We start from the raw sequence: 113,377 nt of genomic DNA, 5'->3' as shown, positions 1-113,377 counted from the left end.
GAGATTCTGCTGCTGGTCGACGATGGTATTGCTGATTTGTGTCGAGCTCTGCAGGACCGAGAGGAGGTCCGGCGCCGCGTCACCGTAGGCGGTGAGCGTGGGTACGGAGGCCTCGATGTCACGAGCCAGATTCGGCAGGCTCGGGTCGATCTTGGCGAGTAGCGCGTTGAAGTCCACCAATGTCTGGCCGAATTTGTCGCCGCGGCCGTCGAAGGCTGACGCGATCGCACCCAACGTCTCGTTCAACTTGGCGGGATCAATTTTGTCGAGCACGTTCACAAGCTGTTGGAACACCGTGTTGATCTCGACGGTGACATGCCGGCCCTCGATCACCTGTCCCTTCTGCAGTTCACGCGGCGAGGGATCCTCCGGGGGCAGAAATTGGACGAACTTCGCACCGAAGACAGTCGTCGACTCGATGTCGACCCCCACATTGGACGGAATGAGGTGCATCTGCGACGGATTCAGGGCCAGATGAAGAACTGCTTTGCCGTCCGGCCGCTGCTCGATCGTCTCCACCCTGCCGACCTCGACGCCACGCATCTTGACCTTGGCGTCGGGGTTCATCACGAGGCCGGCCCGGTCCGAAACGACCGTCACCGGAACGGTTTGTGTGAAAGTCCCGGCGAACAGACCGATGGCCAGCGCGATGATCAGGCCGATGACCACGATCATGGCCAAGCCTGTCAGCGGGCGTACCGCGCTACCCTTCACCTAGGCTCCCCTATCCCGACAGGTTGAAGTTGCCGTTGCGACCGTAGACGGACAAAGACACGAGCAGCGTGACCGTCACGACCAGGATCAGTGAAGTGCGCACCGCGTTACCGGTAGCTACGCCCACGCCGGATGGCCCGCCGGAGGCGAAGTAGCCGTAATAGGTGTGCACCAACAGGATCGTGATGGCCATCAACACCGCTTGCAGGAACGACCACAACAGATCGATCGGGTTCAAGAATGTATCGAAGTAGTGGTCGTACAAACCGCCGGACTGGCCGAACAGCATCACCGTAACGAATTGACTGGCTAAGAAACTCAGGATCACCGCGATGGCGTATAACGGGGTGATCGCCATCATGCCCGCCGCGATCCGCGTGGAAACGAGGTACTCGACGGGCCGAATGGCCATCGCTTCCAGCGCATCGATCTCCTCGTTGATGCGCATCGCTCCTAACTGCGCGGTCACCCCGGCGCCGAATGTGGCCGCCAATCCGATGCCGGCGACCGTGGGAGCGGCGATGCGCACATTGATGAACGCGGCGAGGAATCCGGTGAGGGCCTCGATCCCGATGTCGCCCAGCGAGGAAAAGCCCTGTACCGCCAGCGTTCCGCCCGCGGCCAGCGTCAGAAAGCCGACGATCACGAGAGTGCCGCCGATCATCGCCAAGGTGCCCGCGCCCATGGAGATCTCGGCGATCAACCGGATGATCTCCTTTCGGAAGTGCACCGTTGCGTGCGGCACTCCACCAAGCGCCCTCAGGTAGAACAGCATGTGGTCGCCGACGTTGCCGAGCCAGTCGACCGGCCGGCGCACGCCCCGCGCGAGGCGGGGGTAGTTGCTGCGGAGAACCGTCAAGGTACCCATCGATAACCCCCGCTCACTCCGTCGCCATGTGGATGCCGACCGTCGTAACGAGCACGTTGACCGCGAACAAGGCCATGAACGCGTACACCACCGTCTCGTTGACCGCGTTGCCCACCGCTTTCGCCCCGCCTCCGGATACGGTCAAGCCGCGGTAACAGGCGACCAGACCGGCGATCAACCCGAAGAGTAGGGCCTTGACACACGAGATGATCATCTCGGGCACCCCGGTCAACAGGGTGATGCCCGCCGCGAAGGCTCCCGGGTTGACGTCCTGGATGAACACCGAGAACGTGTAGCCGCCCAGGATCCCGATGATGACGACCAGGCTGTTCAGCAGCAGCGCCACCAGGCCCGAGGCCAGCATCCGCGGCGTCACCAACCGCTGCACCGGGTCGATGCCCAACACCTCCATCGCGGAGATCTCCTCGCGAATGGTCCGCGATCCCAGATCGGCACACATCGCCGTCGCGCCCGCTCCGGCCACGATCAGCACCGTCACCAACGGACCCACCTGCGTCACCGCTCCGAACGCAGCACCGGCACCGCTGAGGTCGGCTGCCCCCAACTCACGCAGGAGAATGTTCAGCGTGAAGGAGACGAGGACGGTGAACGGAATCGCCACCAGCACCGTCGGCGCCAGCGAGACCTTCGCGACGAACCACGACTGCTCCAGGAACTCACGCCACTGAAACGGCCGACGGAAGATAAACCTGAAGGCATCGGCCGACATGGCGAACAATCCACCCACCGCCTGCATCGGCCCCGTCAGATTCTTGATCTGCGGTAGGCCCGGGGTCCACCGCTCCGGCCCACTACCCCGCGCCACAGCCGTCTCCTTCCAGGATGGTCACCGCCGCGACCGCCGTCGGTCCGCCGATGTTGTGAGCAAGGCCAATCCGGGCACCGTCCACTTGGTTCACGGCTTCACCGCGAAGTTGTGCAAATAGTTCGACGCATTGCGCGACACCGGTCGCGCCGGGCGGATGCCCTTTGGCCTTCAGCCCTCCGCTCGGGTTCACAGGCAACCCTCCGCCGACAGTCGTGACTTCGGCTTCGACGAGTTTGTGGCCCCCGAACCTCTCGGCGAATCCCAGATCTTCATAGCTGATCAGCTCGATGCCCGTGAAGAAATCGTGAACTTCCGCCACATGAACATCGCTAGAAACAAGACCGGCCATCTCAAAAGCCTGTTTGGCGGCGCGTGTTGTCGCCGGGAACGTCGTCATGTCCGCCTTGTGCTGGTGCATCACGGAGTCGAGGCCGAGGCCGACCCCACGGATCCATACCGGACGGTTCGTGAACTGGTCGACGACGTCTTCCGCGGCGAGCACCAGGGCCGCCGCGCCATCACTCTGTGGCGCGCAGTCGTAGAGCCCGAACGGCGTCACGACGATCGGCGCCTCGAGCGCCTGCTCCATGGTGATCTCGAAGCGCAGTCGCGCCTTGGGGTTCTTCACGCCATGCCGGTGGTTCTTCACCGCGACCATGGCCAGGTGTTCACGCGTCGCCGGCGACTCGTGCAGGTACCGCCGCACGTGCAGCGCGAAGCCGGCGGGCGAGACGACCCCGAGCGGGTAGTCCCACGCCATGTCGCGGGCCATCGCCTCCCACTTCCACAGCATGTCGCGCGACGTGGTGTCGCGCAGCTTGTCGGCGCCCATCACCAAGGCGACATCGTAGGCCCCCGAGGCGATACCGAACAGGGCATTGCGAATCGCGTCGTTGCCTGTGGCACAGGAGTTCTCGACGCGGGTGACCGGCAGGTCGGGCAATCCCAGGCTGTCCGCGAGGATTCCAGCCGGAAACCCGTCGGCGGTACCCATCGCACCGAACCAGGCGCCTTGCAGATCCGACTTCGCCAAGCCCTTGTCCACACTGGCGGCGCATTCGGAGAAGGCCATGGGCAGAAGGTCTTTCAACCCCAGTGCGAAATGCTCGCCGAACGCGGTCATTCCGGCGCCGACGATCGCCACCTTCCTCATGCGCGGCCCCTCATGCCGCCACCGGTTCCGGTTCGAACATGTATCCGTAGTCCGGCACCCCGGACCGCACCGCGACCCTGCGCAGCGCCAGGCGTCCGCGGGTGCCGATGTCGACCGAGCCCGGCTCCGCACCGGTGACCTTCACCAGCGCGCGCACCCCGACGCCGTCGAGCTCGACGATCACCAGAGAGTACGGCGAACGCAGGCCCGGCACCGGGAGGTGCACCGTCGTCTCGGTGTAGACCGTTGCCGTGCGCGGCAGCGGAATCAGCTCGTAGCCGGTGGACAGCGTGCCGTCGTCGGCCAATCGGTAACGGGGCGGGAAGTCCAGCTCGTCGGAATCGGCGAAACGACCTGCTTCCCAACGCACTTTGGCTTCGAACGCGCGCTCGTAGGCCGCCAGGGAGATGGGGATCTCCGCATCGCCGATGACGGTCCCGTCGGGCAGGGGGCGCGCTGCCGGCTCGCGCCGGTGCAGCTCGGCGACACCGCCGATGATTGTGATGCCCGAGAGGCTGGCTTGTTCGACGGCGACCAACGGCCCCGTCGTATCTCGCTCCGCCATACCGGCCAGTGCGAACAATCCCGAGCTCGCGCCCGTTGTCGGCAGCGGGGGCGCGTCGCCGAGGGTCAATTCGCTTGCGCGAGCGTGATCGACCCCGGCCACGGCAGCCGGGGTGTCGAGCCAGGCCGCTTCCAGCGAGGCGATCAGTCCCCGCTCGTGGAGGAGGCGGGGGTCGCCGTAGTCGTGCACGTCCCCGGTGGCCTTGCGGGTCCGCACCGGCAGGCTGCGGGCCACCCGCGCGGCCGTCCGCACCTGCAGGCCACGTTCGGCGGTCAGGATCGCGGCCGCGCCCGCGGGCTCGAGGTCGGTGCCGATGATCAGCGTTCGCGGCCTGGCCGAGCTGACGGCGTCGAGTGTCGCGGGCGCCCCGCCGAGTCGCTCGTCGACCTCGAGTTCCGGATCGAGCCCGAGACCGGCGAGCAGCACCGCAGCATTGCTGCTGTCGAGCAGCGGCAGATCACGACTGACCAGCACGACGCGCTCGACCGCGCCGCTGGCGATCAGCGCCGCGCGGCCCGCCTCGACGGCAAGGGTGACCGCGTCTTCGTCATCGCCGGGCACGCGGCGCCGGGGGTCCCCCCAACACGGCAGGTACGTGCCGATCGACGCGACGTAGGGCATCGGTGACTCTCTTTCGAACCTAGGTGACGGCGCCGGCCGTCTTGAGCTCGATGATGCGGTCCCAATCCAAGCCGAGTTCCAGCAAGATTTCGTCGGTTTGCTCCGCAAAGTCCGGAGCGGGGCCGGTGTGGGGTGCGCTGACGTCGAATTGCACCGGGTTCGCGACCAGTTCGAGTTCGCCAGCCTGCACCATGTACTCGTTGGCGCGGATCTGCGCGTCCTCGGCGGCCTGCAGGGTGTCCTGCACCGGCGCCCACGGGCCCAGCAGCGTCGCGAACCGCTCACTCCATTCCGTGAGCGGCCGCTTGGACATCGCTTCCTTGAGGATCTCCGCGGCCGCCTCGGTGTTCTCGGCGATCGACTCCGCAGTCGCGAACCGCGGATCGTCGGCGAGGTCGTCGAGGTCCATGTGCTTGCACACGTCGGCCCAGAACTTGGTGGGCTGCATCATCACGAAGGAGATGTAGCGATCGTCGGCGGTCGGATACAGCCCGACGAGCGGGTTGATCGGCGATCCGTGCACCCCGGGCGGGAACGCCTCCATCCGTTGGCCGAGGTGCTTGGTCAGCGCGACGGTGTGCCCGAGCGACCACAGCCCGCTGCCGAGCAGCGACACGTCGACCACCGACGGCTCGCCGGTGCGCTCGCGCTTGAGCAACGCCGCCGCGATCCCCCCGGCCAGGTTCGTGCCGGAGATGGTGTCGCCGTAGGCCGGGCCGGGCGGTCCGACCATGCCGGGCGTGCCGGGCGGCGTGATGGTGGCCGCCGTGCCGGCGCGGCACCAGAACGCGGTCATGTCGTAGCCGCCCTTGACGGACTCTTCACCGCGCGGGCCCAGCGCACTGCCGCGGGCGTAGATGATCTTCGGGTTCACCGCACGGATGTCGTCGACGTCGATGCCGAACTTCTGCCGGTGGCCGGGCAGGAAGCTGGTCAGGAAGACGTCGGCGCGACGGGCCAGTTCCAGCAGGACCTCTTTGCCCTCCGGTACCGACATGTCCAGGCCGATGCTGCGCTTGCCGCGGTTCGCGTGCTCGATGTTGGGGTTGGGGTCGCCCTCGACGCGCAACAGCCCGGTCTGCCGCAGTCCGCGCTGCGGATCACCGGTGACGGCGTGTTCGACCTTGATGACGTCGGCACCCCACTCGCGTAGCACGGCGCCCGCCGAGGGAACGAAGCCGTACATCGCGACCTCGAGGACGCGGATGCCGTCCAGCGGCCTGCTCATCGGTGTGCTCCCCTCTTCGCGCAAGCGCTCATCCGTGTGCTCCCCTCTTCGCGCAAGCGCTCATCCGTGTGCTCCCCTCTTCGCGCAAGCGCTCATCCGTGTGCTCCCCTCTTCGCGCAAGCGCTCATCGGACGACCGTCGCGAAGGTCTTCGACTCGAGGAACTCCTCTAGTCCGGCGATGCCCATCTCGCGTCCGATGCCCGACTGCTTGTATCCGCCGAACGGGCTGTCCGGGCTGAAGTAGTTGCCGCCATTGATCGAAAAGGTGCCCGTTCGGATGCGCCGGGCGACCGCCAACGCGCGCTCCTGGCTGCCGAACACCGCACCGGACAGCCCGTAGATGGAGTTGTTGGCGATCCGCACCGCGTCGTCATCGTCGTCGTAGGCGATGACGACCAGCACCGGCCCGAACACCTCCTCCTGGGCGATCTCGCTGTCCGGGTCGACATTGGTCAGCAGCGTCGGCGTATAGAAATAGCCGGGGTCGACCTTCTCGCCGCCGGTGACCAGCGTGGCACCGGCATCGACGGCGCGCTGGACCATGCCGTCGACCTTGTCGCGCTGCTTCTCGCTGATCAGCGGCCCCATGTAGGTGCCGGGATCGGCGGGGTCGCCGTAGCGCACCATGCCGAAGTTGTTCTTGACCATCTCGACGATCTCGTCGTGGTGCTTGCGGGGCACCAGGAGTCGCGACGTCAGCGCACAGCCCTGGCCGGCGTGCGAGACCATGCTGAACGCGCTGAACAGTGCCGCCGTGCCGAAGTCGGCGTCGTCGAGCACGATCGCCGCCGACTTGCCGCCCAGTTCGAGGAAGACCTTCTTGAGTGTGTCGCTGGCGGCCGCCATGATCCGGCGGCCCGTCGGAGTCGATCCGGTGAAGGTCACCATGTCGACGTCGGCGCTGGTGGTCAGGGCGGCGCCGACCTCGGGGTCGGCTCCGCTGAGCACGTTGACGACGCCGGCGGGGATGTCGGTGTGGTTGGCGATCAGCTCACCGAGTGCGAGCGTGATCAGCGGAGTGTCCGGCGCGGACTTGAGGATCACCGTGCAGCCGGCGGCCAGCGCAGGCGCCAGCTTGGCCAGCGCCAGCTGGTTGGGATAGTTGTAGGCGATGATGGCCGCCACCACGCCGCCGGCTTCCTTCTCGACCCAGCGGTGGTGCTGCATGCCGCGGCTCTCGATGTTGCCGAGGTCCTCGGTCATCGGATAGCTCTTCAGCAGGTCGGCGTAGTAGCGCACGATCTCGATCGGCTGGTCCAGTTGCGCACCCTGGCACAGCGCCTCGGTGGCACCGACCTCGGCGATGGTCAGCGCGGCCAGTTCGTCACGATGCTCGACCAGTGCCCGGTGGAACTGCTCGAGACAGCGGATGCGTAGCTCGGTGTCGGTCGACCACTCGGTCTCGTCGAACGCCCGGCGCGCCGCCGCGACGGCCGCTTCGGCGTCGGCGACCGTGGCGTCCGGCGCATGACCGAGCACCTCACCGGTCGCGGGATTGATGGAAGGAAACGAACGAGAGGTCTCGAGCAGCTGTCCGCCGATCAGCAGCCGCCGATCGACACCGCGTGACGCGGTATCCGTTGCCGCTGCCTCCGAGATGGTGGTCGTTTCCTGCATCATCCTCCTCAGCAATAGTTGCCGGTGTTGCTACTGTGATGGAAACTTCATTCTCATCACCGGCGAATCATACATTCGCCTACAGAGAACTCAAGGAAATGGTCGGAACTGCCACTGCCTGGGATTTACGGTGCGACAATCGTCCGTCGAACGTCTCATCAGTGGGAATGGTGGAGCCCTTGTGTCTTGCTAGATTGCAGTACACGAGAGTACGGTTCTCATAATCGGAAGGATGATTCTTGACGGGCAGGGGCCAACCGAAGGCATGAAGAACGCCGTCGTGACCGGAGGCGGATCCGGCATCGGACTGGCCGTCGCGCACCGCCTGCGCGCCGACGGCATGCACGTGGCCACCATCGACATCAACCCGTCGGACGCGGAGTTCGCCTTCACCGCCGACGTGACCGATCGGGCGCAAGTCGAAGAGGCGCTGGGCGCCGTGCGGGCGCAGCTCGGGCCCGTGACGGTTCTGGTGAACGCCGCCGGACTCGAGAAGTTCAAACGGTTCACTGATCTGAAGTTCGAGGACTGGCAGCGCGTCATCGACGTCAACCTCAACGGCGTCTTCCACTGCATCCAGCTCGTGCTGCCCGACATGATCGAGGCCGGCTGGGGCCGCATCGTCAACATCTCGTCGTCGAGCACCCATTCCGGACAGCCCTACATGTCGTCCTACGTGGCGGCCAAGTCGGCGGTCAACGGGCTCACCAAGTCCCTCGCGCTCGAATACGGCCCCGCCGGCATCACCGTAAACGCGGTGCCGCCGGGGTTCATCGACACCCCCATGCTGCGCAAGTCGGAGGAACGCGGCTATCTGGTTGTGCAGAAGAACATCGACTCGACGCCGGTGCGCCGGATCGGCAGGCCGGAGGACATCGCGGCCGCGTGCGCGTTCCTGGTCTCCGAGGAGGCCGGTTACATCACCGGACAGATCTTGGGCGTCAACGGCGGCCGGAACACGTAACGAGCCAGGGCAACAGGAAAGGATCAGCAGTGGGACGCGTACAGGGAAAGGTCGCATTCGTCACCGGTGCGGCACGCGGGCAGGGTCGCAGCCACGCGGTTCGGCTGGCCGAAGAAGGCGCTGACGTCATCGCCGTCGATCTCTGCGAGGACATCTCCACCATCGGCTACCCGATGGCCACGCCGGAGGATCTCGAGGAGACCGCCGCGCTGATCGAGAAGACCGGTCGGCGTGCCGTCACCGCGAAGGCGGACGTGCGGGAGGCCAGCCAGCTCAAGACCGCGCTGGAGGACGGCATCGCCCAACTCGGCGGGCTGGACATCGTCGTCGCGCAGGCGGGCGTGGCCGGTATGAAAGGCCAACCGCCGCTGCAAGCCTGGATCGACGTGATCAACACCAACCTGATCGGGACCATCAACGCCATCCAGGTCTCGCTGCTGCACCTCAAGGAGGGCGCGTCGATCATCGCGACGGGTTCCACCGCGGCGCTGATGGACACGCACCAGAAGAACGATCCGGGCAACGATCCCGGCGGCATGGCCTACGTGCACTCCAAGCGCGCGTTGTCCGCCTACGTCCACGACCTCGCCACCGAGCTTGCGCCCCGAGGCATCCGGGCCAACGTGGTGCATCCCACCAACTGCAACACCAACATGCTGCAGAGCGAGCCGATGTACAAGTCGTTCCGGCCCGATCTGGAGAAGCCCGAGCTCAAGGACGCCGAGCCGGTGTTCTACGTACAGCAGGCCATGAAGGTGCCGTGGGTCGAACCCGAGGACATCAGCAACGCGGTGCTGTGGCTGGCCTCTGACGAGGCGCGCTTCGTCACCGGTGCACAGCTGCGCGTCGACGCCGGCGGTTACCTCAAGTGGTACGACTACCACAACTGAGCCGAAAGGATATAGGTCAGTGAGGGTTTCGGTAGACAGCTCACGCTGCCAGGGCCACACCCTGTGCTCGATGATCGCACCCGAGATGTTCGTCCTCGACGACGTCGACGGCCATGCCTCGGCGGTCACCGAGGACGTTCCCCCCGATCAGGAGGAGCTGGTCAAAGAGGCCGCCCACTCGTGCCCGGAACAGGCCATCGTCATCGAATGACGTGCCGCTTACCCAGGCCGCCAAGGAAGCAATAGGAGACACGCAGTGACCATCGACGGTGATGAGCCGCTCGCGCGAAGAGCCGAGAACGATGTCGCGACCGACGACGACCGCAAGAAGAACAGGTACCACTTCGACCGGCACACACCGGAATACCGGCTGCAGTTCGAGAAGATCACCGAGGAGATGCAGTCCCGGTGCCCAATGGCGTGGAGCGACACCTACGGCGGGCACTGGGTGGCCGCGGACAGCAACCACGTCTTCGAGTTGGCGCGCTGCCCAGCCGTTTCCAACCACCACGACCTCACCGGCGAGACTCCCTACCAGGGCATCACCATCCCGAAGGCGCAGCGCGCCACGGTGGTCCGCGGCGGCATCCTGGAGATGGACGAGCCCGAACACAGCATCTACCGCGGGACGCTCAACCCGTACCTGTCCCCCGCCGCGGTCAAGCGGTGGAAGCCGTTCGTCGACGAGATCGTGCGGGCGTCACTCGACGAGAAGATCGAGTCGGGTCGGATCGACTTCGTCGACGACCTGGCCAACATCGTGCCCGCGGTCCTCACCCTGGCGATGATGGGCATCGAGCTCAAGAAGTGGCCGGTCTACAGCGAACCGGCGCACCTGTCGGTGTCCACGCCGGAGCACTCGCCCGACGCCGCTCGCGTCGCCGAGATGAACCGGCAGATGGGCATCGACATGATCAATACCATGATGGAGGTGCGGGAAAACCCGCGGCCGGGTCTGGTGAACGCGCTTCTGCAACTTCGCATCGACGGCGAACCGGCGCCCGATCTGGAGATCCTGGGCAACCTCGGATTGATCATCGGCGGCGGGTTCGACACCACGACCGCGCTCACGGCGCACTCGCTCGAGTGGCTCTCGGAGCACCCCGAGGAGCGCGAGTTGCTCAGCCGCGAGCGCGCCGCCCTTCTCGATGCGGCCACCGAGGAGTTCCTGCGCTTCTTCACGCCCGCGCCGGGTGACGGTCGCACGTTCTCAGACGACGTGGAGGTCGAAGGCACCCGGTTCAAGGAGGGTGAGCGGCTCTGGATCTCGTGGGCGATGGCCAATCGCGACCCGTCGGTCTTCGAGAAGCCCAACGAGCTGATGATGGATCGAAAGGGCAACCGCCACTTCAGTTTCGGAATCGGCGTGCACCGCTGCGTCGGATCCAACGTGGCACGCACCGTGTTCAAGTCCATGGTGACCGCGGTGCTGGACCGGATGCCCGACTTCGTGTGCGACCCTGAGGGCACCGAGCATTACGAGACCATCGGCGTCATCCAGGGCATGAAGCACCTGCCCGCGACGTTCACCCCGAGCAAGCCGCTGGGCCCCGGACTCGACGAGACGCTGGAGAAGCTGCAGCGCATCTGCGACGAGCAGGAACTCGCTCGGCCGATCACCGAGCGCAAAGAAGCCGCCGTCATCGACTGAATCGCACTCGCGTGCGGCGGCGAAATGATTTGATGAGCACGGGCGGGGTACTGGGAGGACCGACGGTGAAGCGCTTCAAGATCTTCGTCGCAGCGGCCGCGATCATGATGGCGGCGGGCGCCGTCGCACCGCCGCCTGCGAACGCCATGATGGTTCTGGGCAACTACGACCTCCAGACCAACAGGTACACGCAGGCGTCCTGGACGTGGACCGTGTACAACTGCTTCCCGGACAAGCAACCCGACTGCGTCTATGCCGTCGCGAGACCGCGGCTGAAGTTCTACGAGTACTACGAGGGGTACGCGCAACTGGTCAACGGCCGCTACACCATGACCATCGACGTTCCCGACGGCCTGCGCTGCCCGGGCCACAGCATGCCGACCCGCGAGACCTACTCATGGGACGAAGTCACGCTGTTCGGAACCATCGACTCGCGGTACAACGTCGGGTGCTTCAACGGTCCGCCCGGAAACCAGTTCTGGACGTTCCTGCTGCAGCGACTCTAGGGCCTCACGCCCCCGGCGGCGGGACGAACCCACCCAGCACCCGCTCGATGCCTCGGGCGATCGCCAACGTGGTCCGATCCTCCAGATACGGTCCGACGACCTGGATGCCGACGGGCAGCCCGCTCGCGGTGCGCCCGACCGGCACCGCCGTGGCCGGAAGGTAGGCCACCGTCGGCAGGCCCACCCAGCCGAAAAGATCCAGATACGAACGGGTTCCGCCGGACAGTGTCAGCACCCGGTCGGTCATCGGCTCCAGGTGATCATGCGCGATGGCGGGCACCATGGCCACCGGCATGAGCAGTGCGTCGACCTGACGGAAATAGTCTCGCATCCGGGCTCGAATCTGCTCGCGGCGCTCGTTTGCGGCCAACCAATCGCGGTGGCGCAATGTCGACGACTGATCCATCAGCGGGTAGAGCAACTGCATGTGCAGCCCGACCACCTCGGGCAGGCTCACCGGTGGCGCGACATCGACCAGGTCGGCTCCGGCATCGGCCAGCGTCGCCACCGCGCCATCCAGCACGGTCGCAACGTCGCGCTCCACCGGGTACGCCGGATCGTCGAGCCAGGTCGCGATCCGCAACCGGCTCAATGCCGAAGCCCGCGCCTGCGGCAGTTCGAGACGCCACGCGATCATGTCGGGCCACGCCGGACCGGCCAGCACATTCAGCGCGAGTTCGAGATCCGCCACGTCGCGTGCGAGCGGTCCCATCACGCCGAGATCGACGCTGGACAGCGCGCCTGGTGGCGGCGGTAGATGACCGCGCTGCGGGACGACGCCCCAACTCGGCTTGTGTCCGCACACCCCGCACCAGCTCGACGGCAACCGGATCGACCCGGCGATGTCGCTGCCGAGTTCGAGCGCGGTCATGCCGGCGGCCACCGCCGCGGCCGCCCCACCCGAGGAACCACCGGTCGATCGCGAGGTGTCCCACGGATTGTTGGTGACGCCGAAAATGGTATTGAACGTCTGCCAATCACTGGCCATCGCAGGCACATTCGTCTTGCCGAAGATGACCGCGCCGGCGTCGCGTAACCTACCTACCGCCTCGGCATCGTGTTCTGGCACCCGATCCCACTCGGGCACTCCGCACGTCGTGCGGAGGCCCGCGGTGTCGAAGGTGTCCTTGACCGTCATCGGGACCCCGTGCAGAGGCCCGACGACCTCGTCGCGGCTCACGGCTGCGTCCGCGGCGTCCGCTGCACGACGAGCGCCGTCGGCGTCGAGCGTGACAACGGCGTTCAGCGACGGATTGAGCCGATCGATGCGGTCCAGGTACAACTCGAGCAGTTCGCGACTGGAGAACTCGCCACGGCGGATGCCCTCGGCCAGCCGATGGGCCGGCCACAGTGCGACGTCTGCCGTCATGCTGGAACGTTAGCGGCCTCACCCGTCATGGCGTTGCCGAACTCCGCGGTAGCGTTCCCACATCAGCGCGGTGCGCTGCGCCGCCGTGACCGTCGCCGTATCCTGCGGCAGTACGTCGGCCAGGTCGGCGCGCTTGACCAACCGCGTGCTCAGCGGCACCGGCTCACCCTCGAGCATGTGCCGATACGTCACGTTGCCCCGCTCGAAACCCTGGGTGTCCAGCCAGTTGTGGTAACCGGGGTCGTCGTGGCACAGCACGATCCGCACCCGGCCGTCCGAATCGACCGTGGTGCGGCTCGGCGTGTAACTGACCGGCCGGTACAGATAGTCCATGCTGGTGAAGAAGGCGCCCATGTTGGTCAGCATCCACAATCCCTCGTGGGCGTCGAACTCGATGATCAACGCCTCATCGGGCGCCAACCGCCAATGCATGTTCACCGCCGCGCGGCCCCGTTTCACATCCGCGTCCGTGGAGGCGATCTCCGGGAACCGGTTCGGGTGCTCGGCGTCGACCCCGCCGTGGGTGAAGGGGTATTCGGGCCAGTCGGCCATCATCCCGGTCAGGAAGTCCCCCGCCCACTCGATGGCCGCGACCGTCTCCGCCGGTGACGGCAGCGGCTTGGGTGACTCCATGTCGACACGCTCGATGCTCATGCGGGCCGGCCGCTCGTCCCAGCGGTCAAATCCCTGCCGGATGAACAACTTTCGCGATGCCGGCGTGGTGGGCAGCCAGTTCGGATCCCGTTGCGGGCCGCCGACGAAGATCTCGAAGCTCCCGTCGGCCGTCGTCTGCAATTCCGCACCGGTCAGATTCGCCTCCGGCACGTCGCCGAACGGTTCGTGCAGCACCGCCGGCCCGCTCCGGCGGGGCCCCTGGACGGTGATGTTGAGGAACCGGGCGGTGCCCCGCGAGCCGGTGATCCGGTAGGTCGAGGCCCCATCGATCCAGGCCTGCTGGTAGAGGAAGTCGGCGCTGTCGCCGCCGAGCTTGCGGGTCGGATGGCAGAAGGTGTGGATCAACGGATAACGCGTGTCGCGGGTCTCCAGCGCCAGGTCGAAGGCCTGACCCAAATTCTGTGTCAGGAACCGGAACCCGTCCACGCGGTGAACGCCCGACGCGGGATTGTGTTCCTTGAACACGTGCTCGCCGGCCGCCTTCAACCGGTCGCAGAAGAGCCCCCAAGCGGACTTCAGCGCCGCGTCATCGGGGCCGTCTCCGAAACCCATCACCGCTCCTAGCCGCCGAGTCGTTCCAGCATCGCCGACACCGCCGCACATGCCCGGCGGGAGGCTTCCAGTCGTCCTTCGGCCTCGATGCGTGGCCCGATCAGTTCCAGGTCGAAGTGATGCGAGTATCCCGACTCCAGCGCCGCGGCGAGGAACGGTTCGATCGGGATGGCTCCGTCGCCGGGCACGGCGCGGGCGGGCAGCGCCCGGTCGCCGAGCACGTAGTCGCTCAACTGGATCGCCTGAGTTCGTGGCAGCGCCCGGTCCAGCAGCGCCGCCAGCCCGGCCTCGGCCCAACAGTGGAACAGGTCGATGCAGATGCCAAGGCCGGTCATCTCCGCCAGGGTGATCGTGTCGCGCAGGCTGTGGGCGATATGGATGTCGGCGTACAAGCTGGACGCGTTCTCGATCGCCAGCGTCACACCGGCCTGGCGGGCCGCCTCCACACAGGGTGACACCGCATCACGGAAACGCGCCGCGGCGTCCTCCCAGGTGAGTTCGCCGCGCCCGCCGGTCAGCATGTAGACCACCCGCGTGCCGACGTCGGCCGCCGCATCGACGACCGGCATGAGCGAGTTACGCGACGAGAACAGATGATACACCGTCTCCACCGAATAGCCCTCGCCGGCAATGATGTTCGGCAGGTCCGGCTCCGACAGTTGCGCGTCGATCAGGCTCAGCCGGGTGACGCCGAGCGCCCGCCAGTGCGATTCCATCTCGCGCAGCGTCGCACCCATGAAGGTCACGCTGTGGACCGACAGCCGATCGTCGACCCCGGTCACCTCAACCCCGCTTCTCGATCTCGACCCCGAACCGCTCACGGAACGGCCGAAACTCCTCGTGTAACCCGTCGAGGTCCTCGCCGATGTCGGTCAGCAGTGAGGTCGAGTACCGGAACTTGCCGTGCCGGTCCCCCGGGTTGGCCGACAGATAGGCGCGCATCGCGTCCTCCGCTTCGGCGCTCAGTCGCCGACCCGCGAACTCGTAGTAACGTCGGACCGTGCCGACCTGATCGGCCACGAACTCGGTGTAGCGCACGTGCAGGATCCGAGGATCGTCCACCAGCGGATTCGTCATCGTGTTCGCGATACTCTCGCGGGTCAACCGCAGATGCATCTTCGCCGCGGCATGCAGATCGACCGGTCCGACGATGCCCTCGAGAATATCGGCCATCATCATCGTGCGTGAGGCCGCGACCTGCACCGGGTCGCGGTGCAGCCACATCAGCGTGGCATCCGGGTAGGCCTCGAAGAACTCCGCCAGCCGGAAGCCGTGAAAGCCCTTGAGCACCCACTGCTTATGCGGTCGGCGGTACTGCAACTGCTGCAGCATCGCTTTGTGGATTCGGTACTGCGCCACCGGATCGGTGGGCAACCCGCCGACGACGGTCGGCATCGGCACCCGCCACCACGCCGTTGGCGTCAGCACCCGGAAATCGAACGCCCAGGTGCGTTCGTCCTCCGGCAGACCGTCGCCCAGCATGTCGTTGTACGGATGGCTGTGCAACCACTTCGGCAGCTTGGCGTTGATCTCGCGCCAGTCGGCGTCGGCCCGTGCGCGGCGTGGGTCGTCACCGTCGACCGTTCCCGGTGGCGGGGACGGGTACATCACCTCCCAGAACCGCAGTGCCCGAGCGTCGGGATCCACCGACATCAGCGCATGCATCAGCGTGGTGCCCGAGCGCGGCTCGCCGGTGACGAACATGGGCCGCTCGACGAGCTCCTCGGCGAGCGGGTACCGGCGACGGTCTTCGAAGAATTCCAGCCGCGAGGTGAGCAGCCAGTGACACGTCTCGGCCGCTCGTCGCGTCCCGTCGGCGTCCAGGCCGACGGCGTTGAGATGGTCGACGATCAGCGAGAAGCGTTCGGGCAGAGTCGGATCGCCGTAGTCGCTCAGGCCGGTGTCGGCCTCGGCCCTGGCGAGCATGTCCGCCGCCGCCAGAGGCGCGCTCACCGGACGTCTCCGCACAGCCGCAGCAGTTCGTCCTCGGCGTCCCGGACGTGTTGCGCCGAGGCGGCGGCGTACTGCAGACCGGCCATCGCCCCGTAGTCGAGGATCTTGGGCACCCGCAAGCCGGCGTCGACGTACTGCTTGACGACGTGGGCGACGTGCTTCGGGGTGCCGTGAGGCACCACCGCCAGCACCATCTCGGGTTCGACGCGGTCGAGGAAGTCGATGATCCGCTCGCGAGTCAGCACGGCCGGATCGATGTCCTGGTACCCCCGCCAGCTCTCCCCCATCGGGTGCGCGAAGCCGAGCTTGCCCAGCAGCTCAGCCGACACCTGCAGGAGAAATGACTTGACCAGCGGCGCGCGCAGGATCTCGGCGAGGGCGGCGTCGTCACGGCCCATCACACAGACCTGGATGAAGCACGGCGTGATCGCCGCCGGATCGCGGCCCGCCCGCTCCGCGGACGACCGTACCGCGGAAAGCTTTTCGGCGTAGTCCTCCGGCGACCACGCGCCCGTCGGCCACCAGCCGTCGGCGTAGCGCCCGACGATGTCCAGGGTGCGCGGGCCGCTGCCACCGATCCAGATCCGCGGCAGCCGACCCTCGTACGGTTCGGCGTCCAGGCGTGCATGCTGGAGCCGGTAGAACCGGCCCTCGAAGTCGACGGGACCGTCGCTCTCCCACAGCAGCCGGATGACCTCCAGCGCTTCCTCGAACCGGCTCACGGGTCTGCTGAAGTCGAATCCGTAGGGCACCGTGTTCTCGGTCTCGCCGCTGCCCAGACCCAGGATGAAGCGGCCCTTGGCGAGGTGGTCGATGGTCAGCGCGCTCTGGGCCAGCAGCGACGGATGACGTCGTACGGTGTCGACGACACTGGTGGCCAACGGCACATTCTCGGTCAGCACCGCGGCGGCGGCCGCGACCGCCATCCCGTCGAGGTGCCGGTGCGGTGACGGCGAAACCGTGGCCAGATCGGTGAACTCGGACGTCCAGATGGAGTCCGGCCAGAAGCTGACCATATGGTCGGGCAGCCAGATCGAGTGGTAGCGGCCGTTGTCGAGGCCCGGCAGCACCGAGAGGTCCAGCGGCAGCGTGGTGCGCAGGTATGCCGCGGGCTGGACTCTCATTCGGCCGACCCTGGCCATTGCGCCGAGTGTTGGATTGAGTCACGCGATTTCGCTGAATGGCGTAACGCAACACCACACTCGCGCAGCTTTCGTTCGCACATCACGGCCGGCCGAACTCGCGCAGGAAAGACTGCGTGTGCGCGATCCGACCGGTCAGCGTCTTCGGGTCGCCGGTGCACAACTGAAACGCCGTCTCGGTGATCAGCGAGATGTCCTCGGTGTCGGTCTTGGCGAGGTCGAGCGTGCCCGCCCCCGGGGTGGCGACCGGGTGGGTCGGCGCGGCGGCGTTGACCGCGATGCCGTCGTCGTAGAGTTCGGCCGCAAGGCTTTTCGTCAGCCGGTTCAACGCGGCCTTCACCGTCCCGTAGACGCCGAACCCGGCACTGCGGTCGAACTCGGAGAACGGCGGCCCGTCCGGCAGGTCCCCGCCGACCGACGTTACGTTGAGCACCCACCCGCGGCCCCGCCCGCGCATCGCCGGGATCGCCAACTGGGTCAGGTGCAGCGGGGCCATCACATGCATCTCGAACATCAGCCGTACCCGCTTCTCGGGGAACCCGTCGAGCGGGCGCAGGAACGTGACGGCGGCGTTGTTGACGAGAATGTCCGGCGCCCCGATCTTCTCGACCACCTCGGCGAAGAGCCGCTCGCGGTCGGCGCCCTGCGACAGGTCGGCAGCCACCGTGATCGCCTTTCCGCCCGCAGCCTGGATCTCGTCATGCGTCTGCCGGAGTGACCCCTGGTATTTCGGGTCGGGCTCCAGCGTGCGTGCGGTCAGCGCCACCGTCGCTCCCTCGGCGGCCAGCCGCTGGGCGATGGCCTTGCCGAGCCCTCGGCTGCTGCCCGTCACCAGCGCCACCTTGCCGTCACACGTCATTGTGGGACCTCACTTCGTGATCAGTTGCGCGGAATGCCCGCGAGCTTGTCGGCGAACTTGGCCTCGGCGGCTTGCCGTTGGCGCAGCAGGTGTTCGGACGGGAACACGTCCGGCGCCGGCTTGACATCGGAGAGCAGCAGTCGCGCCAACGTGACCTTGTGCACCTCGGTCGGGCCGTCGGCCAGGCCCAGCACGAACGACTCCGTCAGGTACTGCACGAACGGCATCTCGTGCGACGTGCCCAGCGAGCCGTGCAACTGCAGCGCCCGCGCCGACACGTCGTGCAGCACTTTCTGCATCATCGCCTTGACCGCCGAGATGTCCGCGCGGACTGCTTTGTAGTCGTTGTACTTGTCGATCTTCCACGCGGTCTGCAGCGTCAGCAGCCGGAACGCCTCGATCTCCATCCACGAGTCGGCGATCATCTCCTGCACCATCTGCTTGTTGGCCAGCACCTCGCCCTGGGTGTAGCGCGAGACCGCCCGCTCGGTCAGCATGTCGAAGATCCGCCGCACCAGGCCGACGGTGCGCATGGCGTGATGGATGCGTCCGCCACCGAGTCGGGTCTGCGCCACCACGAACGCCCCGCCTCGGGGACCGAGCATGTGGTCGGCGGGCACCCGGACGTTCTCATAGCGGACGTAGCCCTCGCGTCCGCCGCCACCCAGCGGCTGGTAACCCAGCCCGACGTCGCGCAGCACGTTGATGCCCGGCGTGTCGCCCGGCAGCACGAACATCGAATAGCGCTGATACGGAGGCGCATCCGGGTCGGTCATCGCCATGACGATGATGAACGACGCCATCGACGCGAACGACGAGTACCACTTCTCGCCGTTGATCACCCAGTCGTCGCCATCCTGGACGGCCGTGGTGGTGAAGACCTTCGGGTCGGCGCCGCCATGCGGTTCGGTCATCGAAAAGCACGACACGATGCGGTTGTCCAGCAGCGGCTCGAGGTAGCGCTCCTTGAGCTCGGGGGTGCCGTAGTGCGCGAGGATCTCACTGTTGCCCGAATCCGGCGCGTGTGAACCGAACACGATCGGCGCGCACTCCGACCGGCCGAGGATTTCGTTGAGCAGGGCCAGCTTCACCTGCCCGTAGCCCGGCCCGCCGAGGTGCGGGCCCAAGTGGGTGGCCCACAGCCCGCGCTCCTTGACGATCTCCTGCAGCGGCGGGATCAGCGCCTGACGGACCGGGTCGCCCAGGTCGCGAGACTCCTTGACGATGTAGTCGATCGGCTCGCACTCGTCCCGCACGAACCGCTCGACCCACTCAAGTTGCTCGGCCCACTCGGGGTCCGTCGAGAAGTCCCAGGCCATCGGCCGTCCTTTCGTGCCTTCAGGTTTCCGACCACTTGCGCCGCCGCTGCGCCGCCTCGTCGGTGGCATGCGAGAGCACCTGACTGCGGTTCTCCAACTCGAGTGCTGCGTCGAGCGGTGCATCGGTGTTGGCCTGCAGCGCGCGCTTGGTCAACTGCACACCCAGCGGCGAGTGGCCGGCGATCGTCGTGGCGAGTTCGAGCGCCCGCTCGAGCAGCCCGTCGGGTTCGACGAGCTGGCTGACCAGCCCGCGGCGGTCGGCCTCCTCGGCCGACACCGAGCGGCCGGTCAACATCCAGTCGGCCGCGACGCTGGTGCCGACGATGCGCGGCAGGTGATAGCTCATTCCCATTTCCGCGCCGGACAGGCCGAGCAGGATCGCGGCATTGCCGAAGGATGCTGCGCGCGAACAGATCCGGATGTCCGACGCGAGTGCCAGCGCCAGGCCCGCGCCCACGCACGGCCCGTTGACGGCCGCGATCACCGGCTGCGGTAGCGCGCGGATCGCCTCGGGCAGCGCGGCCATCGCCTCCTGGAACCGCATCCGCTCGATCGCCGGTGCCGAGGCCTCCAGCATCCCGGGCCCGAAATTGCGCACGTCGATGCCCGCGCAGAAGCCGCGCCCTGCACCGGTCAACACCACACTGCGCACCGACGCGTCCGAAGCGATCCCGGCGAAGGCCTCGGTCAGCTCGTCGCGCATCACCTCGTTGATCGCGTTGAGCTGCCTGGGCCGGTTCAGTTGCAGGACAACGACACCGGGTCGGCCCCGGTCGATATCGAGCGTTTCGGCCACCGGTGTCAGTGCCGCGGCAAGCCGAGCACCTGCGTGGCGATGATGTTGCGCTGGATGTCCGATGTGCCGCCGGCGATGGTGCCACCGAAACTGCGCGCATACCGCTCGAACCAGCTCGCGAAGTAGTGGTCGAGGTTCATGTGTTCGTAGGGGCCCGACGTCGACGGGTGTATCAGCCCGTCGGCTCCGGCCGCCGCCAACGCGTTCTCCATGGCCTGACGCTCGGCCTCCGAACCGAACAGCTTGAGCACCGACACCGACGCGGTGTCCATCTCGCCACGCGAAGCCCGCGCGAGCGCCGCCGACCCCATCGCCCGCAGCGCCTGATAATCCATGATCGTGGTCGCGTACTGGTCACGCTCGACCGGACCCTGCGGCCGGAAGTCGGCGATCATGTTGTCGATCCGGTCGGCGAAGCCCAGCCACATCATCGTGCGCTCGTGGCCCAGCGACCCATTGGCCACGCCCCATCCGCCGTTGAGCGGACCGACGAGGTTCTCGGCGGGCACTCGGGCGTCGGTGAAGAACACCTCGTTGAAGTCGAGGTTCTCCTCGCCGGTCATGTCGGCGAAGGGCCGGCACACGACGCCGGGGGTGTCGGTCGGGATGATCAGGGCACTGATGCCCTTGTGTTTCGGCGCATCGGGATCGGTGCGAACGAAGGTGAGCAGGAAGTCGGCGTCGTGGGCGCCCGACGTCCACACCTTCTGTCCGTTGACCACGAAGTGGTCGCCATCCAGGACCGCCCGCGTGCGCAGGGAGGCCAGGTCGGAACCCGCACTGGGCTCACTCATCCCGAGCGATGCGGTGAGCTCGGCCTTGAGCACCGGCACCGCCCAGCGGTGCTTCTGTTCGTCCGACCCGAACGTGATCAGCGACGCCGCAACGATGTTGACACCCTGCGGGTTGAAGCTGTGGTAGATCCGCCGCCGGCAGAGCTCATCGAGATGGACGAACTGCTGCAGCACGGTCGCATTGCGCCCGCCGAACTGGGGCGGCTGGGACGGCAGCAGCCAGCCGTTGTCGAACAACAGCCGCTGCCAGTCGCGCGCCCACCGCGGCATGTGCGACACCGACCGCGGGCGCTCGAGGGTGTCCGCCTCCGACGGCAGGTGCTCGTCGAGGAAGGCCCCGAACTCGGCGCGGAACTCCTCGACGTCGGAATCAAAAGTCAGCTGCATCAGAGGGCCCTGTATTCATTCGCTATGACTTCCCGATGCTCGGCGGCGCCGCCGAGCAGCAACTCGCCCGCCTTGGCGCGCTTCAACGCGAACTGAAGATCGTTCTCCCACGTGAAGCCCATCGCGCCGAAGAGTTGCAGACCGTGCCGGAACACCAGCGCCTGCGCCTCCCCCGCCGACGCCTTGGCCATCGCCGCGGCGAGTCGCCTGCGCGGGTCGTCGGCCGCGATGGTCAGCGCGGCGAAGTACGACAGCGCCCTGGCGCGTTCGGTCGCCACGTGCATGTCAACGGCCTTGTGCTGCACCGCCTGGAATGAGCCGATCGCGACGCCGAACTGCTGACGCTGCTTCACATGTTCGAGCGCCAGGTCGAGGATGCGCTGGCAGGCGCCCACCATCGTGATGGCCATCCCGGTCAGCGCGACGTGGCGGGCCCGCTCGGCGTCCGCGGCGGGGACGCGATCGGCGTCGGGGATCCGGACGCCTGCGAACGTGACCTCGGCGATGTGCAGCACGGGGTCGAACACCGGACTGCGCCGCGCGGTCACCTGTTCCGCGTCGACGAGGAACACCCCGGCGTCGGTCACGACGGCGAGACGCTCGGCGCGGTCACCGTCCAGCACGTGATGGGCCGTGCCGTCGAGCACCCATCCTTCGGCGTCGCGGTGCGCGGCCACCCCGGCGTAGACGGCCGTACCGGCCTGCTGGGCGTCGAAGCGCTCACCGACCAGCGGCGCGAACTGGGTCATCGTCGCCAGGAACGGGGTCGGGTCGGTGGCGCGCCCCAACTCCTCGAGCACGATCGCCAGTTCGACGGCGTTCTCGGGGTCGGTCAACTCGGTCCACCCGGCGTCGACGTAGGTCTTCCACAGCGGTGCGGGATCGACCCCGTTCTCGGCGATGCCGCGGACCAGCGAGGCCGGGCACTGCTTGGTCACCGCGTCACGCACGGTCTCCTGCCATAGCCGCTGATCGGCGTCGAACTCCAGTAACACCAAGCCTCCCGGGGCCGCTCAATGAACACAGTCGCAGTGGCACGAGAATAACATTCTCCTTAGCTGCTGTAATCGTTCTCTGGAATCGACTACCTCGTTTCGCCGGTCCGGTGTCGTGCAGTTGACCAGCGCCTACGCTGACCTGCACGTTCCTTAAGCGTTCCGTAGAGAACTGGATTCTTGATATTGAAGAACAACGCTTTACACTGGGAATGTCCGGCGCCTCGAGCGGCGCTCCCCTGCGCCAGCCGTCGGCCGGATGACATCGGAGGACAGCCTTGGTGATGCAACACCCGGACGGAAGCTCGACGCCCATCATCGATGCCAGCGTGCACATCTTCAGCAAGTCGAACAAGGACCTGCGCAGCTTCATGCGCGAGCCGTTCAAGAGCCGCGGCTTCCCCGACTACGAGATGGACTGGTACGGCGCACCAGGCGGCGAGTACGCCCCGGGCACCGAGGGTGAGCGTCGCTATCCCGGATCGGACCCCGACTTCGTCGGCGGGCAGCTGTTCGAGGAGCGCGGCGTCGACATCGCGGTGCTGCACCCGATGACGCGCGGCATCATGCCCGACCGGCACCTCGGCACCGCGATCGCGGCCGCGCACAACGAAATGCTGGTCACCCGCTGGCTCGAGGACAACGTCTACGCCGACAGGTACCGGGGCACCATCCGGGTCAATCCCGACGACATCACCGGCGCGCTGCGCGAGCTCGCGAAATACGCCGATCATCCTCGGGTGGTCCAGGTCGGCGTCCCGCTGCAGTCGCGCGAGCTGTACGGCAAGCCGCAGTACTGGCCGCTGTGGGAGGCCGCCGCGGAGGCGAACCTGCCCGTCTCGGTACACATCGAGGTGGGCGCCGGCGTGCAGTTCGCGCCGACCCCGTCCGGCGTGCCGAGGACATACGAGAACTACGTCAGCTTCATGGCGCTGAATTACCTGTACCACCTGATGAACCTCATCGTCGAAGGGGTATTCGAAAAGATGCCGACGTTGAAGTTCGTCTGGGCGGACGGCGCGGCCGACCTGCTGACGCCGTTCATGTGGCGGATGGACTGCTTCGGCCGTCCGCACCTGGAACAGACGCCGTGGGCGCCGAAGATGCCGAGCGACTACCTGCCCGGCCACACGTACTTCGTCCAGGGTGCGATGGACGGCCCGGGTGACGTCGAGTTCGCCGGCGAGTGGTTCGGCTTCACCGGCAAGGACGACATGGTGATGTACGGCTCGAGCTATCCGCACTGGCAGCTCAACGACCCGACGGTGCCCAGCGCGTTCTCCGATGAACAGCGCGACAAGCTGTGCTGGCGAAACGCCGCGCAACTGTACGGCATAGACGTCGGGGCGGCGGTCGGCGCACAGTAATGAAGACGCGGTATCCGAGAAGGCAGGGAGTTCGAAGATGACGGTGACGATCACAGAGCGTAAGCCGGCTGCCGAGCGGGTGGCGATCCGCTGCGTCGACTCCGACGTGCATCCGACGCCCAAGGCGGGCGAGCTGACGCCGTACATCCCGGAACCGTGGCGCAGCAAGTACTTCCTGACGCGCAAGATCGGCGATCAGATCTACTACGACGCGCCGGACTACGCGCACGCCTATGCGATGCGGGTGGACACCTTCCCCTCGGACGGCAACTTCGCGGGCAGCGATCCGGACCTGGCGTTCAAGCAGCTGATCATGGAGGCCGGCGCCGACGTCGCGGTGCTGGAGCCTGCGGCCTACCCCGCGCGCTTCCCCGAGGTCAACCACGCGATGAGCGTCGCGCTCAACGACTGGCAGGCCAACCACTGGCTGGACGCCACGAACAACTGGCACGAGCGCTGGCGCGGTTCCATCTGCGTCGCGATCGAAACCCCCGAGGACGCGGCCCGCGAGATCGAGCGCTGGGCCGGCCACCCCTACATGGCGCAGGTCCTGATCAAGGCCGAGCCGCGTCCGGCGTGGGGCGACCCGAAGTACAACCCGCTGTGGGAGGCCGCCACCAAGCACGACATCACGGTGAGCTGCCACCTGTCGCGCAGCCATCACGAGGAGCTGCCGATCCCGCCCGTCGGATTCCCCAGCTACAACCACGATTTCATGGTCACCTACTCGCTGCTGGCGGCGAACCAGGTGATGAGCATGGTGTTCGACGGGCTCTTCGACCGCTTCCCCACGCTGCGAATCGTGCTGGTGGAGCACGCCTTCACCTGGATCCTGCCGCTGATGTGGCGCATGGACGCGATCTACGAGGCCCGCAAGTCGTGGCTGGACATCAAGCGCAAGCCGTCGGAGTACGTCAAGGACCACATCAAGTTCACCACCCAGCCGCTGGACTATCCCGAGGACAAGACCGAACTGTCCCGCGCGTTCGAGTGGATGGAGTGCGAGAAGATCCTGCTGTACTCCTCGGACTACCCGCACTGGACGTTCGACGATCCGCGCTGGCTGGTCAAGCATCTGCCCGAGCACGCCCGCGAGGCCGTGATGTTCCGCAACGGCATCGCCACCTACCACCTGCCCGACACGGTTCCGGCCCTCGAGGGCCAGGTGCGGGTGTTCTGAATTGGACGAGCAGAAGAAGACGCCCCGGCTGGCCCAGGGGCGTGAGCATGTCGTCGCCACGGTCGACGAGATCCCGCCGGGCAAGCACAAACTCGTGCCGATCGGCCGCCACGGGGTCGGCGTCTACAACGTCAACGGCACCTTCTATGCGATCGCGAACTACTGCCCGCACGAGGGCGGTCCGCTATGTTCGGGCCGCGCGCGCGGGCGCACGATCGTGGACGAAAGCGTGCCCGGGGACTCCGTGATGGTCCGCGACCTCGAGTACATCTACTGTCCCTGGCACCAGTGGGGTTTCGAACTGGCCACCGGCACCACTGCGGTGAAGCCGGAGTGGAGCATCCGCACCTACCCGGTCCGGGTGGTCGGCAACGAGGTGCTGGTCCAGGCATGACCACCACCGAGTCCGCGGGCCCGAAGCTCAAGCGCGGCGAGAAGACGATGGAGATCAACGGCGGCAACGTCGTCTACGAGATCCTCGGCAAGGAGGGCGATTTCATCGCCCTCACACCTGGCGGTCGATTCAGCAAGGACATCGAGGGGCTGCGCCCGCTGGCGCTGGAACTGGTCAAGGGCGGCTACCGCGTGCTGCTGTGGGACCGGCCGAACTGCGGCAAGTCCGACGTCCAGTTCTACGGTCAGAGCGAATCGCACATGCGGGCCGAGACGCTGCACGCGCTGATCACCGGCCTCGACATCGGACCGTGCATCATCGCGGGCGGTTCGGGCGGCGCCCGCGACTCGATGCTGACCACCATGCTTCACCCCGAGATCGTCCGAAAACTGGTCGTGTGGAACATCGTCGGCGGTGTGTACGGCTCCTTCGTGTTGGGTTCGTACTACATCGTGCCGAGCATCCTCGCGGTGCGCGGCGCCGGCATGAAGGCGGTCGCGCACGTCGACGAGTGGAAGCAGCGCATCGAGGAGAACCCGGCCAACCGGGACCGCATTCTGGCCCAGGATCCGGACCAGTTCCTCAAGCTGATGCTGCGCTGGCTCAACGCGTTCGTGCCCAAGCCGGGCCAGACCATCCCGGGCGTCGAGGACGAGATGTTCGACAACATCGAGGTGCCGACGCTGATCATCCGCGGCGGCGAGAACGATCTGGACCACCCCAAGCGGACGTCGCTCGAGGTGAGCTGCCTGATCAAGGGGTCGCAGCTGATCGACCCGCCATGGCCCGAGGACGCGTGGGAGCGCGCAGGCGAGGCCCGTGCCTCCGGGAAGGTCAAGCGGTTCAACATGTTTGACACGTGGGTGCAGGCTGCGCCCGCGATCCTGAAGTTCCTGGACAGTTGATGAGCGGACGGCCGCCCAGCGCGTGGGCCCACACGTCAGTAGGGGACGCGCACCCTTGTACGCCCAGCTCGGCGTGTCGCGTACAAGGATGTGCGCTGGGGCCAATTGACGCCACTCACCGCGTGCGGATGTGCACCTCGCAGTTGAGCGACGCCTCGAGCGCGGTGTGGACGCGGCTCTCGGGAACGCGCACGAGGTCTGCCCTGCGCAGCGTCACGTGCACCACGTCCCACCCGTCATCGCCGGACACGCGCTCGATGTCGCCGGTGAGTCCCAGCCCGGCGAGCACACCGTGCGCGTCGTGGTCGGTGCCGCGACTGATGAACGTGACCACCCCGGGTACCGGCGTGGTGCCGAACGCGTCAAAGGCTCGAGTGCACAGCTCCACCGCGGTGCGCGTCAGATTCTCCGGATCCTCGCCTTCGATCAGCAACTCGACCTCGCGGCGCTGGGGCGGCAGGGCGGACAGGTCGTTCTCCACCAGGCCGACGCCCACCGCACCGGCCAACTCACGCAGACGTGCGACGCCGTCGCGCAGCTGCGCGGGATCGAGTTCGCCGGAGCGGTCGACCCCGACGCGAACCACCGCAGTCCTCATGGCCGTCAGCCTATCCGCGGATCGCAAGGACCCCACATGACCTCCACCGCCACCGAACTCACCGTCGTTGCCTGGCCGGACTGCGCGCCGCGACTGTTGCGGCCGGCCGGGACCGGCCCGGAGGAGTACGCCGACTATGCGCAGGCCGGCGGCTACCGGGCGCTCACCGACGCCGAGTCGCTGGCCGAACAGGTCGACCTGTCCGGCCTGCTGGGCCGCGGCGGTGCGGCCTTCCCGATCGGCACCAAGCTGCGCACCGTGCGTGACGCACACCGACGGGGATCTGAGACGGTCGTCGTCGCGAACGGCGAAGAGGGCGAACCGGCGTCGATCAAGGACCGCTGGCTACTGCGCAACCGCCCGCATCTCGTTCTCGACGGCCTGCGCCTGGCCGCCGCCGTCGCCGGCGCGCGCCACGCCTACGTGTACGTCTCCGACGAGCAGGGTGCCGCTGCGGTGAGCACCGCACTGGGCCAGCTCCCGTCCGACACCTTCGACGGCACCGAGGTCGCCGTCGTCACCGTCGAACCGGGCTATGTCGCCGGTGAGGAAACCGCCGCGGTGCGGCGCATCAACGGCGGGCAGGCCAAGCCCACCGACAAGCCGCCACGTCCGTTCGAGGAAGGGGTGGCCGGCCTGCCGACGATGGTGAGCAACGTCGAGACGCTGGCCAACCTGCCGTTCATTCACGAGCACGGCGCACAGGCCTTCCGGTCGGTGGGCACGCCGATGTCACCGGGCACGTTCCTCGCCACCATCACCGGCGGTAACCGACCCGCGACGCTCTACGAGATGCCGCACGGCGCAAGCTTTTCCGACCTGCTGCAGGTACACGGGGTGGACAAGGAGTCGGTGACCGGCGCATTGATGGGCGGCTATTTCGCCGGGTTGCTCAACACAGACGTCCTCGACGCGAAGCTCGACCACGAATCGATCCGCCGCCTGGGCAGCGGCCTGGGTTGCGGGGCGATCTCGATCCTCACCGACGACTGCCCAGTCGCCGTCGCCGCGTCGGTGATGTCCTACTTCGACCGCGAGAACGCCGGCCAGTGCGGGAGCTGTTTCAACGGCACTGCCGCGATGGCGGCGGTGACCTCGGCGCTGCGCGACGGGCTCGCAACCGACGAGGACGTCACGCGGTTCGAGCGGTGGTCGGTGGTGCTGCGGGGCCGCGGAGCCTGCGGCACTCTCGACGGCGCCACCAACATCGCGGCGAGCCTGTTGCGCCAGTTCCCGCAAGCGGTGGCCCGCCATCTCGCCGACAACTGCGAAGCCTGCCGGACTGCGAAATTCGACGAGGTCCGGCCCTACGAAGTGGAGGCGGTGGGAGCGTGAGCGACGGCTTGAGGATCCGGCTGGATCGGACGCTGTGCGACGGCTTCGGCATCTGCGCCAAGCACGCGCCGGAGTACTTCTCCCTCGACGACTGGGGATACGCATCGCTCATCGGCGACGGCACGGTGCCGGAGAAGGATCGCGACGCGGTGATGCGCGCGCTGTTCGACTGTCCGGTGCACGCGATCATCTACATGGGCGAGCACCGGCCGTCCGACGACAACGCCGTCCACGAGCAGCCGCACGAGGCCCCGGAGCCCCAACCGACCACCGGCGACAACAGCGAGGCGATCTCGGGATTCGTTCGGTGACCCGACCGCTACCCGAACTGACGGTGCTCAACGAATTCTTCTGGACCGCGGGCGCCGACAATGTGCTGCGCATCCAGGAGTGCCTCGACTGCACCGCGCTGATCCACCCACCGCAGCCGGTGTGCCGGTACTGCCGCAGCCGCAACATGGGTGTGCGCGAGGTGTCCGGCAAGGCCACGCTGTCGGCGTTCACGGTCAACCACCGCTTCGGTTTCCCCGACCTGCCGCCACCGTACGTGGTGGCCCAGGTCGCCGTCGTCGAGGATCCACGAGTTCGGTTGACCACCAACATCGTCGACTGCGACCCCGACGAACTCGAGCTGGGTCAGCTGGTCGAGGTCACGTTCGAGAAGCTCGCCGATAAGGCCGGGGATGTCTGGCTGCCGGTCTTCCGGCCCGGCGCGGACGGCCAGACCGGTCCGCTGCCCGAGGACGAGATCGCACCGCAGGACTTCGGCAAGCACGTCAGCGCGCCGCTGACGACCGAGCGGTTCGAGGAACGCTCGGCGATCACCGGCATCGGCGTGTCGCGGCTGGGTCGGCGGCTGATGGTGCCGCCGCTGTCGCTGACGATCGAGGCTTGCGAAGCCGCGGTCGCCGACGCGGGACTGACCTTCGACGACATCGACGGGCTGTCCACCTACCCGGGGCTGGACATCGCCGGCATGGGCGAGGGCGGTGTCAGCGCACTCGAGGGGGCACTGGGCCTCCACCCGGCATGGATCAACGGCGGGATGGACACCTTCGGGCCGGGCGGGTCTGTCATCGCCGCGATGATGGCGATCGCGACCGGTATGGCCCGCCACGTGCTGTGTTTCCGCACATTGTGGGAGGCGACGTTCCAGCAGCTGATGAAGGAGGGCAAGGCTTCTCCGCCCGGTGGTGCCCGCACCTCCAGCTGGCAGATGCCGTTCGGCGCCATTTCGGCGGCCCATACGCTTGCATTGAACGCCCAGCGGCACTTCGACCGCTACGGCACCACGCGCGAGACCCTCGGCTGGATCGCCCTGAACCAGCGCGCGAACGCGGCGCTGAACCCGACGGCCATCTACCGCGATCCGATGAGCATGGACGACTACCTGGGCGCGCGGATGATCACCACACCGTTCGGCCTCTACGACTGCGACGTGCCGTGCGACGGCGCCGTCGCGGTGGTCGTCTCCGCCGTCGACGTCGCCAGGGACATGCCGCGCACACCCGTCCTCTTCGAGGCCGTCGGCACGCAGATCGTCGAACGCACCGACTGGGATCAGAGCACGCTCACCCACGAGCCTCAGGTGCTCGGGCAGGCAGCACACCTGTGGACTCGAACGTCGTTGCGGCCGAAGGACGTCGATGTCGCGGAGCTGTACGACGGCTTCTCCTTCAACTGCCTGTCGTGGCTGGAGGCGCTGGGCTTCTGCGGTATCGGCGAGGCCAAAGACTTTCTCGACGGCGGCAAGGCGATCGCCCGCGACGGCGTGATCCCGCTGAACACCCACGGCGGTCAGTTGTCGCACGGCCGCACCCACGGCATGGGCTTGATCCACGAGGCGGTCACCCAGTTGCGGGGCGAGGCCGGCGAGCGGCAGGTCCGCGACGCCCGCGTCGCCGTGGTGAGCAGCGGCGGGCTGACGCCGAGTGGGGCGATCCTGATGCGGACGGAATCGTGACGGTCAGCCCCCGCCCGCGTGTCGTCGTCGTCGACGGCGTGCCGATGTCGGGGCTGGTGGCAGCGCCCGACGACCCGACCGCCGTCGTCGTCGCCTTCCACGGAGGGGCAAGCACCGCAGCATATTTCGACTGTCCCGGGCATCCGCGGCTGTCACTGCTGCGAGCCGGTGCCGCGCTGGGGTTCACCGTCGTGGCACTGGACCGGCCGGGCTACGGCGGTTCGGCCCCGTACCCCGAGGCGATGGAGCGGCCCGAGCAACGCGTCGCGCTGGCGTACGGAGCAGTCGAGAAAGTGCTGGGCACCGGTCCACGCGGCGCCGGGGTGTTCCTGCTCGGCCACTCGGCGGGTTGCGAACTCGCCGTGCGGATGGCCGCCCACCAAAAGGCCGAACAGACAGGGGTTCTCGGGCTGGGCCTGGCCGGCACCGGCCTGAGGTACGCGGACTCGGCCGCCGAGATGATGAAGACGGCGACCGCGACGAAGCGCCCGGTGGGGCTGCGGGAACTGCTCTGGCAGCCTGCGCACCTGTACCCGCCCGAGGTGCTCTCCGGTGCGACGAACTCCTCGACCGGCGCCCAGTACGAGGCCGAGATGACCAAAACCTGGCCGCGGCAGGACTTCCCGCCCCTCGCAGCACAAGTCAGCGTGCCGGTGCAGTTCAGCGTGGCCGAGCATGAACGCGTGTGGCGATCCGATCCCGAAGCGCTGGCCGATATCGCCGCGCTGTTCACCGCTTCCCCACGGTTCGTGCTCAGCGAGCAGGCCGCCGCCGGCCACAATCTGTCGTTGTCGTTCAGCGCCGCGGCATACCACCTGAAGGTCTTGTCGTTCGTGGAGGAATGTGTAGTCGCGCGCGAGAGCGTCGACAGGAAAGTGGAGGCGGGTTGATGCGCGTCGGATTCATCGGATTGGGCAGCCAGGGCGGTCCCATGGCACGCCGGATCGCGGAAGGCGGCTTCGAGACGACACTGTGGGCTCGCCGCGAGGCCAGCCTGGAACCGTACAAGGACACCCCGGCCAAGACGGCGAGTTCACCGGCCGAGATGGCCGCCGCGAGCGATCTGGTCTGCATCTGCGTGGTGGGTGACGACGACGTCCGTGAGGTCCTGAACGGAGAATCGGGCGTGCTCGCCGGGTTGGCGCCCGGCGGCATCGTCGCCATCCACAGCACCGTGCATCCCGACACCTGCCGCGAGATCGCCGAAAGCGCTGCCAAGCAAGATGTCTCGGTCATCGACGCACCGGTCAGCGGCGGTGGACCCGCGGTCGAGGAGGGCAAGCTGCTGGTGATGGTCGGCGGCGAGGAGGAGGTCGTCGAGCGCTGCCGCCCGGTGTTCGCCACCTACGCCGACCCGGTCGTGCACCTCGGTCCGCTGGGCAGCGGTCAGGTCACCAAGATCCTCAACAACCTGCTCTTCACTGCCAACCTCGGCAGCGCGCTGAGCACGCTCGACTTGGGCGAGTCGCTCGGCATCCCCCGGGTCCGCCTCGCCGAGGTGCTCAACGGCGGGTCGGCGACCAGCAAGGCGCTCGGCAGCATCGCGATGTTCGGCGGCACCGTGGAAGCCCTCGCTCCGATCGCAGGGGCCTTGCTGCAGAAGGACGTTCGTCACGCTGCCAGCATCGCGTCGAACGCGTCGGCGCCGGAGGGCACGGTCTTCACCGTCGCCGACACCGCGCTGGAAGCGATGGACCACCCGCGGTGAGCAGCGTCGGGTTCGTCGGGGCGGGGCGGATGGGCGCCCCCATGGTGCGTCGCCTCGCCGAGTCCGGGCACGAGGTCAAGGCGCTCGGCAGGACCGACGACAAGCGCGCGGCCGTGCGGGAACTCGGCGCGCAACCCGTCGGGTCCGTGACCGAGGCGGCCGACGCCGACGTGGTGATCGTGTGCGTGTTCACCGACGAACAGGTTCAGCAGATCTGCCTGCACGACGGTCTGGTGGCGGCGATGCGCCCGGGCGCTTCGCTCGTCATCCACACGACCGGAAGCCCGGCCACCGTCAGGACCATCGCGGCGAAGTTCCCCCAGATCGACGTCGTCGACGCACCGGTCAGCGGCGGCCCGCACAACATCGCCGCGGGCGAGGTGACGCTGTTCGTCGGCGGCGCCGATGACGCGGTCGCACGGGTCCAGCCGGCTCTCGCCGCCTACGGTGACCCGATCCTGCACGTCGGACCGCTCGGCGCCGGGCAGGCCGTCAAGCTGATCAACAACGTGTTGTTCGCCGCGCAGATCGGGCTCCTGTCCGAGGCAGTCACGCTGGGCGCCTCGCTCGGTGTGGACGAGAGCAAGCTGCTGGCCTCGGTCACCCACGGCAGCGGGGCCAGTCGCGTCGGCGAGTTCATCGCCGGCCGCGGCTCGGTGCGGGGGTTCGTCGGCGAAGTCGGCGAGTTCATCGGCAAGGACGTCGCGGTGGTCCGCACGATCGCCGCCGAACTGGGCACCGATCTGGGGCTGCTCGACGACGTCATCAACGCCGGAATCCGGCCATGACAACTGGCGATTCCGCTTACTCGGAGCGTCTCTGTGAGGCATACTAAGGGCGTTACACAAATGGAGTTTCGCGTAACGGACGCGGTCGCCAGCCCAGGCGCGAAAGAGGAGATCATGACCAAGCCCAAACTGGTGTTCAACCACGTTTCGCAGGAGTACTTCGACAATCCGTACGAGATCTACAGGCGGATGCGCGACGAAGCGCCGATCTACTACGACGAGGAACAGGATTTCTACGCCCTGACCCGGCACGCGGACGTCGCAGCAGCCCTCAGGGATCACGATTCCTTCTCGTCGAGTCGTGGGTGCGACCTGGCCATGGTCCGGTCGCCGGAGGCACCACAGAAGTCGATCATCTTCATGGATCCGCCTGACCACCGCCACATGCGCAGCCTGCTCAACAAGGCCTTCACGCCCCGGGCGATCCAGTCGCAGCGCGAGACCATCACCGAACTCGTCGAGCACTACCTGTCCAAGGTCAATCCCGACGGATTCGACGTGGTGCAGGACTTCTCCGGTCCGTTCCCGGTCGAGGTGATCACCCGGATGGCCGGGGTGCCCGAGGAGTTCCGCCAGCAGGTCCGGCATTGGATCGACAAGGGCCTCGAGCGCAAGCCGGGGCAAATCAATCTGAGCGACGAGAACATGCAGGCCAACATCGACTCGGGTGTCTACTACTACGGCCTCGTCCAGGAACGCCGCCAGAATCCGCAAGACGACATGATCAGCCGGCTGATCGCCGCACAGATCCCCGGCGAAAACGGCGAGATGCGCACTCTCGACGACATCGAGATCACCGGTTTCTTGGCGCTTCTCGGTGGCGCCGGCGCAGAGACGGTCACCAAACTCGTCGGTAGCGCGGTGGTCGAGTTCGCCCGCCACCCGGAGCAATGGCAGTTGCTGCTCGACGACCGCAGCAGGGTACCGGACGCGGTCGAGGAGTTGTTGCGCTACGTCGGCCCGGTCCAATACAACGTCCGCTACACCTTGAAGGACGCCGAACTGCCCAGCGGCACCGTGCCCGCCGGCAAGCCGGTATTCCTGTTGCAGGCCGCCGCCAACCGGGATCCGCGAGCATTCGACAACGCCGAGACGTTCGACATCACTCGAAACAAGACCCAGTCGCAGAACCTGGGCCTCGGCTACGGCATCCACAGCTGCCTCGGCGCCGCGTTGGCCCGCCTCGAAACCACGATCGCCCTCGAGCACCTCCTCGACTTCATGCCGCGCTACGAGGTCGATTTCGATGGTCTGCACCGCGTCACGATGCAGAACGTGGCCGGTTACCACAACGTCCCGGTGAGGGTGCTGAAGTGACCCAGCGAGAAGCGGAGGGTGGTTACGCATGACTCAGAAGATCGTCGTCGACTTCGGACTCTGCGAGAGCAACGGGGTCTGCATGGGCATCATCCCCGAGGTGTTCGACCTCGACGAACAGGACTACCTGCATGTGCTGCAGGAAGAAGTGACCCCGGAGAACGAGCAGCAGGTGCGGGAAGCCGTGCGCCAGTGCCCGCGGCAGGCGATCTCCATCGAAGACGCATGACGGCGGCGGATCTCGTCTTCGATCCGTTCTCGGAGGAGTTCTTCAACGGCCCCTGGGAGATCTACCGGCGCATGCGCGAGGAAGCGCCGGTCTACTACAACCCCGAACACGACTTCTACGCGTTGTCGCGGCACGAGGACGTGGCCGCGGCGTACAAGGACTTCGAAACCTATTCGTCAGCATACGGTCTGGATCTGGCGACGGTGCGCTCGGACGAACCGATGCCGGCCAAGATGATCATCCTCATGGACCCGCCCGAGCACCGCCACATGCGCAGCCTGGTCAACAAGGTGTTCACGCCGCGGGCCATCGAGGCGATGAGGCCGATGGTGACCGAGACCATCGACCGCTACATCACCAAAGCCGATCCGGCTCGATTCGACGTCGTCGCCGACTTCTCCGCGTTCTTCCCCGTCGAAGTGATCACCCAGATGCTCGGCGTGCCAGAGGAATACCGGCAGCAGGTCCGCGAATGGGTGGACACCTCGCTGCATCGCGAGCCGGGTCAGATCGAGATGTCCGAAGAGGGTATGCAGGCCATCGCCGAAGCGATGGGGCTGTACTACCAGTTGATCCAGGAGCGCCGGGCCGACCCGCAGGAAGACATGTTCAGCCGCCTGGTCGCCGCCGAGATCACGCGCGAGGACGGTCAGAAGGAGTCCCTTGACGATTTCGAGATCGCCGGTTTCGCAACCCTTCTCGGAGGTGCCGGCGCCGAGACCGTAACCAAGCTGGTCGGCAATGCCGCGGTGACGTTCGCGCGCAATCCAGACGAGTGGCAGAAGCTCCTCGACGACCGCGGCAAGATCCCCGCCGCGGTCGAGGAGCTACTGCGTTACGAGCCACCGGTGCACTACAACGTGCGCCGGTCGATGCGCGACGTCCAATTGCACGGAGTCACCATCCCCGAGGGCAAACCCGTGTTCTTGTTGCAGGCTTCGGCGCACCGTGATCCCGAGGCCTTCACCGACCCGGACACGTTCGACATCGACCGCAACCGCACCGAAGCCCAGAACCTCGGCTTCGGTTATGGGGTGCACAGCTGTCTCGGGGCGGCGCTTGCGCGGATGGAGACGGCGATCGCGCTGGAACGGTTGCTCGACCTGATACCGCGCTACGAGGTCATCTGGGACGAGTGCGAACGGGTGGCCATGCAGAACGTCGCGGGCTGGTCGCACGTGCCGGTCCGTGTGATGAACTGATGCGTTTCGTCCTCGTGCACGGCGGTTTTCACGCCGCCTGGTGCTGGGAGCGCACGATCATCGAGTTGCAGGCGATGGGCCACGACGCGGTGGCCGTCGACCTTCCCGGGCACGGTGGCCGCGTCGGCGAGGAGTCGACGCTGGCCAACCGCCGCGACGCGATCGTCGCGGCGCTGCGGCCTGGCAGCGTGCTCGTCGGGCATTCCGGCGGCGGTTTCGACGCCACCCTGGCCGCCGACGCCCGGCCGGATCTGGTGAGTCATATCGCGTATCTGGCCGCCGCGCTGCCACGGGAAGGCCGCACCTATCCCGAAGCGATGGCGATGCGCGATTCCGAAGACGGCGAGTTCGACGCCGACGTCGGAGAGATGTTGAGCTATCTGAAGTTCGACGACGACGGCGCGATGTGGTTCGCCGACTTCGACGGCGCGTGGCAGTACTTCTACCACGACTGCGACGAGGCCACCGCGCGCTGGGCGTTCGAGCGTCTCGGCCCGGAACGGTTCGGCGACACCACGGTCACACCGGTATCGGTGCCCGCCTTCTGGGCCGCCGATCTCCCCCGCAGCTTCATCCGCTGTCTGCAAGACCGGTCGATGCCACGCTGGCTGGCCGACACCGTGACGCGCCGCCTGGGCGTCGATCAGCTCACGATCGACGCGTCACACTCGCCGTTCCTAAGTCGCCCGCGGGAGTTGGCCGAATTGCTCGTCCACGCCACCACGACAGCACCCACCGGCCCGCTGGTAGCCGACTAACTTTCCGCGAGCGCGCGTGTTTGCACACGACCCGCCGTGAATTTCTAGCGCTTTGCGCACGTTCGCGGCGGGCGAGCGTGTGAACTACCCCAGGCCGTGGAGGATGACCCCGTTGCACTCGGCGGCGGCCTGCCGCAGCTTCGCGGCCTCCTGGTAGGCGTCGGAGTTGTACCACTCGCGGGCGGCCTCTTCGGACTCGAACTCCAGCAGCACCGTCTGCGTGCCGTGCCACTGGCCCTCGAGCACCTCGGGCTTCTGGTCGAACGACAGCAACGTGGACCCGCCCATCGCCTTACTCGCGAGCTTGCCGTACTCGGCCATCCCGGCCGGATCCTTCACGTCCTCGGTGATGAGGATATAAGCCTTGGGCACTGATTCTCCTTGACAGTCAGTCGATCTCGCGGATCGCTTGTTCGGGACAGTTCTGGATCGCGTCTCGGGCGGCGTCCTCGAGACCGGCCGGCACCTCTTCCGGGTCGGCGACGGCCCAGCCGTCGTCAGTCATCTCGAACACCTCGGGGCACAGCGTCAGGCACATGCCGTGCCCGGCGCAGCGGTCCTCGTCGACGGTGACCTTCATCGGGCCTCACCGGGAACCACGTCGAACTCCAGGTGCAGCTCGGTCAGGCCGCGCAGGATGTAGGTCGGAATGTAGTTGTACCGACGCTCGCCGGCCGGGCCGTGATGCTTCTCGCTGATCCGGATGTCGGTGGTGCGGTCCAGCAGCCGCTCCAACCCGACCCGCGTCTCGGCACGCGCCAGCGGAGCACCGGGGCAGCTGTGGATGCCGCGTCCGAACGCGAGATGCTGCCGGGCGTTCTTGCGTTCCGGATCGAACGTATCGGGATCGTTGAAGCGGCGCGGATCGCGGTTGGCCGCCCCGTTGATGACCATCACCGTGCAACCCGCGCCCAGCGTCTGCTCGCCGATGGTGGTGGGCACCCGCGACAACCGGAAGTCGCCCTTGACCGGGCTCTCGATGCGCAGGCACTCCTCGATGAAGTTCGGCAGCAGGCTGCGGTCCTCGCGCAGCTTGCGCTGTATCTCGGGATGGTCGCCCATCACCTTCAGCGCGGTCGACAGCAGTCGAACCGTCGTCTCCTGCCCTGCGGAGAACACGTTGGTGGCCACCCGCACGACGTCGCCCACCTCGGGCATCGTGCCGTCCGGAAAGGTCGCCGTCGCGAGCCCGGTGAGAACGTCGTCGCGAGGCTCGCGGCGCCGGTCCTCGATGTAGTCGGCGAACACCTCGTAGAGGTACTCCAGCGGCGTCTTGGTGAGCGTCTTCTCGGCGTTGCCGAGCCCGCCGCCGTGGGTGCCCCGCGCGAGCCGCTCGAGCAGCTCCGGGCGGTCCTCGTCGGGCACACCGAGCAGATCGGCGATCACGCGCAACGTGAACGGGCCGGCGAACCCTTTGATGAACTCGCCCTCCCCCGGCGCCAGGTACTCGTCGAGGATGTCGTCGGCCAGTTGCCACATCGCGTCCTCGTTCTCCTTGAGGCGCTTGGGTGTGATCAGCCGCATCAGCAGGGCGCGATGGTTGGTGTGCGTCGGCGGGTCCAGCGTCGGCAACTGGTCGCTGAACGGGATCTCGTCGCGGTGCTCGACGATCAGGTCCGTGAGATCCTCGTCCTGCCGCCCCTCGAGCGGCACGGGAAACCCGGGGAACGGACCGGTCACCGAGATGCACGACGAGAACGAGTCGGCGTCGTTGTAGACGTCGACGGCCTCCTGCCAGCCGGTCACCATCGTCACGCCGTAGTGGTCCTCACGGCTGACCGGGCACTTGTTGCGAAGTGCCTCGTAGAACGGGTACGGGTCGTCGGTCAGACGACCGTCCCGGAAGAAGTCGACCGAGGTGAGGTCCTCCGTCATGCGAGCTCCGTTTCGACGATCTCAGAACATGAGAACGGGATTCTCATATCGGGGTATCAGATTTCCATAGTGCGACGTCCGCGTCAACGAGAGCGCTATGCACCTGCTCAGCAACTACTGGATTGGCTCGTCGCCGAGCACCGTGGTGCGCAGCATCTCGCGCGGTGAGTCCGGGTCGTACGGCGCCGCGCGATGGAGCACCCCGCGGTTGTCCCAGATGACCGTGTCGCCGACCGACCAGCTGTGGCTGTACACCTTGTCGCCGTCGGTCGCGCGCTCGAGCAGGTCCGCCAGCAGCGCCCTGCCCTCCTCGAGGTTCATCCCGACGACGTAGTCCGCCGAAGCGCCCAGCACCAGCGACCTGCGCCCGCTGCGATGGGTCCACACCAGCGGGTGCTCGTGCGTCGGGCGCGACCGCCAGCGCGCCACCGTCTCCGGCGACGGATCCGGATGGACCCGGCGCTGCGATGCCTCGAGCGAGTGCACGACGCGCAGCGGAGCCAGCCGTTCCTTCTCCTCGTCATCCAGAACGTCATAGGCGCCGTAGGAACTGGCGAATTCCGTCTCGCCACCTCGCTCGGCCACCTGTAGCGCCGACAGGATCGTCGCCTTCTGCGGGTACTCGTCGTTGGTCGGCGTGCAGCCGTCGATGTGCCAGTCGAACGTCGCGCGCAGGTACGCCGCCGACGAGTTCTTGGACTTGTCGAGCGTGACCGGGTATATCCCCGCAACGGGGTGGTGCCCGTCCGAGGAGTGGTCGACCTCGCCGAGACGCCGGCAGAACTCCACCTGTGCCTGCGGTTCGAGGTGCAGAGCCGGAAACACCAGTACGCCATTGTCTTCCAGCGCATCGAGGACGGCGGCGCCCAGCGCATCGTCGGCGCCCAGCTGCTCAGAATCGAGGCCGACCACCTCCGCACCGACCGAGGCGGTGAGCTTGTTGATCGTCAGCAGACTCATGGTGTCTTCCTGTTCGTCATGGCACCGGCGCGCTGACGCGGTGCATTTCGGCGTCCGCGGAGTCGGCGGGTTTTTGGGTGCCGAAGATTTCGACGGCCATCGAGACCATGATCATCGAGTAGATGAGGTGCAGCAGGTTCAGCGCGTCGTCGGGCACGTCGTCGAGCGGGAATTTGTCGCAGTAGTCGATGGCTTCCTCGAAGCGAGGCGAGAACGCGTCGTAGAACTCCCGGATCTCCGGCATGGGCGTGTTCAGCCGTGTTTCCCACCGTTCGGCTTCGGTTGCCAGACACCACTTCTCGGCGAACGGCTCGAACTCGGCGAAGGCACTCGGCAGTCGCGTCATAATCACACCCCCACCGCGTGATTTTTTCTCGCCTCCGGCTCGGTGCCGCGCTCGGCCTTGTACTCCTCGACCCAGTCGACGGACACCTTGTGCAGGTGGCGGACCAGGATCTCCTGGTCGGAGAGCGGGTAGTGGTCGACGACGTCGTACTCCAGCGCCGCCTGCGTTCCGCCGAGCATGCCGGCGTCCTGCAGGGCGAACTCCTTGAGCACGACCGACGCCACCTCGTGCTCGATGCGCTCGCGCACGGTGCGGGCCGGGTGGAAAGCGTTGTACGCCTCGAACTTGTGGGTGTTGTGCGATGTCGGCCAGTACCGGTAGAGCAGGTACCAGCCGTGATAGATGAGGATCTCCAGGTTCGGGAAGATCTGGAAATTGGTGATTCCCCACGGTTCGATGCCGCCCGGATTCAGACCGGCCGACTGGTGGGTCTCCGGTGTCCGCCACGGCCCCACGAGTCCGCTGCGCGTGATCCGTTCGACGGGATACATGAACTCCGGGTCGAGAAGCCACCGCCGGGTGCCCGCGGTGGACACCAGTCGGTGCGGACCGTCGATCTGGAAGTGTCCGCACTCGAACGTCGCATTGGGCTGGCGCACCGCGCTGGGAACCTGCTGCGAATGCAGCGACGGCACGTGGTAGTACTCCTGGAACGCGTCGGCGAAGATCTTCCAGTTGCTGTTGTTCTGTGCTTCGAATTCGTAGCGCTCGGTCATCATCTCGAACGGATAGTCGTCGAGCGCGGTGATCATGGGGCCGAGGAATTCGCGCAGGCTCCACCGCGGTTCAGGATCGAAATTGATGAAGATGAAGCCGTTCCAGATATCGCAGTTCACCGGCTTCAGGCCATAGCGCGAACTGTCCAGACCGAAGAACTCGCCCTCCTGTTGAATGAATGTCAGATCGCCCTTCAGGTCGTAGCGCCACCCGTGGTACTTGCAGGTGAACTGGCGGCAGGTGCCCTTGACCTCTTCGTTGGGATAGTCGTTCCAGACCAGCTTGTTCCCGCGGTGCCGGCAGACGTTGTAGAAGGCCCGGATCTGTTGATCCTTGCCCCTCACAACGATCACCGAGGTCTTGGCGGCGTCGATCTCCTTGGTGAAGTAACTGCCGACGCGCGGCACGTCCTCGATCCGGCCGACGTTCAGCCACGCCCGCTTGAAGACCGCCTCGCGCTCGAGTTCGTAGAACTCCGGCGAAATCGAGTCGCGAAACGAGATCGGCCCGGTACCCAGATCCGGGTAGTGCTCGGTCCAGCTTCCCTCTACCGGCTTAGGCCACTTCCCCATGCGAACCTCCCTGTCGTCGAATCTTGTTGCACGTCATCACATCACCGACCCACCGTTCACTCCGAGCGTCTGACCGGTGATGAACCCGGCCTCCTCGGAGCAGAGGAAGCCGACCGCCGCGGCGATATCGTCGCCAGTGCCGAGATGACCGAGCGGGACGCTCGCGGCCATCTGCTCGTTGGACGGCAGGTGCCCGGCAGCCTGTCCCGCGTGCTGCATCGGCGTCTCGATCGCCGACGGCGGAATGTTGTTCACGGTGATGCCCGTCGGCCCGTACTCGCGAGCCAACGACTTGGTCAAAGACAGCAAGGCGCCCTTCGACGCGGCGTAGTGCGCCATCCCCGGTGAACCGCGCTGAGCGCTCGACGACGAGATCATCACGATGCGCCCCCAACCGGCTTCCAGCATGTCCGGCACCGCGACCTGACAGCAGTGGAAAGTGCCCGTGAGGTTCACGTCGATCAGCCGCTGCCAGGCCTGCACGCTGATCTCGGTGAACGGTGCGAAGTCCACCGCGCCCGCGCTCGTCACCAGGACGTGCACCGGCCCCAGCTCGGTGCGCACCTTGGCGAAGGCGTCCTCGACCGCCGAGCGGTCGCTGACGTCCGCGGCCACTCCGAGAGCAGTGATTCCCTCGGCGCGCAGTTCCTCGGCGACCCGTTGGGCGGCCTCGCCGTTGAGGTCGAGGACCGCGACCTTGTGCCCGCGCCTGCCGAGCTCATGGCACGTCGCCTCGCCCATCCCGGAAGCTCCGCCCGTCACCACCGCGACCCGCGTCATCGACTCCGCCTCATCCGTGCACCCCTACTCGTAGACCACGTGGACTGTTCGGCTCGTCGGAAGGGACTGACACGTGAGCACCCAACCTTCGGCCACTTCGTCGTCGTCGAGCGCATCGTTGTTGAGCATTCGGGCGCTGCCCGACTCGATGCGTGCCATACATGTTCCGCACGAACCGGTTTCGCAGGACGATGGCGCGCGCAGGCCGGCGATCCGCGCCGTCTGCAGCAGCGTGTTGCCCGCCCGGTAGGACGCGGTGACCCTCTTGCGGTCCAATTCGATGACCACCTCTTCGGTCTGCTCCGCGGCGTCTACGGCGTCGCTGGGCACCGGCGCGACCTGGAACCGCTCGAGGTGCAGTCGCTCGCGGGGCACTCCGGCGTCGACGAGCGTCTCCTCGACGGTGTCCATGAAGGGGCCGGGACCGCAGATGTAGTAGTCGACGTCGCGGCCGGCGTCGATGAACGCCTCGACCGCCGCGCGCCCTACGACGCCGGACTCCTCGTCGAAGTGGTGCGCCACTGCCAATCTGTTTGGGTTGGCGGCAGCGAGCGCGCCGAGCGACTCACCGAAGATCACCGAGTCGCGGCTTCGGTTGGCGTAGAACAGGTCAAGGCGCCGATCGGTACTCACCAATGCGGAACCGATCAGCGAGAAGATGGGGGTGATGCCGCTGCCGCCGGCGAATGCGACGATGTCGCGCTCGGCCTCACGCAGGACGAAGCGGCCCTCAGGTGGTGCGGCGTCTATCTCGTCGCCTGCCGCCGCGGTGTCGTTGAGGTAGTTCGAGACCAGCCCGCCGGGGTCACGCTTGACGGTGATCTGCAGTTCCCCGCCATTGTGCGGCGACGACGACATCGAGTAGCAGCGCCGGTGGTCATCGCCGGCGACGTTGACGCGCAGGGTCAGGAACTGGCCCGCCTGGTAGCGGAAGAGATGCGTCCTGTCGGGAGGCACGTCGAGCACCAGCGATACCGCGTCACTGGTTTCACGCACCACCCGCTTGATGCGCAGTGGCGCGAAGTCAACGGCATGGTCCGACATCACCACAAGAGTATCAAGTACTTGTGATTGGTATCAAGTAGGCGGATTCGGCGCGACGGCTCCGCCCTGCATGGTCGAATATTCGGCGTGGAGGACGCGACGACCCGGCGGCGCCATCGCGTCATCGCATGGGGCACCGGCGCGGTGGGCAGCGAGATGCTCACCGCGATCATTGACCACCCCGCCGGCTTCGAGATCGTCGGCGCGCGTGTCTATTCCGCCGACAAGGACGGGGCCGACGTGGGCGTGCTGGTCGGGCGGGAACCGATCGGCGTGGCGGCGACGACGGACGTCGACCGCGTGCTGGCCCTCGATGCCGACTGTGTGCTCTACACCCCGCGCAACACCGACGTCGACGAGGTGTGCGCGATCCTCGCCAGCGGAAAGAACGTCGTCACGACCGCGTTCCTGTTCCACCCGGACCGCGCCGCGCCCGCGGACCGCGAACGCCTGCTCGACGCCTGCCGGGGCGGAAACGCCACGGTGCACGGCAGCGGCCTGAACCCCGGCAACCTGTCCGGCGTGCTGCCGCTGGCGCTGTCGGGGATGAGCCGCACCATCGACAAGATCACGCTGCAGGAGCGCGCGGACTGGTCGGTGTACGACAGCACCGCCATCACGTTCGACAACATGGCGTTCGGACAACCCGTCGAGGCCATCAGACCCACCGGAACCGACTTTCTGGCGTTCAACAGCGCGATCTTCAGCGAACAGGTCTGGCTGATCGCCGACGCGCTCAATGCCGGCATCGACGAGGTCACCGCCACGGTGGACGCCGTCGCGGCCCAATCGGACCATCAAATCTTCGACCGGGTTCTGCACGCGGGAACCACTGCGGGCCAACGGTGGAACTGGTCGGGACGGCGCAACGGCGAGACGCTGGTCGAGATCGAGACCTTGTGGACTGTCGGGAACGAGTATCCGAAACACTGGCCGCGGCCCCAGCACGGTTGGACGCTGACCATCGAGGGTGACCCGTCGATGCGGACCCACTTCTTCTCCCTGGCCAGCTTCACCCGCGACGCCGGCATGGCGGAGCATGTGCGATCGGCCAACGTCGCCACCGCGATGCAGGTCCTCAACGCGGTGCCCGCCGTCTGCGCCGCGCCCGCCGGTTTCGCGACGACGGCGACCCTGCCCCTGATCCGCAGTCGGATCGGGTTCGGCAACAGCTGATCCGGGGCTGACCCGGTCACTCCCCGATGTGGTCGTCGACCAGCGTGTGTCCGGTGCCCTTCTCCACCACCCGCGCCAAGAGGTCGCGCAGTGTCTGCTGTTCCTCGGGAGTGAGGACGCCGAACACGGCTTCGTGCGCGGCGATCGCGTCGCTGACGACGGCCGTGGCGACCTTGCGGCCTTCGTCGGTCAGGTAGGCCTTCAGAATTCGGGCATGCTGAGGGTCGGGGCGGCGCTCGACGAGCCCCCGTTGCTCGAGGGCCTTGACCGCGAGTTGCACGCCCTGCGGTGTGATCAGCAGCCGACGGGCGAGGTCGGCACCGGACAGGCCGGGCTCGTTGGCGAGTTGTCGCAGTACGCCGATCTGCGCGGTGCTGACCCCGTGCTGGCTGACCGCGTCGTTGACGGCGGTGAGCGAGAAGTACCAGGCCTGCTTGAGATGCCACAGGATGTTGTCGCCGAGTTCCATGCCCAGTTCTTCAGCCATGGCACCGGCTTTCGTCGTTCTTGTAGACCTGGCCGTCCTTCATGACGAACCGCACGTCGAGCGTGGTGGCGATGTCCTGTGACGGATCGCCCGGCACGGCGACGATGTCGGCGAGGTAACCCGGTGCGAGACGGCCCAATTCGCCCTCGGCCTCGATCAGCTCGGCACTGGTCACCGTGGCGGCGCGGATAGCCTGCATGGGCGTCATGCCGCGCTCGACCAGCGCGCACAACTCCTTGGCGTTCTGCCCGTGCGGAATGGCCGGTGCGTCGGTGCCACAGGCGATGCGGACCCCTGCCGCGATGGCCTTGGGCAGCATGGCCTGCGCCTGCGGGAACACCACTTCGGCTTTCCTGCGCAACTCGGGCGCGATGCGGTCGATGGCCATGGCCTGGGTCAGGTAGGTGGTCGACACCAGGAAGGTACCGGTGTCGGCCATCAGCTTGATGGTGTCGTCGCTGGCGAGAAAGCCGTGCTCGACGCAGTCGATCCCGGCCTTGATGCAGGCGCGAATCGCGCTGTCGCCCACTGCATGCGCGGCGACGCGGACCCCGGCGCGGTGCGCCTCGTCGGCGATGGCGGCGAACTCGTCGTCGGAGTACTGCTGTGCGCCCGGAGCGGTGCTGTGCGACATCACGCCGCCGGAGGCCGACACCTTGATCAGCTTGGCGCCGTGGCGAACCTGGTAGCGCACGCAGGCGCGGACCTCGTCGACACCGTTGGCGATGCCCTCGCCCACCGACAGCGGCATGATGCCCGGCGCGAGCCGCTGAAACACTGTGGGGTCGAGGTGCCCGCCGTAGGGCGTCACCGCGTGTCCGGCGGGATAGATCCGCGGGCCGACATGCCACCCCTGGTCGATGGCGCGCTGCAGGGCGACGTCGAGCAGGTAGCCACCTGTCTTGACCATCAGGCCGAGGTTGCGCACGGTGGTGAAACCGGCCTCGAGCGTGGTGCGGGCGTTGACCGCGCCGCGCAGGGTGCGATACACCGGGTCGTCCTGGACGCCGTGCATCGGGCTGGGCAGTCCCTCCGGACCGCCGGGCCCGCCGATGAGCAGGTTGAGTTCCATGTCCATCAGACCGGGCAGCAGGGTGACGTCGCCGAGGTCGATCTCGGCCGCCGAATCAGTCGGCGGCTCAGCGGGATTCACCGCGGCGAGGCGGTTGCCCTCGACGACCACGACCGCCGGCGAGCGCACCTCGCCGGCGTCGACGTCGGCCCAGCGCGCGGCGCGCAGAACGGTCCGGGCTGTGCTGGATGGTCGCTCGGACGAGCCTCGCTCCGTCACGGGATGGGTTCGGACACGCAGTCCAGCGTCGTGGCGCCCGAGTCGGGCACCTTCGGCTGCTTCCAACACTCGACCGGAAACGACGCCTGGATCATCGAGTAGAGGAGGTGCATCAGATTGAGCACGTCCTCGGGCAGGTCGTCGAGCGAGAATTTGTCGCAGTATGCGATGGCCTCCTCTGCACGGGCGGTGACCGCGTCGTAGAACGCCTGCAACTCCTCCATCGAGCTGGCCAACCGCTTGGCGTATCGCTCCGCCTCTGTCGGTAAACACCAGTCGGAAAACTGTTCCAGGTCGGCGAATTCGGGCGGCAGCTTGCTGGTCGTCGCGGAAGTCGTCATGTCACACCCCCGCCGTCTTGCGCTGGTAGTCCTCGACCCAGGCCGCGGTCTCCTTGTGCAGGTGGCGGATCAGCACCTCCTGATCGCACAGCAGGAACTCGTCGATGACACGCGACTCGACCATGCTCTGCGTCGCCTCGAGGGTGTTGGCGTCCTGCAGGCCGTACTCCTTGAACGACACCGCGGCCAGTTCCTGGGCGATGCGCTCACGCGGCGTCCTCGCCTGTGGGAAGTACACCGTGCCCTCGAAGATGTGGGCGTTGTGCGACGTGGGCCAGTAGTGATAGGTCAGGTACCAGCCCTGCCCCCAGAACAGGATCACGAAGTTGGGGAACAACTGGAACGAATCCAGTCCCCACGGATCGCATTTCGCCGGATTGAGTCCGGCGGGCATCTCCCCCAGATCCGGCTTGTCCCAGGGCCCGAACAGTCCGCTCTGGCAGATGTCCTCGATCGGCTTGCGCATCTCGTCGGCCATCTCCCAGGCCCGGATACCCGACGTGCTGACGAGCCGGTGCGGCCCCTCGATGCGGTAGTGCGGCGCCTCGAAGCCCGCCTCGGCAGCCGCCTTCGAATACGCGGTCGGTGACTGGTTCGCGTGCAGTACGGGCGCGTGATAGAACTCCTGGAACGCGTCCATGTAGAGCTTCCAGTTCGCCTTGACCTCGGACCGGTAGTAGAACCGCGACGTCATCTTGTCGAACGGATACCCCTCGAGATCGGTGATCATCGGGCCGAGGAACTCGCGCAGCGATTGTTCGGGTTCCTTGGCGAAGTTGACGAAGATGAAGCCCTCCCACACGTCGCAGTGGACGGGCACCAGACCGTAGCGACTCTTGTCGAGGTCGAAGAACTCCCCCTCCTGCTGGACGAACGTCAGGTTGCCGTCCAGGTCGTAGCGCCAGGCGTGGTACTTGCAGGTGAACTGCCGGCACACACCGCTGGTTTCCTCCAACGGCATGTCGTTCCACACGAGCTTGTTCCCGCGGTGGCGACAGATGTTGTGGAATGCCTTGACCTCACCGGACGTCGTGCGCACGACGATGATCGAGGTGTTGGCGACCTTGAGTTCCTTGGTGAAGTAGCTGCCCTTGCGCGGAATCTGTTCGACGCGTCCGACATTGAGCCAGGCCCGCTTGAAGACGGCTTGACGCTCGATCTCGTAGAACTCCGGACTGATCGAGTCTTCGTAGGAGACCGGCTCGGTTCCCAGTTCGGGGTAATGCTCTGTCCAACTGCCTTCGGGTGGTTTGGGAAAGCGCGCCATCGGCTTCTCCTGTCTTTGCTTTTCGGCATTCGGCGGGAGCCTGACGAACCGACGATATATGCTGTGACAGGCAATCACAAGTAGTTGATACAGGCGTCGCAGAGCGGTCAACGTCATCGAAATCTGCACGACGGTCGTAATTCGGCAGACATCGCAGCCGTGGCGCAGAACTCGGCGTGGAAAGGTGAGCACACTATGCGTCCGGATGAGCTGTTCATCGGTGGCAGGTGGTCGGAACCGAGCACCGGACAGCACATCGAAGTGGTCTCACCACACACCGAGGAGCCCATCGCGCGCGTGGCGGTCGCGGCCCCCGAGGATGTGGACAAGGCCGTCACCGCAGCGCGGGCGGCGTTCGACTCCGGACCGTGGCCGCGGCTCGAGCCCGCCGAACGCATCGCGGCGGTACGACGGCTCGCCAAGCTCTACGGCCAGCGACGCTCCCAGATGGCCGAGCTCATCACGTCGGAGATCGGTGCGCCGATCAGCTTCGCGCAGCGGGCGCAGGTCGGGTTGCCCGCGATGATGATGACCGCCTTCTGCACTCTCGCCGAGACCTATCCCTGGTCCGAAGCGCGGCCCGGAATGTACGGGGCCGATATCCACATCCGTCGCGAACCGGTCGGCGTCGTCGCCGCCGTCGTGCCGTGGAACATGCCGCAGTTCCTCATCGTCACCAAGCTGATTCCCGCACTGCTCGCCGGTTGCACCGTTGTGCTCAAGCCGGCGCCGGAGTCACCGCTCGACGCGCTGCTGCTGGCCGAGATGATCGCCGAGTCCGAACTGCCGCCCGGCGTGGTGAGCGTGCTGCCGGGCGACGGGTCCGTCGGCGAGTACCTGGTGAAGCACCCCGGCGTGGACAAGGTTTCGTTCACCGGCTCGACGCCCGCGGGCAAGGCCGTCGCCGCCGCATGCGCAGCCGACCTCAAGCGCGTCAGCCTCGAGCTCGGCGGTAAGTCCGCCGCGATCGTGCTCGACGATGCCGACCCCGGCGCCGTCGCCGTGGGCGTCCGGTCGGCCAGCCTGAGCAACAGTGGGCAGATCTGCAACGCGCTCACCCGCATCCTGGTGCCCGCCGGCCGGGCCGACGAATTCACCGACGCCTTGGCCGCCGAGATGGCGTCCCTGGTGGTCGGCGACCCGACCGACGCCGCCACCCAGGTCGGTCCGCTCGTCGCGCGCCGCCAGCAGAGGCGGGTGCGGGGATACATCGAGGCGGGTCAGGCCGAAGGCGCCCGTCTCGTCACCGGCGGTGCCGCGATGCCCGATGGTCTCGACAAGGGCTGGTACGTGCGTCCCACTCTGTTCACCGACGCGGCCAATTCGATGCGCATCGCCCGCGAGGAGATCTTCGGCCCGGTGCTGACGGTCATCCCCTACCCCGACGAGGACCAGGCGGTGTCGATCGCCAACGACTCCGACTACGGCCTCGCCGGATCGGTGTTCACCGAGGACACCGATCGGGGCCTGCGGGTCGCAGCGCGCATCCGCACCGGCACGTTCGGGGTCAACCAGGGCTACACGATGGACCCGTTCGCGCCCTTCGGCGGCGTGAAGGGCAGCGGGTACGGGCGCGAACTCGGCCGCGAGGGCATCGACGGCTACACCGACACGAAATCGATCTCCGTTGCGGCGAGCCAGAATCCGGCCGCTGCGGCGGCGGGCAAGGGAGCGTGACCATCCGCGAACTACGGCAGCTTGATCGCCGACACGTACATCTCGATGACCGGCCGGTAGAGGTCGACGTCGTCGAGTTCGCTGCCCAGAACGACGGAGTCGCTGGTCGCGACGAGCACCTGAGCGAAGGTCAGCGCCGGGATCAGAAGCGTCCCACCCAGCCTGTCGATGCCCTCCACGATGAACTTGGCGAGCGCTTCCACGACATCTGATCTCTTGTCGGCCACGCGCTTCCGTGCATCCGGATTGCGCAGCAGATAAAGGGTGAACTCATGGCCCAACGCCGCCTGCTCGGCTCCACGGTCACGGCTGAGCTGACGCCACCGCTTTGCGATCTCATCGAGCTCTTGTGACCCGATCCGTTTGGCCGCCGCCATGACCTCGGCGAAGTTGTCGAAATAGCGACGCCAATACCGGTCACTCACGGCCAGGAAGAGGTCTTCCTTGGTGGCGAAGTGCTTGTAGATGGCGCCCTTGGTATAGCCGGCCGCGTGGGCGATATCGTCGAGAGTCGCTGGCGCGAAACCCTTTTCGGCGAACACGTCCTCGGCGGCGTCGAGCAACAGGGAACGCGTGTGCTCGAGCCGTCGTTCCCGTGTCCAGCGCTCGACCATGACAAAAGTCTGCCACAGAATCTGAGAATCCCTCTGGACATTCAGATACCCCCTGGTATCTTCTCGGTGAGCGCGCGTGGGCGCAACGGGGTGTCAGGAGGCGTCTTGAGCGAGTTGTCGAACAAAAGGAAACCCGCGGTCACCGAACCGGCGAGCGGCATCACGGGCCTCGGCGCGGTGACCCCGCGATCGTCGAATGCCATCAAGATCTGGGCGACTGTCGGCGCCGTGTTCCTGGCACTGACGCTATATCTGATCATCCGGTGGGTCAGCGGACCATACTTCGAGCCGGTCGCCGGAGGCCCGAGCGAGCCACCGCTCTACATGAAGATCCCGCTGATCGCCAACGCCGTCGTGCTCTGGATCGGCCTGCCATTCGCGCTCTGGTTCTTCATCATCCGGCCATGGCTGCGCGACAAGCGCATCACGCTCGACGGCATGCTGCTCGTGTCGATGAGCCTGATGTGTTTCCAGGATCCGATGCTCAACTACTACAGCACCTGGTGTACGTACAACGCGTGGCTATGGAACCGGGGATCCTGGGCGCCGTACTTTCCGGGCTGGGTGGCGCACGAGGAACCGGGCCACACGGTGCCCGAACCGCTGCTGACCAATATTCCCGGCTACATGTACGGCGTGCTGCTGCTCACCATCGTCGGATGCGCGATCATGCGCAAGATCAAGAACCGGTGGCCGGCAATCAGCAATCTGAGACTGGTCCTGGTCACCTATGCGATCGCCATCGTCTTCGACTTCATCATGGAGGGACTCATCCTCCTGCCGATCGGCTTCTATTCCTACCCGGGCGCCATCCAGTCGTTGTCGATCAACGCCGGCACCTACTACCAGTGGCCCGTCTACGAGGGGCTGATGTGGGGCGGCGTCCAGACGGCGCTGTGCTGCCTGCGCTTCTTCACCGACGACCGAGGACGCACCCTGGTCGAACGTGGACTGGACAGCATCCGCGGCGGGTTCGTCAAACAACAGTTCATTCGCTTCCTGGCGATCTTCGGGGGCGTCAGCGCATGCTTCTTCCTCTTCTACAACGTGCCCGCGACCTGGCTCGGCATGCACGGCGACCCGTGGCCAGACGACGTGCAGAAGCGCTCGTACTTCAATCCCGGCATCTGCGGTGAGGGTACCGACCGACCGTGCCCGAATCCTGATCTGCCGTATCCGACCAAGCACTCGGGCTACATCAACCACGACGGCGAACTCGTTCTGCCGGAAGGCGCCGAGGTGCCCTCGCCCGTGCCCATCGAACAGGGGCAATGAGGCCTCAGGGCATTTTGACGGCCGACACGTACATCTCGACCATCGACTGATAAAGATCGACATCGTCCAGGTGGCTGCCCAATTCGACGGCGTCGGTCGTGGCGATAATGATGTGGGCGAATGTCGTCGCGGGAATCAACAGGGTCGCGCCGATGTTGTCGATGCCCTCGACGATGTACTTGGCGAGCTTGTCCACAACCTCTGATCGCTTGGCCGCCACGCGTTCCCGCGCCTCCGGATTCCGCAGTAGGTAGAGGTTGAACTCGAGGCCCAGTGCCGAATGCTCGGCGCCACGGTCACGACTCAGCTGACGCCAGCGGTCGCCGATGTCTTCGAGCTCGCGTGCCCCGATGTGGTCGGCCGATGACATGATCTCGGCGAAATTGTCGAAATAGCGTCGCCAGTACCGGTCGCTTGCGGCCAAGAACAAGTCTTCCTTGGCGGCGAAGTACTTGTAAATCGCGCCTTTGGAGTAGCCGGCCGCCTTGGCGATGTCGTCGAGAGTCGCTGGGATGAAGCCTTTTTCGGCGAACACTTGCTCGGCGGCGTCCAACAGCAGCGAGCGTGTGCGCTCGAGGCGTCGTTCCCGCGTCCAAGGTTCAACCATGCGGCAATTTTGCCACAGAATATTTTCGAACCACTAGTCATCGAGATACTGACTGGTATATTTTCGGAGAATCGGTCACTTCGGAGGGAGGGTGGAGTCGATGGGTTCGGCAAATGCAGAGGAGACGGCGTCGTGAGCGATCTGTCGAGCAAGAAGAAGCCCGTTCGCACCGAATCGCTGAGCGACGCGTCGCTCGGAACGCAGCCGCAGTCGAAGATCACCCCGGTGAAGATCTGGGCGGCGGTCGGCGGGGCGATTCTCGCCTTCCAGCTTTACGTGTGGATCCGCTGGATCACCGGCCCCAACTTCGAACGGGTTCCCCCGGGACCGACTGAACCACCGACGTTCATGAAGGCGATCCTTTTCACCTGGACTGCCGTGATCGTCGTCGGACTGCCGATTGCCATCTGGTGGTTCATCATCCGGCCGTGGCGCCGGGAGCGGCGAATCACCCTCGACGGCATGCTCCTGATCGCTTGCGGCTTGCTGTTCTTTCAGGATCCGCTGCTGAACTACTTCAACACGTGGAGCACCTACAACACCTGGATGTGGAACCGCGGCTCATGGGTCCAGGACATTCCGGGTTGGGTGTCGTTCGGCGAACCGGGCGCCATGATGGCCGAACCGTTCCTGATGAACGCACCCGGCTACTGCTTCGTCCTGCTGTGCACGATGCTCGGCTGCTGGGTCATGCGCAAAGCCAAGCAGCGGTGGCCCAACATCAATACCTTCGGCCTGATCGGCGTGGTGATCGCCTGGACCTTCCTCTTCGATTTCGTCATCGAGGGCCTGTTCCTCATGCCGATGGGGCTTTTCACCTACCCCGGCGCCATTCAGGCTCTGTCGGTCAATGCCGGCACCTACTACCAGTGGCCGCTCTACGAAGGGCTCATGTGGGGCGGTGTCCAGGCCGGCCTCTGCTGCATGCGCTACTTCACCGACGACCGTGGTCGGACCTTCGTCGAGCGCGGACTCGACCGCGTCCGAGGCGGTTTCGTCCGACAGCAGCTCACCCGCTTCCTGGCGATCTTCGCCGCGTGCAGTGCCTTCTTCTTCGTGTTCTACAACATTCCGGCGCAGTGGTTCGCCATGCACCAAGATCCCTGGCCGGAGGACATCCTTAAGCGCTCGTACTTTCTGATGGGCATCTGCGGTGAAGACACCGATCGGCCGTGCCCCGATCCTTCGCTACCGATGCCCCTGACGAATTCCGGCTACATCAACCACGACGGTGAGCTTGTCCTCCCCGAGGGCGTGAAGCTTCCCGAGAACGTTCCGCTCGAGCGAGGAGAGTAAATGTTGGTCAGTACTTCTGCGGTGGTCACCCCCGTTTCGAACGCGCCGTTTTACCGTGCCGTCGGCGACGAGGTGGAGGTCTTCCGCGCGGCGGCCCGCCGAGGCCTGCCGGTACTGTTGAAAGGCCCTACGGGTTGCGGGAAAACACGTTTCGTGGAGGCGATGGCCCACCAGCAGGGCCGGGACCTGATCACCGTCGCGGGACACGAGGACATGACGTCGGCGGATCTGGTTGGCCGCTTTTTGTTGAAGGGCGGTGAGACGGTCTGGGTGGACGGGCCGTTGACCCGGGCGGTGCGCGAGGGCGCCATTTTCTATCTGGACGAGGTGGTGGAGGCGCGCCAGGACACCACCGTGGTCATCCATCCACTCGCCGATCACCGCCGTGAGCTGCCCGTCGACCGGCTCGGCACGACACTGCAGGCGGCGCCCGGATTCCAGTTGGTGATCTCCTACAACCCCGGATACCAGAGCGTCCTGAAGAACCTCAAGGAGTCGACCCGTCAGCGCTTCGTCGCCATCGAACTGGGCTACCCGTCCCCCGCCGTCGAGACCGAGGTTGTTGCCTACGAAGCCGGGATCGATACCGAGACAGCACGTTCGCTGGTCAAGCTCGCGCACGCCATCCGAAACCTCGATGGCTCACCGTTGCGCGAAGTGTCCTCCACTCGCATGTTGATCCTCGCCGGCGGCCTCGCGGCTGAAGGGCTGAACCTTCGCAGTGCCGTCCACGCGGCCGTCGTCCAGGTGCTCTCCGACGATGCGGATGTCATCCGCGCCCTCGATGAACTCGTCAATACCGTCCTGCCCCAGACGTGACCGACGCTTCCGATCCCAACACTCCCGACCGGTTCCGGTTCCTGGCCACTTACATCGCCGGCAGGGCGGTCGACGTCACCGAGGCGCCGGCCGGCCAGCCTGCGCACACGAATGGCCAGTTCATCTTCGTCTCGGCCGGCGGTTCCGTCGAGGAGCAGCGGCGCGAAACGATGGTTCAGGCTGCACTTCTCGGCGCGGGGAGCCTTGATCCGCGATTGGTGAAGGGATTGCGGGCACGTTCGGTGTTGGCGCGCCGCTACCTTGCACTCGAAGGCAACCGGGTACTCGCCGACCTCGCCCGACAGATTCCCCTCGACGCCACGCTCCTGCCCGACGGACAACGCAGCACCGCGACCGCCGACGAGTCACTCGAGGTGGCCAAGAGCCGAGCCAAAGTTGCCGACCCACCGGAGTGGTTCGGTGTCATCAAACCCTCCCGGTTGGTGGCGGCGTCCCCCGGACCGGGCGGGCAGGCCACCAACGAAGACCTCCGATTGCAGTTCGACCCCATCGACATGCCCGAATCGGAGGACGACGACGAAGATGACGAAGATGACGGCGGGAAGTCGGGGGATAGCAAGATACTCAAGCTCTTCGAAAGCCCGCTCTTCAATAATCAGTCGTTGTCGGACTACTTCCGCAAGATGTTCGGCGGTAAGCGTTCCGAAGGGGAGGGCGCCGCGGGCGTCGAGATGACGGTTCGGTCCACCCGCCGGGTGCAAGATATCGGACCCAGCGCCCGTCCCCTGCCCACCCGGATCCAATTCACCGATGACGGCAAGCCCGGTGCCGCGATCGGCGTGGGCGGCGCGCTGTATCCGGAGTGGGACGTCTTCAACGACCGGTACAAGCCTGACTGGTGCCGGGTCATCGACTTTCCACTGACCGCCGCCGCCGACGTCTCCGATGCCGGTGTCGAGCATGACGACGTACTGCGGCGACGCCTGGCTCGCGTCGGGCTCGGCCCGAAGGTGCTGCGCGGCCGTGCCGACGGCGACGACCTCGACATCGAGGCGCTCATCGACCTGTTCGTCGATCTGCAGTCCGGCTTCTCCGCCCCCGAGCACGTCTACCTCGAGCGCCGCAAGCTCGCCCGAAATCTGGGCGTGCTCATCCTGATCGACGCGTCCGGGTCCGCCGTCGACGCCGATTCAGACGGCCTCGCGGTGCACGACCACCAGCGACGCGCGGCCGCCACTCTGGCCGTCACACTCGAAGAACTCGGTGACCGCGTCGCCGTCTACGCATTCCGATCGCAGGGCCGCCACGCCGTGCACCTGCCGGCCATCAAGACCTTCGACCAGACCTTCGGCGCCGTCGGACGGGCCCGGCTCAATCAGCTCGAGCCGGCGAGCTACACCCGATTGGGTGCGGGAATCCGTGGTGCCGGTGAGGTTCTCAAGAACGAGGCCGGCACGCCGAATCGACTGCTGCTCGTCCTGTCGGACGGCTTCCCTTACGACGACGGATACGAAGGCCGGTACGCGGAGTCCGACGCAAGCAAGGCGCTCGAGGAGCTCCGAGCGGAGGGTGTTGCCTGCCTGTGCCTGTCCATCGGCGCCTCCACGGAATCCGAGGTGCTGGAACGGGTTTTCGGTGCCGCCAGCTTCGCCAGCGCCGCAACGCTTTCCGAGCTCAGCCCGCAGATGGACGAGCTGTTCATGTCAGCGCTCGCCGAGCTCGCGGCGCCGAAACCCGCGCGGGTGTGAGGACCCAGCGGCGAGCTGCTATCCGCCGACCGACTCCCAGAATCGGCTGAGAGCCGCGGCGCCGCGCGCTGGGTCCTCGAGCATCCACCAGTGCCCCAGCCCGTCGAGCACCTCCGTACGTGCACCGGCCCGGTCAGCCGCCCGACGCCTGATCGCCTCGGACCCGACGAAGGGATCCTCGGTGGCCAGTACCGACAGACCCGGCCGGGCCGCGGCGTTCTCGAGTGCCTTGCCGGCATCAGCCATGGCCGGTTGGCGTGCGGAGCGGTACAGCGCCAGAATCGCCCGGCCCATCTCCGGTCCCTGCGCTGCGGCGAACGACGCCGCAGCGCCCGCGGGAACCCCGAAGTCGGCCAACTGCTGCGCGCGGTCCTCCAGCGAACCGGCCATCATCGCCTCGACCACCTGCTCCCCCGCCTGAGGAGTCTGGAACGCCTGGGCCATATCGTGCCATACGTAGTCCTGGTCGAACAGGCCGACGACGTCGCTGGCCCAGCTGCGCACGAGGTCGGGTCGATGCATCACCGCGTTGATCACATGACAGCCGCCCCAGTCGTGTCCGACGAGGTCGACGGGCTCCTCGATACTCTGCAGCTTGTCGACGAGCCAATCACGGTAAGCGAGATAGGTTGCCGGGAAGTCGTCGGGCAGCGGGGCGCCGAACCCCGGCGGCGACAACCGCACCACATCCGTGCGCTCGAGCGCGTCGACGAACGGGTTCCAGACGGCGTCGGTCTCCGGATTGCCATGCACCAGAACCACAGTCACGATCACATCCTCGCAAGCGGTCAGCGCGCGGGCAGACCCAGCACGCGCTGGGCGATGATGTTGCGCTGAATCTCCGACGTCCCCCCGGCGATGGTGCCGGCGTAGGTGCTGATGTAGCGCGCGAACCAGCTGGCGGTGAACAGGTCTGGCGCATAGGGGTTGTACGCAGCGGTCAGCGCGGGATCGGTCAACCCGCCGACACCAGCCGCGTCCAACGCATGTCGCATGGCGTTCTGTTCGGCCTCCGAGCCCAGCACCTTGAGCACCGAGACGGCGGGGATGTCGCGCTCACCGCGCGCCGCTTGCCCGAGCGCCGCCGAGCCGAGCAGGCGCAGCGCCTGGTAGTCCATTGCTATCGACGCGTAGTGGTCGCGGTCCACCGCCCCGGCGGGCCGGAAGTCTTCCAGCAGCTGGTTCAACCGGTTGGCGAACGACATCCACATCATCGTGCGCTCATGCCCGAGCGACCCGTTGGCCACCCGCCAGCCCTCGTGCAGCGGGCCCACCAGGTTCTCGGCGGGCACCCGCACATCGGTGAAGAACACCTCGTTGAAGTCCAGACCCTCGCGGTCGTGGACCGAGGCGAACGGCCGGCACACCACGCCGGGACTGTCGGTCGCAACCAGCAAAGCGCTGATTCCCTTGTGCCTGGCCGCTTTCGGGTCGGTACGAACAAACGTGAGGATGACGTCGGCGTCGTGGGCGCCCGATGTCCAGACCTTCTGGCCGTTGACGACGAAGCCGGCGTCGTCGACCGTCGCCCGAGTGCTCAACCCCGCCAGGTCGGAGCCCGCGCCGGGTTCGCTCATGCCGAGCGACGCGGTCATCTCCGCGCGCAGGATCGGCACCGCCCACCGCCGCTTCTGGTCGTCGGTACCGAAGGACAGCAGCGATGCGGCGATGATGCCGACGCCCTGCGGGTTGAACGCGTGGTAGATCCGGCGTCGAGAGAGTTCCTCGCGGTGGACGAACTGTTGCAGGATGCCGGCGTTGCGACCGCCGAACTCCGGCGGGTTGCCCGGCAGCAGCCAGCCGTGGTCGAACTGCACCTGCTGCCAACGACGGGCCCACTCCGGTACGTGCGACGTCGACCGCGACCGTTCCCCGGCGGCCTCCGCCTCGGCGGGCAGGTGCTCGTCGAGGAACCGGATGAACTCAGCGCGGAAGGCCTCGACGTCGGCGTCGAACGTGAGCTGCACGACTCCCAGGATATCAAGTTATCAAGTAGTTAACATTTACGGTCGGGTGCGCTATGACTGAAGGGATGCTCGACGCAGAGAAGATCCTCGTCACCGGCGCGACCGGCAAGATCGCCTTTCCCATCGCCCGGGCCCTTGCCGAGAAGAACGAGGTATGGGGCGCCGCACGGCTGAGAAAGCCCGGTGATCGCGACAGGCTCAGCGCCGCCGGTATCACCCCGATCGCCCTCGATATGAGCCGCGGCGACTTCTCCGCGCTACCCGACGACTTCACCTACGTCTTCCACGCCGCCGTCGACACCGGCCAGGGCGACTGGCCCCAGTGCGTCGACACCAACGCGCAGAAATCCGGCGACCTGTTGTACCGCTGTCGCGCCGCCAAGGGCTTCGTCTTCTGTTCGACCGGTTCCGTCTACGGGTACCAGGGGCAGCGCCCGCTGCGAGAATCCGACCCACCGGGCGTGCCGTTGCGCGCCAACTACAGCTTCTCCAAGATCGCCGCGGAGGCGGTCTGCACGTGGACCGCCAAGCAGTACGACATCCCGCTGACGATCATCCGCATCTGCTCGACCTACGGCCCGGAGGGCGGTGCGCCGGCGGACCGCCTCGAGATGATGTTGGCGGGCAAGCCGATCCGGCTGTACCCCGACAAGCCGAACAACTACAACCCCATCTACGAGGACGACTACGTCGAGCTCGGTATCCGCGCCATGGAGGTCGCCGACACCCCGCCGATCGTGGTCAACTGGGCGGGCAGCGAGACGGTCAGCGTCGAGGAGTACTGCGCCTACATGGGTGAACTGATCGGCGTCGAGCCGACGTTCGACTACACACCCGATGCGCACACCCCGCTGTGGCCGGATGTCACCTACATGCACGAGGTGCTCGGCTCGACGAAAGTGCCGTGGCGCGAGGGATTTCAGCGGATGATCGCGGCACGACGCCCAGAGCTTCTCCGACAACCTGCGGACTGAACGGAGCACCGATGCAATTACCCGGCACACCGTCCGACGAGGTGACCGGCGTCCTCGCCGAGGGCCGAGGCGACGTCACCACCCTGTTCGTATCCATGGCGAGGCGACATCCCGACGGCGCCGACGCGGACTACCTGCGCTGGCACACCCTCGACCACCGCCCCGAGCAGCACCGGCTGTCGGCCGTCCGTGCGTCTTTGCGGCTGGTGTCGACGCCGCAGTGCCGATCGGCGCGCGCGTGTAGCCGCGACCGCTATGACGACATCGATCATGTGATGACCTACTTCTTCACCGATTCCAGCGGGATGGAGCCGTTCCTGGCGCTGTCGAAGGCGCTCGGCGATGCGGGGCGCAAGCTGCCGCTGCTGCCCCCGGTCGAACGCGGCGTCTACGACGTCGGGCAGAAGGTGGCGGCGCCGCGCGTCAAGGTCGGCGCCGATGTCCTGCCGTGGTGGCCGGTTCGCGGCGTCTATCTGCTGCTGGAATCGGCTCCCTCGGCCCCGGGGGAGCTGGCCGAAATCGACGGTGTCGCGGGCGTGTGGTCGGCGACATCGCTTTCGGTGGGGTCGCGGTTGGCCAGCGCGCAGGCGGGACAGATGATCTCGTACTGCTTCCTCGACGAGGATCCGGTCGTCACCGCCGAGAGAATGCGGCCCGCGTTGGCCAAGCGGTGGAGCGACGACGCCGTCGACCCGCTTTTCGCCGCACCGTTCTACCCCGTCGTCCCCCACGAATGGGACCGCTATGTGCCGTGAGCGGAGAGCGTGATGCGCGTCGGATTGATGGTCGGCTCGGACAAGGAACGCCCGCGCGCCGACCGGCTCGCCGGCTTGCTCGATGACGGAACATCCGCCGAGAGGCTGGGTTTCGCGTCGTTCTGGATGCCGCAGGTGCCCGGGTATCTCGACGCGATGACGGCCGTCGCGCTACTCGGCCGGGTCACCGAACGCATCGAGGTCGGCACCGCGGTGGTGCCCATCCAGACCCGTCATCCGCTCATCATGGCCCAACAAGCGCTCACCACCCAGGTCGCCTGCGCCGGTCGCTTCACGCTGGGCATCGGGCCGTCGCATCACTGGATCATCGCCGACCAGCTCGGGCTGTCCTATGACCGACCGGCACACCTCGTGCGCGACTACCTCGACGTGCTTGATGCGGCGTTCGCGGGTCCCGGCAGGGTGGTGGTCGACAACGACAGCTATCACGTCGACAGCCCGGTCGATGTCAGCGACTCCTTCGACCTGCCGGTGTTGATGGCCGCACTCGGTCCCACGATGTTGCGCATCGCAGGCGAACGCACCGGCGGAACCATTCTCTGGATGGCCGACGAACGCGCGATCGGCGATTACGTGGTCCCGACCATCACCAAAGCGGCGCAGGAGGCCGGACGCAGCGGAATACGCGTCGTGGCAGGCGTTCCCGTCGCGCTCTGCTCGGCCGCTGAGGTCGACGACGCCCGCGCCTACGCCGGCGACGTGCTGGGGCATGCCGACTTCTCCCCCAACTACGTCCGACTGCTCGAGCACGGCGATGCCGAGGATGTCGGAGACACCATGGCCGCCGGCGACGAAGCGACCATCGCGGCCCGGCTGCATCGGTACCGCGACGCCGGTGTCACCGATCTGGCCGTCCGGGTCGTGCCGCTGGGGCAGGATGCGGAGGATCGGCGCGCCTCGCGCACGCGTACTCAGGAGTTCGTGGCGTCGCTGGCCGCTGAATTCTCCTCGGGCGCATAACTTCCCATGAACTCCATGGGCACACCGCCCATGGTGCAGAAGAACAGGTCGACGCCCGGCACACCGGTGTCGAGCATCGTCACATCGTTCGCGAACGCGCTCGCCTGTTCGCGGGTCGCGCCGAAGTCCTCGGTCATGAAGGACAGCGCGGCGAGCCCCTCGGGCACCGACGCACGCAAGTGCTCGGGTACGTCGAGCACCTCGAGCAGGCCGGCGTCGCCGCGGCCCAACATCGTCACCTCGGCGCCGTCGGACGGTGGCCAGCCGAGTGTCTTCTCGAGGACCTCCCCGGGTACGTGCATCTGGAACTGCACCGTCATTCCCACCACCTCGGTCAGAAACGTGGTGAGCGTCGGGGCGGAATGGCTGCGCATCACGACGTGGTGCAGTGCGTTCGGCATATCGCGGTCCCTTCGTCGTGCCGTCTCCATAGTTAGACTATCGTCAACTATTTCCAAGTATCAATCCGGCTGTTAAAGTGCGAATGTGCCCGCTACGAAGTCGGTAAGTGTTGCTGACGGTAGTCAACGTCGAGCGTCCTATCAGCGGGCCCGCTCGCACGAGACCAAGCGAGCCCTGGTGCAGGCGGCGATGGCACTCTGGCGCACCAACGGATACGCCAAGACGACGGTGGCGGACATCTGCCGGGCCGCCGGGGTGTCGCGGGCGTTGTTCTACTTCTACTTCCCCGCCAAGGAAGACATCCTCTTCGAGGTCGGACTGCTGTCGACGCGCGCCGCACAGAAGACGGTTCGCTCGCTGTTGACGAAGGACTACGACGTCGAGGTGGTCATCGGAGAAGCCTTGCGCAGCCTCGAACGCTCGATGGCTCGCAATCCGCCCGAACTGATCGTTCAGACCATCCTCGAGGGGTACCGGCACGAACACCGGATCTTGGCCGGCGACGCCCCCGACGATGTCGATGCCGATATGTTCGGCGACTTGTTCGCCCGGGCGCAGCAGGACGGCAAGCTCGCGGCGCAGATCGATGTGCAACACCTTTCCCGACTCGCCGGTATGCACGTCAGCGAAGGTGTGCGCCACTGGGCGGCGGGAGGTTTCGGCGAGCGGTCGTTCGCCGAGGTCGTCACCGACGACATCGCCGCCCTGATCGCCGGGTTCAACGCCAGAGCCAGAAACTGAGACCATCACCCCCACACCTGAAGGGAGACCACGATGTCGTGGGATTTCGAGACCGATCCCGAGTACCAGAAGGTCCTCGACTGGGCCGACGAGTTCGTCCGCGAGGAGATCGAACCGCTGGACCTGGCGTTTCCCGATCAGCAGTTCGTCCCGCTGAACGACAACCGCCGCAAGGTGATCGACCCGCTCAAGGAGGAGGTCCGCAGGCGCGGGCTGTGGGCCACCCACCTCGGGCCCGAACTCGGCGGTCAGGGATACGGCCAACTCAAGCTAGCCCTGCTCAACGAGATCCTCGGCCGTTCGCAGTGGGCGCCCATCGTCTTCGGCTGCCAGGCGCCCGACACCGGCAACGCCGAGATCATCGCCCACTACGGCACCGACGCGCAGAAGGAGCGCTACCTGCGCCCGTTGCTCGACGGTGAGCTGTTCTCCTGCTACTCGATGACCGAACCGCACGCCGGCGCCGATCCGACCCTGTTCACCACGCGCGCCGTGCGCGACGGTGACGACTGGGTGATCAATGGTTGGAAGTTCTTCTCCTCCAACGCAAGAACCGCGGCCTTTCTGATCGTCATGGTGGTCACCAACCCTGACGTGAGCGCGTATCAGGGCATGTCGATGTTCCTGGTGCCGACCGACACCCCAGGCGTCAACATCGTCCGCAACGTCGGCCTGTACGGGGAACGTGACGACGAGGGCTCGCATGCCCTGATCCACTACGACAACGTGCGGGTACCCGCCGAGGCGCTGCTGGGCGGTGAGGGTCAGGCGTTCGTCATCGCCCAGACCCGACTCGGCGGCGGCCGCATCCACCATGCGATGCGCACCATCGGGTTGTCGCGCAAGGCGCTCGACATGATGTGTGAACGGGCGCTGAGCCGCGAAACGCAGGGCAGCCGGCTCTCGGACAAGCAGTTCGTGCAGGGCTACATCGCCGACTCCTACGCCCAACTGCTGCAGTTCCGGCTGATGGTGCTCTACGCCGCGTGGGAGATCGACAAGTACAACGACTACAAGAAGGTCCGCAAGGACATCGCCGCGGTCAAGGTGGTGATGCCGACCGTGCTGCACGACATCGCCTGGCGTGCAATGCAGGTACACGGCGCACTCGGGGTCAGCAACGAGATGCCGTTTCTGGGGATGGTCACCGGCGCGGCGGTGATGGGCCTGGCCGACGGTCCCACCGAGGTGCACAAGGCCACCGTCGCCAAGCAGGTGCTGCGGGACTACCAGCCGAACACCGACACCTGGCCGACGGAATGGCTCCCCGGTAAGCGCGAGAAAGCCCGAGCGAAGTTCGCCGACTACCTGGAGCACGAGGTGGGCAACCAGTGAGCGAGGTCGCGATCGACGTTGCCCGGCTGGCGGATTGGATGGATGAAGCGGCGCTGCCCGGAAAGGGCGAGCCGCTGCAGACCCGGTTTCTGTCCGGGGGCACCCAGAACGTCATCTACGAACTACGCCGCGGCGAGCACAGCTGCGTTCTGCGGATGCCGCCGCCCGACGCGCCCACCGACCGCGACAAAGGCATCCTGCGGGAGTGGCGGATCATCGAGGCGCTCGACGGCACCGATGTGCCGCACACCGAGGCGGTCGGCGTGTGCCCCGACCCGTCCGTGCTGGGCCGACCGTTCTACCTGATGGGCTTCGTCGACGGCTGGTCGCCGATGGACCTCGAGCAGCGCCGGTGGCCGGAACCCTTCGACACCGACCTCGACGCGCGCGCCGGGCTGTCGTATCAGCTCGCCGAGGGCATCGCGCTGCTGTCCAAGGTCGACTGGAAAGCCAAGGGACTGCATGATCTCGGGCGGCCGGACGGCTTCCACGAGCGTCAGGTGGACCGGTGGACCGCGTTCTTCGAGCGCATCAAGGGCCGCGAGATCGAGGGCTTGGACGTCGCGACCGAATGGCTGCGCACCCACCGGCCGCTCGACTTCGTTCCCGGCCTGATGCACGGCGACTACCAGTTCGCCAACGTGATGTACCGGCACGGGGCGCCCGCACGGATGGCGGCGATCGTCGACTGGGAGATGGGCACCGTCGGTGACCCCAAGCTCGACCTCGGTTGGATGGTGCAGAGCTGGCCGGAGGACACCACCGCACCGGCCGAAGGCGAGATGAGCTATGTCGACATGCGCGGAATGCCCGCCCGCGCCGACGTCGTCGACCATTACGCCACGGTGTCCGGGCGACAGGTCGACGACCTCGACTATTACCTTGTGCTGGCCAAGTGGAAGCTCGCGATCGTGCTGGAGCAGGGTTTCCAGCGTGCCGGTGACAACGAGAAGCTGCTCGCCTACGGCCCGATCATCGTCGAGCTGATGCGATCGGCGGCCGACCTTGCCGAGTCCAGCGACTATCGGTGATGCGCGCCGCCGTCTGCCCCGAATACGGGCCGCCCGAGGTCGTGCGCGTCCAGGAACAGCGGGCACCGGCGGTGGGCGCCGGGCAAGCCCGCGTCCGTGTCGGCGCGGCGGCGGTGAACTTCCCCGACGTGCTGCTCGTCGCGAACTCGTATCAGGTCAGCGTGCCCGTTCCGTTCGTACCGGGTAGCGAATTCGCCGGGGAGATCGTCGAAATCGGTTCTGGTGTGGACGGATTCGCGGTCGGCGACCGCGTCACGGGCACCGGGATGTACGGCGCGTTCGCCGAGGAGGTCGCCGTTGCGGTCGCCGGGCTCGCCCCGATCCCCGACGGTGTCGACGACCGTACCGCGGCGGCGTTCGGTGTCGCGTACCGCACCGCCTACCACGCGCTGCGGTCGATGGCACGTGTCGAGGAGGGCGACGAGCTCGTCGTGCTCGGCGCCGGGGGCGGCGTCGGACTCGCCGCCGTACAGCTCGGCGTCGCACTCGGGGCCTCGGTCACCGCGGTGGCGTCCACCGACGAAAAGCTCGACGCCGCAGCGTCCTACGGCGCCCAGCACATGGTCAACCACCGAAAAGGCGCGCTGCGCGATCAGCTGCGCCAGGCATGTCCCGACGGCGCGCACGCGGTCATCGATCCTGTCGGTGGCGAGCTCGCCGAACCCGCGCTGCGGTCACTGTGCCGCGGCGGGCGCTTCGTCACGGTCGGCTTCGCGTCCGGCGTCATCCCGCGCATCCCGTTGAACCTGGTGCTCGTCAAGGGCGTGCATGTGCTTGGGTTCCAGTTCCAGGACGTCCCCCCGGAGGAGTTCGCCCGCAACGAATCCGAGCTGCGCGAGCACCTGGTTTGCGGAAGGGTCCGCCCGCACATCAGCGCGGTCTACCCGTTCGAGGAGACTGCCCAAGCGCTTCGCCACGTCGCCGACGGGCGAGCCGTCGGCAAGGTGGTCATCGACCTGGCTTGAGCGGTGGTCCCCCGCAAAGGGGAGCTAGCTGGCGGGCACCAGGTCGGCGGCGACCGAGACCATCATGCCGCAGCGGAACGTCTCACAGGCGCCGACGTCGACGGTGTCGTGCTCGAGGGCCGCCGCGAGGGCCCTGGCCTTGAAAGCCCGTGCCGCAGCGCTCAAATGGTGCTCGACCGAGTCGACGCTGCTGTCGAGCTCCGCGGGCAGTCGTTCGCCCCACAGCGTCACCTCGGTCGCGCCCTGGTCCAGCGCGGTGCGCACATGCGCGAGCACCCGCGGGTCCCGCTCGAACATCTCGGCGGCGACGGCAACCGTCTGGGGGTGCGGTCGCTCCTGCCACGCTTCGAGCACCGATTCCAGATCCAGTGTCCTGGCGCCGAGAACCGTCAGCGGGCGCACATCCTCGTCTCCGCCCACCAGCACGGTGACATCCCAACCGGCCATCACCCTGTCGTAGATCCAACCGCCGGCGAACCGCACCGCGTCGCGGACCGTCGGCGCGACGACGTCCAGCCGGTACCTCATGTCGTGCTCCGAGGCGCCAAGTCCAGCTCCAGCGACTCCGCGTACCCCTTGAACACCGCGGCCAACGGAATTGAACGATCGAGCAGCCATAAGGTCTCCATTCCGGAAATAAAGGCGAGAATCTCCACGGCCTTGCCGGCCGCATCCAGGTCGGCGCGATACTTCCCGCCGGCCTGACCCCGTTTGATGATCGCGATGATGATGTCCACCGCGTCGCGATAACGCTTGTGCAGTCGGTCGTGCAGCGGAGCGTCCGGCGCGATGTTCTCCACCAGCAGCACGATGAACGTTCCGATCAGCTCGGGCGCACGGTCGAACCGCTCGGGTACGCGACTCAACTCGGTCACGAGGTCGCCGGAGAGGTAGTCGGCGTGGATCTCGTCGTCGGCGTCGCGGGCGTCGAGCACCGCGTTGAGCAGCTGTTCCTTGGATTCGAAGTGGTGCAGCAGACCCGCGGGCGTCACACCCGCCTCCTTGGCGATCTGCGCCAGCGAGGTGTTGCGCCAGCCGTTGCGCGCCAGCAGCCGCTCGGCCACGAAGAGGATGCGCTGCCTGCGGTCCTCGCCCTTGGCGAAGAGCGTGGCATACGGCCGCGCAGGCTCCGTGGCGGACACAGGACTCCTTCGTTCAACCAACCTAGTGAACACACAGTAGGTAGGTTTGGCGCCTGTGACAAGCGTCTCAGCCAAATAGGGTTAAGCCCGCCGTCACACCGCAGGTCAGGGGCTTGCCACATGACATGTCAGCCTCATCTGTAACACAGAGGAGGAGTGTCGGAAGGGCTACAGACCGAGCGACTTGGCGATGATCACCTTCATCACCTCACTGGTTCCCGCATAGATGCGGGCCACCCGCGCGTCCGTGTACAGCCGGGCGATGGGGTACTCCATCATGTAGCCGTAGCCGCCGAACAACTGCAGGCAGCGGTCGACGACCCGCTGCTGCATCTCGGTGCAGAACAGCTTCACGCGCGCGGCGTCGGCGGCCGACAACTCACCCTCGACGTGCAGGGCCACCGCGCGGTCGACCATCGCCTGCGCCGCCTCGACCTCCGTCGAGCAGGCCGCCAACTCGAATTTCGTGTTCTGAAACGACGCGACCGGCGTGCCGAACGCCTTGCGGTTCTTCGTGTAGTCGATGGCCGCGGCAATCGCCGACCGCGCCTGGGCCACCGACCCGACCGCGACGGTCAGCCGCTCCTGCGGCAGGTTGTGGCCGAGGTAGCCGAACGCCTCGTCCTCATCGCCCAACACGTTGCGGGCCGGCACCCGGACGTCGACGAACGATAGCTCTGCGGTGTCCTGGACCTTGCAGCCCATCTTCTCGAGCTCGCGCCCCCTGGTGAACCCCGGCATGCCGTCCTCGACGACGAACAGCGTCAGCCCCTTACGCCGGTTGTCGGGGTCGGTCGATGTGCGCGCGACGACGATCACCAGGTCGGCCTGCATACCGCCGGTGATGAACGTCTTGGCGCCGTTGAGGATCCAGTCGTCACCGTCACGCACGGCCGTCGTCCGCATACCGGCCAGATCGGACCCGGTACCGGGCTCGGTCATCGCGACCGCGGTCAGCAGCTCGCCCGACGCCAGCCCGGGAAACCACCGCTTGCGCTGCTCCTCGTTGGCGTAGTGCAGGAAGTACGGCAGGATCACCTCGAGCTGGGTGCGCACCGTCGACAGCGTGACCAGCGCCCGGGCGGCCTCCTCCTGAAGCACCACGTTGTAGCGGTAGTCGCCGGTGCCCGCGCCGCCGTACTCCTCGGGGATAGCCATCCCCAGCATGCCCAGGGCGCCCATCTGCTTGAACACCTCACGGGGCATGCGTCCGCCCCTCTCCCACTCGGGATAGTGCGGAACCACCTCCTTTTCGACGAAGTCGCGAGCGAGCTCGCGGAACGCCTCGTGGTCCTCGGTGAACAGGTCCCTACGCATGACGCGGCCTCCCTCTCAGGCGATGAGCTCGACCACGGTGGCGTTGGCGGTGCCCCCGCCCTCGCACATGGTCTGCAGGCCGAATCGAATTCCGTTGTCGCGCATGTGGTTGAGCATGCGGGTCATCAACACCGCGCCCGATGCACCCAACGGGTGGCCTAGCGCGATCGCTCCACCCAGCGGATTCAGCTTGCTCTCGTCGGCACCGGTCTCGGCGAGCCAGGCCAGCGGCACCGGCGCGAACGCCTCGTTCACCTCGAACACCCCGACCTCGTCGAGCGTCACACCGGCTTTGTGCAGCACCTTCTCCGTCGCCGGGATAGGCCCGGTCAGCATCAGGATGGGATCGGCGCCGGTGACCGCACCTGCGCGGTAACGCGCGATCGGCTGCAGCCCCATCGTGGCGGCGGCCTCGGCGGTCATGACGAGAAGCGCTGCGGCGCCGTCGGATATCTGCGACGAGTTGCCGGCGTGGATGACGCCGTCGTCCTTGAACGCGGGCTTGAGTCCCGCGAGCTTCTCGACGGTGCTCCCCCGCCGCACGCCTTCGTCGGCGACGACGGGCTCGCCGTCGGTGAACACCGGCATGATCTGCGTCTCGAACGCGCCACTGTCCTGCGCGGCGGCGGCAAGTTCGTGTGAGCGCACGGAGTACTCGTCGAGCCGGGTCCGCGAGAAGCCCCACTTCTCGGCGATCAGCTCGGCCGAGATGCCCTGGTTGAACGCGAAACCCTTATACCGGTCAAGTACTTTCGGTCCGTACGGCACGCCGGTCGCCCTTGCCGAGCCGAGCGGTACGCGGCTCATCACCTCGACACCGCCCGCGACGACGACGTCCTGCTGCCCCGACATCACCCCCTGCACGGCGAAGTCGAGCGCCTGCTGGCTCGATCCGCACGCCCGGTTGACGGTCGTGCCGGGGATCGTCTCGGGCCAGCCCGCCGCGAGCACCGAGTATCGGCCGATGTTGCTCGACTGATCGCCGACCTGTGACACGCAGCCCCAGACTACGTCGTCGACGATCTCGGGATCGATGCCTGCGCGCTCGACGAGCGCGTCGAGCACGATCGCGGACAGGTCCGCGGCGTGCATGTCCGACAGTCCGCCGTTGCGCTTGCCGACGGCGGTGCGCACCGCCTCGACGATCACCGTTTCACGCATTGTCTTTCTCCGTTCTGGACAGGGTCCATCGACCCGTGAACGCGGCTTCACGCTTCTCCGCGAACGCCGCGTACGCCTCCGTTGAGTCTGCTGTGGCGAAGTTTCCCGGTTGCGCGCGGGCCTCGTTGGCCAGGGCCTCGCGCAGAGTCGCGTTGGCGCCGTCGTTGAGCAGGGCCTTGCTCTGCGCGAGCGCGACAGGCGGACCCGCAGCCAGCCGGGCCGACAGTTCCGCGACGAACGCGTCGATCTCGTCGGCGGCCCTCACCCAGGTGACCAGGCCGAGTTGGTGCGCCTCTTCGGCGTCGATCATTTCGGCCAGCAGCACCAGCCGCTTGGCCTGCTGCAGGCCGATCAGCTTGGGCAGCAACCAGGAGCCGCCGAGGTCGACCGACAGGCCACGTTTGGAGAAGATTTGACAGAACCGCGATTCCGGTGTCGCCACCACGAAGTCACAGCCCAGCGCGAGGTTCCAGCCGGCGCCGACCGCGACCCCGGTGACCTTGGCGATGGTGGGCACGGACAACTCGTGCAACGCCAGCGCGACGTCGGTGAGCCTGCGCAGTTTGTGTCGCGGGTGGATGTCCTCGCCGGTGCCGATGTCGGCGCCCGAGCAGAACGCACCGCCCGCGCCGGTGATCACCAGCGCCCGCAGGTCGGTGTCGCGGGCGACGCGGCGCAGGGCGTCGGCCAGTTCCTCCCACAACTGCGCGTTGATCGCATTCTTGCGGTCCGGGCGGTTCAGCGTGAGCGTCCGGACCCCGTCGTCGTCGGACGTCAGGAGCACGTGCTCGCTCACGAGTACTCCGGCCCGATCACACCTTCGGCCCGCAACGTCGCGAGTTCCTCGTCGGTGAGGCCCAGTTCGCGCAGCACGGTGTCGGTGTGCTCGCCAAGGCCGGGGACGGCGCCCATCGGCTGGTCGAAGCCGCTGATCACCGGCGGCGGCCGCAGCGCGCGAATCTCCCCCCTGGGGGTGTCGACGGTGCGCCACCGGTCTCGCGCGGTCAGTTGCGGATGCGCGATGACCTCGCTGGGCACGTTGTAGCGGGAGTTGCCGATCCCGGCGTCGTCGGCGATCTTCTGGATCTCGGCGAGTTCATGCTGCGCGCACCAGCTTCCGATGGCCTCATCGAGAATCTCCCGATGCGCGCAGCGACCGGGGTTGGTGGCAAAGCGCGGATCGTCGGCGAGGTCGGGGCGGTCGATGATCTCCCGGGCGACCCGCTGCCACTCCCTGTCGTTGGTGGTCCCGAGCACGACGGTCTGGCCGTCGCGGGTGGGGAACGCACCGTACGGCGCGACTGCGGGTGAGCCGACGCCGAGCGGCTGCTGATCGATTCCCGAATGCTGGGTGTAGATCAGCTGATACCCCATCACGTCGGTCATCACGTCGAACAGGCTGAGCGCCACCGCCGGGGCCGTCTCGGTGGTGCGGTTGGCGCGGCCGACCAGCAGCGCCAGTATTGAGATCGCCGCGTACAGGCCGGTGGTGAAGTCGGCCATCGCGGGCCCCGGCTTGGCGGGCATCCCCGGGTATCCGGTGACGGCACACGAACCCGATTCCGCCTGCACGAGAAGGTCGTACGCGCGCTTGTGGGAGATCGGCCCGCCCGGACCGTAGCCGTCGATCTCGACGGGGATCACATTGGGGTGCCGAACCGCCAAGTCTTCTTGCGCAAGACCCATGCGGGCCGTCGCGCCGGGCGCCAGGTTGGACACGAACGCGTCGGCCTTGTCGAGCAGGCGGTGCAACAGCACCATGCCCTCGGGCGCCTTGGTGTTCAGCGTCACCGATTCCTTGCCGCGGTTGCACCAGACGAAGTGCGCGGCCAGCCCGCCGGGCCCGTTCACCACGTCGTCGTAGTCGCGGGCGAAGTCGCCGCCGTTGGGGTTTTCGATCTTGATGACGCGGGCGCCGAAATCGGCGAGCACGCGGGTGCACATCGGCGCGGCGACGGCCTGTTCCATCGCCACGACCGTGACACCGGCCAGCGGTGCTTGATCCGTCACATCACCATGCCGCCGTCGACCGGCAGCACCTGACCCGTGACGTAGGACGCGGCATCCGACGCCATGAACACGAACGCGCCCGCGATCTCCGACGGTTCGGCCCACCGCTTCATCGGGATGCGGTTCATCATGTTGGCCGCGAACTTCTCGTTCGTGCGGATGGTCTCGGTCATCGGCGTGGCCGCCAGCGGAGCCAGCGCGTTGACCGTGATGCTCTTCGTGGCGAGTTCGCGCGCAAGGGATTTGGTGAACCCGATGATGCCGGCCTTGGCGGCCGAGTAGTTGATCTGTCCGAGCGTGCCGGTCAGGCCCGCGGCCGAGGTGACGTTGACGACCCGCCCGGTCCCGTCGGTCGGGATGTACGGCAGCGCCGCCTGGGTGACGTTGAACGCACCCATCACGTGGATGTCGAAGAGCAGCCGGAACGACTCCTGGGTCGTCTTCTCGAACATCGCCGGCTTGGTGACGCCCGCGTTGTTGATGACGATGTGCAGCTTGCCGTCGGTCAGGGCCGCCGCCTGGGCCGCAGCGGCATCGGCGGAGCCACGGTCCGACACGTCCAGTGCGGCGGATTCCGCGCGCTTACCGTCGGCCGTAATGCGTTCGGCGACAGCGGCGGCCGCGTCCTTGTCGAGGTCGGTGACGAGCACAGCGGCGCCCGCGTCGGCCAGCGCCTGCGCGACGGCGGAACCGATACCGCCGGCGGCACCGGTCACCAGCGCCGACCGGCCGGTCAGGTCGAAATAGTTGGTCATCAATAGCGCTCCGTCGTCATTGGCTGGTCTTGTCAATAACTCCGCGGAAGGCCGAGTACGTGCTCGCCGAGGAAGTTCAGGATCATCTCCTGGCTCACCGGCGCGATCTTCATCAGCCGCGACTCGCGGAAGTATCGCGACACGTGGTACTCCTCGGAGTAGCCCATGCCGCCGTGCAGCTGCAGGGCCCGGTCGGCGGCGCCGAAACCGGCGTCGGCGCACAGGTACTTCGCGGTGTTCGCTTCGCGCCCACAGGGTTTGCCGTTGTCGTAGAGCCAGGTGGCCTTGCGCAGCACCAACTCAGCGGCGTCCAGTCGGGCCAGCGAGTCGGCGAGCGGGAACTGCAGGCCCTGGTTCATGCCGATCGGCCGGTTGAACACGACTCGCTCGTTGCCGTACTTGACGGCCTTCTCCAGCGCCACCCGCCCGATGCCCAGCGCCTCGGCGGCGATCAGCATGCGCTCGGGATTGAGGCCGTCGAGGATGTACTTGAAGCCCTTGCCCTCTTCGCCGACGCGATCGCCAACGGGCACCATCAGGTCGTCGATGAAGACTTCGTTGGAGCTGACGGCGTTGCGGCCCATCTTCTTGATCGGCCGGATGTCGACGTGATCGCGGTCGAGGTCGGTGAGGAACAGCGTCATGCCGTCGGTCTTCTTGGTGCCTCTGCTTTCTATGTCGTCGAGCGACTCAGTCCGCGTCAGCAGCAGGATCTTCTCCGACTCCAGCGCTTTGGAGATCCACACCTTGCGGCCGTTGACGCGGTAGTGGTCACCTTCGCGCTTGGCGAACGTCGTGATGCGCGAGGTGTCAAGCCCCGCACCGGGTTCGGTGACGCCAAAGCAGACGTGCAGATCGCCGTTGACGATGCGCGGCAGTGTCGCAGCCTTGAGCTCGTCGGAACCGTGCTTGACGACGGGCTGCATCCCGAAGATCGTCAGGTGGATGGCGCTGGCGCCGTTCATCGCCGCGCCGGATCGGGCGACCTCCTCGAGCAGCAGCGTCGCCTCGGTGATGCCCAGCCCGTGTCCGCCGTACTCCTCCGGGATGGTCATGCCCAGCCACCCGCCGGAGGCGATCGCGTCGTAGAACTCCTGCGGGAACTCGTGCCCCAGGTCCTTCTTCATCCAGTACTCGTCGTCGAACCTGCTGCACAGCTCCGCGACGGACTTGCGGATGATCTGCTGATCCTCGCTCAGCTCGAATGTCATACCCGCGGACACGTCTGCTCTCCTCTGGTCTATACCGCACACGCCAGTGCGCCGATGCGACAACGGTTCGCCCGCACCGACGCACTTGCCGACGTCCTCCCGACCGAGTGACCGGGAGTCCGCCCCCTCAGTCCTTGTTGCCTGTCAACTCCTTGGCGCGCGCCGCGAAGTCCGCGAAGTTGGCGCCGGTCTTCTCCTTCTTCGACAGCGCCTGGATGCTGACATCATGACCCTCAGCGGCTTTGCGCAGGGCGCCGACGGTGGCCTGTTCCTTGCTGATGTGGGTGAACGGGTCCCAGTGGTACCAGCGCATGGCGTTCTCGAACGTCATCTTGTTGATCTCGTCATCGGGCACGTTGTTGGCCTTGAGGACCTCGTCGAGTTGTTCGGGGGCCCCGGGCCACATCGAATCCGAATGCGGGTAGTCGGCTTCCCAGCAGATGTTGTCCACACCGATCTCGTTGCGCAACGCCACCCCGACCGGATCGGCGATGAAACAGGTCAAGAAGTGCTCACGGAACACCTCGGAGGGCAGCTTGTCGCCGAAGTCCTGACCGGTCCACGTCGAATGCATCTCATAGGTGCGATCGGCGCGCTCCAGGAAATACGGAATCCACCCCGTACCGCCCTCACTCAACGCGATCTTCAGATCCGGGTAGGCCTTGATCGGACGCGACCACAACAGATCGGCCGCCGCTTGGACGATGTTCATCGGCTGCAACGTGATCATCACATCCATCGGCGCGTCCGGCGCGGTGATCGCCAAGCGCCCCGAGGAGCCGATGTGCACATTGAGCACGGTGTCGGTGTCGACCAGCGCATCCCACATCGGCTTCCAATAGTCGAAATCATGGAAACTCGGATACCCCATCGCCGCCGGGTTCTCGGTGAACGTCAACGAATGCACCCCACGGGCGGCGTTGCGCCGGATCTCGGCGGCGCACGCCTCGGCGTCCCAGATCACCGGCAACGTCATCGGGATGAACCGCGCCGGATAGGCCCCACACCACTCCTCGACATGCCAGTCGTTGTAGGCCTGCACCAACGCCAACGAAAACTCCGGATCCTCGGTGGCGAACAACCGGCCCGCGAACCCCGGAAACGACGGAAAGCACATCGACCCCAGAATGCCGCCGGCGTTCATGTCCTTGACCCGCTCGTCGACCTGCCAACACCCCGGCCGGATCTCATCAAGACCCTGCGGCTCCAGCCCGTACTCCTCCTTGGGCCGGCCCGCCACCGCGTTGAGCGCCACATTCGGGATCACCGTGTCACGGAACTGCCAGGTATCAGACCCATCAGGGTTGTGCACCAACCGCGGCGCCTCATCGATGTACTTGCGGGCCAAATGATTCTTGAACATGTCCGGCGGCTCGACAATGTGATCATCCACGCTGACCAGGATCATGTCGTCCTTGTTCATGCCTGTTCCTTCCGTCGCATCCCCCGAGGCTATCCACGACTGTTGTTATCGATGTGAGGAAACTATCTTCTCACTGTACGAGAATCAATGTCCGAAGGCCACCCTAGGCCTGTCTGTCAGCGCGATTGCACCCGCTCGGGCAGCGCCGTGACCATGAGTTCCGGCCTCGGACGTTGACCATTCAGGCCAAAGGTGGAAATCTATTGGCGAAATATGAGAACCTGATTCTCGTCAGGGAGAGCCGATGGAGAGGAGGGTGGTCGTGAGGTTGCCGCCACTGCCCGAAGACCAGTGGGACGATGCCGTCGACCACGCGCTCTCCGGCATGCTGCCCGTCGAGCGCCGCAACCCCGAGAAGGCGGGCAACCTGCTCGCGACACTCGTCCGTCACCCCAAGCTCACCCGTGCCTTTCTGCGTTTCAACAACCATCTGCTGTTCTCGTCGACCCTGTCACCGCGGCTGCGCGAGCTGGCGGTGCTGAGAGTCGCCCACTTGACCGGGTGCGAGTACGAATGGGCGCATCACGTCAACATGGGCCGCGACGCCGGGCTGACCGATGCCGACATCGACGGCATCCAGCGCGGCGAGGCGTCCGCCGCGCTCGATCGCGCAGTACTGTCCGCGGTCGACGAGCTGCAGGACAAGGCGACGGTCTCCGATGCGACGTGGGCCGCACTGTCCGAGCACCTCGACGAGCGTCAGCTCATGGACCTCGTCTTCACAATCGGCTGCTATGGCGCACTCGCCATGGCCGTCAACACGTTCGGCGTAGAACCCGACTCCGAAACGCACGCAGAAAGGTAAGAACCGTGGCATTTTTCCCGAAACCGGACGCCGGCAGCTGGACAGAGAACTGGCCCGAGCTGGGCACGGCGCCCGTCGATTACACCGACTCGATCGACCCCGAGCAGTGGAAGCTCGAGCAGCAGGCCATCTTCCGGAAGTGCTGGCTGAACGTCGGCCGGGTGGAGCGCCTCCCGAAGAAGGGCAGCTACTTCACCCGCGAAATGCCGTCCGCGGGCGCCGGTACGTCGGTGATCATCGTCAAGGACACCGACGGTGCCGGTCAGCCTGAGGTGCGCGCGTTTTACAACATCTGCCGCCACCGCGGAAACAAGCTGGTGTGGAACGACTATCCCGGCGAGGAGGTCTCCGGCACCTGCCGCCAGTTCACCTGCAAGTACCACGCCTGGCGTTACAGCCTCAAGGGAGATCTGACCTTCATCCAACAGGAAGGTGAGTTCTTCGACGTCGACAAGAAGGACTATGGCCTGGTGCCGGTGCGCTGCGAGGTCTGGGAAGGGTTCATCTTCATCAACTTCGACAACGACGCCGAACCCCTGGTCGACTATCTGGGTGACTTCGCGAAGGGCCTGGAGGGCTATCCGTTCCACGAGATGACGGAGACGTATTCCTATCGGGCGGAGGTCAACTCGAACTGGAAACTGTTCATCGACGCGTTCGTCGAGTTCTACCACGCACCGGTCCTGCACATGAAGCAGGCCGTCAAGGAGGAAGCCGAGAAACTGGCCGGCTTCGGCTTCGAGGCGCTGCACTACGACATCAAGGGCCAGCACTCGATGATCTCGTCGTGGGGCGGCATGAGCCCGCCCAAGGACCTGAACATGGTCAAGCCGATCGAACGCGTGCTGCACAGCGGGCTGTTCGGTCCCTGGGACCGGCCGAAGATCAAGGGCATCCTGCCCGACGAGCTTCCGCCGGCGGTGAACCCTGCGCGCCACGCCTCGTGGGGTCAGGACTCGTTCGAGTTCTTCCCGAACTTCACGCTGCTGCTCTGGGCGCCGGGCTGGTACCTCACCTACCACTACTGGCCCACCGATGTGGACAAGCACATCTTCGAATGCACCCTGTATTTCGTGCCGGCCACCAACACCCGCGAACGGCTGGCGCATGAACTCGCCGCGGTGACGTTCAAGGAATACGCCTTCCAGGACGCCAACACCCTGGAGGCCACCCAGACGCAGATCGGCACCCGGGTCGTCACCGACTTCCCGTTGTGCGACCAGGAGATCCTGCTCCGCCATCTGCACAAGACGGCGTGGGACTACGTGAACGCGTACAAGGAGAAGGGCCTGACCAACGGTCACGCCAACAGCCAGAAGGATGCCATCAATGTCTAAGTTGCCGGAGGAGTTCGCCGACCTCGAGCGGTTCACCGACTGGTGCCTGCCCACAGAGGAGGAGCGCTACCAGAAGCGGCTGTCGTCCACCATGGCCGAGATGCAGGAGTTCTACGACGCCGCGTTCCCCCGCTTGGAGGCCGTCATGGAATACTGCGACGCCAGGTTCCCCCTGGACGGAATGCCCGACGATGCAAAGGCACTCATTCACATGATGCAGTCGCTGGTCAATGTCTCGTTCCCGGTCGAGGTGTGGAAGCAGCCCCGCGTGCTCGACAGTGGCGCCGCCTACATCGAATGCATCAAGGAGCCGGTGGTCTGAGCGTGCTCACCCTCAAGGCGGCGGGCCTGCTCGACGTCGACGCCGGGGAGATCATCCGGCCGGGCATCGTTCGGGTCGAGGACGACCGGATCGTCGGCCTCGGCGGCGAACCCGAGGGAGACGTCATCGATCTGGGCGACGCCATCCTGCTGCCCGGTCTGATGGACATGGAGGTCAACCTGCTGATGGGCGGGCGGGGTGAAAATCCCGGGCTGTCCCAGGTTCAGGATGATCCCGCGACGCGGGTGTTGCGCGCCGTGGGCAATGCCCGCCGCACGTTGCGGGCGGGCTTCACGACGGTGCGCAACCTCGGGTTGTTCGTCAAGACCGGCGGTTATCTGCTCGACGTCGCGCTGGGCAAGGCGATCGACGCGGGGTGGATCGACGGTCCGCGCGTCATCCCGGCGGGCCATGCGATCACTCCGACGGGCGGTCATCTCGACCCGACCATGTTCGCCGCGTTCATGCCCGGTGCGCTGGAGCTGACGGTCGAGGAGGGCATCGCCAACGGGGTCGACGAGGTCCGCAAGGCGGTGCGCTACCAGATCAAGCACGGCGCGCAACTGATCAAGGTGTGCGTGTCCGGGGGCGTGATGTCGCTGACCGGAGAAGCGGGCGCACAACACTATTCCGACGAGGAACTGCGGGCCATCGTCGACGAGGCACATCGGCGTGGTCTGCGGGTCGCCGCGCACACGCACGGTGCCGAGGCGGTCAAGCACGCCGTCGCGTGCGGCATCGACTGCATCGAGCATGGGTTCCTGATGGACGACGAGGCCATTCAGATGCTGGTCGACAACGACCGGTGGCTGGTGACGACGCGCAGGCTGGCCGAGGCGATGGACGTGTCGCGGGCGCCGAAGGAGTTGCAGGACAAGGCAGCCGAGATGTTCCCGAAGGCGCGCACGTCGATCAAGGCCGCCTACGAGGCAGGCGTGAAGATCGCCGTCGGCACCGACGCGCCGGCCATTCCGCACGGCAAGAACGCCGACGAACTCGTCACGCTGGTGGACTGGGGCATGCCGCCGGCCGCCGTGCTGCGCGCGGCGACGGTGGTCGGTGCGGACCTGATCGGCCGATCCGACCTCGGCCGCATTGCCGAGGGCTACCTGGCCGACATCATCGCGGTGCCCGGCGACCCGCTGATGGATATCAGCGTTACACGGGATGTCAGTTTTGTAATGAAGGACGGTAAGGTCTTCCGACATGAGCAATCGAATTGAGGATCTCGTCGAGATCCAGCAGACGCTCGCCAAGTACGCCGTCACGATCACCCAGGGCGATATCGACGGGCTGATCTCGGTGTTCACTCCGGACGGCACGTACAGCGCCTTCGGCTCCACCTACACGCTGGCCCGATTCCCCGAACTGGTCGACGCGGCGCCCAAGGGTTTGTTCATGACGGGCACCGCGCTGGTGCATCTCGACGCGAACGACCCCGACAAGGCGACCGGAACGCAACCGCTGTGCTTCATCGAGCACTCCAAGCACGACATGCGCATCGGCTACTACAACGACACCTACGTCCGCACCGAGGACGGGTGGCGGCTGAAAACCCGTGCGATGACGTTCATTCGGCGCAGCGGCGAGCACGACTCCGGCCGTCCGCACGCGATCGGGAGGCCCGAGGCGGGATGACAACCGACCTCTTCGAGCCCGCCGCGTTCCGCACCGCACTGCGGGAATGGCTCGACGACAAGCTCGATTCCGGCGAACTGACCCCGGCCACCGACGACCATTCGCTCGACGCGCACCAAGCCCAGCATCTCCGCGTCCTCAAGGCGCTCTACGACGCGGGCTGGATGCGGTACGGATGGCCGGAGTCTGCGGGCGGTCTGGGCGGTCGGGACATCCTGCGCGCGATCGTCGGCGAGGAGATCGTCGGCCGCGGACTGGACCACCCCGGTCCGTATTCCATGCTCGACGTGCTGACCCCGACCATGATCGACTACGCGCGGCCGGAACTGGCCGCCGAGATGGTGCCGAGGCTGCTCTCGGGCCAGGAGTCGTGGTGCCAGGGATTCTCCGAGCCCGGCTCGGGCAGTGACCTGGCCTCGCTGACCACTCGCGCTGTGCAACAGGGCGATACCTGGGTGGTCAACGGCCAGAAGGTGTGGACCAGCTTCGCGCAGTACGCGACCCGGTGCATCCTGCTCACCCGCACCGGCGACGCCGACACCCCGAATCACGAGGCCATCACGGCGTTCTTCGTCGACCTTGACTCGCCGGGCGTATCGGTGCGGCCGCTGCGCACCATGCACGACGTCGACGAGTTCTGCGAGGTGTACTTCGACGACGTCGTCGTGCCCGCGGACCGGATGCTCGGCAAGCCCGGTGACGGCTGGAAGCTGGCGATGGATCTGCTGCCCTACGAGCGCTCGACCTGCTTCTGGCAGCGGATCGCCTATCTCTACTCGAGGTTCGATGCGCTCGTCGACGAGGTGAAAAGGCAAGGGCAGTCAGTGGATTCGGATCTGGGCGAGGTGTACCTGGCCCTGCACACGCTGCGGTGCCGGTCGAGGGCCACCCAGCACCGGCTCGGCGAGGGACAGAGGCTCGGTCCGGACACCTCGATCGACAAGGTGCTGCTGGCCGGCGCCGAACAACGGCTGTTCGACACCGCACGCGATCTGCTTCCGAGCGTCATCGAGCTCGACGACAGCCCGTGGCGCACCGAGTTCCTGTACTCGCGCGCGGCCACCATCTACGGCGGCACGGCTGAGGTGCAGCGCAACATCATCGCCCGCCGCCTGCTGGACCTCGGGAAGGAGTGAGCAGTGGATACTGGCTCCGACGCTGCGTCACTCGGCTTACTCGAGGACGGATTGCGCAAGACCATGCTGTCGACCTCCGGCGCCGACCTGGACGCGGCACTGACCGATCTCGGCTGGGCCGACATGCTGTCCGACATGCCGGATCAAGCGATACCGCTGGTGTTCCGGCTTCTCGGCGAAACAGGTTCGCACGCCTCGATTCTCAACGATGTGCTGTTGGAGATCATCGGTGCCGACCCCGGCGGAACCCCGCCAATGCCGTACGCCGGCGGCGGCTGGGTGGTGTGGAGTCGCACGAGCGTCACCGACCCCACGCTGGGCGGGCTGCCGCTGCACCGCGTGCCCGACGGCGAGCTGATGCGAATGGGTGAGGCCCGTCGCGCGGTGGGCTGGTGGCTGGTCGGTTCGGCCAGGGCGATGCTCGCCTTGGCGCGCCAACATGCCCTGGACCGGGTGCAGTTCGGCAAGCCGATCGCGAGCTTCCAGGCGGTCCGGCACCGGCTGGCCGAGACGCTGGTGGCCATCGAGGGCGCCGAGGCGACGCTCGGCCTGCCGGGCGACGAGAGCCCCGACCTGACCGCGATGCTCGCCAAGGCCGCCGCGGGCAAGGCTGCGCTGACCGCGGCCAAGCACTGTCAGCAGGTGCTGGGCGGCATCGGCTTCACCGAAGAACACGACTTGCACATCCACGTGAAGCGTGCGCTGGTGCTCGACGGGTTGCTCAGCAGCTCAAGGGAACTCACGCGCAGGGCCGGAGCGGGCCTGCGCGCCCGAGGCTCCGCCCCCCGCCTCGCGTACTTGTAGGCTCGAGCAGACGCATTAGAGCCGCGGCCTACTGGATGTTGGCCTTCATTTCGTCGAGGTTCACCAGCACCGGCCATCCGCTCACGCTCAGCGCGTTGCCGTGGCCCGTCTGATGGATGTCGAACACCGACTGGATCGCCGCGTAGAAGCCCTGGATGTCGAGGGTCTGGTTCACGGCACGCTTCGCCTGCCGCAATGCGAAGGGCGACATCTTGGCGATCTGCTCGGCCAGCGCCCTCGTCTCGGAGTCCAGTTGATCGCGGGGCACGACACGGTTCACCATGCCGGTGGCGGCGACCTCCTCGGCCGTCATGGCGCGACCGGTGAACAGGATCTCCTTGGCCTTACGCGGGCCGAGTTCCCAGGTGTGGCCGTGGTATTCGACACCGCCGATCCCCATCAGCACCACCGGGTCGGAGAACTGCGCATCGTCGGCGGCGATGATGAGGTCGCACGGCCAGCACAACAGCAGGCCGCCGGAGATGCATCGGCCCTGCACGGCCGCGATCGACGGCTTGGGCACGTTGCGCCAGCGCAGCGTGTACTCCAGATAGCGCTTGGCCTCGTGCTGGATAATGAACTCGAGAGTGATCTTGTCCGGTACCGGGCCGCCGCCACGCATGTCGTGGCCCGCTGAGAAGTGTTTCCCGTTGGCGCGCAACACGATCACCGAGACCTCGTTGTCCTCGGCGGCGCGCGTCCACGCGGCGTCGAGCTCGTCGAGCAGTTCGGGGTTCTGGGCGTTGGCGGCCTCCGGCCGATTCAGGGTGATGGTCGCGATGCGGTCGGCCACCTCGTATTCGATGTACATGACCCAGTCCTTCTAGTTGCGGGGCAGGCCCAGCAGGCGCTGGGCGATGATATTGCGTTGGATTTCCGAGGTGCCGCCGGCGATCGTGCCGCCGAAGGTGCGGACGTAGCGGTCGAACCAACCGCCGCGATACAGGTCGAGGTGTTGCGCGCTGTACGGGCCGGAGAAATCGGGGTGGTTCAACCCGTCGGCGCCCGCGGCCGCCAGCGAATACTCCGTCGCCGACTGCGACGCCTCCGAGCCGAGGAGTTTGAGCACCGACAGAGCGGGCACGTCCTCCTCGCCTCGCGCAGCGCGGGCCAACGCCACCGAGCCGAGCAGGCGCAACGCCTGGTTGTCCATCACCAGGCCGGCGTAGCGGTCACGATCCAGCGCAGATGAGGGACCGAAGTCTTCGACCAACTCCTGCAGGCGGTCGGCATAGCTGAGCCACAACATGTTCCGCTCGTGTCCGAGCGATCCGTTGGCGACCCGCCAACCCTTGTTCAGGGGCCCGACGAGGTTTTCCGCGGGCACCCGGACGTCGTTGAAGAACACCTCGTTGAAGTCGAGGTCGTTCTGGTCGCACACCGACGCGAACGGGCGCCGCACCACTCCGGGCAAATCGGTCGGGATCATCAGCACGCTGATGCCCTTGTGCTTGGCGGCATTCGGATCAGTGCGAACAAAAGTCAGCAGCACGTCGGCGTCGTGCGCGCCCGACGTCCACACCTTCTGCCCGTTGACGACGAAGTAGGGCTCGTCGACGTCAGAGATAAACACAGCCCTGGTGCGCAGCGACGCCAGGTCCGATCCCGCACCCGGCTCGCTCATGCCGAGCGACGCGGTGATCTCGGCGCGCAGGATCGGCACCGCCCATCGCCGTTGCTGTTCGGGCGTGCCGAACGAGATCAGCGACGCGGAGATGATGCCGACACCTTGCGGGTTGAACGTCAGATAGACGCGCCGACGCGCCAACTCCTGCTGGTGCACGTACTGCTGCAGGATCGTGGCGTTGCGGCCCCCGAATTCCGGCGGGTAGCCAGGCAGCAGCCAGCCGTTGTCGAACATCAGCCGCTGCCAGTCCCGCGCCCAGCCGGGAACGTCGCTGCTCGACCCGGAGCGCTCCAGCGCGACGGCGTCGGGGGGAAGATGTTCGTCGAGGAAAGCGTCGAACTCGGCGCGGAAATCCTCGACGTCGGCATCGAAGGTGAGCTGCACAGGTCTCCCGCCGAACGAAACTTATGTAGGGCTTCTATTATCTCGAAAGTGAGAATACTATTCTCATGGTGCGAAAGTTACAATCTCTGACACGTTGGCCGCGAGGGGGTCGAGGACCGCAATGGCAAGGCGTTCTCCGGTACAGTCAGTTCATGTTCTCCCCAGTCGGTCGGCGTCTGAGCCGCCGTTGACGACCCCCAGCGAAGAGCCGGCCTGGAAGCAGCGCGCCGTCGAGCGGTCGATCAAGACCGCCAAGCTCCGGGCCGCGCAGCGCGTGCAGCGGTTCCTCGATGCCGCCCAGGCGATCATCATCGAGAAAGGCAGCACCGACTTCACCGTGCAGGAGGTCGTCGACCGGTCGCGGCAGTCGCTGCGCAGCTTCTACCTGCAGTTCGACGGTAAGCATGAGCTGTTGTTGGCGCTGTTCGAGGACGCGCTGAGCCGATCCGCGGACCAGATCCGCGCCGCTACCACCACCGAGGATGAGCCGATCGAGCGGCTCAAGGTCGCTGTCACGCTGCTGTTCGAGTCGTCGCGGCCGGATCCGACCGCCAAGCGCCCGCTGTTCACCGACTTCGCGCCGCGCCTGCTGCTGTCACACCCTGCCGAGGTGAAGATCGCGCACGCGCCGCTGCTGGCCCTGCTCACCGAGCTGATGGAATTGGCCAGCGACGCAGGTCAGCTGCGGGATGGCATCAACCCGAAGCGGATGGCCGCGATGACCATGCAGACGGTCATGTTCGTAGCGCAGTCCAGCGGCGAGGCGTCGGACGGCACCGTGCACCCCATCACCGCCGAAGAAGTATGGGACTTCTGCTCCCACGGATTCGCCGCCGGCTAGTTCGAGAATCCCGTTCTCACCAGCGAGAATTTCACTTACACTCGCCGGGTGTCCGATCTCTGGCCCGACCTGCTTTCCTGTCTCGATGTCGTCGCGTCGGCGGCGCCGGACGGCGATACGACCCTCTTTGAGGGCCGCAATCAGCAGCTGAACTACCACCGCGTGTTCGGTGGCCAGCTTCTCGCCCAGTTCCTCCGGATCGCCGCACTAACCTTCCCGGATAAGGCGGTCAAGTCGCAGCACGTGGTCTTCGCCAAGGAGGGCCGGGCCGATGAGCCCATCACCTTCCGGGCGACCCGACAGCACGAGGGCCGCTCCTTCGCCGCGATGACGATCACCGCCACGCAGAGCCGAGGCGTCGTGGCGACCTCATCGATCAGCCTGCACACGCTCGAGGGCGGTCCCGAGCATCAGGACGTCGAGCCGACCACCGCGGTGCTGGGAACGGAACACGAAGTGGCACTTGACTTGATCCCCTGGGAAACCCGGGCGGCCGTCGACCTCAACGCAACGACGACGGGTCCCCCGCGGTTCGAGTTCTGGATGCGCACCCCGGCGGTCGAGGCCGAACTGGCCCTGGCCCTGACGGCGTACGCCACCGACTTGACGCTCATCGGCACGGCCCTGCGGCCCATCGACGGAGCGGGCCAGCGCGGCAACGGCACGAAGTTCACCTCCGCCGTCACCTCGCACACCGTATGGTTCCATCGGCCGTTCACCACCGACGACTGGCTTCTCCTGCGCCAACACAGCCCGTTGCTCGCGGGGGGCCGCACATTCGGGCGAGGCGACGTCATCACGCGGGACGGCGTTCTGGTGGCGTCCTACGCGCAGGAGGCGCTGGTGCGCTTCCCCACGTCAGAGGCCGGTTGAGAAGCTGGTTCTGCTAAGCGGAGAGTACAAATTGCCGAAAACGATTCGCTTGTTGACACCCTCGCGTAGCGAATGCCAGAGTTGTGAGACAAATACCAGTCCCATGTCTTACCGACCAGCATCCGGCGAGAGGCGGCCCGTGACGATCAGTGCCGAGAACCCGACGGTTGAGGCCGTCCACTTCGACCCATACGACGTCGAACTCAACGCTGATCCCTACCCGATGTTCCGCAGGCTGCGCGAGGAGCGGCCGCTGTACTACAACGGGCAGCACGACTTCTACGCGATCAGCCGCTTCGCCGATGTCAACAAGGCACTCGTCGATCACGAGACATTCAGCTCTGCCCGCGGCGCGATCGTCGAGTTGATCAAGGCCAACATCGACATTCCGCCCGGCACAGTGATTTTCGAGGACCCGCCGATCCACGACATCCACCGCAAGCTGCTGGCCCGCATGTTCACACCGCGCAAGGTCAATGCGCTGGAGCCCATCATCCGCGAGTACTGCGCGCAGAGCCTCGATCCGCTGATCGGAGCCGAGCGATTCGACTTCGTCGCCGACCTCGGCGCCCAGATGCCGATGAAGGTGATCAGCGCGCTGCTGGGCATCCCCGAGGACGACCAGGAGATGATCCGCGACCACGCCAACGCGCAGATGCGCACCGAGGCCGGCCAACCGATGAAGGCCGACGGTTTCGTCACCGGTGAGCTGTTCGAGACCTATATCGACTGGCGCGTCGATCACCCGTCCGACGACATCATGACCGAACTTCTCAACGCGGAGTTCGTCGACGAGACCGGCACCACGCGCCACCTGACCCGTCAGGAGCTGCTGACTTACCTCAATGTGGTGGCGGGCGCGGGCAACGAGACAACGACGCGGCTGATCGGCTGGGCGGGCAAGGTACTGGCCGAACATCCCGACCAGCGCCGTGAACTCGCCGAAAACCCGGCCCTGATCCCCCAGGCAATCGAGGAGCTGCTGCGGTTCGAACCGCCCGCACCGCACGTGGCCCGCTACGTCACCCGCGACGTCGAGCTCTATGGCCAGACGGTACCGGAGGGCAGTGTGATGATGATGCTCATCGGCGCCGCGGTTCGGGACCACCGGCAGTTCCCACCCGACGGGGACGTCTTCGACATCCACCGAGAAGCGCGGCAGCACTTGGCATTCAGCGTCGGCACGCACTACTGCCTGGGCTCCGCGCTGGCCCGGCTGGAAGGCCGCGTCGCCCTGGAGGAGATCCTCAAACGCTTCCCCGAATGGGACGTCGACATGGCCAACGCGACGCTGTCCCCGACGTCGACCGTCCGCGGCTGGGAGTCAATGCCGGCCATCCTTCCGTGAACCCACCTGTAGCAACAACGAATTGAGGTAACGAATGACTGGACGTGTTGAAGGCAAGGTCGCTTTCATCACCGGCGCCGCCCGTGGCCAGGGCCGCGCGCACGCCGTGAAGCTGGCGCAAGAGGGCGCCGACATCATCGCCGTCGACATCTGTAAGCAGATCGACAGCGTCCAGATCCCGTTGGCGACGCCCGAGGATCTCGCTGAAACGGCCGATCTCGTCAAGGGTTTCAACCGCCGGATCTACACCGCCGAGGTCGACACCCGTGACTTCGACGCGCTGAAGGCCGCCGTCGACGCCGGTGTCGAGCAACTGGGCCGGCTGGACATCATCGTCGCCAACGCCGGCATCGGTAATGGCGGTGCCACGCTGGACAAGACCAGCGAAGAAGACTGGACCGACATGATCGACGTCAACCTCGGCGGCGTGTGGAAGACCGTCAAAGCCGGGGTGCCGCACATCCTCGCCGGCGGCCGCGGCGGTTCGATCATCCTGACCAGTTCGGTCGGCGGCCTGAAGGCCTACCCGCACACCGGCCACTACGTCGCCGCCAAACACGGTGTGGTCGGCTTGATGCGCACCTTCGCCGTCGAACTCGGAGCGCAGAACATCCGGGTGAACTCCGTGCACCCGACCAACGTGAACACCCCCCTGTTCATGAACGAGGGCACGATGAAGCTGTTCCGGCCCGACCTGGAGAATCCGGGCCCGGACGACATGAAGGTTGTCGGCCAGATGATGCACACGCTGCCGATCGGTTGGGTGGAGCCCGAAGACATCGCCAACGCCGTGCTCTTCCTGGCCTCCGACGAAAGCCGTTACATCACCGGCGTGACGCTGCCCGTCGACGGCGGCAGCTGCTTGAAGTAGCGCGCACGTGACTGCCGCAGAGTTGTCGCTGCCGCGCAACTGGGATGAGATCACTCCGACCTGGATGACCGCGGCGCTCGCAGGTCAATTTCCGGGCGCCACGGTCGACGGTGTCACCGTCGCACTCCGAGACGACGGCACCAACCGACGCGCGCGGCTGGCGCTGCGGTATTCGGGGGGTTCGGGGCCGGCGACAGTGTTCGCCAAGGCCGTCGACCCCGACCACGCCGAACTCGTCGCATTGACCAGCGGCCTGTTTCATGAACCGCGGCTGTTCAGCTCGGATGTCGAGCTGCCGCTTGATCATCCGGAGGTCTACGCGGCGCTGATCGACGAGCCCGGGTCGAACTTCCTGATGATCATGGAGGACGTCGTCGCGCGGGGTGCCGACCCGCGCGACTCCACCCGACCGATGTCGATCGAGCAGGTGGCCAACGGAGTTCGCGGGTTGGCGCGGATGCACAGCAAATTTTGGGGCGACCGGCTGGCGGCGACTCCCGGGCTCGACTGGCTGGAACCGTTCGTCGCTTTCGAAGGGCTCGAGTACGCGCCGCTGCACATCGCGCACGAACGGCTCGGCGACACCGTCGCCTCCGAGATCCTCGCGCTCAGCGGCACGGAACTCTTCGTCGAGATCTGGGCCCGCTACATCGGCACCCTGACCACGACGCCGCAGACGCTGCTGCACGGTGACCCGCACATCGGCAACACTTATGTGCTGCCGGGAGACGAGGTGGGTTTCCTCGACTGGCAGATGGCCCGGCGTGGCAACTGGTCGCTCGACCTCGGCTACTTCCTGCAGGGCGCGTTGACGATCGAGGACCGCCGGCGCGCAGAGCGGGATCTGCTCGACGAATACCGGACCGCACTCGCCCTGCCCGCCGACGAGAAGCCCTCCGCCGAGGAGGTCTGGCTGCGCTATCGCGCATCGGTCGCGCACGGGCTGGCCATCTGGATGGCGACCTTGTCCGGCGGCGACGCGTGGCAGGGCGCCGACATCTGCCTCGCGTTGGCGCAACGCTATTCGGCGGCGTTCATCGACCTCGACACCCGAGCGGCGTTGACTGCCTTGGATTAGGCACGACAACCACTACAGATTTCCGACCTCGAGGTCGAGGTACTCGGCGAACTTGGCACACGCCGCCTCACGCTTGCCTGGGAGCCATTCGCTGGGCCACATGTCCTCCGTCGGTGTGTAGCCGCGGAGGACCTGTTTTGCCACGGTGGTTTTGTGCACCTCGGTCGGGCCGTCGACCAACCCCATCACGGCTGCGCCGTGGACCATCTTGAACAACGGCATCTCGTTGGTGACGCCCAACGCTCCGTGGACCTGCATTGCTCGCCAAGCGATGTCGTGCAACACGGTCGGCATGACGGCCTTCACCGCCGCGATGTCCTTGCGGACCTTGTTGTAATCGTTGTACCGGTCGATCTGCCACGCGGTGTAGAGCACGAACAGCCGGAACTGCATCAACTGCGCGTAGGAGTCTGCGATGAACCCCTGGACGAACTGCTTGTCCGACAGCCGGCTGCCCTGCGTCTCGCGACTCAGTGCGCGCTCACACATCATGTCCAGTGCCTTCTGCGCGAAGCCGATGGTGCGCATCGCGTGGTGAATCCGCCCACCGCCCAGGCGAGTTTGGGCTATCGCGAACGCGTGGCCCTCGCCGCCCAACAGTGATTCCGCAGGCACCCGGACATTGTCGTAGTGGATGAGCGCGTGAGATCCCTCGTTGTCGGGTTCACCATGGAGCCCAACATTGCGGACGATGTTCACTCCAGGCGTGTCAGTGGGCACAAGGAACATCGACATTCCCTTGTATGGACTGACGTCTGGGTTGGTCACCACCATCACGATGAGAAACGAGGCGGTTCTCGCGTTTGACGAGAAGAACTTCCACCCGTTGATCACCCAGCCATCGCCATCGCGCGTCGCACGAGTCTCGAAGCGCGTGGGATCGGCGCCCCCCTGCGGTTCGGTCATCGAGTAACTGGAGAACAACTCACCGTCGAGCAGCGGTTGCAGGTAGCGATCCTTCTGCGCCTCGGTGCCGTAGTGGGCGATGATCTCGGCGTTGCCGGTATCGGGGGCCTGACAGCCGAATACGATAGGGGCCCATTGTGAGCGCCCGAGAACCTCGTTGAGCAGGGCCAACTTCAGCTGGCCATGACCCTGGCCACCGAACTCGGGCCCCAGATGCGTGGCCCACAAACCCTTTTCCCGAACTCTCTGCTTCAGCGGGACGATTGCCTTTCGACGGGCGTCGGTCAATGGCACGAACTCCAGGTTGGGCCAGACCAGGTCCAGTGGTTCAACCTCGTCGCGTACAAATGCGTCCGCCCAGTCCAACAACTTCTGATACTCGGGTTCGGTTTCGAAGTCCCAGGCCACACGACCTCCAAGTCTCGACTGCCTCTTGGGTAATAGGTAAGACCCAGTCAACTATTTTTGTCAAGCGGTCGCGACGGCGAGCTAGCTGAGTGCACGCGAGGAAATAGTTGACTCGGTCGCATGTCTGCGGCTAGGTTTTCCGATGACCCAATCAGCCGGTGCCGAACCGGGCCCTCGGGAAGTGGAGGTCGCGTGACCGCATCCGTCGGCTTAACAACGTATCCCTCTGCCCCTTCTGGGAACCGGGAGTGAGGGCCCTCCCCGAGCTGCTCGATATGACGGGCAGGGTTGCGGTTGTCACCGGCGGCAGTCGCGGCATCGGCCGGGCGGTCGCGGAAGGGTTTGCCATGGCCGGGGCCGACGTCGTAATCGCCAGCCGCAAGCTGGACAGCTGTGAGCGGGCCGCCAAGGAGATTGAGGCCGCCGCCGGGCGGCGCGCGCTGCCGGTCGCCTGCCACGTCGGACGATGGAGCGACGCCGACGTCCTCCTGGATGCGGTTTACGACGCCTTCGGCCGGTGTGACGTCCTGGTCAACAACGCCGGGATGTCGCCCGTCTACGAAAACCTGCCGTCGGTCACCGAAGAGCTCTACGACAAGGTCCACGCCGTCAACGCCCGTGGGCCGTTCCGGTTGAGCGCACTGTTCGGAACGCGAATGGCCGAGGGCGACGGTGGCTCGATCATCAATGTGACGACCGCGGGCACGCTTCGGCCGGACGCCACCGACTTGCCGTACGCGATGGCCAAGGCGGGGCTCAACGCGCTCACACTCGCACTCGCCGGGGCATGGGCGCCGAAGGTGCGGGCGAATCTGGTGATGCCCGGCGCGTTCGACACCGACATCTCGAAGGCGTGGGGCCCCGAAATGCAGGCCCAGGCCGCGGCGATCAATCCCATGAAACGCATAGGCGTGCCGGATGATATGGCGGGGTTGTGCGTTTTCCTGGCCAGCGATGCGGCGGGTTATATAAACGGCGCTCAAGTGCTCGTCGATGGTGGGTTGTTCCGCTCGCTGTGACGGCATTTGTACAAATACGAAAGGGGCGAGAAGCTCATGGCAGGACGCATGGACGGCAAAGTCTCGTTCATCACTGGCGCAGGACGTGGTCAGGGGCGGGCACACGCCGTACTGCAGGCGCGCGAAGGCGCCGACGTCATCGCCATCGACATCTGTGACGACATCGAATCCAACCCGTATCCGATGGCGAGCTGGGACGACCTGATCGAAACGCAGCGACTGGTCGAGAAGGAGGGTCGCCGCTGTGTGGCGGTCAAGGCAGATGTCCGGAATCGGAATCAACTCGCCGAGGCGCTGAACCAGGGGGTCGCCGAATTGGGGCGGCTGACCACCGTCATGGCGAACGCGGGGATCCTGCCCATGGCCATGGGCGACCCACAGCCACTGGACTTCCAGGATGCCGTCGATGTCGATTTGATAGGTGTGATGAACACCATCGCGGTCGCCGTTCCTCATCTCGTCCCGGCCGGCACCGGCGCCTCGATCATCGTTACCGGCTCCACCGCTGCGTTGATCCCCAACACTGCCAACGACGTGAACGACCCGCGCAGGATCATGGGTCCTGGCGGCGCCGGTTACAGCTGGTCCAAGCAGACGTTGGTGAGCTACGCGCAGCAGATGGCGCTGCACCTCGCGCCGACAGGGATTCGGATCAACGTCGTGCATCCGACCAACTGCAACACCCATCTGATGAACGCCCAAGGCATCTACCAGCTCTTCCGACCCGACCTGCAGGGCGAGGTGCGCAAGGAGGACTTCCAGCCGGCTTCGGAGTTCTACCACGCCCTTCCCACAGCGTGGCTGGAGCCCGAGGACGTGGCCGAACTCGTGTTGTTCCTCGCCTCGGATGCGTCGAAACACATGACTGGCGCGAGTATTCCGCTCGATGCGGGCTGCATGGTCAAGTGGCCTAACGGCCCCGGGCAATGAATCGGTCGGCGCAAGCGCACGCCGACCCCCATACTCATCCGATTCCGTAAGTAGCCGTTGCGCGCGGCGTGCCCTGCGCGCGTTGATCAGGAAAACAGCACCGCCATCCGCACCGGGTTGAAATACTCTTTGAACAGCACGATCTTGTCGCCGTCGAATTTGAAGACGGTGATGTAGGAGTTCTGATATCTCCCCTCACGGCCCTTCAAAGGACTATCACTGTGGTACTCACCGATGACGGTGTCGGCTTCGCTGACGTCGTACCACCGGTCGTAGGCGAAGTCCATCCGTTCGAACATGAGCGGAACCGTGCCCCGGAGACGTTCGACGATGGCCGGCCCTCCTTCGGCCGGCGGCATCTCGTCGACAAACGGGGCGAGCATCACCGCGTTGGCAGCCAGATGCTGGGCGACGCGGTCGAAGTCGAGGTTTCCGATGCTGTCGACAAAATCGGTCGCGATGGCTACGCGTCGATCGAAAGTGGACGGCACGGCGCTGCTCCTCACTGGATCAGGTGACGGCACCCGCGGCCTTGAGTTCGATGATGCGATCCCAATCGAGGCCTAGTTCCTCCAGTATCTCGTCGGTCTGTTCGGCGAAACCGGGCGCGGGCCGTGGGTCCGATGCCCCGACGTCGAACTGCACCGGATTGGTCACCAAATCGAGACCACCTGCCGCACAGATGTATTCGTTCTCCCGGACCTGAATGTCGCGGGCGACCTGCAAGGTGTCTTGCACCGGGGCCCACGGCCCCGCCAACGTGGCGAATCGCTCCGACCACTCGGCGAGCGTCCGGGTGGATATCGCCTTGGTGAGGATCTCGACCGCCTCCGCCGTGTGCTGGCCGATCGACTCCGCATCGGCGAAGCGGACATCGTCAGCCAGTTCCGGCCGGTCGATGTGCCGACATACGTCGGCCCAGAACCGAGCCGGCTGCATCATGACGAAGGAGATATACCGGTCGTCCGCGGTCGCATATAGCCCCACAAGCGGATTGGTCGGCGATCCATGTGCTCCTGGTGGCGGTGCCACAAGTCGTTGGCCGACATGATTGGTCAGCGCTACCGTATGGCTCAGTGCCCATAATCCGCTGCCGAGCAACGAGACATCGACGACCGACGGTTGACCGCTCCGCTCGCGCTTGAACAATGCCGCCGCGATCCCGGCCGCCAGGTTCGTACCGGAGATGGTGTCCCCGTACGCCGGTCCGGGAGGCGTGATCATTCCGTCGACGCCCTGCGGGGTGACGGTGGCCGCGGCACCGGACCGGCACCAAAAGGCGGTCATGTCATAGCCGCCTTTACCCGCTTCGGGCCCCCGGGGTCCGAAAGCGCTTCCGCGCGCGTAAATGATATCGGGGTTGACCGCGCGGATGTCATCCACGTCGATCGCGAACTTGCTGCGGTGCGCCGGAAGGAAGCTGGTCAGGAAGACGTCCGCCCGCCGAACCAGCTCGTACAGTACCGACCTGCCCTCCTGCGTCGACACATCGAGCCCGATACTGCGTTTGCCCCGGTTCGCGTTGTCCACGTTCGGATTCGGGTCGCCAGTCACCTGCAGCGTTCCCACCTGACGCAGCCCGCGCTGCGGATCACCGGTGACCGGATGTTCGATCTTGATGACATCGGCCCCCCACTCCGCCAGCACCGCACCGGCAGTCGGGACGAACGCATACATGGCGACCTCGACGACGCGGACGCCTTCGATCGGCTTCACGCGACCACCTCCGCGATAGTCTTGCGCTCGAGATACTCCTCTAATCCGGCGACACCCATTTCCCTGCCGATGCCGGACTGTTTGTACCCGCCGAACGGACTGTCCGGGGCGGAGTAGTTGCCGCCGTTGATGCTGAACGTCCCCGTCCTGATCCGTCGCGCGATCCTGATTGCCCGGTCCCGGCTGCCGAACACGGCCCCGGAGAGGCCGTAGATCGAATTGTTGGCGATGCGCACCGCATCGTCGTCATCGTCGTAAGGCAGAACGACCAGTACCGGTCCGAACACCTCTTCCTGGGCGATCTCGCTGTCGGGATCAACATCGGTGAGCAGCGTCGGGGCGTAGAAGTACCCCGGGTCGAGCCGCTGGCCCCCCGCCACCAACCTCGCACCCGCCGCGACCGCGCGCTTCACCATCGCGTCGACCTTGTCGCGTTGCCGCCCGCTGATCAACGGCCCCATGAAGGTCGCGGGATCAGCCGGGTCACCGTGGGTGATGAGCCCGAAGTTCTGGCGCACCAACTCGACGAGTTCGTCATGGTGTGCTCGCGGCACGAGCAGCCGTGATGTCTGCGCACAACCTTGACCCGCGTGTGAGGTGATCATGAACGCTGCCATCATGGCGCAGGCCTGGAAATCGGCGTCGTCCAGGATGATTGCGGCCGACTTTCCCCCGAGTTCCAGGAAGACCCGCTTGACGGTCTCGCTGGCCGAAGCCATGACACGCCGTCCGGTCGCGGTGGAACCGGTGAACGTGATGACGTCCACGTCCGGGCTGCTGGTCAGCGCCGCACCGACTTCAGCCGCCGTCGAACTCAACACGTTGACCACTCCGGGCGGGATATCGGTCTCGGTGGCGACCAGCTCGCCCAGCGCCAGCGTGATCAACGGCGTGTCCGGCGCGCCCTTGAGCACGATGGTGCAGCCCGCGGCCAATGCCGGTGAGAGCTTGGCCAGCGCCAGCTGATTGGGATAGTTGTAGCCGATGATCGCGCCGACGACGCCGGCCGCCTCCTTCTCCACCCATCGGTGGTGACGCTGGCCCATGCTGTCGATCTCACCGAGATCTTCCGACATCGGGTAGGTCCTGAGTAGATCTGCGTAGTAGCGAACGATGCCGATTGGAGTCTCGAGTTGCGGCCCGTCGGTCAACATACCGGTGGCGCCGACTTCGGCGATTGTCAAGTCGCGGAGTTCGGCTCGATGCCGGATGAGTGCCTCGTGCAGTTGGTCGAGGCAACGTATCCGAAGATCGACATCCGTCGACCACGACGTGCAGTCGAATGCTCGGCGCGCGGCGGTGATCGCCTCGAGGGCGTCGGGCACCGACGCATTCGGTGCATGCCCGATCACCTCTCCGGTGGCGGGATTGGTCGACGGGAAGCTGTCCTCAGCCGCTACCAACCGCCCGTCGATCAGCATGCGTCTGGCGACCTCGCGAGCACGGTCGGGCGCAACATCGGCCGAGTCGCTGCGGGTGGTGTTTGCTGCCATTTCCGGTGCGGTCATCGATCCTCCCTGGCGTGTTGACGTGAGCCGGCGACATCACGTGCTCGAGCGAACACTACAGTCGTGAACTCGCCAATGCCAGAAAATAGTTGACTCGGTCGCATGTCTGCGGTTAGCTAGGGATCGATCGGTTCGTCGCGCGTGATTTACCTTGTGGCCGAACCGCAACCGGTGCGGTGGGCACTGGGAAAGGAGTACTCGTGAGGGTTCAAGTCGATCCCGAACGCTGTCAGGGACACACGTTGTGCGCCATGATCGCTCCCGACTCCTTCCGACTCAGCGATGTCGACGGAACCTCCTCGGCGGTCTCCGAGGTGGTCCCCGTCGACCAGCAAGAAGCGGTGCAGGAAGCGGCGCGGTCGTGCCCGGAGCAGGCCATCACCATCACCCACGTCCCGTCCCTGGAGACTGCGCCGTGACCGATGCGATCGCCGAGGCCGGGGACCACGAGAGGTACCACTACCACTTCGATCGGCACACGCCCGAATACCGCGAACGGTTCGAGCAGATCACCGCGGAACTGCACGGCAAGTGCCCCATCGCATGGTCGGACACCTACGGCGGCCACTGGGTCGCCAGCAGCAGCCATGCGGTTTTCGAACTCGCCCGCTGCCCGCACATCTCCAACGACCACGACATCAACGATGAGCGCCGCGGCTATCAGGGAATCGCCATTCCGCACAAGTCGATCCCACTGCGTGGCGGCATGCTCGAGATGGACCCTCCGGAACACCGCTGGTACCGCAGCATGCTCAACCCCTTCTTGTCCCCCGCCGCGGTGAAGCGATGGGAACCCTTCATCTATGAGGTGGTTCGCGCAAGCCTCGACGAGAAGATCGAACAAGGGCGTATCGACTTCGTCGATGACCTCGCCAACATCACTCCGGCCGTGCTGACACTGGCGATGCTCGGCATCCCCCTGCGGGACTGGCGGCTCTACAGCGAGCCGACCCACGCGCTGGTCTACACGCCGGAGGATTCCCCGGAGGCGCCGCGCGTCGCTGAGGCGAACATGCGGATGGCGATGGACTTGATGGCCCACGTCAATGAGATTCGCGAGCACCCGCGCCACGGGATCATCAACAGTCTGGTCAACATGCGCATCAACGGGGAGCCGCCACCCGAGATGGACATTCTCGGGATGCTGACGCTGCTGATCGGAGGCGGTTTCGACACCACCACCGCGTTGACCGCGCATGCGCTGGAATGGCTGGGCGAGCACCCCGACGAACGCCAGCGCCTCACCGACGAACGCGAGACGCTGTTGGATTCCGCGACCGAGGAGTTCCTGCGCTTCTACACGCCCGCCCCCGGTGACGGTCGCACGTTCTCTGAGGACTGCGAGTTCGAGGGGATCCACTTCAGAGAAGGTGACCGGCTGTACATCTCATACGCCATGGCGAACAGAGACCCGGCAGTGTTCGATAAACCGAACGAGATCGTCCTGGACCGGAAGGGGAACCGGCACTTCGGGTTCGGACTCGGAATTCACCGTTGCATCGGATCGAACGTCGGAAGGGTGGTGTTCAAGGCCATGCTCACCGCGGTACTGGATCGGATGCCGGACTACCGGTGCGACCCGGACGGCACCGTGCACTACGAAACCATCGGGGTCATCCAAGGCATGCGCCACCTGCCGGCCACGTTCACCCCGGGAACGCGTCTGGGACCAGGGCTGGACGAGACGCTCGACAGGTTGCAGAAGATCTGCGACGAGCAAGGGGTGGCGCGCCCCATCACCGAGCATCGCGATGTCGTCCGCATTGACTAGCGGTACCGCAACGCGGGTGGCACCTGCGGCCGTACGTGACCGTCGCCCGGTGCCGGCGCCAGACGATGTCAGCCACTTCTTCTGGGCGGCCGCCGCAGAGAGCCGGTTGGTCCTGCAACGCTGCAACAACTGCGAGAAGCTGCAGTACCCTCCCGAAGTCTGCTGCGTGCACTGCCAGGCCGATGATTTCGACCATGTCGACACGACCGGGCGTGGCGTCATCTACTCATACGCGATCGTCGATCGTCCGTTACACGCTGGGTTCGTCGACGCGCTGCCCTACATCGTGGTCTTTGTCGAACTCGACGACCAACCCGGACTCAAGATGATCACGAACCTCGTCGGCGTGGCGCCCGAGACCGAATTGCGCTGTGGTATGCCGGTCGAAGTGGTCTTCGAAAACCGGGGGGGCATCACCATGCCCCAGTTCCGGCTTATGGGCGACGACCGATGACGGCGTTGGCACGTCCGGTCGCGATCGCAGGCGTCGGATACTCCGAGCTGACCCGTAAGGGGGAGCCCACCCCCAATTCACTGGCACTCGCCGCGGCGAAGGCCGCACTGGGCGACGCCGGGTTGGCACCGACCGACGTCGACGGCATCTTCGAGTACAAGTTCGGTCCCGAGTCACCCGGCGCCCAGGACATGGCTCGCTTGCTCGGCGTACCCGATCTCGCGGCCTTCGCCGACATCTTTCCGACGAATCCGTCGGGATTGGCCGGGGCGCTCGCCGGGGTGATGGCCGTCGCCTCCGGCGCATGCGAAACTGCGCTGGTCTTCCGATGCCTGACTCGCGCCGCCGGCCACCAAGGTGGTGTGGTGAGCGGACCTGAGACGGTCAGCGGCCGCGACCAATTCCTCACCCCCTACGGGTACCTCGGCGGGATCCTGGTGAACCTCGCTCTGAAGAAGCGCCGCTGGATGGCCGAATTCAACCGTCCCGAAGAGGATTTCGGACGCATCGCGGTCAATGCGCGGCGGTGGGCGGCGCTCAATCCGCGCGCCGTCTTGCGCGATGAGGTGACAATGGACGACTACCTGTCGTCGCGGATGGTGGCTGACCCGCTGCGCGTGCTGGATTGCGACTATCCGGTCAACGGCGCGGTGGCGTCGGTGATCACCACGGCCGAGCGCGCTTGCGATCTTCGCCAACCCGCGGTACTCGTCGACGCGATGGCCTACGCCACGGGCCGGGGCGCCGATTGGGTATTCGACGTGGATTTCCTCCACGGTGGCGCGTTCGACTGTGCCGAGCGGTTGTGGCGACGGTCGTCAGTGACGTTGGCCGACGTCGACGTCGCACAGCTGTACGACGGATTCACCCCGGTCACCGTCGCGTGGATCGAGGCGCTCGGTGCCTGCGAACGTGGTGAATTCGGCCCGTGGGTGGGAGATGGTGGTCGCATCGGACCGGGCGGCGATTTTCCGCTCAACACCGCCGGTGGGCAACTCGCCGAGGGGCGGCTGCACGGTATCGGCTTCCTCAATGAAGCGGTGTTGCAGTTGCGGGGACAGTGCGAGCGACGGCAGGTCACCGGAGCTCGGGTGGCGGTGGTGGCCAGTGGTCTGTACCCGCAATGCGGGGCGATGGTATTGACTGCGGCATGACTGAAGGCGTTGGCATGGACAACAACGGTGGCGAGATGCTGTGGCGCCCCCCTCCTCGGCGCAACACCCAGAAGGTGTCTCACATGCTGGCGGGAGATCTGCGGCGCCAGATTCTCAACGGCCACCTTGCCACCGATCAGCAACTGCCTTCGGAGGCAGATCTCACAGCGGCGCTGCAGGTATCGCGCGAGACGCTGCGCGAGGCACTGCGGATCCTCGAGTCACAACAGCTGGTCGAAATCAAACGCGGGCGCGGCGGCGGCGCTGTAGTGCGTCGTCCCGGTCTGGAAGCCGTCGGGCAGTACGTCGCACTGCTACTTCAGCTACGCAACACCACAGTTGCGGACCTCGAAGAGGCCCGGTCGGTCATCGAGCCTCCGGCCGCGGCGTGGGTGGCGGACCGGGCCGACGAACGTGACTTGGAACGGCTGGTCGACTTGCACGACGCGGAGCGTGCCGCCCAGGACAACCCGCTGGAGTTCGTCGCCGCGATGTCCGCGTTCGATCAAGCGGTCACCGAACTGTCTGGGAACCAGACGCTTGCCGTCATCGCCGGTGTCTTCCGCGACATCTACGCCGGGCAGGTCTACTCAATGATAGGTGGGACCGATGGCACCTCCGCCGAACAGATTGCCCGACGGGTGGTGGTCAGCCACAGTGCCTTCATCGACGCGGTGCGGCGCCACGACATGTCGCTCGCCCACAGCACATGGAGCGACTACCTGTTCACCACCGGACGAATTCTGGTGCGACGCAACATCAGCAGGCAACCGATCGACATCACGCCGTTGTGGCGAGCACAAGCCGGTCGGGCCGGTGCCGAGCCGGCGCCTCGCCGGGCCTTGGTCGTCGCAACAGAGATCCGTGCCCGTATCGCAGAAGGATTGTTGCGCGAGGGCGACCGGCTACCTCCACTCGCCGATCTGGCCCAGGAATTCGACATCTCCCGGCCGACACTGCGGGAGGCCTTGCGAATCCTTGAGATGGAGTTCTTGCTCGACCTGCGCACCGGTGATCGGGCCGGCGCCACGATCCGACTTCCCTCCACCCGGGTCGCCTCCCAACTCGCCGGCATCGTGTTGGAGGCGCGCGGCGCTACTCTCTTCGATTTCCTGCAGGCGCTGCGGGTGATCGAGCCGACGATCATCGGGCTTTCGGCGTCGCGCATCGGCGCCAAGAAGCTCGACACTCTGCGCTCCGCCGAGGCGCAATTGGCCGCCTCCACCGAGGACACCGCACGGTTTGTGACGACGTGGCGAGAGGCGGAGATGGTCGCGTTCTCGGCGGCGAAGAACCCCGCGCTCACCGTCATCGCCGAGATGACGCACTGGGTCCGTGTCGGCGTGGAGCCCACCGTGACCGCCGATGCGAAGGGTCTGCCGTGGGTCAGCAAGACCAACCGGCGCGCGCAGACGCTGTTCGCGCAATTTGTCGCGGCGGCCGCCGAACGCGATGTCGCGCGGGCCACCCAGGCTTGGTCCGACCATCTGGCAATCGCCGCGGTCTGGTTCGAGGAATCGGGGGTCGGCAAGCGGCTGATGCTCGAGGTAATGGATTAGCTTGCGTCCCTCCCGATCAGAGAACGATAGGAAAGAGAGAACGATGAATACCGAGGACTTGATACTGGTGAGCGTCGATGACCACGTCATCGAACCGCCGCATCTGTTCGAAGGGCGCGTGCCACAGAAGTACGCAGACCAGGCACCGCGCTTCGTACGCCGCGACGACGGCACAATGGCGTGGCGATACGAAGGTCAGGAAATCCTGAACACCGCGCTCAACGCGGTCGCTGGCCGTCCCCCGACGGAATTCGGTCTCGAACCGACGTGCATCGAGGAAATCCGCTCCGGATGTTACGACATAGGTGATCGGGTCAAGGACATGAACGCCAATGGCGTTCTCGGCTCACTGTGCTTCCCCTCGTTCCCGCGATTCTGCGGCCAGCTGTTCATGGACACCCAAGACAAGGATCAGGCCGCGGCCATGGTGCGCGCATACAATGACTGGCACACCGACGAATGGGCAGGCACATATCCAGGCCGGATCATTCCGCTTGCCATGCCGATGATCTGGGACCCCGAAGCCAGTGCGGCGGAGGTGCGCCGAGTCGCCGCCAAGGGCTGTCACGCGGTGACCTTCTCCTCCAGCCCCTACGACCTCGGCTTGCCGAGCTTGTACTCGGAGCATTGGGATCCGTTCTGGCAGGCCTGCGCGGACGAGGACGTCGTCGTCTGCCTGCATCTTGGCTCCAACTCCAAGCCGCCTATCACTTCTCCCGACGCACCCATCGAATTGGTGTACACCCTGTCGCCGGTCAGCTTGTTCTCGGCCGCCGCTGACCTGCTGTGGAGTCCAATCTTCCGAAAGTTCCCGACGCTGCGGGTGGCTCTTTCGGAGGGCGGCATCGGCTGGCTGCCGTACTTCCTCGAGCGCGTCGACTACATTTTCGGCCACACCAAGCACTGGACCGGCATGGATCTGGGGGGTCGCCTGCCATCGGAGATATTCTCCGAGCGCGTGATTCTCTGCTTCATCGATGACGCGGTGGGCATTGAGAACCGCCATCGAATGAACATCGACAACATCACATGGGAATGCGACTATCCCCACTCGGACAGCACCTGGCCGCACGCACCCGAGGTGCTGATGAAGTCGCTCGGCGGGGTTAGCGACGAGGAGGTCGACAAGATCACCCACCTCAACGCGATGCGGCATTTCCACTACGACCCGTTCGCGCACATCCCGCGTGAGGAGGCGACCGTTGGGGCGCTGCGGCGCGAGGCGGCCGACTGGGACGTCACCATCCGTTCGGTCCGTCATCTGCGCCCGGAAACGGCGTCGATGGGCCCAGCGTTCTGATGAAGCTGCAAGGCAAGGTTGTCGTGATCACTGGATCCGGCGGCGGCATCGGCGCGGCCTGTGCGCGCCGTTTCACCGACGAGGGCGCGAAAGTCGTTGTCACCGACGTGAACCCCGGCGGCGTCGAGAGCGTTTCGAAGGAGCTCGACACGGTCGGACTGTCCGTTGACATCACCGTGGAGGCCAACGTACACGCCGTCGCCGAGTTGGCTCGTCACACGTACGGCCCGATCGACATATGGTTCAGTAACGCAGGCTACGCCGGCCCGCCACGCGGTGGTGATCTGTCCGACGACGGGCTTTGGCAGCTCAACTGGCAGCTGCACGTCATGTCGCATGTGTACGCGGCGCGCACGGTACTGCCGGCAATGCTCGAGCGCGGCGACGGTTACCTGCTCTCGACCGCATCCGTCGTCGCGCTGGCACTGCATCCCGACAAACCCGCCTACTCGGTCACCAAGCATGCGGCACTGAGCTTTTCGGAATGGCTCGCGGCCACTTACCGATCCAGCGGGATCAAGGTCTCCTGCTTCTGCCCGGGACCGATGCTCACACCGATGCTGATGGCTGACGGCGTCCCGCCCGACCATCCGATCGTGCAGACCGCGGCCACCCCGGACGAGGTGGCCGACCGACTCGTCGGCGCGATCGACGCCGAGCACTTTCTGATCCTGGATTCACCGCTTGGTCAGGACTGTCTGACCGCCAAAGCAGCCGACTACGACCAGTGGCTGCTGGATATGGCCCGACAAACAACAACGTAAGGCAGGAATACCATGGCCGAGAGATTCATTCAGGTTGTCTATTCGAACCCGGCTGAGGGGAAGACCGACTCCGAGTTCAACGAGTGGTACGACCACGTGCATATACCCGAACTGCTCGCGATGCCGGGGATGCTTTCGGCCGCGCGGTACGACCTGCACGACGCCCAGATCTACCACGTCCCTGGGGGTGTCGTGCCCGAGCACCGCTACCTGTGCATCTACGAGATGGAGGGCGATGTCGACGCGATCATGGAGAAGATCGTGGCCGGTGTCGCCGAAGGCCAGATCAACATGGCGGACTGCCTTGACCTACCGAGTTCGCGCATGTCGTTCTGGCGTCCCCGCGGTGAGAAGGTCGAGGCGTGATGTCCGAGGCGACGACGGTGGACGTGGGCATCGATGCCGATTCGTTCGGTCGATGGCTCGACAAGGACGGCGCCCCCGGTGAGGGTGAACGTCCGGAGTTCACCCAGCTGACCGGTGGATCCCAGAACGCCCTATATCTGGTGACCCGCGGCGAGAGCCGCATGGTGATGCGGATGCCGGGCCCGCGCGCGGACGACAAGCGACTCAACGAGCTACTCCGGGAGATCCGGCTCGTGCGGGCATTGAAAGGGACGGACGTCCCGCATGCCGAACTGATCGCCGCCGACGAGCGCGGCGAACTGCTCGGCAAGCCGTTCTATGTGATGGCCGAGATCGACGGGTGGAGCCCCATGGACGGTGGTTGGCAACCGCCGTTCGACACTGATTTCGAGGCCCGCCGCGGGTTGGCCTTCGAGTTGATCGAGGGCGCGGCGAAACTGGCGCGCGTCGATTGGCGTGCGCAGGGGCTGGAGGGATTCGGCAAGCCGGACGGCTTTCATCAGCGACAGGCCGACCGTTGGCTGGCGTTCCTGCGTACGTTCCAGGTCCGCGAGTTGCCTGGGTTGGACGTGGCGGCCGACTGGTTGCGCGCCAACGGGCCCGAGCATTTCACCCCGGGCATCATGCACGGCGACTACCAGTTCGCCAACGTGATGTATGCGCACGGCGCACCCGCCCGGCTCGCGGCGTTGGTCGACTGGGAGATGGCCACCATCGGCGATCCGCTGCTGGATCTCGGGTGGGCACTGCTCGGCTACGACGGCGAGGAACCGCGCAGCGACTTCTACCTCCCGATCGAGGGAATGCCGCGGCGCAGCGAATTGCTCGACCACTACGAGAAGATCAGCGGCCTGCCGACCGACAACATCGACTACTACATGGTGCTCGCGAATTTCAAGATCGGCATCGTCCTCGAGCGCACCTACGCGGCAAACGTGAGTACCGACGGCGATCAGCAAGTGAAAGAGGCGTTCGGGTCGATGGTCCTGCAATCCATCACCACCGCGGCCGAACTGGCCCGAACCCTGGGAGGGAAAGTCGGTTGACGGCGGTGGGCGCGGACGGTCCTGGCGGCCGCGGTCTGACGTTCGGCTATCTCTACGACTTCCGCAATCCTGGACCTTGGCGCCGCCCGTGGAACGACGTCTACCGCGAGACGCTCGACCTCGTCACCTGGAGCGAAGCCGCGGGGTTCCACGGCGCCTGGGTCCCGGAGCATCACGGGGCCGAGGACGGCTACCTGCCGACGCCGAACATTGCGCTGGCGGCGATGGCGGCGCGCACCTCGACTATTCGCATCGGCGCCGCCGTTGCGATTGCACCGCTCTATCACCCGGTTCGATTCGCGGAGGAGTGTGCCGTTCTCGACATCCTCTCGAGTGGCCGCCTTGAAACCGCGGTCGCAATCGGCTACCGACGCCGGGAATACGACATGCAGGGCGCGAGTTTCGCCCAGCGCGGCAGTCGCTTGGACGAGTTCCTCCGCATCGTCCGCGCGCTCTGGGCCGGTGAGACGGTGAACTTCTCCGGGCGGCACTACAACATACGGAATGCTCGGATCGTGCCGTCATCTTTCCGTGGACGGATCCCGATCTATATCGGTGGCTTCACAGAACGGGCGTTGGAACGAGTTGCCGACCATGCCGATGGCTACCTCGGCAACGCGGAGGTTTACGACCTGTACGTCGAAAAGCTCCGGCAACGCGGGAAGGACCCAGGCAGCGCGGCCATCCGCGTCCCGGGTTTGTTTCTGACCGTCGCCGAAGATCCGGAGAAAGCCATGGAGGAACTGGGGCCCTACTACCACCATGTCTTCACCAGCTACGGCGCGTGGATGGGAGAGGACAATGCGCTCGGCATGGAGAACCCCGCGCTGGCACCGATGGATCTCAAGACGTTCAAGCAAAGCGGCATCATGCAGATCCTGACGCCCGAGCAGGCTGTCGCCCATTTCAATGCGATGCGGACACGGATGCGTCTTGAACATTTCATGATGATGCGTCCGCCCGGGCTGCCGGCTGAGCGCTTCATCGACTACGCACAGTTATTCGCGGACAAAGTGATACCGGCGTTCAGGTAGCGATCACGGGAGATTGCGCTCGGACGTAGGCAAGACGGTGCACCGGGCGTCCGGACCGACTTCATTGCCGGCTCCAAGACGCTGCGCGGTGGTCCCGTTCTGCCACCCAGTCACCCCGGTTGCACCGGTGCGACCATGCGCAAGGTGCGGTATGCAGTCCGACAGGTGACACCGAACGCGGTGGCTTCGGTGTAGTCGGTCGCCTCCCGAACGGCCGAGACGGTGCGTGCGTCCGCCCCCCGCGGCCGAATCGGCCCGGTCCCTAGCGAGGGTGAGCTGTTCGCCGCTTAGCCGAAAGCCTCCGATCTTGACGGTGCCGGTGGTTCGATAGAGCCCTCGGCACGACTGGTCTGCAGGGGGTGGGTGGTGAGGCGACTCAACGGCATGGACGCCATGCTGCTCTACAGCGAGACGCCGAACCTGCACACGCACACGTTGAAGGTCGCGATCATCCACGCCGCCGACTACCGCGCGCAGCACGGCGAGGACTTCTCTTTCGACGTGTTCCGCCGCACGGTTGCGCGCCGACTGCATCTGCTGGATCCGCTGCGCTACCGGCTCGTCGACATCCCGTTCAAGCTGCACCACCCGATGTGGCTGGAGGACTGCCCGGTCGACCTGGACTATCACCTGCGCCGCGTGCAGGTGCCGAGCCCCGGCGGCCGCAGGCAACTCGACGAGGTCATCGGCGAGATCGCCAGCACGCCGCTGGACCGCAGTCGTCCGCTCTGGGAGTTCCACTTCGCCGAGGGGATGGCAGACGACCGCTTCGCGCTGGTCGGCAAGGTCCACCACACGCTGGCCGACGGCGTCGCCTCGGCGAATCTGCTGGCACGGCTGATGGATCTGGCCGACGGCACCCAGAACGAGCGAGACGACTACACGACGTGCGATCCGCCCACTCGGTCCGAGCTCCTCAAATTCGCGATGCGCGACCATGCCGCACACATCGCGGCGCTGCCTGCCCTGGCACGGGATGCGGTGCGGGGCTTCACCCGGTTGCGCCGCCACGCCAAGGAGCGCAGCGATATTCCGGACCTGGCCAAGATGTTCCACACCCCTCCGACGTTTCTCAACCACGTGGTGTCACCGGGCCGGACGTTCGCCACGGCGTCGCTGTCGCTGGCCGAAGTCAAGGAGACCGCCAAGGCCCTCGGGGTGACGTTCAACGACATCGTGCTGGCCACGGCGACGGGCGGCTTGCGGGAACTGCTGCTGCGCTACGACGGACGCGCGGATCGCCCGCTGATGGCGTCGGTGCCGGTGAGCACGGACCTGTCACCCGACAGGGTCACCGGCAACGAGATCGGCGGCCTGTCGGTGTCGCTGCCCGTCCACATCGACGATCCGCTCGAGCGAGTCCGGTTGACCTCGGTATCGACGAAACGCGCGAAAGAAGACTACGAACTGCTCGGCCCGAAGCTGCAGGGCCAGCTGATGGAGTATCTACCGCCTCCGCTGACACCGGCACTGCTCCGGTGGCAGAGTCAGCGCGCCGCACACAACCCGCTGATGAACGTCGCAGTGTCGAGCGTGCCGGGACCACGCCGACGTGGGCACATCGGCGGCGCACCCGTCAGCGAGATCTACTCGGTCGGCGTGCTGTCGGCGGGCAGCTCCTTCAACATGACGGTCTGGAGCTACGTCGACCAGGTCGACATCTCGATTCTCTCGGATGACCAGACATTCGACGACGTGCACGAGGCCACCGACGCGATGATCCACGGATTGACCGAGATACGCAGCGCCGCAGGCCTTCCCGCGCTCTCCACGGTCGACACGGCAATGGCTCCGGCCAGCGCCGCCAATTAGTCGACCCGATCGAGCAGGTCCTTCCGCAGCACCTTGCCGGTGCTGCCCCGCGGCAACTCGTCGAGGATGGTGATCTGCCGCGGCACCTTGTAATTGGCCAGGTTGTCGCGGACGTGCTGTTTGAGGTCGTCGGGCGTGGCCGTGCCCCCCTTGGTGAGGACCACGAAGGCGACCAGGCGCTGGCCGTACTGCTCGTCGTCCACACCCAAGACAGTGGCCTCCTCGACATCCGAGTGCGCGACCAACGTGTTCTCGACCTCGATCGGATAGACGTTCTCTCCGCCGGAGACGATCATCTCGTCGTCGCGGCCGACCACGAACAGCCGGCCCGCGTCGTCGAGGTAGCCCATGTCGCCCGACGCCATGAAGCCCTCGTGGAAGTCCCTGGTCTTGCCCGAGGTGTACCCGTCGAACAGCGTTCCGCTGCGGACGAAGATCTGCCCGGTCTCACCACGAGGGACCTCTTTGAAGTCGGCATCGAGGATGCGGATCTCGGTGCCGTCGGCCGCTTTGCCTGCGGTGTCGGGAGCCGCCCGGAGGTCCTCCGGCGTTGCGGTGGCGATCATCCCGGCTTCGGTCGCGTTGTAGTTGTTGTAGATGACGTCGCCGAACTGGTCCATGAAATTGATCACCACGTCGGGGCGCATCCGCGAACCGGACGCCGTGGCGAACCGAAGAGATCTGCCGCTGTAGCGGTTTCGCACCTCATCGGGAAGGTCCATGATCCGGTCGAACATCACCGGCACGACGGCCAGGCCGGTCGCCTGGTACCGGTCGATCAGGTCCAGCGTCGCTTCGGGGTCGAACTTGCGGCGGGTGACGATGGTGCAGGCCAGCAGCGCTGCGAACAACAGTTGGGAAAAGCCCCACGCGTGGAACATCGGCGCGACGATGACGGTCGCCTCCTCGGCACGCCACGGCGTGCGGTCGAGCACCGCCTTCAAATCGCCTGCGCCACCGCTACCCTCGCCACGCTTCGCGCCCTTCGGGGTTCCGGTGGTGCCGGAGGTGAGCAGGATGATGTCGCTCTTGCGTTCGGCGGGTGCGGGCCGCTTGCCGAGGTTGGCGTCGATGAGCCGGTCGAGCGTGAGCCCGTCGACGGGTCCGTCGGTCCAAGCCAGGATCCGGGTGGCATTGGGTTTCTCGGCCATCGCCCGTGCGACGATCGCGGTGAACTCGTCGTCGTAGATGACGACGTCAGCACCTTCCCGGTCGACCACTTCGGCCAGTGCCGGACCCGCGAACGAGGTGTTGAGCAGCAGCACGTCGGCGCCCACCCGGTTCGCCGCCACCAGCGCCTCGATGAACCCACGGTGGTTGCGGCACATCACCGCAACGGTTTTCGGCGTACCACCGGGCAGCTGCTGCAGGCCGGTGGCGACGGCGTCACAGCGGTCGTCGATCTGCTTCCACGTCAGCGTGCCGCGTTCGTCGACCAGGCCGGGACGGTCGGGGCACCGCTGCGCGGCCGCAGCGAAGCCGACGGTCGCGGTCATTCCCACGCGGCGCATCGCCGCGCCCATCCGCAGGTACTTGTCCGGACGCAGCGGCGCAATCAGGCCGGCCCGCCACAGCGTCTGCACGAGTCCGAGAACGTCGGCCATCGGTCAGCCCAGCACCGGGAATCGGCGTTCGGCGGCCAGCTCGTCGAGCGCGGCCTGCATGACTGAGCGCACGTGCGCGTCGACCTCCTTCACGTCCGGGTTCTCCCCGAACTGCTCGACCACATCGATCGGTGGCAACACCCGCGTGACGATCTTGGCCGGCAGCGGGAGGTTCGGCGGAAAGAAGATCGACAGTCCGAACGGGAAACCGACACTGATCGGCAGGATTTCGGCCCGCAGCCGCTTGAGGCCGAGGCGACGGGCGATCGAGTCGCCGCGAGCCAGAAAAAGCTGCGTCTCCTGACCACCGATCGACACCATGGGCACGATCGGCACGCCGGTTTCGATGGCGGTTCTGATATATCCCGTGCGGCCGCCGAAATCAATGACGTTCTCGGTGAGCGTCGGCCGATACGAGTCGTAGTCGCCGCCGGGGAACACCAGCACTACGGCACCGTCGCGCAACGCCTGCGCGGCGTTCTCCCGGTTGGCCCCGATCACACCCACGCGACGCAACAAGGTTCCCACGGGCCCGACGAAGATCATGTCGTGCCCGAGCGTGTAGACCGGCCGGTCGAAGCCGAACTTCTCGTAGAACGCCGGCGCGAATACGAGCACATCCGGGGTCAGCATGCCGCCGGAATGGTTCGACACAAGTAGCGCGCCGCCGACGGCGGGCATGGCTTCGAGGTCGCGCACCTCGGCGCGGAAGTACCGCTTGATGAGCGGACCCACCGTGTTGGCGATGCCCCGCGTGAATCCGGGGTCCCACTTGGCGACCTCGGGATTGCCCGCCTCATTGCTGCTCATGCCACTACCTGTCATACCCGCGGCCCCCCATCCATCCACCGGTTTTGCTACTCTCAAAAAAGAGAATGCCATATCCGCAGCTAGGAGTGTTAATGGCGGGAACCGTCCTGGTCACCGGCGGCTTCGGCCTGGTCGGCAAGCAGACCGTGCGCCGACTGGCCGAACTGGGCCGAAGCGTCGTGGTGGCCGATCTCGACACGCCCGCCAACCGTAAGGCGGCGGCGACACTGCCACGGGGTGTCTCCGTGCGTTGGGCTGACCTCACCGACGATGACCGCGTGCAGCGACTGATCGACGAGGAGGTCCCCGAAGCGATCATTCACCTCGCGGCGGTGATCCCCCCGGGAATCTACAAGAACCCGAAACTCGCGCGGCGCGTCAACGTCGACGCCACCGCCACGCTGGTGCGAATCGCCGAACAGCAGCCGACGCCGCCACGCTTCGTTCAGGCCTCGAGCAACGCGGTCTTCGGGCCACGCAACCCGTACCGCACGACGCCGCCGCTGCGGGCCGAGGATCCGATGCGGCCCTGCGATCTGTACAGCGGAACCAAGGCCGAGGCCGAGGCGATTGTGCGGTCGTCCAGCCTGCAATGGGTGGTGTTGCGGTTCGGAGGCGTGCTCGGCACCGACGTGTCGGCATTTCCGCTGACCGCCGACGCGCTGTACTTCGAAAGCACGCTGCCGGCAGACGGCCGGTTGCACAGTGTCGACGTACGCGATGTCGCGTGGGCATGTGCGGCGGCGACCACGGCCGACGTGGCCCGCGAGATCCTGTTGATTGCCGGCGACGACTCGCACCGGCACCGGCAAGGTGACATCGGGGCGGCGATGTCGGCGGCGCTGGGCATTCCGGGAGCGATACCCAAGGGCCGACCCGGCAACCCCGACAGCGACGGCGACTGGTTCGTCACCGACTGGATGGACACCACCCGGGCGCAGCAGGCATTGCAGTTTCAGCACCATTCCTGGTCGGACATGATCGCCGAACTGCGGGCCAACTTCGGCGTGAAGCGCTACCTGTTGCGGCCGCTGGCGCCTGTCGCACGGGAGATCCTCAAACGCCGCGGCGCGTATTGGAAGGCGCCCGGCCAGTATGCCGACCCGTGGGGTGCGATCCGCGCCCGGCTGGGGGACCCGGCGTGGGATCAACCCCGCGAGTTGTCCTGACCGCATAGTGTTCGCCGGGTGGAAAGTTTCAAGAATTTCGCTGGGCGCGCAGCCGTAATCACCGGCGGCGCGAGCGGCATAGGGTTCGCCACTGCAAAGGAATTCGCCGGACGAGGCGCCCGCGTCATGCTCAGCGACATCGACTCCTCGGCGCTCGACCGTGCCGTCGCCGACCTGCGTGCCGACGGTGTCGACGCGCACGGGGTGGTGTGCGATGTGCGCAAACTCGACGACGTGCAGAGGCTGGCCGACGAGGCCTTCGGCGTGTTCGGCGAGGTGCACCTGGTGTTCAACAACGCGGGCATCGCATACGCCGGGCCGATCGCCGACACCAGCCACGACGACTGGCGCTTCGTCATCGACGTCGATCTGTGGGGACCCATCCACGGCGTCGAGGCGTTCCTGCCGCGCCTGATCGCGCAGGAGGCCGACAGCCACATCGCGTTCACGTCGTCGTTCGCCGGGCTGATCCCCAACGTCGGGCTGGGGCCGTACTGCGTGGCCAAGTACGGCGTCGTCGCGCTCGCCGAGACGCTGTCACGCGAGGTGCGCGGCACCGGCATCGGCGTGACCGTGCTGTGCCCGATGATCGTCGACACCGACCTGCTGGCCAACACCGAGCGCGTCCGCAACGAGGACTACGGCCCGGCCACCCCGTCGGCCGCCGAGACGGTGCAGCAGCTGGCATCGAACCCGACCGACGACTCGGTGCTCGACGTCGACGAGGTGGCCCGCCTGACCGCCGAGGCGATCCTGGCCAACCGGCTCTACGTGCTCCCGCACCGGGCGTCGCGGGATTCGATCCGGCGCCGGTTCGAACGCATCGACCGGACCTTCGAGGAGCAGTCCGCCGAGGGCTGGAATCACTGAGCCGGCGGGCCGAGCGTCGGCCTGCCGGTCTGCGGGTGGTGGTACCAGCCGCCGGCAGCCTGAGTTCCCCCGTCGACGTGAATCGTCTGACCCGTGATGTAACTCGACATCTTGGAGGCGAGAAACACTGCGGTCGAGGCGATTTCGTCGACGTGGCCGGGGCGGCCCATGGGGATGCCCGGGGCCACGTCGGGCCGGAGCGTGCCGCCGGAGAGCTTCATCAGCCCTTCGGTGAGCGTGAGGTCGGGCGCGATCGCGTTGACGCGGATGTCGTGCGGGGCCAATTCGAAAGCCGCGGTCTGCGTGTAGTTGACGACGCCCGCCTTGGCGGCGGCGTACGCCGCGTAGCCGGGTGCCGCGCGGACACCTTCGATCGACGTCACGTTGATGACGCTGCCGGGCTGCTTGGCGGCGACCAGTCTGCGCGCGATGCGCTGCGTGCACAGAAGAACGTGGCGCAGGTTGGCCTTGTACAACGCGTCCCAGCCGTTCTCGGTGGTTTCGAGCAGCGGCGAATTGAACACGCCGCCGGCGTTGTTGACCAGGATCGACACCTCACCGAGTTCGGCGACGGTGCGCTCCAGTGCCGCGTCGACCTGGGCGCTGTCGCAGACGTCGAGCGTCAGCCCCAGCGCGCCACCGCCGGCCGAGCCGGCAATTCGGCCAATGCCTTCGGCCGTCGACCGACACGTCTCGGCATCACGCTCCCAGATCGCCACCGACGCGCCGAACGCCGCCAGACCCGCGGCGACGCCCTTGCCGATGCCCGCTCCCCCGCCGGTGACGACCGCCACGCGATCGGTGAGCAGGATGTCGGACGGATCGATGGCCATCGGTCGAGTCAACCAGTTTTGGTGGTGCGGATGGTGAGCCCCGCCGGTGTGTTTCCGATGATCCCCTGGTGCTCGAGGTCGGCGATCTCCTTGGCGGACAGCCCCAGCGCGGTGAGCACCTCCCGGTTGTGCTGACCCAGCAGCGGTGCGTGGGTCCGGTGGTAGCGCTGCGGTCCGGTGGCGGTGCGCATGGGTAGCGTGCTGTGCCGGGCGGTCGGGTTCACCGGATGCTCGACGGGTTCGTAGAAGCCGCGGTGCACCAGCTGCGGCAGGTCGGCGACGCGGTGCGGTTGCATCACCTTGGCCACCGGAACACCCGCTGCCCAGAGCGTTTCGACGATCTCGTCGCCGGTGCGGGCGGCACACCAGCGGCTCAGGTGCTCGTCGATGAGCGCGTGGTGACGCCGTCGCCCGTCGGCGATCCCCATCTCGTCGGTCACCCAGTCCGGGTGGCCGAGCGCATCGACAAGGCCCGCCCACTGTCCGTCGGTCGCGACCGCGATCGCCACCCAGTCGTCGGGGCGGCCGAACTCGTCGGGTTCGCCGGTGCGATAGAGGTTCTGCGGAGCCGCGGCCGGACCGTGGTTGCCGTCGCGCTGCAACAGGTTGCCGTATGCGGAGTACTCGATGACCTGTTCGGCGGCGACGTTGAGCGCGGCGTCGACCATCGCCGCCTCGACGCGCACCCCCTCGCCGGTGCGCTGCCGGTGCGCGAGCGCGAGCATCAGCGCAGTGAGACCGTGAATACCGGCGTTCGGGTCGCCGACCGAGTACGGCTCCACCGGATACTGGTCGGGATGGCCGGTGAGCCAGGTGATTCCGGAGGCGTCCTCGATGACGTACGCGAACGCCGGCTTGTCGCGCCACGGGCCGTCGAGGCCGAACCCCGGCATGCGCATCATGATCGCGTCGGGGCGCAACTGCTGCACGGCGTCGAAGTCCAGGCCGATCTGGTCGAGCACCCGGGGCGTGTAGTTCTCGACGATGACGTCACACGTCGCGACCAACTTGCGCAGCAGCTCGACGCCGCGCTCCGAGCGGATGTCGATCGTGACGCTCTTCTTGTTGGTGTTGAGCCCCGAGAAGATCGGCGACCGCTCCCACCACTGGTCTTCGGTGATCGGCACGCCCGCGATCAGCCGGGTGCCGTCGGGCCGCGCGGTCGACTCGACGTGGATGACCTCCGCGCCCAGCAGGGCCAATGCGTGCGTGCAGGACGGCCCGGCCCAGAAGCTGGTCATGTCGAGCACCCGCAGCCCCTCGACCCGAATTCGCGAACGGTACAACTCGGTGTGCTCGCCGAGGCGGGGCACCGGTTCGGGCGCACGCGTGAGCGACGGGCTCATGCGGTACGGCGGGCCCGGCTGGGTGAAGCCGTCGCGCGGGTTGGTCATGAACGTGCCGCGTTCGACGAACTGCTCGAACGACGTGACGGTGGCGCCGTTTCCGACCGGGGCGTTGGGGATGCGGAACGCACTCGACAGATCGAGGATGTCCTCGACGGTGTTCTCGCGCACCCAGGCGTAGATATCCTCGGCGTGGATGTTGGCCTGTTCGGTGATCGACAGGTCGGACGCCTCGTCGATCCACTCGTCGTGTCCGGTCATGGCGCACAGGTCGAACCACTGTTGCGCGGTGCCGCAGCCCAGGGCCACCAGCCCGTCGGCCGCCGTCGCGACTCCGGGGATGGTCAGCCGCCGCCGGTCGCGGAAGGGCCTGCCGAGCGCGTCGTGAAAAGACACCGAATAGTATGTCAGGCAGAGGATCTCGACTTCCAGCATCGACACGTCGACCAGACCCGGTGACACCGCCATGGTGCCTGCCGCCGCGTACGCCCCGGCGAGCCATTCGCCGACCTGGCCTGCGACGTGCAGCGGGGCGCGGTCCTGCGCGCCCCGGCCCAACCCGATCACACCACCGGACCAGGCCTGCACGGTGAACTCGGTGGCGGGCTTGGCGGCCCATGGTCCGTCGAGGCCGAACGGAGTGATGGCGGTGACGGTCAGATCTGGGTAGTCATCGGCCAGCACGGCGGGTGAGAACTCACTGGACTCGGCGACCGCGGACCCGCGCGACCACACCACCGCGTTCGCGGTGCTCAGCAACGCCCGCAACAGTTCCCGGTCCTCGACACTGTCCGGATCGACGGTCACGCTGTGCTTCGAGCCGGCCAGGAAGCTGAACAACGCCCCGTCCTCGCCGGGTGAGATGTCAGCGCCCGAGGCTGACCATCGCCTCAGCGAATCCCCCTGTGGTGACTCGATTTTGACGATACGGGCACCGCCGTCGGCCAGCAGCTTCGTGCAGTAGGCGCCGGCGATACCGCTGGACAGGTCGATGACGGTGTAGCCACTGAGGGGCGGATCGGCCATGGTGCTATTCGGGAAGCTTTCGGTTCGACTTGCTCAGTCGGAATTCGGGTGGGAATTTGTCGTCGTTGTCGTTGACGGCGTCGGCGAGGCCGGCGTCGATCGCGTCGCCGAGCATGAAATCGCCCTCGTCGGGCCGCACGGTGCCGCCCAGCGACTCGAACATCGCCGACAGCAGGCTGCCCAGGTACTCACCCTGGAACTGCTTGACGACCTCGAAGAACATCTTCTGCTGAAAGACGCTGTCGACGGGCCGGTTCCGCGCACAGGCCTGCGCATACTTGGCGACCTCGGCCTCGAGCTGGTCGCGCGGCACCACCTTGTTGACGAAGTTGCACGCCTTCATCTCATCGGCGGTGAACGGGCGCCCGGTGAACACCATCTCCTGGAACGGCCGCAGCCCCATGGTGAGCACCCAGGTCCACATCCGCGGCCCCCAGCCGTAGTAGCGGAACGACGGGTGGCCGAAAAGCGCGTCGTCCGAGGAGATCACGAGATCGGCGTCGGCGCACTGGTAGAAGTGCCAGCCGTAGCAGTAGCCCTTGGCCTCGACGATGCTGATCTTCTTCAACTCCTGCAACGCCCGGTTGCCCGCCGCGACGTTGGCGTACCACTGGCCCATGGTGGCGCCGTGCCGGAACGAGCCCTTGGGTGGGTATGTGACGTTCGGATCGTCGACGCGCAGTTCGGCGAGCCGATCCTGCTCCGTGCCCGCCATGAAGTCGGGCAGGTCCGCGCCGCTGCCGAGGTTCTCCCCGACACCGCGGATCACCACGACCTTGACGTCGTCGTCCACGGTGGCGCCGCGCAGCAGGTCGGCGTAGCGCAGGCGCGCGGCGGACGTCGGCGCGTTGAGGTACTCGGGCCGGTTGAACGTGATCGTCGCGATCTTGGTCGCCGGGTCCTTCTCGTAGAGGACGATCTCCTCGGGCGCGGGCCGGCTCCCGGAACTGGTCATCCTCAGCCGATTCCGACGCCCGCACCACTCCAGGACGGACTCGAGGTCAGTACCTCGGCACCGTCGGCGGTGATGTGCACGGCCTCGCGGCCGAAAACCGCTCCGACGCCCTCCTGCCAGACGTAGCCGCTGACCGCGAGCACCATGCCGGGCTCGAGGATCTCTTCGGTGTCGGTGACCCGCAGCGCCGGGGTCACGACCGGCGGGTCGTAACCCAGCCCCAGCCCGTGCGCGACGGGCATCGCAGGCAGGGGCTCACCCGCCGCGTCGTAGGCCGCCAGCAGACCGGCGGCCGCGGATCCGGGCCTGCAGGCGGCGATCAGCTTGTCCCACAGCCGGTTCCACCGGTCGTAGAGTTCGGGCACCGCGGCGCCCTCGACGTCGCCGACGGGCCAGGTGCGGCCGACCTCGCCGAGGTAACCGTCGGCCAGCACTCCCGCTGAGAACGCGACCAGGTCACCGTTGTCGATGCGCCCGTCGGTGCGGTCCCGTCGCCAGGGGTGGTCTTTCGGGGTCACCCAAGCACCGTCCTGAGTGGCCGGTGTGGTGACGCCGCCTGCGGCCATCGCCTGCATGAGCGCACCCGTCAGTGCCTGCTCGGTGATGCCGGCCGTCAACTCGGCGCGTGCCGTGTCGAGTGCGGCCTCGGCGACGCCGAGCGCACCGCGCAGCACCGCGATCTCGTCGGCCGTCTTGATCCGCCGCGCGGCCCGCAGGGCAGGTTCGGCGTCGACGATC

General features: G+C 66.3%; 115 protein-coding genes (2 of these 115 running past the window's edge). 59 read left to right on the top strand and 56 right to left on the bottom strand.

Annotated elements, in window-relative coordinates; all coding sequences use genetic code 11:
- The 7 genes from ABGB19_RS18565 to ABGB19_RS18535 all read right to left on the bottom strand — a co-directional run.
- Positions 1–714 carry the 5' portion of an MCE family protein gene (locus ABGB19_RS18565; protein ID WP_347687438.1) on the bottom strand. 483 nt of this gene lie to the left of the window's left edge, so the window shows 714 of its 1,197 coding nt (coding positions 1–714); it begins with the start codon at positions 712–714; its stop codon lies off the left edge, out of view.
- 10 nt (positions 715–724) lie between these two features.
- On the bottom strand, positions 725–1,582 hold the full coding sequence (locus ABGB19_RS18560) for an ABC transporter permease (protein WP_347687437.1): 858 nt from the start codon (positions 1,580–1,582) through the stop codon (positions 725–727).
- 13 nt (positions 1,583–1,595) lie between these two features.
- Positions 1,596–2,408 (bottom strand): ABC transporter permease, encoded by an 813-nt coding sequence (locus tag ABGB19_RS18555; RefSeq protein WP_347687436.1) that lies wholly within the window; start codon positions 2,406–2,408, stop codon positions 1,596–1,598.
- A complete protein-coding gene (locus ABGB19_RS18550; RefSeq protein WP_347687435.1) occupies positions 2,395–3,564 on the bottom strand; it encodes a thiolase family protein in 1,170 nt (389 codons plus the stop codon). Before ABGB19_RS18550 ends, ABGB19_RS18555 begins: the two co-directional genes overlap by 14 nt.
- A 10-nt stretch (positions 3,565–3,574) precedes the next feature.
- Positions 3,575–4,750 (bottom strand): OB-fold domain-containing protein, encoded by a 1,176-nt coding sequence (locus tag ABGB19_RS18545; protein WP_347687434.1) that lies wholly within the window; start codon positions 4,748–4,750, stop codon positions 3,575–3,577.
- Between the two features lie 19 nt (positions 4,751–4,769).
- Positions 4,770–5,978 carry a CoA transferase gene (locus ABGB19_RS18540; protein WP_347687433.1) on the bottom strand — a complete coding sequence of 403 codons (1,209 nt, stop codon included), beginning with the start codon at positions 5,976–5,978 and terminating at the stop codon, positions 4,770–4,772.
- A 124-nt stretch (positions 5,979–6,102) separates the two neighbouring features.
- Entirely contained in the window at positions 6,103–7,596 is a 1,494-nt protein-coding gene (locus tag ABGB19_RS18535; RefSeq protein WP_347687432.1) for an aldehyde dehydrogenase family protein, read from the bottom strand.
- A gap of 265 nt (positions 7,597–7,861) precedes the next feature.
- Between ABGB19_RS18535 and ABGB19_RS18530 the strand changes: the two genes are divergently transcribed.
- From ABGB19_RS18530 to ABGB19_RS18510, 5 genes are read left to right on the top strand one after another with little or no spacing between them, the layout of a single operon-like run.
- Positions 7,862–8,560, top strand: coding sequence for an SDR family NAD(P)-dependent oxidoreductase (locus ABGB19_RS18530; RefSeq protein WP_347687545.1), 699 nt, complete (start codon positions 7,862–7,864; stop codon positions 8,558–8,560).
- Between the two features lie 29 nt (positions 8,561–8,589).
- Positions 8,590–9,450 carry a mycofactocin-coupled SDR family oxidoreductase gene (locus tag ABGB19_RS18525; RefSeq protein WP_347687431.1) on the top strand — a complete coding sequence of 287 codons (861 nt, stop codon included), beginning with the start codon at positions 8,590–8,592 and terminating at the stop codon, positions 9,448–9,450.
- 19 nt (positions 9,451–9,469) lie between these two features.
- The gene (locus tag ABGB19_RS18520) at positions 9,470–9,661 is read left to right on the top strand and encodes a ferredoxin (RefSeq protein ID WP_347687430.1); all 192 of its coding nucleotides are present in this window, start codon (positions 9,470–9,472) and stop codon (positions 9,659–9,661) included.
- A 51-nt stretch (positions 9,662–9,712) separates the two neighbouring features.
- Positions 9,713–11,101 (top strand): cytochrome P450, encoded by a 1,389-nt coding sequence (locus ABGB19_RS18515; RefSeq protein ID WP_347687544.1) that lies wholly within the window; start codon positions 9,713–9,715, stop codon positions 11,099–11,101.
- A 32-nt stretch (positions 11,102–11,133) separates the two neighbouring features.
- The gene (locus ABGB19_RS18510) at positions 11,134–11,607 is read left to right on the top strand and encodes a hypothetical protein (protein ID WP_347687429.1); all 474 of its coding nucleotides are present in this window, start codon (positions 11,134–11,136) and stop codon (positions 11,605–11,607) included.
- Between the two features lie 4 nt (positions 11,608–11,611).
- On the opposite strand, the gene ABGB19_RS18505 is transcribed toward ABGB19_RS18510, so the two are convergent.
- The 10 genes from ABGB19_RS18505 to ABGB19_RS18460 form a co-directional block, all read right to left on the bottom strand.
- Positions 11,612–12,976, bottom strand: a complete 1,365-nt coding sequence (locus tag ABGB19_RS18505; protein WP_347687428.1) for an amidase family protein — start codon at positions 12,974–12,976, stop codon at positions 11,612–11,614.
- An 18-nt stretch (positions 12,977–12,994) separates the two neighbouring features.
- A complete protein-coding gene (locus tag ABGB19_RS18500) occupies positions 12,995–14,203 on the bottom strand; it encodes a DUF1214 domain-containing protein (RefSeq protein ID WP_347687427.1) in 1,209 nt (402 codons plus the stop codon).
- Positions 14,204–14,211: 8 nt separating this feature from the next.
- Positions 14,212–14,985, bottom strand: coding sequence for a sugar phosphate isomerase/epimerase family protein (locus ABGB19_RS18495; RefSeq protein ID WP_347687426.1), 774 nt, complete (start codon positions 14,983–14,985; stop codon positions 14,212–14,214).
- Position 14,986: 1 nt separating this feature from the next.
- A complete protein-coding gene (locus ABGB19_RS18490) occupies positions 14,987–16,156 on the bottom strand; it encodes a sulfotransferase (RefSeq protein WP_347687425.1) in 1,170 nt (389 codons plus the stop codon).
- A complete protein-coding gene (locus ABGB19_RS18485; RefSeq protein ID WP_347687424.1) occupies positions 16,153–17,280 on the bottom strand; it encodes an LLM class flavin-dependent oxidoreductase in 1,128 nt (375 codons plus the stop codon). The genes ABGB19_RS18490 and ABGB19_RS18485 overlap by 4 nt, the downstream gene beginning before the upstream one ends.
- 100 nt (positions 17,281–17,380) lie before the next feature.
- Positions 17,381–18,157: an SDR family NAD(P)-dependent oxidoreductase gene (locus ABGB19_RS18480; protein ID WP_347687423.1), complete on the bottom strand. Its 777-nt coding sequence runs from the start codon at positions 18,155–18,157 to the stop codon at positions 17,381–17,383.
- Positions 18,158–18,177: 20 nt separating this feature from the next.
- Positions 18,178–19,476, bottom strand: coding sequence for an acyl-CoA dehydrogenase family protein (locus ABGB19_RS18475; RefSeq protein WP_347687422.1), 1,299 nt, complete (start codon positions 19,474–19,476; stop codon positions 18,178–18,180).
- Between the two features lie 19 nt (positions 19,477–19,495).
- A complete protein-coding gene (locus ABGB19_RS18470) occupies positions 19,496–20,272 on the bottom strand; it encodes an enoyl-CoA hydratase/isomerase family protein (protein WP_347687421.1) in 777 nt (258 codons plus the stop codon).
- A 5-nt stretch (positions 20,273–20,277) separates the two neighbouring features.
- Positions 20,278–21,453, bottom strand: coding sequence for an acyl-CoA dehydrogenase family protein (locus tag ABGB19_RS18465; protein WP_347687420.1), 1,176 nt, complete (start codon positions 21,451–21,453; stop codon positions 20,278–20,280).
- Positions 21,453–22,448 (bottom strand): acyl-CoA dehydrogenase family protein, encoded by a 996-nt coding sequence (locus ABGB19_RS18460; protein WP_347687419.1) that lies wholly within the window; start codon positions 22,446–22,448, stop codon positions 21,453–21,455. The genes ABGB19_RS18465 and ABGB19_RS18460 overlap by 1 nt, the downstream gene beginning before the upstream one ends.
- A gap of 284 nt (positions 22,449–22,732) precedes the next feature.
- Between ABGB19_RS18460 and ABGB19_RS18455 the strand changes: the two genes are divergently transcribed.
- From ABGB19_RS18455 to ABGB19_RS18440, 4 genes are read left to right on the top strand one after another with little or no spacing between them, the layout of a single operon-like run.
- Positions 22,733–23,815 carry an amidohydrolase family protein gene (locus ABGB19_RS18455; RefSeq protein ID WP_347687543.1) on the top strand — a complete coding sequence of 361 codons (1,083 nt, stop codon included), beginning with the start codon at positions 22,733–22,735 and terminating at the stop codon, positions 23,813–23,815.
- A gap of 37 nt (positions 23,816–23,852) precedes the next feature.
- On the top strand, positions 23,853–24,995 hold the full coding sequence (locus ABGB19_RS18450; RefSeq protein WP_347687418.1) for an amidohydrolase family protein: 1,143 nt from the start codon (positions 23,853–23,855) through the stop codon (positions 24,993–24,995).
- Position 24,996: 1 nt separating this feature from the next.
- Entirely contained in the window at positions 24,997–25,389 is a 393-nt protein-coding gene (locus tag ABGB19_RS18445; protein ID WP_347687417.1) for a Rieske (2Fe-2S) protein, read from the top strand.
- Positions 25,386–26,294 (top strand): alpha/beta hydrolase, encoded by a 909-nt coding sequence (locus tag ABGB19_RS18440; RefSeq protein ID WP_347687416.1) that lies wholly within the window; start codon positions 25,386–25,388, stop codon positions 26,292–26,294. The genes ABGB19_RS18445 and ABGB19_RS18440 overlap by 4 nt, the downstream gene beginning before the upstream one ends.
- A 115-nt stretch (positions 26,295–26,409) precedes the next feature.
- Here ABGB19_RS18440 and ABGB19_RS18435 read toward each other — a convergent pair whose 3' ends face one another.
- Positions 26,410–26,892: a hypothetical protein gene (locus ABGB19_RS18435; RefSeq protein WP_347687415.1), complete on the bottom strand. Its 483-nt coding sequence runs from the start codon at positions 26,890–26,892 to the stop codon at positions 26,410–26,412.
- A gap of 36 nt (positions 26,893–26,928) precedes the next feature.
- On the opposite strand from ABGB19_RS18435, the gene ABGB19_RS18430 reads away from it, so the two are divergent.
- The 10 genes from ABGB19_RS18430 (at position 26,929) to ABGB19_RS18385 (ending at position 36,192) form a co-directional block, all read left to right on the top strand.
- Positions 26,929–28,227, top strand: a complete 1,299-nt coding sequence (locus tag ABGB19_RS18430; protein WP_347687414.1) for an NADH-ubiquinone oxidoreductase-F iron-sulfur binding region domain-containing protein — start codon at positions 26,929–26,931, stop codon at positions 28,225–28,227.
- Entirely contained in the window at positions 28,224–28,538 is a 315-nt protein-coding gene (locus ABGB19_RS18425; protein ID WP_347687413.1) for a ferredoxin, read from the top strand. The genes ABGB19_RS18430 and ABGB19_RS18425 overlap by 4 nt, the downstream gene beginning before the upstream one ends.
- Positions 28,535–30,190 (top strand): OB-fold domain-containing protein, encoded by a 1,656-nt coding sequence (locus ABGB19_RS18420; RefSeq protein ID WP_347687412.1) that lies wholly within the window; start codon positions 28,535–28,537, stop codon positions 30,188–30,190. The genes ABGB19_RS18425 and ABGB19_RS18420 overlap by 4 nt, the downstream gene beginning before the upstream one ends.
- Positions 30,184–31,080: an alpha/beta fold hydrolase gene (locus tag ABGB19_RS18415; protein WP_347687542.1), complete on the top strand. Its 897-nt coding sequence runs from the start codon at positions 30,184–30,186 to the stop codon at positions 31,078–31,080. The genes ABGB19_RS18420 and ABGB19_RS18415 overlap by 7 nt, the downstream gene beginning before the upstream one ends.
- Positions 31,080–31,898 (top strand): NAD(P)-dependent oxidoreductase, encoded by an 819-nt coding sequence (locus ABGB19_RS18410; RefSeq protein WP_347687411.1) that lies wholly within the window; start codon positions 31,080–31,082, stop codon positions 31,896–31,898. Before ABGB19_RS18415 ends, ABGB19_RS18410 begins: the two co-directional genes overlap by 1 nt.
- A complete protein-coding gene (locus tag ABGB19_RS18405) occupies positions 31,895–32,686 on the top strand; it encodes an NAD(P)-dependent oxidoreductase (RefSeq protein WP_347687410.1) in 792 nt (263 codons plus the stop codon). The genes ABGB19_RS18410 and ABGB19_RS18405 overlap by 4 nt, the downstream gene beginning before the upstream one ends.
- 114 nt (positions 32,687–32,800) lie before the next feature.
- Complete coding sequence (locus ABGB19_RS18400) at positions 32,801–34,003, top strand: cytochrome P450 (protein WP_347687409.1); 1,203 nt, start codon at positions 32,801–32,803, stop codon at positions 34,001–34,003.
- Positions 34,004–34,031: 28 nt separating this feature from the next.
- Positions 34,032–34,232, top strand: coding sequence for a ferredoxin (locus ABGB19_RS18395; protein WP_347687408.1), 201 nt, complete (start codon positions 34,032–34,034; stop codon positions 34,230–34,232).
- Positions 34,229–35,434 carry a cytochrome P450 gene (locus ABGB19_RS18390; RefSeq protein ID WP_347687407.1) on the top strand — a complete coding sequence of 402 codons (1,206 nt, stop codon included), beginning with the start codon at positions 34,229–34,231 and terminating at the stop codon, positions 35,432–35,434. Before ABGB19_RS18395 ends, ABGB19_RS18390 begins: the two co-directional genes overlap by 4 nt.
- On the top strand, positions 35,434–36,192 hold the full coding sequence (locus ABGB19_RS18385; RefSeq protein ID WP_347687406.1) for an alpha/beta fold hydrolase: 759 nt from the start codon (positions 35,434–35,436) through the stop codon (positions 36,190–36,192). Before ABGB19_RS18390 ends, ABGB19_RS18385 begins: the two co-directional genes overlap by 1 nt.
- 84 nt (positions 36,193–36,276) lie before the next feature.
- On the opposite strand, the gene ABGB19_RS18380 is transcribed toward ABGB19_RS18385, so the two are convergent.
- The 8 genes from ABGB19_RS18380 to ABGB19_RS18345 all read right to left on the bottom strand — a co-directional run bounded on the left by ABGB19_RS18380 (position 36,277) and on the right by ABGB19_RS18345 (position 42,486).
- A complete protein-coding gene (locus tag ABGB19_RS18380) occupies positions 36,277–36,564 on the bottom strand; it encodes a DUF1330 domain-containing protein (protein WP_347687405.1) in 288 nt (95 codons plus the stop codon).
- A gap of 16 nt (positions 36,565–36,580) precedes the next feature.
- Complete coding sequence (locus tag ABGB19_RS18375; RefSeq protein WP_347687404.1) at positions 36,581–36,772, bottom strand: ferredoxin; 192 nt, start codon at positions 36,770–36,772, stop codon at positions 36,581–36,583.
- Complete coding sequence (locus tag ABGB19_RS18370; RefSeq protein ID WP_347687403.1) at positions 36,769–38,067, bottom strand: cytochrome P450; 1,299 nt, start codon at positions 38,065–38,067, stop codon at positions 36,769–36,771. Before ABGB19_RS18370 ends, ABGB19_RS18375 begins: the two co-directional genes overlap by 4 nt.
- A gap of 114 nt (positions 38,068–38,181) precedes the next feature.
- Positions 38,182–39,027: a TauD/TfdA family dioxygenase gene (locus tag ABGB19_RS18365; protein WP_347687402.1), complete on the bottom strand. Its 846-nt coding sequence runs from the start codon at positions 39,025–39,027 to the stop codon at positions 38,182–38,184.
- A 16-nt stretch (positions 39,028–39,043) separates the two neighbouring features.
- Positions 39,044–39,373, bottom strand: coding sequence for a hypothetical protein (locus tag ABGB19_RS18360; RefSeq protein WP_347687401.1), 330 nt, complete (start codon positions 39,371–39,373; stop codon positions 39,044–39,046).
- A 2-nt stretch (positions 39,374–39,375) separates the two neighbouring features.
- The gene (locus ABGB19_RS18355) at positions 39,376–40,662 is read right to left on the bottom strand and encodes an aromatic ring-hydroxylating dioxygenase subunit alpha (RefSeq protein WP_347687400.1); all 1,287 of its coding nucleotides are present in this window, start codon (positions 40,660–40,662) and stop codon (positions 39,376–39,378) included.
- A 36-nt stretch (positions 40,663–40,698) separates the two neighbouring features.
- A complete protein-coding gene (locus tag ABGB19_RS18350; RefSeq protein WP_347687399.1) occupies positions 40,699–41,442 on the bottom strand; it encodes an SDR family NAD(P)-dependent oxidoreductase in 744 nt (247 codons plus the stop codon).
- A 24-nt stretch (positions 41,443–41,466) separates the two neighbouring features.
- Positions 41,467–42,486: a ferredoxin--NADP reductase gene (locus ABGB19_RS18345; protein ID WP_347687398.1), complete on the bottom strand. Its 1,020-nt coding sequence runs from the start codon at positions 42,484–42,486 to the stop codon at positions 41,467–41,469.
- 156 nt (positions 42,487–42,642) lie between these two features.
- On the opposite strand from ABGB19_RS18345, the gene ABGB19_RS18340 reads away from it, so the two are divergent.
- On the top strand, positions 42,643–43,662 hold the full coding sequence (locus ABGB19_RS18340; protein WP_347687541.1) for a dihydrodipicolinate reductase: 1,020 nt from the start codon (positions 42,643–42,645) through the stop codon (positions 43,660–43,662).
- Positions 43,663–43,678: 16 nt separating this feature from the next.
- On the opposite strand, the gene ABGB19_RS18335 is transcribed toward ABGB19_RS18340, so the two are convergent.
- Genes ABGB19_RS18335 through ABGB19_RS18320 form a run of 4 tightly spaced genes read right to left on the bottom strand, consistent with a single transcriptional unit; the run spans position 43,679 to position 47,048 of the window.
- A complete protein-coding gene (locus ABGB19_RS18335; RefSeq protein ID WP_347687540.1) occupies positions 43,679–44,131 on the bottom strand; it encodes a MarR family transcriptional regulator in 453 nt (150 codons plus the stop codon).
- Positions 44,132–44,141: 10 nt separating this feature from the next.
- Positions 44,142–45,440: an amidohydrolase family protein gene (locus tag ABGB19_RS18330; RefSeq protein WP_347687397.1), complete on the bottom strand. Its 1,299-nt coding sequence runs from the start codon at positions 45,438–45,440 to the stop codon at positions 44,142–44,144.
- Entirely contained in the window at positions 45,437–45,781 is a 345-nt protein-coding gene (locus ABGB19_RS18325) for a hypothetical protein (protein ID WP_347687396.1), read from the bottom strand. Before ABGB19_RS18325 ends, ABGB19_RS18330 begins: the two co-directional genes overlap by 4 nt.
- A gap of 1 nt (position 45,782) precedes the next feature.
- Positions 45,783–47,048 carry an aromatic ring-hydroxylating dioxygenase subunit alpha gene (locus tag ABGB19_RS18320; RefSeq protein ID WP_347687395.1) on the bottom strand — a complete coding sequence of 422 codons (1,266 nt, stop codon included), beginning with the start codon at positions 47,046–47,048 and terminating at the stop codon, positions 45,783–45,785.
- 195 nt (positions 47,049–47,243) lie between these two features.
- Between ABGB19_RS18320 and ABGB19_RS18315 the strand changes: the two genes are divergently transcribed.
- Positions 47,244–48,725 (top strand): aldehyde dehydrogenase, encoded by a 1,482-nt coding sequence (locus ABGB19_RS18315; RefSeq protein WP_347687394.1) that lies wholly within the window; start codon positions 47,244–47,246, stop codon positions 48,723–48,725.
- An 11-nt stretch (positions 48,726–48,736) separates the two neighbouring features.
- On the opposite strand, the gene ABGB19_RS18310 is transcribed toward ABGB19_RS18315, so the two are convergent.
- Entirely contained in the window at positions 48,737–49,339 is a 603-nt protein-coding gene (locus ABGB19_RS18310; RefSeq protein ID WP_347687393.1) for a helix-turn-helix domain-containing protein, read from the bottom strand.
- Between the two features lie 105 nt (positions 49,340–49,444).
- Here ABGB19_RS18310 and ABGB19_RS18305 point away from each other — a divergent pair, with 105 nt between their 5' ends.
- Positions 49,445–50,614: a spirocyclase AveC family protein gene (locus ABGB19_RS18305; RefSeq protein ID WP_347687392.1), complete on the top strand. Its 1,170-nt coding sequence runs from the start codon at positions 49,445–49,447 to the stop codon at positions 50,612–50,614.
- 4 nt (positions 50,615–50,618) lie between these two features.
- On the opposite strand, the gene ABGB19_RS18300 is transcribed toward ABGB19_RS18305, so the two are convergent.
- Positions 50,619–51,221: a TetR/AcrR family transcriptional regulator gene (locus ABGB19_RS18300; protein WP_347687391.1), complete on the bottom strand. Its 603-nt coding sequence runs from the start codon at positions 51,219–51,221 to the stop codon at positions 50,619–50,621.
- Positions 51,222–51,353: 132 nt separating this feature from the next.
- Between ABGB19_RS18300 and ABGB19_RS18295 the strand changes: the two genes are divergently transcribed.
- From ABGB19_RS18295 to ABGB19_RS18285, 3 genes are read left to right on the top strand one after another with little or no spacing between them, the layout of a single operon-like run.
- Positions 51,354–52,517: a spirocyclase AveC family protein gene (locus tag ABGB19_RS18295; protein ID WP_347687390.1), complete on the top strand. Its 1,164-nt coding sequence runs from the start codon at positions 51,354–51,356 to the stop codon at positions 52,515–52,517.
- Positions 52,518–53,336: a CbbQ/NirQ/NorQ/GpvN family protein gene (locus tag ABGB19_RS18290; protein WP_347687389.1), complete on the top strand. Its 819-nt coding sequence runs from the start codon at positions 52,518–52,520 to the stop codon at positions 53,334–53,336.
- Positions 53,333–55,045: a VWA domain-containing protein gene (locus tag ABGB19_RS18285; RefSeq protein ID WP_347687388.1), complete on the top strand. Its 1,713-nt coding sequence runs from the start codon at positions 53,333–53,335 to the stop codon at positions 55,043–55,045. Before ABGB19_RS18290 ends, ABGB19_RS18285 begins: the two co-directional genes overlap by 4 nt.
- 18 nt (positions 55,046–55,063) lie before the next feature.
- On the opposite strand, the gene ABGB19_RS18280 is transcribed toward ABGB19_RS18285, so the two are convergent.
- Positions 55,064–55,813, bottom strand: a complete 750-nt coding sequence (locus ABGB19_RS18280) for an alpha/beta hydrolase (protein WP_347687387.1) — start codon at positions 55,811–55,813, stop codon at positions 55,064–55,066.
- Positions 55,814–55,833: 20 nt separating this feature from the next.
- Complete coding sequence (locus tag ABGB19_RS18275; protein WP_347687386.1) at positions 55,834–57,012, bottom strand: acyl-CoA dehydrogenase family protein; 1,179 nt, start codon at positions 57,010–57,012, stop codon at positions 55,834–55,836.
- A gap of 65 nt (positions 57,013–57,077) precedes the next feature.
- On the opposite strand from ABGB19_RS18275, the gene ABGB19_RS18270 reads away from it, so the two are divergent.
- Genes ABGB19_RS18270 through ABGB19_RS18260 form a run of 3 tightly spaced genes read left to right on the top strand, consistent with a single transcriptional unit; the run spans position 57,078 to position 59,722 of the window.
- A complete protein-coding gene (locus ABGB19_RS18270; RefSeq protein ID WP_347687539.1) occupies positions 57,078–57,986 on the top strand; it encodes an NAD(P)-dependent oxidoreductase in 909 nt (302 codons plus the stop codon).
- Between the two features lie 11 nt (positions 57,987–57,997).
- Positions 57,998–58,741: a hypothetical protein gene (locus ABGB19_RS18265; protein ID WP_347687385.1), complete on the top strand. Its 744-nt coding sequence runs from the start codon at positions 57,998–58,000 to the stop codon at positions 58,739–58,741.
- Between the two features lie 12 nt (positions 58,742–58,753).
- Entirely contained in the window at positions 58,754–59,722 is a 969-nt protein-coding gene (locus ABGB19_RS18260) for a TIGR03564 family F420-dependent LLM class oxidoreductase (RefSeq protein ID WP_347687384.1), read from the top strand.
- Here the strand turns inward: ABGB19_RS18260 and ABGB19_RS18255 are convergent.
- Positions 59,674–60,123, bottom strand: a complete 450-nt coding sequence (locus tag ABGB19_RS18255; protein WP_347687383.1) for a hypothetical protein — start codon at positions 60,121–60,123, stop codon at positions 59,674–59,676. The two genes, ABGB19_RS18260 and ABGB19_RS18255, sit on opposite strands and share 49 nt — an antisense overlap.
- Positions 60,124–60,301: 178 nt before the next feature.
- On the opposite strand from ABGB19_RS18255, the gene ABGB19_RS18250 reads away from it, so the two are divergent.
- Genes ABGB19_RS18250 through ABGB19_RS18235 form a run of 4 tightly spaced genes read left to right on the top strand, consistent with a single transcriptional unit; the run spans position 60,302 to position 64,196 of the window.
- The gene (locus ABGB19_RS18250) at positions 60,302–60,865 is read left to right on the top strand and encodes a helix-turn-helix domain-containing protein (RefSeq protein WP_347687538.1); all 564 of its coding nucleotides are present in this window, start codon (positions 60,302–60,304) and stop codon (positions 60,863–60,865) included.
- A 33-nt stretch (positions 60,866–60,898) separates the two neighbouring features.
- Complete coding sequence (locus ABGB19_RS18245; protein WP_347687382.1) at positions 60,899–62,200, top strand: acyl-CoA dehydrogenase family protein; 1,302 nt, start codon at positions 60,899–60,901, stop codon at positions 62,198–62,200.
- Positions 62,197–63,231 carry a phosphotransferase family protein gene (locus ABGB19_RS18240; protein WP_347687381.1) on the top strand — a complete coding sequence of 345 codons (1,035 nt, stop codon included), beginning with the start codon at positions 62,197–62,199 and terminating at the stop codon, positions 63,229–63,231. The genes ABGB19_RS18245 and ABGB19_RS18240 overlap by 4 nt, the downstream gene beginning before the upstream one ends.
- The gene (locus ABGB19_RS18235; protein ID WP_347687380.1) at positions 63,231–64,196 is read left to right on the top strand and encodes an NADPH:quinone oxidoreductase family protein; all 966 of its coding nucleotides are present in this window, start codon (positions 63,231–63,233) and stop codon (positions 64,194–64,196) included. Before ABGB19_RS18240 ends, ABGB19_RS18235 begins: the two co-directional genes overlap by 1 nt.
- 24 nt (positions 64,197–64,220) lie before the next feature.
- On the opposite strand, the gene ABGB19_RS18230 is transcribed toward ABGB19_RS18235, so the two are convergent.
- The 9 genes from ABGB19_RS18230 to ABGB19_RS18190 all read right to left on the bottom strand — a co-directional run bounded on the left by ABGB19_RS18230 (position 64,221) and on the right by ABGB19_RS18190 (position 73,215).
- A complete protein-coding gene (locus ABGB19_RS18230) occupies positions 64,221–64,724 on the bottom strand; it encodes a hypothetical protein (RefSeq protein ID WP_347687379.1) in 504 nt (167 codons plus the stop codon).
- Positions 64,721–65,338: a helix-turn-helix domain-containing protein gene (locus tag ABGB19_RS18225; RefSeq protein ID WP_347687378.1), complete on the bottom strand. Its 618-nt coding sequence runs from the start codon at positions 65,336–65,338 to the stop codon at positions 64,721–64,723. The genes ABGB19_RS18230 and ABGB19_RS18225 overlap by 4 nt, the downstream gene beginning before the upstream one ends.
- Positions 65,339–65,506: 168 nt before the next feature.
- Positions 65,507–66,655, bottom strand: a complete 1,149-nt coding sequence (locus tag ABGB19_RS18220) for an acyl-CoA dehydrogenase family protein (RefSeq protein WP_347687377.1) — start codon at positions 66,653–66,655, stop codon at positions 65,507–65,509.
- A 15-nt stretch (positions 66,656–66,670) separates the two neighbouring features.
- The gene (locus tag ABGB19_RS18215; RefSeq protein ID WP_347687376.1) at positions 66,671–67,816 is read right to left on the bottom strand and encodes a thiolase family protein; all 1,146 of its coding nucleotides are present in this window, start codon (positions 67,814–67,816) and stop codon (positions 66,671–66,673) included.
- Entirely contained in the window at positions 67,809–68,600 is a 792-nt protein-coding gene (locus ABGB19_RS18210; protein ID WP_347687537.1) for an enoyl-CoA hydratase-related protein, read from the bottom strand. Before ABGB19_RS18210 ends, ABGB19_RS18215 begins: the two co-directional genes overlap by 8 nt.
- An 8-nt stretch (positions 68,601–68,608) precedes the next feature.
- A complete protein-coding gene (locus tag ABGB19_RS18205) occupies positions 68,609–69,826 on the bottom strand; it encodes a CaiB/BaiF CoA-transferase family protein (protein WP_347687375.1) in 1,218 nt (405 codons plus the stop codon).
- The gene (locus ABGB19_RS18200; protein WP_347687374.1) at positions 69,823–70,581 is read right to left on the bottom strand and encodes an SDR family NAD(P)-dependent oxidoreductase; all 759 of its coding nucleotides are present in this window, start codon (positions 70,579–70,581) and stop codon (positions 69,823–69,825) included. Before ABGB19_RS18200 ends, ABGB19_RS18205 begins: the two co-directional genes overlap by 4 nt.
- Before the next feature lie 32 nt (positions 70,582–70,613).
- Positions 70,614–71,792, bottom strand: coding sequence for an acyl-CoA dehydrogenase family protein (locus tag ABGB19_RS18195; RefSeq protein WP_347687536.1), 1,179 nt, complete (start codon positions 71,790–71,792; stop codon positions 70,614–70,616).
- A 127-nt stretch (positions 71,793–71,919) separates the two neighbouring features.
- Entirely contained in the window at positions 71,920–73,215 is a 1,296-nt protein-coding gene (locus ABGB19_RS18190; protein ID WP_347687373.1) for an amidohydrolase family protein, read from the bottom strand.
- 262 nt (positions 73,216–73,477) lie between these two features.
- On the opposite strand from ABGB19_RS18190, the gene ABGB19_RS18185 reads away from it, so the two are divergent.
- The 7 genes from ABGB19_RS18185 to ABGB19_RS18155 all read left to right on the top strand — a co-directional run bounded on the left by ABGB19_RS18185 (position 73,478) and on the right by ABGB19_RS18155 (position 79,257).
- Positions 73,478–74,020, top strand: a complete 543-nt coding sequence (locus tag ABGB19_RS18185) for a carboxymuconolactone decarboxylase family protein (RefSeq protein ID WP_347687372.1) — start codon at positions 73,478–73,480, stop codon at positions 74,018–74,020.
- A gap of 5 nt (positions 74,021–74,025) precedes the next feature.
- Positions 74,026–75,357, top strand: coding sequence for an aromatic ring-hydroxylating dioxygenase subunit alpha (locus ABGB19_RS18180; protein ID WP_347687371.1), 1,332 nt, complete (start codon positions 74,026–74,028; stop codon positions 75,355–75,357).
- Positions 75,350–75,679, top strand: a complete 330-nt coding sequence (locus ABGB19_RS18175) for a hypothetical protein (RefSeq protein ID WP_347687370.1) — start codon at positions 75,350–75,352, stop codon at positions 75,677–75,679. The genes ABGB19_RS18180 and ABGB19_RS18175 overlap by 8 nt, the downstream gene beginning before the upstream one ends.
- A 2-nt stretch (positions 75,680–75,681) precedes the next feature.
- On the top strand, positions 75,682–76,902 hold the full coding sequence (locus ABGB19_RS18170; RefSeq protein ID WP_347687369.1) for an amidohydrolase family protein: 1,221 nt from the start codon (positions 75,682–75,684) through the stop codon (positions 76,900–76,902).
- A complete protein-coding gene (locus ABGB19_RS18165) occupies positions 76,886–77,317 on the top strand; it encodes a nuclear transport factor 2 family protein (RefSeq protein WP_347687368.1) in 432 nt (143 codons plus the stop codon). Before ABGB19_RS18170 ends, ABGB19_RS18165 begins: the two co-directional genes overlap by 17 nt.
- Positions 77,314–78,453 carry an acyl-CoA dehydrogenase family protein gene (locus ABGB19_RS18160; RefSeq protein ID WP_347687367.1) on the top strand — a complete coding sequence of 380 codons (1,140 nt, stop codon included), beginning with the start codon at positions 77,314–77,316 and terminating at the stop codon, positions 78,451–78,453. Before ABGB19_RS18165 ends, ABGB19_RS18160 begins: the two co-directional genes overlap by 4 nt.
- 63 nt (positions 78,454–78,516) lie before the next feature.
- Positions 78,517–79,257: an acyl-CoA dehydrogenase family protein gene (locus ABGB19_RS18155; protein WP_347687535.1), complete on the top strand. Its 741-nt coding sequence runs from the start codon at positions 78,517–78,519 to the stop codon at positions 79,255–79,257.
- A 28-nt stretch (positions 79,258–79,285) separates the two neighbouring features.
- On the opposite strand, the gene ABGB19_RS18150 is transcribed toward ABGB19_RS18155, so the two are convergent.
- On the bottom strand, positions 79,286–80,068 hold the full coding sequence (locus ABGB19_RS18150; RefSeq protein WP_347687366.1) for an enoyl-CoA hydratase: 783 nt from the start codon (positions 80,066–80,068) through the stop codon (positions 79,286–79,288).
- A 12-nt stretch (positions 80,069–80,080) separates the two neighbouring features.
- Positions 80,081–81,268 carry an acyl-CoA dehydrogenase family protein gene (locus tag ABGB19_RS18145; protein WP_347687365.1) on the bottom strand — a complete coding sequence of 396 codons (1,188 nt, stop codon included), beginning with the start codon at positions 81,266–81,268 and terminating at the stop codon, positions 80,081–80,083.
- A gap of 121 nt (positions 81,269–81,389) precedes the next feature.
- On the opposite strand from ABGB19_RS18145, the gene ABGB19_RS18140 reads away from it, so the two are divergent.
- The 5 genes from ABGB19_RS18140 (at position 81,390) to ABGB19_RS18120 (ending at position 86,279) form a co-directional block, all read left to right on the top strand.
- Entirely contained in the window at positions 81,390–82,109 is a 720-nt protein-coding gene (locus ABGB19_RS18140) for a TetR/AcrR family transcriptional regulator (protein ID WP_347687364.1), read from the top strand.
- Between the two features lie 48 nt (positions 82,110–82,157).
- Positions 82,158–82,982: an acyl-CoA thioesterase domain-containing protein gene (locus tag ABGB19_RS18135; RefSeq protein WP_347687363.1), complete on the top strand. Its 825-nt coding sequence runs from the start codon at positions 82,158–82,160 to the stop codon at positions 82,980–82,982.
- Positions 82,983–83,121: 139 nt separating this feature from the next.
- Positions 83,122–84,330, top strand: a complete 1,209-nt coding sequence (locus tag ABGB19_RS18130) for a cytochrome P450 (RefSeq protein WP_347687362.1) — start codon at positions 83,122–83,124, stop codon at positions 84,328–84,330.
- 34 nt (positions 84,331–84,364) lie between these two features.
- Positions 84,365–85,201, top strand: coding sequence for a mycofactocin-coupled SDR family oxidoreductase (locus ABGB19_RS18125; protein ID WP_347687361.1), 837 nt, complete (start codon positions 84,365–84,367; stop codon positions 85,199–85,201).
- A 7-nt stretch (positions 85,202–85,208) separates the two neighbouring features.
- Positions 85,209–86,279 carry a phosphotransferase gene (locus ABGB19_RS18120; RefSeq protein WP_347687360.1) on the top strand — a complete coding sequence of 357 codons (1,071 nt, stop codon included), beginning with the start codon at positions 85,209–85,211 and terminating at the stop codon, positions 86,277–86,279.
- A gap of 12 nt (positions 86,280–86,291) precedes the next feature.
- On the opposite strand, the gene ABGB19_RS18115 is transcribed toward ABGB19_RS18120, so the two are convergent.
- A complete protein-coding gene (locus tag ABGB19_RS18115; protein ID WP_347687359.1) occupies positions 86,292–87,593 on the bottom strand; it encodes an acyl-CoA dehydrogenase family protein in 1,302 nt (433 codons plus the stop codon).
- Positions 87,594–87,868: 275 nt separating this feature from the next.
- Here ABGB19_RS18115 and ABGB19_RS18110 point away from each other — a divergent pair, with 275 nt between their 5' ends.
- Both ABGB19_RS18110 and ABGB19_RS18105 read left to right on the top strand, forming a co-directional pair.
- A complete protein-coding gene (locus ABGB19_RS18110) occupies positions 87,869–88,612 on the top strand; it encodes a glucose 1-dehydrogenase (protein WP_347687534.1) in 744 nt (247 codons plus the stop codon).
- Positions 88,613–88,648: 36 nt separating this feature from the next.
- Positions 88,649–89,542 carry a mycofactocin-coupled SDR family oxidoreductase gene (locus tag ABGB19_RS18105; protein ID WP_347687358.1) on the top strand — a complete coding sequence of 298 codons (894 nt, stop codon included), beginning with the start codon at positions 88,649–88,651 and terminating at the stop codon, positions 89,540–89,542.
- A gap of 86 nt (positions 89,543–89,628) precedes the next feature.
- Here ABGB19_RS18105 and ABGB19_RS18100 read toward each other — a convergent pair whose 3' ends face one another.
- Genes ABGB19_RS18100 through ABGB19_RS18090 form a run of 3 tightly spaced genes read right to left on the bottom strand, consistent with a single transcriptional unit; the run spans position 89,629 to position 92,751 of the window.
- Positions 89,629–90,033 (bottom strand): nuclear transport factor 2 family protein, encoded by a 405-nt coding sequence (locus ABGB19_RS18100; RefSeq protein ID WP_347687357.1) that lies wholly within the window; start codon positions 90,031–90,033, stop codon positions 89,629–89,631.
- Between the two features lie 19 nt (positions 90,034–90,052).
- Positions 90,053–91,258, bottom strand: coding sequence for a CoA transferase (locus ABGB19_RS18095; protein ID WP_347687356.1), 1,206 nt, complete (start codon positions 91,256–91,258; stop codon positions 90,053–90,055).
- Complete coding sequence (locus tag ABGB19_RS18090) at positions 91,255–92,751, bottom strand: aldehyde dehydrogenase family protein (RefSeq protein WP_347687533.1); 1,497 nt, start codon at positions 92,749–92,751, stop codon at positions 91,255–91,257. Before ABGB19_RS18090 ends, ABGB19_RS18095 begins: the two co-directional genes overlap by 4 nt.
- A 215-nt stretch (positions 92,752–92,966) precedes the next feature.
- Between ABGB19_RS18090 and ABGB19_RS18085 the strand changes: the two genes are divergently transcribed.
- From ABGB19_RS18085 to ABGB19_RS18035, 11 genes are all read left to right on the top strand, one after another.
- Entirely contained in the window at positions 92,967–93,185 is a 219-nt protein-coding gene (locus tag ABGB19_RS18085) for a ferredoxin (RefSeq protein ID WP_347687355.1), read from the top strand.
- Positions 93,182–94,537, top strand: coding sequence for a cytochrome P450 (locus tag ABGB19_RS18080; protein ID WP_347687354.1), 1,356 nt, complete (start codon positions 93,182–93,184; stop codon positions 94,535–94,537). The genes ABGB19_RS18085 and ABGB19_RS18080 overlap by 4 nt, the downstream gene beginning before the upstream one ends.
- 49 nt (positions 94,538–94,586) lie before the next feature.
- On the top strand, positions 94,587–94,991 hold the full coding sequence (locus ABGB19_RS18075) for an OB-fold domain-containing protein (RefSeq protein ID WP_347687353.1): 405 nt from the start codon (positions 94,587–94,589) through the stop codon (positions 94,989–94,991).
- On the top strand, positions 94,988–96,145 hold the full coding sequence (locus ABGB19_RS18070; protein ID WP_347687352.1) for a thiolase family protein: 1,158 nt from the start codon (positions 94,988–94,990) through the stop codon (positions 96,143–96,145). The genes ABGB19_RS18075 and ABGB19_RS18070 overlap by 4 nt, the downstream gene beginning before the upstream one ends.
- On the top strand, positions 96,142–97,704 hold the full coding sequence (locus ABGB19_RS18065; RefSeq protein WP_347687351.1) for a GntR family transcriptional regulator: 1,563 nt from the start codon (positions 96,142–96,144) through the stop codon (positions 97,702–97,704). Before ABGB19_RS18070 ends, ABGB19_RS18065 begins: the two co-directional genes overlap by 4 nt.
- Before the next feature lie 43 nt (positions 97,705–97,747).
- Positions 97,748–99,004 carry an amidohydrolase family protein gene (locus ABGB19_RS18060; RefSeq protein ID WP_347687350.1) on the top strand — a complete coding sequence of 419 codons (1,257 nt, stop codon included), beginning with the start codon at positions 97,748–97,750 and terminating at the stop codon, positions 99,002–99,004.
- 23 nt (positions 99,005–99,027) lie between these two features.
- Entirely contained in the window at positions 99,028–99,768 is a 741-nt protein-coding gene (locus ABGB19_RS18055) for an SDR family oxidoreductase (protein ID WP_347687349.1), read from the top strand.
- A gap of 12 nt (positions 99,769–99,780) precedes the next feature.
- The gene (locus ABGB19_RS18050; RefSeq protein WP_347687348.1) at positions 99,781–100,134 is read left to right on the top strand and encodes a hypothetical protein; all 354 of its coding nucleotides are present in this window, start codon (positions 99,781–99,783) and stop codon (positions 100,132–100,134) included.
- Positions 100,134–101,180 carry a phosphotransferase family protein gene (locus ABGB19_RS18045; RefSeq protein ID WP_347687347.1) on the top strand — a complete coding sequence of 349 codons (1,047 nt, stop codon included), beginning with the start codon at positions 100,134–100,136 and terminating at the stop codon, positions 101,178–101,180. The genes ABGB19_RS18050 and ABGB19_RS18045 overlap by 1 nt, the downstream gene beginning before the upstream one ends.
- A 5-nt stretch (positions 101,181–101,185) precedes the next feature.
- Positions 101,186–102,214, top strand: coding sequence for an LLM class flavin-dependent oxidoreductase (locus ABGB19_RS18040; RefSeq protein WP_347687532.1), 1,029 nt, complete (start codon positions 101,186–101,188; stop codon positions 102,212–102,214).
- Positions 102,215–102,580: 366 nt separating this feature from the next.
- Positions 102,581–104,026, top strand: coding sequence for a wax ester/triacylglycerol synthase family O-acyltransferase (locus ABGB19_RS18035; protein ID WP_347687346.1), 1,446 nt, complete (start codon positions 102,581–102,583; stop codon positions 104,024–104,026).
- Here ABGB19_RS18035 and fadD12 read toward each other — a convergent pair.
- Together fadD12 and ABGB19_RS18025 are read right to left on the bottom strand one after the other, a co-directional pair.
- Positions 104,023–105,630 (bottom strand): acyl-CoA ligase FadD12, encoded by a 1,608-nt coding sequence (gene fadD12 / locus ABGB19_RS18030; protein ID WP_347687345.1) that lies wholly within the window; start codon positions 105,628–105,630, stop codon positions 104,023–104,025. The two genes, ABGB19_RS18035 and fadD12, sit on opposite strands and share 4 nt — an antisense overlap.
- Before the next feature lie 3 nt (positions 105,631–105,633).
- Positions 105,634–106,455, bottom strand: coding sequence for a lysophospholipid acyltransferase family protein (locus ABGB19_RS18025; RefSeq protein ID WP_347687344.1), 822 nt, complete (start codon positions 106,453–106,455; stop codon positions 105,634–105,636).
- A gap of 77 nt (positions 106,456–106,532) precedes the next feature.
- On the opposite strand from ABGB19_RS18025, the gene ABGB19_RS18020 reads away from it, so the two are divergent.
- Both ABGB19_RS18020 and ABGB19_RS18015 read left to right on the top strand, forming a co-directional pair.
- On the top strand, positions 106,533–107,609 hold the full coding sequence (locus tag ABGB19_RS18020; RefSeq protein ID WP_347687343.1) for an NAD(P)-dependent oxidoreductase: 1,077 nt from the start codon (positions 106,533–106,535) through the stop codon (positions 107,607–107,609).
- Between the two features lie 18 nt (positions 107,610–107,627).
- The gene (locus ABGB19_RS18015; RefSeq protein WP_347687342.1) at positions 107,628–108,479 is read left to right on the top strand and encodes an SDR family NAD(P)-dependent oxidoreductase; all 852 of its coding nucleotides are present in this window, start codon (positions 107,628–107,630) and stop codon (positions 108,477–108,479) included.
- On the opposite strand, the gene ABGB19_RS18010 is transcribed toward ABGB19_RS18015, so the two are convergent.
- The 4 genes in view from ABGB19_RS18010 to ABGB19_RS17995 are tightly spaced (at most 8 nt apart) and all read right to left on the bottom strand, a layout consistent with a single transcriptional unit that may run on beyond the window.
- Entirely contained in the window at positions 108,473–109,312 is an 840-nt protein-coding gene (locus ABGB19_RS18010) for an SDR family oxidoreductase (protein ID WP_347687341.1), read from the bottom strand. The genes ABGB19_RS18015 and ABGB19_RS18010 overlap by 7 nt on opposite strands.
- 8 nt (positions 109,313–109,320) lie before the next feature.
- On the bottom strand, positions 109,321–111,684 hold the full coding sequence (locus ABGB19_RS18005) for a CoA transferase (protein WP_347687340.1): 2,364 nt from the start codon (positions 111,682–111,684) through the stop codon (positions 109,321–109,323).
- Between the two features lie 4 nt (positions 111,685–111,688).
- Positions 111,689–112,639, bottom strand: a complete 951-nt coding sequence (locus ABGB19_RS18000; protein WP_347687339.1) for an enoyl-CoA hydratase/isomerase family protein — start codon at positions 112,637–112,639, stop codon at positions 111,689–111,691.
- Between the two features lie 2 nt (positions 112,640–112,641).
- Positions 112,642–113,377 carry the 3' portion of a M24 family metallopeptidase gene (locus ABGB19_RS17995; protein WP_347687338.1) on the bottom strand. 407 nt of this gene lie beyond the right edge of the window, so 736 of the gene's 1,143 nt are visible here — the last part of the coding sequence; its start codon lies beyond the right edge, outside the window — the gene reads right to left on this strand; its stop codon occupies positions 112,642–112,644.

This window comes from Mycobacterium sp. B14F4, assembly GCF_039871645.1.
GTDB lineage: Bacteria > Actinomycetota > Actinomycetes > Mycobacteriales > Mycobacteriaceae > Mycobacterium.
This window is presented reverse-complemented; position numbering and strand designations above follow the sequence as displayed.

Bases quoted from the DNA above. Each gene is read 5' to 3' on its own strand.
- ABGB19_RS18560 (WP_347687437.1), bottom strand. From the start codon at position 1,582: ATGGGTACCTTGACGGTTCTCCGCAGCAACTACCCCCGCCTCGCGCGG.
- ABGB19_RS18550 (WP_347687435.1), bottom strand. From the start codon at position 3,564: ATGAGGAAGGTGGCGATCGTCGGCGCCGGAATGACCGCGTTCGGCGAG.
- ABGB19_RS18545 (WP_347687434.1), bottom strand. From the start codon at position 4,750: ATGCCCTACGTCGCGTCGATCGGCACGTACCTGCCGTGTTGGGGGGAC.
- ABGB19_RS18540 (WP_347687433.1), bottom strand. From the start codon at position 5,978: ATGAGCAGGCCGCTGGACGGCATCCGCGTCCTCGAGGTCGCGATGTAC.
- ABGB19_RS18535 (WP_347687432.1), bottom strand. From the start codon at position 7,596: ATGCAGGAAACGACCACCATCTCGGAGGCAGCGGCAACGGATACCGCG.
- ABGB19_RS18530 (WP_347687545.1), top strand. From the start codon at position 7,862: ATGAAGAACGCCGTCGTGACCGGAGGCGGATCCGGCATCGGACTGGCC.
- ABGB19_RS18510 (WP_347687429.1), top strand. From the start codon at position 11,134: ATGAGCACGGGCGGGGTACTGGGAGGACCGACGGTGAAGCGCTTCAAG.
- ABGB19_RS18505 (WP_347687428.1), bottom strand. From the start codon at position 12,976: ATGACGGCAGACGTCGCACTGTGGCCGGCCCATCGGCTGGCCGAGGGC.
- ABGB19_RS18500 (WP_347687427.1), bottom strand. From the start codon at position 14,203: ATGGGTTTCGGAGACGGCCCCGATGACGCGGCGCTGAAGTCCGCTTGG.
- ABGB19_RS18485 (WP_347687424.1), bottom strand. From the start codon at position 17,280: ATGAGAGTCCAGCCCGCGGCATACCTGCGCACCACGCTGCCGCTGGAC.
- ABGB19_RS18480 (WP_347687423.1), bottom strand. From the start codon at position 18,157: ATGACGTGTGACGGCAAGGTGGCGCTGGTGACGGGCAGCAGCCGAGGG.
- ABGB19_RS18475 (WP_347687422.1), bottom strand. From the start codon at position 19,476: ATGGCCTGGGACTTCTCGACGGACCCCGAGTGGGCCGAGCAACTTGAG.
- ABGB19_RS18465 (WP_347687420.1), bottom strand. From the start codon at position 21,453: ATGCAGCTGACTTTTGATTCCGACGTCGAGGAGTTCCGCGCCGAGTTC.
- ABGB19_RS18455 (WP_347687543.1), top strand. From the start codon at position 22,733: ATGCAACACCCGGACGGAAGCTCGACGCCCATCATCGATGCCAGCGTG.
- ABGB19_RS18450 (WP_347687418.1), top strand. From the start codon at position 23,853: ATGACGGTGACGATCACAGAGCGTAAGCCGGCTGCCGAGCGGGTGGCG.
- ABGB19_RS18440 (WP_347687416.1), top strand. From the start codon at position 25,386: ATGACCACCACCGAGTCCGCGGGCCCGAAGCTCAAGCGCGGCGAGAAG.
- ABGB19_RS18435 (WP_347687415.1), bottom strand. From the start codon at position 26,892: ATGAGGACTGCGGTGGTTCGCGTCGGGGTCGACCGCTCCGGCGAACTC.
- ABGB19_RS18430 (WP_347687414.1), top strand. From the start codon at position 26,929: ATGACCTCCACCGCCACCGAACTCACCGTCGTTGCCTGGCCGGACTGC.
- ABGB19_RS18410 (WP_347687411.1), top strand. From the start codon at position 31,080: ATGCGCGTCGGATTCATCGGATTGGGCAGCCAGGGCGGTCCCATGGCA.
- ABGB19_RS18400 (WP_347687409.1), top strand. From the start codon at position 32,801: ATGACCAAGCCCAAACTGGTGTTCAACCACGTTTCGCAGGAGTACTTC.
- ABGB19_RS18395 (WP_347687408.1), top strand. From the start codon at position 34,032: ATGACTCAGAAGATCGTCGTCGACTTCGGACTCTGCGAGAGCAACGGG.
- ABGB19_RS18390 (WP_347687407.1), top strand. From the start codon at position 34,229: ATGACGGCGGCGGATCTCGTCTTCGATCCGTTCTCGGAGGAGTTCTTC.
- ABGB19_RS18385 (WP_347687406.1), top strand. From the start codon at position 35,434: ATGCGTTTCGTCCTCGTGCACGGCGGTTTTCACGCCGCCTGGTGCTGG.
- ABGB19_RS18375 (WP_347687404.1), bottom strand. From the start codon at position 36,772: ATGAAGGTCACCGTCGACGAGGACCGCTGCGCCGGGCACGGCATGTGC.
- ABGB19_RS18370 (WP_347687403.1), bottom strand. From the start codon at position 38,067: ATGACGGAGGACCTCACCTCGGTCGACTTCTTCCGGGACGGTCGTCTG.
- ABGB19_RS18365 (WP_347687402.1), bottom strand. From the start codon at position 39,027: ATGAGTCTGCTGACGATCAACAAGCTCACCGCCTCGGTCGGTGCGGAG.
- ABGB19_RS18360 (WP_347687401.1), bottom strand. From the start codon at position 39,373: ATGACGCGACTGCCGAGTGCCTTCGCCGAGTTCGAGCCGTTCGCCGAG.
- ABGB19_RS18355 (WP_347687400.1), bottom strand. From the start codon at position 40,662: ATGGGGAAGTGGCCTAAGCCGGTAGAGGGAAGCTGGACCGAGCACTAC.
- ABGB19_RS18350 (WP_347687399.1), bottom strand. From the start codon at position 41,442: ATGACGCGGGTCGCGGTGGTGACGGGCGGAGCTTCCGGGATGGGCGAG.
- ABGB19_RS18345 (WP_347687398.1), bottom strand. From the start codon at position 42,486: ATGTCGGACCATGCCGTTGACTTCGCGCCACTGCGCATCAAGCGGGTG.
- ABGB19_RS18340 (WP_347687541.1), top strand. From the start codon at position 42,643: ATGCTCACCGCGATCATTGACCACCCCGCCGGCTTCGAGATCGTCGGC.
- ABGB19_RS18335 (WP_347687540.1), bottom strand. From the start codon at position 44,131: ATGGAACTCGGCGACAACATCCTGTGGCATCTCAAGCAGGCCTGGTAC.
- ABGB19_RS18325 (WP_347687396.1), bottom strand. From the start codon at position 45,781: ATGACGACTTCCGCGACGACCAGCAAGCTGCCGCCCGAATTCGCCGAC.
- ABGB19_RS18320 (WP_347687395.1), bottom strand. From the start codon at position 47,048: ATGGCGCGCTTTCCCAAACCACCCGAAGGCAGTTGGACAGAGCATTAC.
- ABGB19_RS18315 (WP_347687394.1), top strand. From the start codon at position 47,244: ATGCGTCCGGATGAGCTGTTCATCGGTGGCAGGTGGTCGGAACCGAGC.
- ABGB19_RS18310 (WP_347687393.1), bottom strand. From the start codon at position 49,339: ATGGTCGAGCGCTGGACACGGGAACGACGGCTCGAGCACACGCGTTCC.
- ABGB19_RS18300 (WP_347687391.1), bottom strand. From the start codon at position 51,221: ATGGTTGAACCTTGGACGCGGGAACGACGCCTCGAGCGCACACGCTCG.
- ABGB19_RS18290 (WP_347687389.1), top strand. From the start codon at position 52,518: ATGTTGGTCAGTACTTCTGCGGTGGTCACCCCCGTTTCGAACGCGCCG.
- ABGB19_RS18270 (WP_347687539.1), top strand. From the start codon at position 57,078: ATGCTCGACGCAGAGAAGATCCTCGTCACCGGCGCGACCGGCAAGATC.
- ABGB19_RS18265 (WP_347687385.1), top strand. From the start codon at position 57,998: ATGCAATTACCCGGCACACCGTCCGACGAGGTGACCGGCGTCCTCGCC.
- ABGB19_RS18260 (WP_347687384.1), top strand. From the start codon at position 58,754: ATGCGCGTCGGATTGATGGTCGGCTCGGACAAGGAACGCCCGCGCGCC.
- ABGB19_RS18255 (WP_347687383.1), bottom strand. From the start codon at position 60,123: ATGCCGAACGCACTGCACCACGTCGTGATGCGCAGCCATTCCGCCCCG.
- ABGB19_RS18245 (WP_347687382.1), top strand. From the start codon at position 60,899: ATGTCGTGGGATTTCGAGACCGATCCCGAGTACCAGAAGGTCCTCGAC.
- ABGB19_RS18235 (WP_347687380.1), top strand. From the start codon at position 63,231: ATGCGCGCCGCCGTCTGCCCCGAATACGGGCCGCCCGAGGTCGTGCGC.
- ABGB19_RS18230 (WP_347687379.1), bottom strand. From the start codon at position 64,724: ATGAGGTACCGGCTGGACGTCGTCGCGCCGACGGTCCGCGACGCGGTG.
- ABGB19_RS18220 (WP_347687377.1), bottom strand. From the start codon at position 66,655: ATGCGTAGGGACCTGTTCACCGAGGACCACGAGGCGTTCCGCGAGCTC.
- ABGB19_RS18215 (WP_347687376.1), bottom strand. From the start codon at position 67,816: ATGCGTGAAACGGTGATCGTCGAGGCGGTGCGCACCGCCGTCGGCAAG.
- ABGB19_RS18200 (WP_347687374.1), bottom strand. From the start codon at position 70,581: ATGACCAACTATTTCGACCTGACCGGCCGGTCGGCGCTGGTGACCGGT.
- ABGB19_RS18195 (WP_347687536.1), bottom strand. From the start codon at position 71,792: ATGACATTCGAGCTGAGCGAGGATCAGCAGATCATCCGCAAGTCCGTC.
- ABGB19_RS18190 (WP_347687373.1), bottom strand. From the start codon at position 73,215: ATGAACAAGGACGACATGATCCTGGTCAGCGTGGATGATCACATTGTC.
- ABGB19_RS18175 (WP_347687370.1), top strand. From the start codon at position 75,350: ATGTCTAAGTTGCCGGAGGAGTTCGCCGACCTCGAGCGGTTCACCGAC.
- ABGB19_RS18165 (WP_347687368.1), top strand. From the start codon at position 76,886: ATGAGCAATCGAATTGAGGATCTCGTCGAGATCCAGCAGACGCTCGCC.
- ABGB19_RS18160 (WP_347687367.1), top strand. From the start codon at position 77,314: ATGACAACCGACCTCTTCGAGCCCGCCGCGTTCCGCACCGCACTGCGG.
- ABGB19_RS18155 (WP_347687535.1), top strand. From the start codon at position 78,517: ATGCTGTCGACCTCCGGCGCCGACCTGGACGCGGCACTGACCGATCTC.
- ABGB19_RS18150 (WP_347687366.1), bottom strand. From the start codon at position 80,068: ATGTACATCGAATACGAGGTGGCCGACCGCATCGCGACCATCACCCTG.
- ABGB19_RS18140 (WP_347687364.1), top strand. From the start codon at position 81,390: ATGGCAAGGCGTTCTCCGGTACAGTCAGTTCATGTTCTCCCCAGTCGG.
- ABGB19_RS18125 (WP_347687361.1), top strand. From the start codon at position 84,365: ATGACTGGACGTGTTGAAGGCAAGGTCGCTTTCATCACCGGCGCCGCC.
- ABGB19_RS18110 (WP_347687534.1), top strand. From the start codon at position 87,869: ATGACGGGCAGGGTTGCGGTTGTCACCGGCGGCAGTCGCGGCATCGGC.
- ABGB19_RS18105 (WP_347687358.1), top strand. From the start codon at position 88,649: ATGGCAGGACGCATGGACGGCAAAGTCTCGTTCATCACTGGCGCAGGA.
- ABGB19_RS18090 (WP_347687533.1), bottom strand. From the start codon at position 92,751: ATGGCAGCAAACACCACCCGCAGCGACTCGGCCGATGTTGCGCCCGAC.
- ABGB19_RS18070 (WP_347687352.1), top strand. From the start codon at position 94,988: ATGACGGCGTTGGCACGTCCGGTCGCGATCGCAGGCGTCGGATACTCC.
- ABGB19_RS18065 (WP_347687351.1), top strand. From the start codon at position 96,142: ATGACTGAAGGCGTTGGCATGGACAACAACGGTGGCGAGATGCTGTGG.
- ABGB19_RS18060 (WP_347687350.1), top strand. From the start codon at position 97,748: ATGAATACCGAGGACTTGATACTGGTGAGCGTCGATGACCACGTCATC.
- ABGB19_RS18050 (WP_347687348.1), top strand. From the start codon at position 99,781: ATGGCCGAGAGATTCATTCAGGTTGTCTATTCGAACCCGGCTGAGGGG.
- ABGB19_RS18045 (WP_347687347.1), top strand. From the start codon at position 100,134: ATGTCCGAGGCGACGACGGTGGACGTGGGCATCGATGCCGATTCGTTC.
- fadD12 (WP_347687345.1), bottom strand. From the start codon at position 105,630: ATGGCCGACGTTCTCGGACTCGTGCAGACGCTGTGGCGGGCCGGCCTG.
- ABGB19_RS18025 (WP_347687344.1), bottom strand. From the start codon at position 106,455: ATGACAGGTAGTGGCATGAGCAGCAATGAGGCGGGCAATCCCGAGGTC.
- ABGB19_RS18020 (WP_347687343.1), top strand. From the start codon at position 106,533: ATGGCGGGAACCGTCCTGGTCACCGGCGGCTTCGGCCTGGTCGGCAAG.
- ABGB19_RS18010 (WP_347687341.1), bottom strand. From the start codon at position 109,312: ATGGCCATCGATCCGTCCGACATCCTGCTCACCGATCGCGTGGCGGTC.
- ABGB19_RS18005 (WP_347687340.1), bottom strand. From the start codon at position 111,684: ATGGCCGATCCGCCCCTCAGTGGCTACACCGTCATCGACCTGTCCAGC.
- ABGB19_RS18000 (WP_347687339.1), bottom strand. From the start codon at position 112,639: ATGACCAGTTCCGGGAGCCGGCCCGCGCCCGAGGAGATCGTCCTCTAC.